The organism is Psychrobacter sp. APC 3279 (assembly GCF_030407795.1).
In the GTDB taxonomy this organism is placed as follows: domain Bacteria; phylum Pseudomonadota; class Gammaproteobacteria; order Pseudomonadales; family Moraxellaceae; genus Psychrobacter.
The window spans coordinates 1-98,166 of the sequence record NZ_JASDCR010000013.1 but is presented as its reverse complement, the minus strand read 5'-3'; the positions used below and the strand labels follow the sequence as shown (position 1 = coordinate 98,166).

At 42.6% G+C, this 98,166-nt stretch carries 84 protein-coding genes, 1 tRNA gene, 1 other RNA gene and 2 pseudogenes; 47 read left to right on the top strand and 41 right to left on the bottom strand.

Annotation, left to right across the window (positions count from 1 at the left end; translation table 11 throughout):
- Positions 1-2,732 (top strand): hypothetical protein (locus tag QL898_RS08800; RefSeq protein WP_290176508.1); only part of this gene is annotated, 2,732 nt, incomplete at its 5' end.
- Positions 2,733-3,079: 347 nt separating this feature from the next.
- A complete protein-coding gene (locus QL898_RS08795; RefSeq protein WP_290176507.1) occupies positions 3,080-3,208 on the top strand; it encodes a hypothetical protein in 129 nt (42 codons plus the stop codon).
- Between the two features lie 348 nt (positions 3,209-3,556).
- Here the strand turns inward: QL898_RS08795 and truC are convergent, their stop codons facing one another.
- Complete coding sequence (gene truC / locus QL898_RS08785; protein ID WP_290176506.1) at positions 3,557-4,315, bottom strand: tRNA pseudouridine(65) synthase TruC; 759 nt, start codon at positions 4,313-4,315, stop codon at positions 3,557-3,559.
- Between truC and QL898_RS08780 the strand changes: the two genes are divergently transcribed.
- Positions 4,220-4,729, top strand: coding sequence for a pirin-like C-terminal cupin domain-containing protein (locus QL898_RS08780; RefSeq protein ID WP_290176505.1), 510 nt, complete (start codon positions 4,220-4,222; stop codon positions 4,727-4,729). The genes truC and QL898_RS08780 overlap by 96 nt on opposite strands.
- Before the next feature lie 227 nt (positions 4,730-4,956).
- Here QL898_RS08780 and QL898_RS08775 read toward each other — a convergent pair whose 3' ends face one another.
- A complete protein-coding gene (locus QL898_RS08775) occupies positions 4,957-5,235 on the bottom strand; it encodes a peptidylprolyl isomerase (protein WP_102078430.1) in 279 nt (92 codons plus the stop codon).
- 159 nt (positions 5,236-5,394) lie between these two features.
- The gene (locus tag QL898_RS08770; protein WP_290176504.1) at positions 5,395-6,030 is read right to left on the bottom strand and encodes a TetR family transcriptional regulator C-terminal domain-containing protein; all 636 of its coding nucleotides are present in this window, start codon (positions 6,028-6,030) and stop codon (positions 5,395-5,397) included.
- 486 nt (positions 6,031-6,516) lie between these two features.
- Here QL898_RS08770 and rutA point away from each other — a divergent pair, with 486 nt between their 5' ends.
- The 9 genes and pseudogenes from rutA (at position 6,517) to QL898_RS08725 (ending at position 14,745) form a co-directional block, all read left to right on the top strand.
- Positions 6,517-7,620, top strand: coding sequence for a pyrimidine utilization protein A (gene rutA / locus QL898_RS08765; RefSeq protein ID WP_290176503.1), 1,104 nt, complete (start codon positions 6,517-6,519; stop codon positions 7,618-7,620).
- 14 nt (positions 7,621-7,634) lie between these two features.
- Entirely contained in the window at positions 7,635-8,354 is a 720-nt protein-coding gene (gene rutB, locus QL898_RS08760; protein ID WP_197129781.1) for a pyrimidine utilization protein B, read from the top strand.
- 73 nt (positions 8,355-8,427) lie between these two features.
- A complete protein-coding gene (gene rutC / locus QL898_RS08755) occupies positions 8,428-8,811 on the top strand; it encodes a pyrimidine utilization protein C (RefSeq protein ID WP_110923384.1) in 384 nt (127 codons plus the stop codon).
- A gap of 132 nt (positions 8,812-8,943) precedes the next feature.
- Positions 8,944-9,525 carry an NADH-dependent FMN reductase RutF gene (gene rutF, locus QL898_RS08750; protein ID WP_290176501.1) on the top strand — a complete coding sequence of 194 codons (582 nt, stop codon included), beginning with the start codon at positions 8,944-8,946 and terminating at the stop codon, positions 9,523-9,525.
- Between the two features lie 33 nt (positions 9,526-9,558).
- Positions 9,559-10,917, top strand: a complete 1,359-nt coding sequence (locus tag QL898_RS08745; RefSeq protein WP_290176500.1) for a solute carrier family 23 protein — start codon at positions 9,559-9,561, stop codon at positions 10,915-10,917.
- Positions 10,918-10,957: 40 nt separating this feature from the next.
- A complete protein-coding gene (locus QL898_RS08740; RefSeq protein WP_290176499.1) occupies positions 10,958-12,457 on the top strand; it encodes a CoA-acylating methylmalonate-semialdehyde dehydrogenase in 1,500 nt (499 codons plus the stop codon).
- Positions 12,458-12,554: 97 nt separating this feature from the next.
- Positions 12,555-13,172, top strand: a pseudogene (ribB, locus tag QL898_RS08735) (3,4-dihydroxy-2-butanone-4-phosphate synthase); the annotation flags it as partial.
- Positions 13,173-13,353: 181 nt separating this feature from the next.
- Entirely contained in the window at positions 13,354-14,130 is a 777-nt protein-coding gene (rutD, locus tag QL898_RS08730; RefSeq protein WP_290176498.1) for a pyrimidine utilization protein D, read from the top strand.
- A gap of 18 nt (positions 14,131-14,148) precedes the next feature.
- The gene (locus QL898_RS08725) at positions 14,149-14,745 is read left to right on the top strand and encodes a malonic semialdehyde reductase (protein WP_290176496.1); all 597 of its coding nucleotides are present in this window, start codon (positions 14,149-14,151) and stop codon (positions 14,743-14,745) included.
- A gap of 429 nt (positions 14,746-15,174) precedes the next feature.
- Here QL898_RS08725 and QL898_RS08720 read toward each other — a convergent pair whose 3' ends face one another.
- From QL898_RS08720 to QL898_RS08705, 4 genes are all read right to left on the bottom strand, one after another.
- A complete protein-coding gene (locus tag QL898_RS08720; RefSeq protein ID WP_201567283.1) occupies positions 15,175-15,594 on the bottom strand; it encodes a hypothetical protein in 420 nt (139 codons plus the stop codon).
- Positions 15,591-16,121, bottom strand: coding sequence for a hypothetical protein (locus QL898_RS08715; RefSeq protein ID WP_201567284.1), 531 nt, complete (start codon positions 16,119-16,121; stop codon positions 15,591-15,593). The genes QL898_RS08720 and QL898_RS08715 overlap by 4 nt, the downstream gene beginning before the upstream one ends.
- 10 nt (positions 16,122-16,131) lie before the next feature.
- Positions 16,132-16,527, bottom strand: a complete 396-nt coding sequence (locus tag QL898_RS08710) for an outer membrane protein assembly factor BamE (protein WP_201567285.1) — start codon at positions 16,525-16,527, stop codon at positions 16,132-16,134.
- A 301-nt stretch (positions 16,528-16,828) separates the two neighbouring features.
- Positions 16,829-17,260 carry an Lrp/AsnC family transcriptional regulator gene (locus tag QL898_RS08705; RefSeq protein ID WP_057761040.1) on the bottom strand — a complete coding sequence of 144 codons (432 nt, stop codon included), beginning with the start codon at positions 17,258-17,260 and terminating at the stop codon, positions 16,829-16,831.
- Between the two features lie 168 nt (positions 17,261-17,428).
- On the opposite strand from QL898_RS08705, the gene QL898_RS08700 reads away from it, so the two are divergent.
- From QL898_RS08700 to map, 5 genes are all read left to right on the top strand, one after another.
- Complete coding sequence (locus tag QL898_RS08700; protein ID WP_290176495.1) at positions 17,429-18,523, top strand: ornithine cyclodeaminase; 1,095 nt, start codon at positions 17,429-17,431, stop codon at positions 18,521-18,523.
- A 30-nt stretch (positions 18,524-18,553) separates the two neighbouring features.
- On the top strand, positions 18,554-19,570 hold the full coding sequence (locus tag QL898_RS08695; protein ID WP_290176494.1) for an arginase: 1,017 nt from the start codon (positions 18,554-18,556) through the stop codon (positions 19,568-19,570).
- A gap of 96 nt (positions 19,571-19,666) precedes the next feature.
- The gene (locus tag QL898_RS08690) at positions 19,667-21,070 is read left to right on the top strand and encodes a YjiH family protein (protein WP_290176493.1); all 1,404 of its coding nucleotides are present in this window, start codon (positions 19,667-19,669) and stop codon (positions 21,068-21,070) included.
- 216 nt (positions 21,071-21,286) lie between these two features.
- A complete protein-coding gene (locus QL898_RS08685; protein WP_057761037.1) occupies positions 21,287-21,493 on the top strand; it encodes a ParD-like family protein in 207 nt (68 codons plus the stop codon).
- Positions 21,486-22,259, top strand: a complete 774-nt coding sequence (gene map, locus QL898_RS08680) for a type I methionyl aminopeptidase (RefSeq protein WP_290176492.1) — start codon at positions 21,486-21,488, stop codon at positions 22,257-22,259. The genes QL898_RS08685 and map overlap by 8 nt, the downstream gene beginning before the upstream one ends.
- A gap of 184 nt (positions 22,260-22,443) precedes the next feature.
- Here map and QL898_RS08675 read toward each other — a convergent pair whose 3' ends face one another.
- Complete coding sequence (locus QL898_RS08675) at positions 22,444-24,102, bottom strand: isovaleryl-CoA dehydrogenase (RefSeq protein WP_290176491.1); 1,659 nt, start codon at positions 24,100-24,102, stop codon at positions 22,444-22,446.
- Positions 24,103-24,251: 149 nt separating this feature from the next.
- Here QL898_RS08675 and QL898_RS08670 point away from each other — a divergent pair, with 149 nt between their 5' ends.
- A complete protein-coding gene (locus tag QL898_RS08670) occupies positions 24,252-25,013 on the top strand; it encodes a PaaX family transcriptional regulator (protein ID WP_290176490.1) in 762 nt (253 codons plus the stop codon).
- 123 nt (positions 25,014-25,136) lie between these two features.
- On the opposite strand, the pseudogene cadR reads toward QL898_RS08670, so the two are convergent.
- Both cadR and QL898_RS08660 read right to left on the bottom strand, forming a co-directional pair.
- A pseudogene (gene cadR, locus QL898_RS08665) lies at positions 25,137-25,562 on the bottom strand (Cd(II)/Pb(II)-responsive transcriptional regulator).
- 249 nt (positions 25,563-25,811) lie between these two features.
- A complete protein-coding gene (locus tag QL898_RS08660) occupies positions 25,812-27,200 on the bottom strand; it encodes a GntP family permease (RefSeq protein ID WP_290176489.1) in 1,389 nt (462 codons plus the stop codon).
- An 885-nt stretch (positions 27,201-28,085) separates the two neighbouring features.
- Here QL898_RS08660 and QL898_RS08655 point away from each other — a divergent pair.
- On the top strand, positions 28,086-28,289 hold the full coding sequence (locus QL898_RS08655) for a helix-turn-helix transcriptional regulator (protein WP_290176488.1): 204 nt from the start codon (positions 28,086-28,088) through the stop codon (positions 28,287-28,289).
- A gap of 228 nt (positions 28,290-28,517) precedes the next feature.
- Here QL898_RS08655 and QL898_RS08650 read toward each other — a convergent pair.
- Positions 28,518-28,594 (bottom strand) — tRNA-Val (locus QL898_RS08650).
- Between the two features lie 311 nt (positions 28,595-28,905).
- Between QL898_RS08650 and QL898_RS08645 the strand changes: the two genes are divergently transcribed.
- Positions 28,906-29,883, top strand: coding sequence for a glutathione S-transferase family protein (locus QL898_RS08645; RefSeq protein WP_290176487.1), 978 nt, complete (start codon positions 28,906-28,908; stop codon positions 29,881-29,883).
- Between the two features lie 88 nt (positions 29,884-29,971).
- Here QL898_RS08645 and hemB read toward each other — a convergent pair whose 3' ends face one another.
- The 5 genes from hemB to QL898_RS08620 form a co-directional block, all read right to left on the bottom strand.
- Positions 29,972-30,979 carry a porphobilinogen synthase gene (gene hemB, locus QL898_RS08640; RefSeq protein WP_101206356.1) on the bottom strand — a complete coding sequence of 336 codons (1,008 nt, stop codon included), beginning with the start codon at positions 30,977-30,979 and terminating at the stop codon, positions 29,972-29,974.
- 454 nt (positions 30,980-31,433) lie between these two features.
- Positions 31,434-33,233, bottom strand: a complete 1,800-nt coding sequence (locus QL898_RS08635; RefSeq protein ID WP_290176486.1) for an efflux transporter outer membrane subunit — start codon at positions 33,231-33,233, stop codon at positions 31,434-31,436.
- Entirely contained in the window at positions 33,230-36,460 is a 3,231-nt protein-coding gene (locus tag QL898_RS08630; protein ID WP_290176485.1) for an efflux RND transporter permease subunit, read from the bottom strand. The genes QL898_RS08635 and QL898_RS08630 overlap by 4 nt, the downstream gene beginning before the upstream one ends.
- Positions 36,461-36,495: 35 nt before the next feature.
- Positions 36,496-37,893: an efflux RND transporter periplasmic adaptor subunit gene (locus QL898_RS08625; RefSeq protein ID WP_290176484.1), complete on the bottom strand. Its 1,398-nt coding sequence runs from the start codon at positions 37,891-37,893 to the stop codon at positions 36,496-36,498.
- A gap of 799 nt (positions 37,894-38,692) precedes the next feature.
- Positions 38,693-39,718, bottom strand: a complete 1,026-nt coding sequence (locus tag QL898_RS08620) for a polyprenyl synthetase family protein (protein WP_179798402.1) — start codon at positions 39,716-39,718, stop codon at positions 38,693-38,695.
- A 569-nt stretch (positions 39,719-40,287) separates the two neighbouring features.
- Here QL898_RS08620 and rplU point away from each other — a divergent pair.
- The 3 genes from rplU (at position 40,288) to lolA (ending at position 42,046) form a co-directional block, all read left to right on the top strand.
- Positions 40,288-40,599, top strand: a complete 312-nt coding sequence (gene rplU, locus QL898_RS08615; protein WP_057761012.1) for a 50S ribosomal protein L21 — start codon at positions 40,288-40,290, stop codon at positions 40,597-40,599.
- A 91-nt stretch (positions 40,600-40,690) separates the two neighbouring features.
- On the top strand, positions 40,691-40,948 hold the full coding sequence (gene rpmA, locus QL898_RS08610; RefSeq protein WP_021813611.1) for a 50S ribosomal protein L27: 258 nt from the start codon (positions 40,691-40,693) through the stop codon (positions 40,946-40,948).
- Positions 40,949-41,362: 414 nt separating this feature from the next.
- On the top strand, positions 41,363-42,046 hold the full coding sequence (gene lolA, locus QL898_RS08605) for an outer membrane lipoprotein chaperone LolA (RefSeq protein WP_191115445.1): 684 nt from the start codon (positions 41,363-41,365) through the stop codon (positions 42,044-42,046).
- 120 nt (positions 42,047-42,166) lie between these two features.
- Here lolA and scpB read toward each other — a convergent pair whose 3' ends face one another.
- From scpB to mrdA, 8 genes are all read right to left on the bottom strand, one after another.
- Entirely contained in the window at positions 42,167-42,727 is a 561-nt protein-coding gene (gene scpB, locus QL898_RS08600) for an SMC-Scp complex subunit ScpB (protein WP_290176483.1), read from the bottom strand.
- A 124-nt stretch (positions 42,728-42,851) separates the two neighbouring features.
- Positions 42,852-43,712: a segregation/condensation protein A gene (locus QL898_RS08595; RefSeq protein WP_290176510.1), complete on the bottom strand. Its 861-nt coding sequence runs from the start codon at positions 43,710-43,712 to the stop codon at positions 42,852-42,854.
- A 138-nt stretch (positions 43,713-43,850) separates the two neighbouring features.
- Positions 43,851-44,936, bottom strand: a complete 1,086-nt coding sequence (locus tag QL898_RS08590; RefSeq protein ID WP_290176482.1) for a tryptophan--tRNA ligase — start codon at positions 44,934-44,936, stop codon at positions 43,851-43,853.
- A 108-nt stretch (positions 44,937-45,044) separates the two neighbouring features.
- The gene (locus QL898_RS08585) at positions 45,045-46,133 is read right to left on the bottom strand and encodes a lipid A biosynthesis acyltransferase (protein WP_290176481.1); all 1,089 of its coding nucleotides are present in this window, start codon (positions 46,131-46,133) and stop codon (positions 45,045-45,047) included.
- Positions 46,134-46,465: 332 nt separating this feature from the next.
- A complete protein-coding gene (gene rpsI, locus QL898_RS08580) occupies positions 46,466-46,852 on the bottom strand; it encodes a 30S ribosomal protein S9 (protein WP_101206364.1) in 387 nt (128 codons plus the stop codon).
- 10 nt (positions 46,853-46,862) lie between these two features.
- Positions 46,863-47,291: a 50S ribosomal protein L13 gene (rplM, locus tag QL898_RS08575; protein ID WP_057761004.1), complete on the bottom strand. Its 429-nt coding sequence runs from the start codon at positions 47,289-47,291 to the stop codon at positions 46,863-46,865.
- Positions 47,292-47,501: 210 nt separating this feature from the next.
- Positions 47,502-48,188 carry a 16S rRNA (guanine(966)-N(2))-methyltransferase RsmD gene (rsmD, locus tag QL898_RS08570; protein ID WP_290176480.1) on the bottom strand — a complete coding sequence of 229 codons (687 nt, stop codon included), beginning with the start codon at positions 48,186-48,188 and terminating at the stop codon, positions 47,502-47,504.
- 69 nt (positions 48,189-48,257) lie between these two features.
- Positions 48,258-50,243, bottom strand: a complete 1,986-nt coding sequence (mrdA, locus tag QL898_RS08565) for a penicillin-binding protein 2 (RefSeq protein ID WP_165597007.1) — start codon at positions 50,241-50,243, stop codon at positions 48,258-48,260.
- Between the two features lie 493 nt (positions 50,244-50,736).
- Between mrdA and QL898_RS08560 the strand changes: the two genes are divergently transcribed.
- From QL898_RS08560 to adk, 6 genes are all read left to right on the top strand, one after another.
- Positions 50,737-52,071 carry a hypothetical protein gene (locus QL898_RS08560; RefSeq protein WP_102093742.1) on the top strand — a complete coding sequence of 445 codons (1,335 nt, stop codon included), beginning with the start codon at positions 50,737-50,739 and terminating at the stop codon, positions 52,069-52,071.
- Positions 52,072-52,351: 280 nt separating this feature from the next.
- Complete coding sequence (locus QL898_RS08555) at positions 52,352-54,382, top strand: heme lyase CcmF/NrfE family subunit (RefSeq protein ID WP_290176479.1); 2,031 nt, start codon at positions 52,352-52,354, stop codon at positions 54,380-54,382.
- A gap of 1 nt (position 54,383) precedes the next feature.
- Positions 54,384-55,061: a DsbE family thiol:disulfide interchange protein gene (locus tag QL898_RS08550; RefSeq protein WP_290176478.1), complete on the top strand. Its 678-nt coding sequence runs from the start codon at positions 54,384-54,386 to the stop codon at positions 55,059-55,061.
- Between the two features lie 26 nt (positions 55,062-55,087).
- Complete coding sequence (locus QL898_RS08545; protein ID WP_227679365.1) at positions 55,088-55,615, top strand: cytochrome c-type biogenesis protein; 528 nt, start codon at positions 55,088-55,090, stop codon at positions 55,613-55,615.
- Positions 55,612-56,892 carry a c-type cytochrome biogenesis protein CcmI gene (gene ccmI / locus QL898_RS08540; protein WP_290176477.1) on the top strand — a complete coding sequence of 427 codons (1,281 nt, stop codon included), beginning with the start codon at positions 55,612-55,614 and terminating at the stop codon, positions 56,890-56,892. Before QL898_RS08545 ends, ccmI begins: the two co-directional genes overlap by 4 nt.
- Positions 56,893-57,226: 334 nt before the next feature.
- On the top strand, positions 57,227-57,880 hold the full coding sequence (gene adk, locus QL898_RS08535) for an adenylate kinase (RefSeq protein WP_180952604.1): 654 nt from the start codon (positions 57,227-57,229) through the stop codon (positions 57,878-57,880).
- Between the two features lie 192 nt (positions 57,881-58,072).
- On the opposite strand, the gene secB is transcribed toward adk, so the two are convergent.
- The 4 genes from secB to rsgA form a co-directional block, all read right to left on the bottom strand.
- The gene (secB, locus tag QL898_RS08530) at positions 58,073-58,525 is read right to left on the bottom strand and encodes a protein-export chaperone SecB (RefSeq protein ID WP_057760989.1); all 453 of its coding nucleotides are present in this window, start codon (positions 58,523-58,525) and stop codon (positions 58,073-58,075) included.
- Between the two features lie 191 nt (positions 58,526-58,716).
- On the bottom strand, positions 58,717-58,980 hold the full coding sequence (gene grxC / locus QL898_RS08525; RefSeq protein WP_021813631.1) for a glutaredoxin 3: 264 nt from the start codon (positions 58,978-58,980) through the stop codon (positions 58,717-58,719).
- Between the two features lie 359 nt (positions 58,981-59,339).
- Positions 59,340-59,795, bottom strand: coding sequence for a rhodanese-like domain-containing protein (locus QL898_RS08520; protein WP_057760987.1), 456 nt, complete (start codon positions 59,793-59,795; stop codon positions 59,340-59,342).
- A gap of 221 nt (positions 59,796-60,016) precedes the next feature.
- Complete coding sequence (gene rsgA / locus QL898_RS08515; protein WP_290176476.1) at positions 60,017-61,120, bottom strand: ribosome small subunit-dependent GTPase A; 1,104 nt, start codon at positions 61,118-61,120, stop codon at positions 60,017-60,019.
- Positions 61,121-61,350: 230 nt separating this feature from the next.
- Here rsgA and orn point away from each other — a divergent pair, with 230 nt between their 5' ends.
- Positions 61,351-61,938, top strand: a complete 588-nt coding sequence (gene orn / locus QL898_RS08510; protein ID WP_057760984.1) for an oligoribonuclease — start codon at positions 61,351-61,353, stop codon at positions 61,936-61,938.
- A gap of 120 nt (positions 61,939-62,058) precedes the next feature.
- On the opposite strand, the gene QL898_RS08505 is transcribed toward orn, so the two are convergent.
- A complete protein-coding gene (locus tag QL898_RS08505) occupies positions 62,059-62,928 on the bottom strand; it encodes a UDP-2,3-diacylglucosamine diphosphatase (protein WP_290176475.1) in 870 nt (289 codons plus the stop codon).
- Between the two features lie 123 nt (positions 62,929-63,051).
- The gene (locus QL898_RS08500) at positions 63,052-63,567 is read right to left on the bottom strand and encodes a peptidylprolyl isomerase (protein ID WP_057760980.1); all 516 of its coding nucleotides are present in this window, start codon (positions 63,565-63,567) and stop codon (positions 63,052-63,054) included.
- Between the two features lie 293 nt (positions 63,568-63,860).
- Here QL898_RS08500 and QL898_RS08495 point away from each other — a divergent pair, with 293 nt between their 5' ends.
- The 5 genes from QL898_RS08495 to QL898_RS08475 all read left to right on the top strand — a co-directional run bounded on the left by QL898_RS08495 (position 63,861) and on the right by QL898_RS08475 (position 69,504).
- Positions 63,861-65,600 (top strand): glutamine--tRNA ligase/YqeY domain fusion protein, encoded by a 1,740-nt coding sequence (locus QL898_RS08495; RefSeq protein ID WP_290176474.1) that lies wholly within the window; start codon positions 63,861-63,863, stop codon positions 65,598-65,600.
- 162 nt (positions 65,601-65,762) lie between these two features.
- A complete protein-coding gene (locus QL898_RS08490) occupies positions 65,763-66,515 on the top strand; it encodes a phospholipase D family protein (protein ID WP_290176473.1) in 753 nt (250 codons plus the stop codon).
- 204 nt (positions 66,516-66,719) lie between these two features.
- Positions 66,720-67,358, top strand: coding sequence for a peroxiredoxin (locus QL898_RS08485; protein WP_057760978.1), 639 nt, complete (start codon positions 66,720-66,722; stop codon positions 67,356-67,358).
- Positions 67,359-67,577: 219 nt separating this feature from the next.
- Positions 67,578-68,240, top strand: coding sequence for a glutathione S-transferase family protein (locus QL898_RS08480; RefSeq protein WP_290176472.1), 663 nt, complete (start codon positions 67,578-67,580; stop codon positions 68,238-68,240).
- Between the two features lie 313 nt (positions 68,241-68,553).
- Positions 68,554-69,504 (top strand): META domain-containing protein, encoded by a 951-nt coding sequence (locus QL898_RS08475; RefSeq protein WP_290176471.1) that lies wholly within the window; start codon positions 68,554-68,556, stop codon positions 69,502-69,504.
- 160 nt (positions 69,505-69,664) lie between these two features.
- On the opposite strand, the gene ruvC is transcribed toward QL898_RS08475, so the two are convergent.
- Complete coding sequence (ruvC, locus tag QL898_RS08470; protein ID WP_290176470.1) at positions 69,665-70,249, bottom strand: crossover junction endodeoxyribonuclease RuvC; 585 nt, start codon at positions 70,247-70,249, stop codon at positions 69,665-69,667.
- Positions 70,250-70,508: 259 nt separating this feature from the next.
- Here ruvC and QL898_RS08465 point away from each other — a divergent pair, with 259 nt between their 5' ends.
- Complete coding sequence (locus tag QL898_RS08465; protein ID WP_057760971.1) at positions 70,509-71,141, top strand: FxsA family protein; 633 nt, start codon at positions 70,509-70,511, stop codon at positions 71,139-71,141.
- A 127-nt stretch (positions 71,142-71,268) separates the two neighbouring features.
- Here QL898_RS08465 and ssrS read toward each other — a convergent pair.
- A non-coding RNA gene (ssrS, locus tag QL898_RS08460) (6S RNA) lies at positions 71,269-71,464 on the bottom strand.
- 247 nt (positions 71,465-71,711) lie between these two features.
- Here ssrS and gpmI point away from each other — a divergent pair.
- Positions 71,712-73,370 (top strand): 2,3-bisphosphoglycerate-independent phosphoglycerate mutase, encoded by a 1,659-nt coding sequence (gpmI, locus tag QL898_RS08455; RefSeq protein ID WP_290176469.1) that lies wholly within the window; start codon positions 71,712-71,714, stop codon positions 73,368-73,370.
- Positions 73,371-73,604: 234 nt separating this feature from the next.
- On the top strand, positions 73,605-75,074 hold the full coding sequence (locus tag QL898_RS08450) for a S41 family peptidase (protein ID WP_290176468.1): 1,470 nt from the start codon (positions 73,605-73,607) through the stop codon (positions 75,072-75,074).
- 74 nt (positions 75,075-75,148) lie between these two features.
- On the opposite strand, the gene QL898_RS08445 is transcribed toward QL898_RS08450, so the two are convergent.
- From QL898_RS08445 to QL898_RS08435, 3 genes are all read right to left on the bottom strand, one after another.
- Positions 75,149-76,861, bottom strand: a complete 1,713-nt coding sequence (locus QL898_RS08445; RefSeq protein ID WP_290176467.1) for a sigma-54 dependent transcriptional regulator — start codon at positions 76,859-76,861, stop codon at positions 75,149-75,151.
- A gap of 78 nt (positions 76,862-76,939) precedes the next feature.
- Complete coding sequence (locus QL898_RS08440; RefSeq protein ID WP_290176466.1) at positions 76,940-78,697, bottom strand: ATP-binding protein; 1,758 nt, start codon at positions 78,695-78,697, stop codon at positions 76,940-76,942.
- 34 nt (positions 78,698-78,731) lie between these two features.
- Positions 78,732-79,367 (bottom strand): response regulator, encoded by a 636-nt coding sequence (locus QL898_RS08435; protein ID WP_101206382.1) that lies wholly within the window; start codon positions 79,365-79,367, stop codon positions 78,732-78,734.
- Positions 79,368-79,760: 393 nt separating this feature from the next.
- Between QL898_RS08435 and QL898_RS08430 the strand changes: the two genes are divergently transcribed.
- Both QL898_RS08430 and QL898_RS08425 read left to right on the top strand, forming a co-directional pair.
- The gene (locus QL898_RS08430; protein ID WP_057760963.1) at positions 79,761-80,843 is read left to right on the top strand and encodes a serine hydrolase; all 1,083 of its coding nucleotides are present in this window, start codon (positions 79,761-79,763) and stop codon (positions 80,841-80,843) included.
- 87 nt (positions 80,844-80,930) lie between these two features.
- A complete protein-coding gene (locus QL898_RS08425) occupies positions 80,931-81,599 on the top strand; it encodes a thiamine phosphate synthase (protein ID WP_160020821.1) in 669 nt (222 codons plus the stop codon).
- A gap of 65 nt (positions 81,600-81,664) precedes the next feature.
- Here the strand turns inward: QL898_RS08425 and QL898_RS08420 are convergent, their stop codons facing one another.
- Complete coding sequence (locus QL898_RS08420) at positions 81,665-81,994, bottom strand: TraR/DksA C4-type zinc finger protein (RefSeq protein WP_160020822.1); 330 nt, start codon at positions 81,992-81,994, stop codon at positions 81,665-81,667.
- A 505-nt stretch (positions 81,995-82,499) separates the two neighbouring features.
- On the opposite strand from QL898_RS08420, the gene QL898_RS08415 reads away from it, so the two are divergent.
- The 5 genes from QL898_RS08415 to ruvB all read left to right on the top strand — a co-directional run bounded on the left by QL898_RS08415 (position 82,500) and on the right by ruvB (position 87,667).
- On the top strand, positions 82,500-83,714 hold the full coding sequence (locus QL898_RS08415; protein ID WP_290176465.1) for a phosphoglycerate kinase: 1,215 nt from the start codon (positions 82,500-82,502) through the stop codon (positions 83,712-83,714).
- Between the two features lie 257 nt (positions 83,715-83,971).
- Positions 83,972-84,358 (top strand): hypothetical protein, encoded by a 387-nt coding sequence (locus QL898_RS08410; protein ID WP_057760955.1) that lies wholly within the window; start codon positions 83,972-83,974, stop codon positions 84,356-84,358.
- A 413-nt stretch (positions 84,359-84,771) separates the two neighbouring features.
- On the top strand, positions 84,772-85,809 hold the full coding sequence (gene fba, locus QL898_RS08405; protein WP_160020825.1) for a class II fructose-bisphosphate aldolase: 1,038 nt from the start codon (positions 84,772-84,774) through the stop codon (positions 85,807-85,809).
- Positions 85,810-85,887: 78 nt separating this feature from the next.
- Positions 85,888-86,508, top strand: coding sequence for a Holliday junction branch migration protein RuvA (ruvA, locus tag QL898_RS08400; protein ID WP_160020826.1), 621 nt, complete (start codon positions 85,888-85,890; stop codon positions 86,506-86,508).
- A gap of 175 nt (positions 86,509-86,683) precedes the next feature.
- Positions 86,684-87,667: a Holliday junction branch migration DNA helicase RuvB gene (gene ruvB / locus QL898_RS08395; RefSeq protein WP_057760949.1), complete on the top strand. Its 984-nt coding sequence runs from the start codon at positions 86,684-86,686 to the stop codon at positions 87,665-87,667.
- 106 nt (positions 87,668-87,773) lie between these two features.
- On the opposite strand, the gene QL898_RS08390 is transcribed toward ruvB, so the two are convergent.
- The 5 genes from QL898_RS08390 to QL898_RS08370 all read right to left on the bottom strand — a co-directional run bounded on the left by QL898_RS08390 (position 87,774) and on the right by QL898_RS08370 (position 93,789).
- Positions 87,774-89,201, bottom strand: coding sequence for an FAD-linked oxidase C-terminal domain-containing protein (locus QL898_RS08390; RefSeq protein ID WP_290176464.1), 1,428 nt, complete (start codon positions 89,199-89,201; stop codon positions 87,774-87,776).
- Positions 89,202-89,297: 96 nt separating this feature from the next.
- Complete coding sequence (locus tag QL898_RS08385; protein ID WP_290176463.1) at positions 89,298-90,959, bottom strand: AarF/UbiB family protein; 1,662 nt, start codon at positions 90,957-90,959, stop codon at positions 89,298-89,300.
- 102 nt (positions 90,960-91,061) lie between these two features.
- Positions 91,062-91,766 carry a hypothetical protein gene (locus QL898_RS08380; protein ID WP_290176462.1) on the bottom strand — a complete coding sequence of 235 codons (705 nt, stop codon included), beginning with the start codon at positions 91,764-91,766 and terminating at the stop codon, positions 91,062-91,064.
- A gap of 118 nt (positions 91,767-91,884) precedes the next feature.
- Positions 91,885-92,985 carry a bifunctional demethylmenaquinone methyltransferase/2-methoxy-6-polyprenyl-1,4-benzoquinol methylase UbiE gene (gene ubiE, locus QL898_RS08375; protein ID WP_240990893.1) on the bottom strand — a complete coding sequence of 367 codons (1,101 nt, stop codon included), beginning with the start codon at positions 92,983-92,985 and terminating at the stop codon, positions 91,885-91,887.
- 90 nt (positions 92,986-93,075) lie between these two features.
- On the bottom strand, positions 93,076-93,789 hold the full coding sequence (locus tag QL898_RS08370) for a hypothetical protein (RefSeq protein ID WP_160020830.1): 714 nt from the start codon (positions 93,787-93,789) through the stop codon (positions 93,076-93,078).
- Between the two features lie 320 nt (positions 93,790-94,109).
- Here QL898_RS08370 and QL898_RS08365 point away from each other — a divergent pair, with 320 nt between their 5' ends.
- Both QL898_RS08365 and QL898_RS08360 read left to right on the top strand, forming a co-directional pair.
- Positions 94,110-95,819 carry an ATPase gene (locus QL898_RS08365; RefSeq protein WP_290176461.1) on the top strand — a complete coding sequence of 570 codons (1,710 nt, stop codon included), beginning with the start codon at positions 94,110-94,112 and terminating at the stop codon, positions 95,817-95,819.
- A gap of 567 nt (positions 95,820-96,386) precedes the next feature.
- Positions 96,387-97,994: an inorganic phosphate transporter gene (locus QL898_RS08360; RefSeq protein ID WP_290176460.1), complete on the top strand. Its 1,608-nt coding sequence runs from the start codon at positions 96,387-96,389 to the stop codon at positions 97,992-97,994.
- The last annotated feature ends 172 nt before the right edge of the window (positions 97,995-98,166 follow it).

Below are 98,166 nucleotides of genomic sequence, written 5' to 3'. Positions count from 1 at the left end.
GTGACATCACCTTTACACCAGAAGCAGGCTTCACCGGTGACCCAACGCCAATCAGCTACACCGTTGATAACCGTACAGGTGAGACGTCAAATGAAGCGACTGTGACCATCGAGTATCCACAAGCGGTCAATGACACGCAAACAGGCGCCTCAGGTAGCCCAGTTGTGGTTGCTGTGGTTGGTAACGATGGCCAGGGTGGAGACGACTTAGACCCGGCGACTGTGATGATCACACAATCACCAGCGGGCGGCACCATTGCTGATGACGGCAAATCGGTTGACGTACCAGGCGAAGGTTCATGGGCTGTTGATCCTGTAACAGGTGACATCACCTTTACACCAGAAGCAGGCTTCACCGGTGACCCAACGCCAATCAGCTACACCGTTGATAACCGTACAGGTGAGACGTCAAATGAAGCGACTGTGACCATCGATTACGATCAACCAACTAACATCTCAGTAGTGTCGCCTGGCCGTGTTTCTGAAGAAGGTTTGGTTGGAGGTAATCCAGATAGCAATCCAGATTCAGATACTACTGACTCAGCAACTGATACTGATGGCAATTGGATTCGAGTAACCGATACGGATACAAGTCTGGACAGCGCAGTGGTCAAATTCGTATTGCCAACAATAGATAATGGTATTACCAGTCAAGGTAACCCAGTAGATTTCCGTATTGATTCAGTGACAGGTAATATCGTTGGTGAGTATACATATACAGACAGTACTGGTGCTTCTCAAGTTCAGAATGTTCTAACCATAAGTTTAAATGGTAATAAAGAAGCCATAGCTGATGGTTATCAGTTTGGATATGATGTAGTACTAGGCGCACCTGTAGACCACACACAAGGCGATAATATTGAAGGTATATTATCTGTTAACTTCGGTGTAGAGGTATTTGAAAATGCTGCTGCTACTGGCTCATTGGTGAAGTCTGATGCGCTGTTGGCTGTTATCGAAGATGATTCTCCTGCGCCGCAACCTGTGTTTTGGAATATTGATGTTCAGCAAGAGACAATTACGCTTAGCGGTTTACAAACAGGCTTTAACCAGACCCTATTTACAACGCCAACGCGATCAGGTTATCTAATTGCTGGTAATGACAATGTTGCTAACGGCAGTGCAGGTACGACAGTTGAATCTAGAGACTATGGCGGTGATATCGGAACATTGTCTGCTGAACAAGATGCCACATACCAAGCAGGTGATGGTAACTCTTATGTAGACGCTTTGGATGAAGGTATCTATTGGGGTAGACCAGCAGGAACGACTCCTCCTGCAGGATATACCACTTATGAAAATACCAGTTATCAAGGTGAGGGTTCAGAAATTGACTTTTCATCTGATATCGACCTAGGTGATTTCACTCACATTAACTTTGGTATCTTTGGATCTGGGGGTACGTTGATTGATACTAACCTTAATGTCGACTTTACCATTGACGTTAATGGTAACCCTCAGAGCATTTCTGTCGACTATGAGATGAAACATAATGAGACTCCTAATAGTGCAACGGCGGCGACTTATGGCCTAGACCCAGCTGATTATAGTGATACTTTTGTTCAAGGTGACTTCATTGTTATACCGAATGCATCTCAAATCATAACGATTGCTGGTCAGCAATATAAGCTTGATTTGGAGCTTGTAAATAAAGATCCAAATGCAGTTGTTGACTCTGATAAGAACAAAGCATTCCTAAAAGCCTATCAAACTACCAATGATGGCTCTTACGACCCTGCTTTAGATGATGAAAACACCTTTGTGGTTAACAGTGATGAAAATCAGGCAAATACTTATGACATTATCGGTAAGCTAACCCCGTTAAATCCATTGCCTGAATTGTCAAATAACGTTGTGGTTGAAGGCAAAGTAGCGGTCGGTGCAGATGCTGTTGATTACCTTAACTCGACTGGCACAGGTATTGTTTGGTCAGGCGTTTCAACAACAGATAATGACACCACGATTGCAGTGGTCAATACTGATGGTGATGCGACTAACTATGAGTTCCAGACTGACTATGGTGTGTTTACTGGTTATGCTGATGGTAGCTATAAATTCAAAGCAGTCTCAAACATTGCTGATATTGTCCGTGCTGACATAAATGATGTTGATGAGTTTAAGTTTGAATATACAGACTCGGATGGTGATAAAGCCAGTTCAACGGTTACTTTGAACTACAATGAGTATGCAACACCGTCAAGCCCAGACTCAATGGATAGTGTTGCCCCACGTGGTACTGATAATAATGATTATCTAGTCGGTACCAACCAAGCGGAAACGCTGAGTGGCGGTGCAGGAGATGATACTCTAGTTGGTCTGAGCGGTGCAGATACTTTACTAGGCGGTGAGGGTAGCGACATTATCGTATTTGATAAAGATGATGTTTCTATTGATGGCGGCACAAACTTAGATGGTAGTAAAGAGAATGATACCCTAGTAATTACTGACACGAGTATTACTGCTATCAGTGATATGAGCAACGTGACTAACTTTGAAACTCTTGATCTGACGAATAATACGGCTCAGACGCTTAACATAGGGTTGAATGATGTTATCAGTATGACTGATGGTAATAATCAGTTATTCATCAAAGGTGATAGCATTGATACTGTCAATGTGTTAGGTATGGCTAAGTCCAGTACTTCTGATCAAGCGGGTTATGACCTGTACCAAGACGTTGCTGGTACGGCGCAGTTATATATCCAAACTGATATAATCGATAATGTTATTTAATAGTACTCGGTAATATTTAATAGATAATAAAAAAGCGCTCCCATATGGGGGCGCTTTTTGTTATAGGAAGGATGGTAGTTAAGAATACCAAAAACTTAAAACACAGTAACAAATCTCTGTATAAATAACTTTATCTCAAATATAGCTTCAAATTAACATTCACTGTTCTAATTATATACTCTCCAAGTTGTTCCAACTGTTTGTATTTACTTTAAGTTTTCAAAATATACCAAGAAATATTTGAATTCATATTCTAATAATCAATATAGGACTATTTCCCTATTTTAACTCATTATTTCTTACAACCATACAAAAATAGATATAGATTCGTATATTAAGGTGTATCTATGTGTATTGTTAAAATTGATGACGAGCTGCATGAAAATATTCGTAAAGCAATTGCCGTCATGGTGCGCTCCATTAACGCACAAGCTGAATATTGGATGAAGATAGGCATGGACTACTACAGTGAATAAAGTGGTATGTCATAGGGTTCCTTCAGATCATCAAATACTTAAATCAGGCGATATTGTAAATGTGGATATTACCCTAGAACAAGGTGGTTTTATCGCTGATTCTAGCAATATCTCTTTGACGCCGTATGGTTGATGCGTATGCTGAGCCATATTAGGATTGTTTAAGAGTCCAACAATCTGAGAGAGTATGAGAGTTTCGAGGTACTTCATACATCTGCCAGATCGACTCCTATATAGCGTACTGATCATGAATAGAATGTGTAGAGTAGGTACACTGTAATCGTTTTAGAAATTTAAACCCGAGATACTATTAGCCTACAACCTAAGCTTCAAGTCCCCACTAGGAACTTAAACCTCAATACTATCTACCCAAGAGAATTCTTCTAAGATACGTATCCATTGATCGTCTAATCCCGCTGTTATTACTAGTGGCTCACCAGTGACGGGGTGGCTGAGTGCCAAAGTCTGTGCATGCAGCAACATACGCGTGCAATCATAGTGAGTACGAAAGAATCGTGTATGACGTATATCGCCGTGACTGGTATCACCCACGATGTGATGGAATACATGTCTCATATGCCGACGCAGCTGATGTTTGCGTCCAGTTTCAGGCGTTAAGCGCACTAGACTATAGCGGCTAGTGGCATGCTTTTTTGATACTGCAAATGGCAGCTCAATTTGTGCCAAACTTTGCCAGTGAGTCACTGCTTCTTGAGCAGGTTTATCTAAGTTCGCAAATTTATCGGCAATGGCATCAGGTTTAAAGCTAAGCGCATAATCAACAGTACCTTGCTCAGACATAAAGCCGCGTACCACTGCCAAATATTGCTTGTTCACTTTGCGTTCAGTAAACGCTTCGGTAAGGCTACGTGCCACGGCTGAACTCTTGGCAAACAACAATACACCTGATGTAGGTTTGTCTAACCTATGTACTGGAAACACATGACAGCCTACCGTATCTCGGGTGAGCTGCATGGCAAAGCGTGTCTCACCTTTGTCCAGCCAACTGCGATGCACCAACAGACCAGCTTCTTTATTAATCGCTACTATATACTCATCTTCATAGATAATCTCTATTTGATCAGCAGTATTGCCTTCGATATCCATGTTTCTAGTGCTCATATTTTAGATGCGTCAATTATATATTCTTTTTATTGTACCTGTAGTGGCATAATAAATTTAGAGCCAAACTTTGAGTACGGTATCTTGGTTTCAGAAGGGGAGGTAGAGTCCGAAGGCAAGGTTTGTCGACAAGACCATTTATTTCGCTTTCATGATAGCGATGTTGCCAACAATAAAAGTATTAAGCTGGCTGCCAAAAAAGGCACACGTATCATGTTTATCGGCGGCGAACCGCTCAATAACCAAGTGCTACTATGGTGGAACTTCGTTGCGGATAACAAAACTGAGATTGAGCAGTCTATTATTGATTGGAACAATGGTCATGAGCGTTTCGGCAATGTTGACTCTGATATGAAGCGCTTGCCTGCACCTGAATTACCTAGGGGCTTTAAAGGCTGATTACAGCTTGTCTCACCCCTCACTATTTGACCTTAACTCGTAGAAAACTGCTTAAGTAAAATACTGCTTAAATAAAATAAGGGTAGTTTGACGTAAGGATTAGAAGGGGTAGGTCGACCAAAAATCAAATCCTGATTCGCACATAATTACCACGATTTTAAAGCATACGCGAATCAGGGCAGCATTTGAGGCATACTCCAGTCGGCTTACAATCAGGGCGCCAAGGCTTAAGTTCTATAAAGGACTTTTACGACATGCCAGCCAAATTTGGTCTTTACTAAATGCGGGGTAAATAGTTCGCCGGTAAAGCAAACCTTATCGAATGGCCCTACCATATCACCTTTGCCAAACTCACCTAAGCTGCCACCTTTTTTCCCTGATGGGCAGGTTGAGTATCGCTTGGCCAGTACATCAAACTTAGCGCCTTTTTTAAGCTTGGCAATAATGTCCTCAGCTTGTTCTTTATGTTTTACTAAAATGTGCAATGCGCTAGCGGTACGAGCCATAATGTAACCCTTTTATAAAATATCAATTATCAGGACATTATATCACTACTTACTTTGGTTGATAACCTCACTTGCAGGTGCTGAATTCTCCCAAGTCACTATCTATACAGACACAACTATTTGGGTTTCGGTACATAGCTGTACTTTCATAATGTCAAATCACGGAATCAAACTATCTACCAAAAGCTGAATGCTAGTGTTTAATGCCTCATTAGCGAACTTCTTATTTCTCAAGCTATGATTACACACCGCTTCAGTTTGAATAGAAAAATCAGAATAGTGCTGAGTGACTGCCCAAATATGAAAAATCAAATGGATGGCAGACACGGACTTAATCTTGTTATCTGCAATCCAGCCATCAATCACTGCCACCTTTTCACGAACCAAAGATTTCAAAGGGCCTTTTAATACGGCCATCAAATGAGGTGCCCCTTGTATAATCTCTAACGCATACAGTCTCGATGCTGCAGGTGATTTTTTTGAGATTTTATACTTTTCTTCAATATAGGTCTTAAGGGCAACCCTTGGGTCTTGGTTGGCGTTAATTTCACTCAAAGGCGATAACCACTTACTCAGCACCTTTTCTAAAACAGCAACATACAGAACTTCTTTACTTTGGAAGTAATAAAATATATTCGATTTAGATATATCAGCTTCGTCGGCAATTTGCTCCATTCGCGCGCCATTCAATCCCTCTTGGGAAAATACGATCAATGCAGCATTGATGATATGTTCTTTCTTTTTTAATATCTTTGCACTCGTCTCTGTCTCTTCTTTTAGTGCGTATTCTTTCACTATATTTTCCCTCATCGTAAAGCCAAAAAACCTAGTTTCAAATGATAGTTGATTCAATTTAAAAAAGGGTAGAAGTAACCAAATGCAGATGCTACTGGTTGATCAAAATAGATATGCCAACTACTCCAACAGCGAGCAATACCATATCGGTTTGCAGGTTTACCGACTAAAGCAACCTGCTGTTGACCAGTATTTTCTGCTGCTTATTCCACCTTATCTTCATTCAAACCACTATCAAAACGTACTTATAAACAATTTATACATTTGTGCACTATTTTATAACACTTTGCACCAATTTATAACAGCCCGCACTATTTATCTGCATATTTTTAGACCATATGGTTTAATAATTTCTGTATTAAAAACATATAAGTAATTGATAATAAATGATTAATTAATTTGGCATAGATTATGCTACATAAAAAACATGAAATAATCTTTATTTCTTTTATCGCTCTTTTCTTCCTCAAACGTATAGGTGAAATCATGGAAATAGGTATTTTTTGTCCGATTGGCAACAATGGCTGGTTAATCTCGAAAAACGCGCCGCAGTACAAGCCAACATTTGAGCTAAATAAACAGATTGTGCAACGTGCTGAGCACTATGGGTTTGATTTTGCCCTATCGATGATCAAGCTGCGCGGTTTTGGCGGGGAAACTGAGTTTTGGGATTACAACCTCGAGAGCTTTACCTTGATGGCAGGACTCGCGGCAGTCACGTCTAAGATAAAAATCTATGCCACATCGGCGACGTTGGTCATGCCACCGGCAATCGTAGCGAGAATGGCATCAACGCTTGACAGCATCTCAAACGGGCGTTTTGGATTGAATGTCGTGACTGGCTGGCAAGAAGCAGAATATGGACAGATGGGCATGTGGCCAGGCGATGATTATTTTGGTAAGCGCTATGACTACCTATCTGAATATGTACAAATTCTAAGAGATCTTTGGGCGACAGGCCAATCTGATTTGAAGGGTGAGTTCTTTCAGATGAATGACTGTCAGGTAAAGCCTATTCCAAAAGCGGATATGAAGATTATCTGTGCGGGTCAATCAGATACAGGCTTGGCATTCTCTGCGAAATACGCTGATTACAATTTTGTCTTTGGTAAAGGTCTAAACACACCTACCGCTTATGCCGGTATCAATGATCGCTTAAAAGTACATACGGATCAGACGGGCCGTAATGTTCCGACCTATGTTCTCTTTATGGTCATTGCAGATGAGACCGATGAAAAAGCCCAAGCAAAGTGGCAATCATACAATGATGGCGCGGACTTTGAAGCCATTGATTGGCTGCAGTCACAAGGTGGTAAGGACAAAACCTCAGGCAAAGATACCAACGTTCGCCATATGGCCTCAAGCGTTTCGCCAGTCAATATCAACATGGGTACGCTGGTCGGCTCTTTTGAAAACGTCGCCAGTATGTTGGACGAAGTCGCTGAAGTACAAGGTACGGATGGCGTTCTACTGACTTTTGATGACTTCGTGCAAGGTGTTGAAGATTTTGGCAGTAAGATTCAGCCCCTGATGAAGAGCCGTATCAATGTCGATACACCAGTTGCTAGCCAAGCTGTCAGCGAAGCCTAATAAAAGGAGTGGATATGAATTCGGTTAATACAATTTGTGCAGACTTTACCAAGGAATCTTCTCCTGTTTTAGAGTCGTTGCCTGAACCTATTAAGTTAGATCCTTCGCAGACGGCATTGATCGTAGTAGATATGCAAAACGCTTATGCCAGCCAAGGCGGTTATCTAGATTTGGCTGGGTTTGATGTCACAACGACCAAACCCGTCATAGATAAAATAAAGCAAGCCGTGGATATTGCACACCAAGCTGGCATACAAGTTATCTATTTTAGAAATGGCTGGGACAACAAGTATGTCGAAGCTGGTGGTAGTGGGTCGCCTAATTATCACAAATCAAACGCCCTAAAAACCATGCGTAAAAACCCTGAAATTGAAGGAACGTTATTGGCTAAAGGTGGCTGGGATTACGAGTTGGTCGATGAGCTTAGCCCTGCGCCTCAAGACATCGTTATAGATAAACCTCGTTATAGCGGCTTTGCGAACACTAACTTTGATAGCGTATTGCGGTCACGAGGCATACGTAACTTATTACTCACTGGTATCGCGACTAACGTCTGTGTTGAATCTACGCTTCGGGATGGATTTTTTCTTGAGTATTTTGGGGTGTTATTAGATGACGCTTGTTATCAGGCAGGACCAGTAGAGGCTCATGAGGCCACACTATATAACGTAAAAACCTTTTTTGGTTGGGTCTCTGATGTTGCAAGCATGCAGCAGTGTTTTACAGACAGCTAACGTTTTGAATAGCTAGCTAAGAAACCAAAACCAAGCGCTTCATACTTAACCTAACCGCAATAGGAATGTAGATATGTCTAAACAAGTGATTATACCTGAAGGTACCAGCAAACCATTAGCCCCTTATGTACCCGCTACCAAGGCCGACAATATCGTTTATGTCTCAGGCACTTTACCCTTTGATGAAAATAACGATGTCGTACATGTGGGTGATGCAGCTGCTCAAACTCGCCATGTGTTAACGACAATCAAAAACGTGATTCAAACCGCTGGCGGCGATATGGATGACGTGACATTTAATTCAATCTTTGTAAAAGATTGGGCAGATTATGACGCGGTCAATCAAGTCTATGCAGAATTTTTCCCCAATGAAAAGCCAGCAAGATTTTGTATTCAATGCGGGTTGGTAAAACCAGACGCTTTGGTCGAAATCGCGTCCATAGCGCACATTGGATAAAGACCTGTTTAAAAATGACTGCAGTTAGTGAATTTAAAGTTACCTGACATTGAACCCCCTAGCATTGGACTGTAGTAGGGCGCTTTAGTTAACTACACATGTGGCGGAATATTGTTTAAAAGGAAATGACAGATGAATACAGTAATTAAAGAAAGCCAAGTAACGCAATCCTCATTAATGAAACATAAATCTAAAGAATCATTCACCTCTACGGCAGGAAACTTAACTGACATGCAGCAATCTTTTAGAGATGCGATGAGTAATTTGGCTGCCGCCGTCAACATTATCACCACTGAGGGTCCAGCAGGGCGGGCAGGATTTACCGCCTCTGCTGTGTGTAGTGTCACTGACTCACCACCAACCCTATTGGTGTGTTTAAACAGAAGCGCTTCTGTCTACCACTTTTTTAAAGAAAACATGGTGCTATGCGTCAACACACTTGCTCTTGAACACAAAGATCTAAGCGGTGTGTTCGGGGGTAAAAAATCTCTGGAAGAAAGGTTTGAGCAAGGCAGCTGGTCTACGCTGTCGACAGGATCGCCTGTATTAGAAGACGCCAGTATTTCTTTTGATTGCAAGATCAAACTCATTAGCTCGGTGGGAACCCACGATATTCTTATTTGTGAAGTATTGGATATCAAACACAAGCCTAATTGTGACAGTCTCATCTATTTTAATCGAGACTACCATCAATTAAGTAAGTGCACGAACTAAGTATCATCCCTCTACTTTTTAAGGATATCTAAAATGGATAAATGGTTTGTTAAATGGCGTCCCTATACTGGAAATCTAGAAACGACGCCGGTAGGTATCAATGAGTATCTACCCATGGGTAAAAGTGTGGTGTTAGGCGCACAGCACTCATTTGCAATGTTCGGTGCGACAGTCTTAGCTCCCTTACTGATGGGATTCGATCCTAGCTTAACCATGCTGATTACTGGTATAGGCACGATACTGTTCTTTCTCATTACTGGCGGTCACGTACCAAGTTATTTAGGCTCTAGTTTTGCCTTTATCGGGGCGGTAGCAGCAGTAACTGGCTATAGCGGCACTGGTATCAATCCAAATATTGGCATTGCGCTTGGGGGCACACTGGTCTGCGGGGTCTTATACGCATTGATGGGTCTGCTGGTGATGAAGACAGGTGCAGGGTGGATTGAGAATTTGATGCCACCTGTGGTCACTGGGTCCATTGTGATGATTATCGGGTTGAACTTAGCGCCTGTCACCATACAAAGCGTCATCGGCAGTAGCTTTGATTCTTGGATGGCGTTAGTCACCGTGCTGTGTATCTGTTCGGTCGCCGTATTTACCAGAGGGATGGTCAGACGCTTGTTATTATTAATAGGACTGGTCGCTGCATATTTTATTTATTTCCTATTAACGAATGTGATGGGTATGGGTAAGCCTATTGATTTTGCTCCAATTGCGAATGCTGCCTGGTTCGGTATGCCAACCCTTTATTCTCCTGTCTTTGAGACCAGTGCCATATTAGTGATTGCACCTGTCTTTATCATCTTGATCGCTGAAAACCTTGGGCATTTCAAAGCAGTAGAAGCCATGACTGGCAAAAGCATCTCACCTTATATGGGTAGAGCGTTCTTCGCTGACGGTCTTTGTACCACGCTGTCAGCCTCGATAGGCGGTACCGGTGTGACAACCTATGCAGAAAACATAGGCGTGATGGCTGCGACCAAAATCTACTCTACAGTCGTCTTTGTCATAGCAGGTGTCTTTGCAATTCTATTGGGCTTATCCCCTAAGTTTGGAACGTTAGTCAGCACCATCCCAGTGCCTATTTTGACTGGTGCCTCAATCGTTGTCTTTGGTTTAATCACGATCGCTGGTGCGCGTATCTGGATGAATGCAAAAATTGATTTCAGTAAGAATGGCAATATGTTGGTCGCCGCCGTCCCAGTAATCTTAGGTACTGGCAACTATTCACTAAACATTGCAGGCTTTGATTTAGGCGGCATCGGTACCGCTACGTTTTTAGCCATTCTTATGAACCTCGTTTTCAATTTTAAAAACAAGCAAAAAGAGGTGAGCGTGACCACTGAGAGAGAAATCGCTACATCAGAGCCGCTCTTAAAACTCAATCCATAAATTTAAATCCCTATTTGATATTACCTTAAGGAACCGTGTCATGAATACAGAACCACGCAGCGTACAACAATTGATCAATGGCGAATTTACCGAATCAACGACCACAGAATGGATTGATATCACCAATCCAGCCACGCAAGAAGTTATCGCCAAGGTACCACAATCAACACCTGCGGAAATCGAACAAGCTATTAAAACGGCATCTGAGGCTTTTCAGAGTTGGCGTGTCACACCTATCAGTAAACGAGCTCGTGTTTTCTTAAAGTATCAACAACTGATACGTGAAAATATGGATGAGCTGGCAGCGCTACTGACTGAAGAACAAGGTAAGACACTGGCAGATGCGAGAGGCGATGTGTTCAGAGGTCTTGAGGTCGTAGAGCACGCATCAGGTATCGGCAACTTGCAACAAGGTGGCTACATTGAAAACGTCGCCAGTAGTATTGATATGTATACCGTTCAGCAGCCAATAGGCGTCTGTGCAGGTATTACTCCCTTTAACTTTCCTGCCATGATACCGCTATGGATGTTTCCAATGGCCATCGCCACAGGCAATACGTTCATCTTAAAACCCTCTGAACAAAACCCAATCGTTACCATGAGATTGGTCGAGTTGGCGCTTGAGGCAGGTATACCAAAAGGGGTATTGAATGTCGTTCATGGTGGTAAAGATACGGTGGATGCGCTGTGCGATCATCCAGATATAAAAGCGATATCTTTTGTGGGTTCAACTGCGGTGGGCAAGCACGTATATGACCGTGCAGGTCAGGCTGGCAAACGTGTGCAATGTATGATGGGTGCGAAAAACCATGCCGTTATCATGCCTGATGCCAATAAAGAACAAAGTCTGAATCAATTAGCAGGGGCAGCATTTGGTGCAGCAGGTCAGCGATGCATGGCACTGTCTGTCGTCGTATTGGTTGGAGAGTCTAAACAGTGGGTTGATGAGATTGTAGAAAAATCAGCACAGCTGGTAGTGTCTGCTGGCAAGGATGATAAAGACTTAGGTCCGCTAATATCTAAGCAAGCCAAAGCCCGTGTCGAGCGCTTAATCCAAGCGGGCATAGACGAAGGGGCGCATCTAAGACTAGATGGTCGTGGTTGTCAGGTAGCAGGTTATGAGGAAGGCAACTTTGTTGGTCCGACCATCTTAGATCATGTAACCGCTGATATGAGCTGCTATACCGAAGAGATTTTTGGTCCTGTCTTATGCATTATGTATGCGGACACGCTTGAGGAAGCCATTGAGATTATCAATACCAATCCAAATGGTAATGGCACTGCAATTTTTACCCAGTCTGGCGCCCATGCACATAAGTTCCAACAAGATATCGATGTTGGACAAGTCGGTATTAATTTACCAATTCCAGTACCGCTACCGATGTTTTCGTTTACAGGGTCTAGAGCCAGCAAGCTCGGTGATTTAGGTCCTTATGGCAAGCAAGCGGTACAGTTTTATACGCAGACGAAAACCGTGATATCACGCTGGTTTGATGAGGATGCTAGTGAAGGCGTAAATACCACTATTTCTATGAAGTAGTTATACGGCCGTATCAAACGTAGGACGTTATGTAGAGCGTGTGATTAATTGAAAACACGCCATATATAACAACATACAAAAGCAAATGGTGGATTTTATGAATATCAATACAATACCAGAAATCATTGAAGATATTAAAGCAGGAAAGATGGTCATAATCATGGATGATGAGGATCGGGAAAACGAAGGTGACCTGATCATGGCAGCCACTCTAGCCAAACCTGATGATATTAACTTTATGATTACCCATGCCAGAGGTTTGGTTTGTTTGACCTTGACCTCCGAGCGTTGCAAAAAATTAAAACTACCTCTGATGTGCAAAGACAACCAAGCACCTTACAGTACAAATTTCACCGTTTCCATTGATGCAGCAGAAGGCGTAAGTACAGGTATATCAACGGCAGACAGAGCTCAGACTATCAGAACTGCCGTGTCTCAAGACGTTACCTTTGATGACGTCGTAACCCCAGGTCATATTTTTCCATTAGTGGCTAAAGAAGGCGGTGTTTTAGAGCGGGCTGGGCATACTGAGGCAGGTTGTGACCTAACGAGACTGGCTGGTTTAGAACCTGCTGCGGTTATTGTAGAGATTATCAACCAAGATGGTGAAATGGCTCGCAGAAATGATCTGGTGAAATTTGCCGATACTCATAATCTAAAGGTCGGCACCATAGACGCGTTAATTAAATATATTAAATCTCAAGAGGCTGTTGAAAGTAAGGGTGAAAGAGAAGTTGAAAATTTCGAAGAAACCGTAGCGTATGAATATGATGAAAGCGATGAACGTACCGTTGAATTGATTTAGTCAGTTTAATTTAACTTAACTTAACTTGATTTTATAAGCTATTAGATACTTTTACTGCAATTTGAAATTTACTAAAATTGGATGAAACCCTATGTTAGTTAAAAAATATCCTTGTAAGAACGACACGTCAGAAACGGTCGTATTTAGTTCAGGTTTAGGCGGGCATGCTGATTTTTGGTTACCTCAAATTGAGAGTTTTACCGAGCATTACAATGTGATTTGTTATGAACAAGAGGGCGTATCGCCTGATAGTGATCTCTTACCCGATGACTATTCTATGCAAGATTTAGCAGAACAATTAATTGAAATTTTGAAACAAGAAGGGCTCTCCAATTGTCATTTCGTCGGTCACGCACTTGGCGGATTTATCGGTATGGAAGTCGCTTATAAAGCGCCAGAGTTGTTAAATAAACTGGTCATCTTAAATGGATGGGAAAGCCTCGATCCTCATACTATTAAATGTTTTCGTATGCGAACCAGTTTGCTGCAAGATACAGGGGTAGAGGCATTCGTACGTGCGCAAGCAATATTTTTGTACCCACCGATCTGGATCTCAGACAACATAGAAGCACTCACGCGAAAAGAAGATAAAGCTATTGCTCACTTTGCGCCAGTCGAGAACGTCTCAACGAGACTAAAAGCCTTGCAGGCTTATCAGCCCCTGATAAACGCTAAACATATCAAAAACAAAACACTAGTTTTAAGCAATCTTGATGATGTGTTGGTGCCATGGCAACGTGGTCTGGCTTTAGCCGATAATATGCATAATGCTCAATTTGAGTTGATGGTGACAGGTGGCCATGCCAGTACAATCACAGAGACCTGCTCAACCAATAGCAAAATTCTCCAATTCTTATCTAAAAATTAATATCAATTAGGACGTACTATGACTGACTCCCTATCGTTATCTTCAGAAGATCTAGATCAACTGTTTGGTAAGGCCAGATCCTTTAATGCTTGGCAAAAAAAAGACGTGCCAGATGCACTACTTGAAGAAATCTATCACTTAGTTAAAATGGCGCCTACCTCGGCCAATTGTTCACCTGCGCGGTTTGTATTTCTCAGATCTGATGACGCTAAAGCGCGCTTAGAGCCAGCACTGTCAACAGGTAATATCGAAAAAACAATGACAGCACCTATCACAGTGATTGTCGCTTATGACAATGAGTTTTATGAGCAACTTCCCAAATTATTCCCACATACGGATGCCAGATCATGGTTTAACTCTAGCCCTGAGCTCATAAAAGAGACGGCGTTTAGAAACAGCTCTATGCAAGCCGCTTATCTAATCTTGGCTTGTAGAGCATTGGGTTTAGACACGGGCCCAATGTCTGGATTTAATAATGAATTGGTGGACGACACCTTTCTTAAAGATAGCAAATGGACTTCAAATCTACTCATTAATATAGGGTATGGTCAAGAAGATCAATTGTACAGCCGTCTGCCAAGATTAGATTTTGATGAGGCTTGTCAGATTTTATAAGAAACAAGTCATTCAACCATGTGGAAGGGTAGCTGCTTTCGACTGGGTTATTAAGTGAACCATAATGACGCTTAATAACCATTTTTGATTACAAGGCTCTGAAACTAAAGGTTTTCCGCTACAGCTCTGTTATTGCAGGCATAAAAACAGCCCCAACCTTGAGATTGGGGCTGTTTAAATTTGGCAAACATAATATGATTCGAACCAACGATCTCTATCATGTTTGAGTAGGTTGACCAAGCAACGTATTATTACACTCTCTTATAGATATTTCTTGTATCAGCCTATGGCTATCTGAGCTATGCTACATATATTTCTCTGTATATGACTATATAGTAGGCTAAGCTAAACTGACATGTATCCACGTTATAGAGGATTGGTTATATTAGAATATAAACAAACTTCCGAGATTCACGGTTTTTATATTTCTTACTCTACAGCGTTAGCTGATAAGAAAAGAGATTTTGATAAAGCCGAGAAAAAATCTTGATATATTTTGGGATTTTCAATTGGTTTCAAGTTATATTGCGCGTTTGCTCTAACAATTACAGATTTTCCAGAACTAGAAGGTCTTGCAGTAACAGTCATTCTAACTTTATTACCGCTGACTAGTCTGGTAGCTGAAACTGTACCAAGATCTGTATCAGCTTTATCAATGACAAAACTCAAATCTTGTAAGGTTGATATTACATTTCTAACTACTATAGTTTTATCACTGGTATCAAAAGCTCGCGTTTGCATACTGCGTAGCTCTACTTGATTGTCAGCGCCCAAAATTCTAGCATCATGTGTTGCACAACCTGTAATAGCGAGGAAGGCAGCGAAAAAAGTTATTTTTAATGATTTCATATTTCTTGAGCCTCTAAAAATACTGATTTAGATAATTTACTGAAGAATTCAACATATAGCTCTTCTGTCTTCATGGTTTCGGCTTTGGTTACTTGTCCTTGAGTATTTGTCACAATACGCTGAAAAGTAGCTCTAGCTAAATAACCTTCATTGTTGAGCTTAGAAGGTAGTGTGACGAAACTAACTTTAATTTGCTGCTCGCTATCAACTGACATATTGCCACCACCAAGGACGGCTAATAGTACCGCGCCTGCTATCTGCGCGTTATTGGTGGCACTTACAGTCTTAGACGCTGTAATAACACCTGATTTTGTTTCGGTTTCGTCTATCGAATATCCCATATCTTGTAATACAGCTACTCCAGCTGAAAGAAGTGAGATCTCATCTTTTGTCTCAAAGAATCTAGACTGCATTTGTCGTTCTTGTAGAGAGGTCTCAGAAGCTTGAAATAAGTTTTCTGGTGCAGTTGTCGCGCAACCAGTCATTGCTAAAGTACAAGCGACAAAGATATATTTCATTTTTTTCATTAGTTTGACCCTAGAACTTTGATGAATGATAGGCAAAGTCTCTTACCAAGTTTTGTTCATCAAATTTTATTATTATAGTAAGTGTTCTCTGTGAGGTAGATGACGCCCCTGAACTAGATTGACCACCAGCTAGAACAGCAAATACCCAACCTGTACTTGATGACTGAACTCTATCTGTAGCTACTTTATCGTAAACCCAGACCTCTCTTCTTTGATCATCTGTAGAGACCATATTCGGTGATCCAAGTGCTTGTAATACATCTGCACCACTCATGCCTACTTTGATTTGTTTTTGAACAACGCCCACAGATATATTTGAGTTGCTTTGAACTTGTTCAGCATGATGTGCTGCTGAAACACAGCCACCAAGTGATAAAGCGGCTATTAGAATAAATATAGCTTTCATCTTATTTCCTTTTTAATAGAGTGATATGCACAGTATAAGTTAGGCGTGGAAACATTATATTTTCACACCTAACTTAGATAGACACAATGTAACGGTTTAGTTAACAAATGTAAATAAAAAACTATAAAATACAAGGCTTTTGTTCTTTATTTACATTCATACTTTTATATGATTTAAGAAAATAAACTTAAAGAAATCTTTTATTTATTTTGATATTAACGTGAATAGTAGACTTACCTATAAGGGCAAAGGGAGTGCCAACTAAGTATTCAATATTAGTGGTGATACAAGTGTCGCTATATTACAAACTCGAAAGCAGAACACTTGTTTCGCTATTCAAAATGCCATCAATCTCTCTGACTTGACGCAGCACTTCATCAAATTCTCTCAAGCTTGTCGTGTGTATCTCTCCTACCAAGTCCCATGCCCCATTGGTCGTATGTAGCTTAATCAATTGCGGGATACCCCGCAGTTTCCTAATCACTTGTGAAGTAGATTTTCCTGTTACCTCAATCATCATCATCGCTTTAACTGTTTCTTTATCTAATGCTTCATGCACTCGAATCGTAAATCCTAAAATAGCACCGTTGTGAATCAGTCTATCCAATCTGTTTTGGACAGTGGCACGAGAGACTTTGAGTTTTTTAGCCAGGTTTGAGATGGTTGCTCGACCATCTTGTCGAAGTTCAGATATCAGTTCGCTATCTAAAGAGTCATAAGTGTAATACGCCATAAAAATGCTTCCTTCACTAGATTTTGACATTATGCTAAGTAGCACCTAACAATGTGTCAAAAAAATTTCCATATTTGGTAAGTTATTGACATTTTAACTGACAATTATAATTGGTAGCATATTAATTGTCGGTTAAATAAATAATATTCATGGAATGGAGCAAAATTAATGTCTAAATTTATCGTATCACAGAAGCAGGGTGTGCCATTTGTTAGCGTACAGGCGATGGCTGAAATCATTAGTAATTATGGTATAGAACAGACGATAAAAGAATTGGTAGATGCTTTAGAACAAGATTTTTCTCGTTGGGATAGTTTTGAAAAATCCAGTCGTTTTGCTTCACATTCCAAAGATGGTGTCATAGAGTTGATGCCTGTCAGCGATGGTGAAATGTTTGCGTGCAAATATGTCAATGGTCATCCGATCAACACCAAGCGCGATTTGCAGACGGTCGCCGCTTTTGGCTTATTGTCTGATGTAGATACAGGCTATCCCATTCTGCTGACAGAAATGTGTATTTTAACCGCCTTACGTACTGCGGCGACTTCTGCATTGGTTGCCAAACATTGTGCGCCTAAAAACGCCCAGACTTTAGCGCTTATCGGTAATGGTGCTCAGGGTGAGTTCCAAGCAATGGGTATGAAGGCAGTCGTGGGTATCTCAAAAGTGCGTTTGTATGATGTCGACCCAGCCGCATCTGAAAAAGTAGCGCATAACCTTGCCGATTCAGGTCTAGAGATTACTATTTGCAAAACGGTAGAAGAAGCAGTTGAAGGTGCAGATATCATCACTACCTGTACCGCAGATAAGAAAAACGCCACCATTCTTCGTGATGATATGGTCAAAAAAGGCGTCTATATTAACGCCATCGGTGGTGACTGTCCTGGCAAAACAGAGCTAGATGCCAATATCTTGTTAAGAGCCGATCATGTGATTGTAGAGTTTGAACCACAAACTCGTATTGAAGGCGACATTCAACAGCTCTCTCAAGATTTCCCTGTGACAGAGTTTTACCGCATCGTAAACGGTGAAAAAGAAGTACGCACCAACGAAAATAACTTGGTTGTATTTGATGGTGTTGGTTTTGCCTCAGAAGACTTTACGGCTTTGGTATTTTTGCGTGATTTGATTAAAAAGCAGGATGCATATGAGTTGCTTGACTTGATTCCTCAGCAACAAGACCCTAAAAACCTCTATTCGGTCGTAAAAGCTCATAGCAAAGAGCGTAGCCTAGAGACGGATGAAGCGATGGCCGCATCATAAGTCATTTGAATATGGAAAAATAGGAGTTCAATGCCATATTTGGACTCAAATGATGAAAAAATTGTTTTATTTAATAGAGACAAAATAATGAATGATTTAATGAAAAACGTGCGAATAGTAGAAGTTTATTCAGATGTCGCAGGGCATAAAAAAGGCGCGTCACTAGGAATCGATGCATTGCGCGCGTCATCAAAAGAGATGAACGCAGACTACTATGAAAAATTGCAACTTGATAGTATAAAAAATGAATATATACATGAAGAAGAGTCGTCATTTAAGCATGCAAAATACGCCGATGTAATTGAGCCTGTTATTTCTAAATTGGCGCATAAAATCAAAGATATAAGAAATGAGAATCAATTTCCGATTGTTATCGCAGGTGATCATTCTAGCTGTGCAGGCACGATGCATGGCCTAAAAATGGCGCACCCCGATGCTGAAATCGGCGTGGTTTATATAGACGCTCACGCTGATTTTCATTCACCATATACTAGTGGATCAGGAAATATGCATGGCATGCCTTTGGCGATGGCTTGTGCCATTGATAATTTGGAATGTCAGCGTAACGAGCTTTCTGAAAAAGAAAAAGAGTATTGGGAAAAATTGAAGTTTATGGCATCAAGCGAGCCATCAATTAAGCCAGAAAATGTGGTGTTTTGTGCGGTTAGAGATTATCAAGAAGAAGAGATGGATCTAATTAGAAGACATAAAATCCCTTTATATAGCGTGGCTGAGATAACCCAAAAAGGCATCAGTTCTACCGTAGAGGAAATCTTCAAAAAACTAGAATATTGCGACCATATTTATGTCTCGTTTGATGTTGATAGTGTCGACCCTTTATATGTGCCAGGAACCGGTACGCCTGCAATGAATGGTCTGTCATACGAACAAGCGATGCAACTTAATATAGAGTTAATTAAGAATAAGAAAGTGTGCTGCTGGGAAATGGCAGAGATAAATCCTTTGTATAACAACTCAAAAGATGACTCGACCAGAATATTTAAAATTTTAGAAAAAGTGACCCACACACTTTTGAGCAATTACTAGTACTGAATATTTAAAATGAGTAAAAGAATCTAGCCTAAAGGGGTTTGTTAAAACCTTCTTTAGGTTGGTTAAAAAGGGACTGCGAGTAAAAATAATATGGACATTATTAAAGCCAGCGCTGCAAGTCGAGATGTTAGCAGTATCAATATCAAACAGTTTTTGAAGTTCTTTATCCCATCTATCGTAGGTTTGATGCTTTTCGTATTTCCAATTCCTTATGTTGACGGTAAGTTTGTCACCTATGCAGAAGGATTTACCATTCCTATATCTGTATTGAAAGATTATATACAGGGTTATATCGGTGATCTTTTGCCGTTATTGGTTGTCACCTCAATCATGATTACCTTGTGTTGCACCTTATATACTAAAATCATGAAACCTGCATTTGTTCTGAAGAATGCGTTTCTAAATAATTTATTAAACGTTACAACGCCTTGGCTTGTTATTAGGATGCTTGGTGCGTTCTTCGTTGTCGTGACCTATTTTAAATTTGGGTTTGAGTCAATATATTCAGACAATATTGGCGGCTTAATATTATATGAGTTAATGCCCATACTTTTTATTGTATTTTTCTTGGCTGGATTGCTGCTACCGTTATTGCTTGATTTTGGCTTATTAGAATTCTTCGGGGTTCTACTAAGTAAAGTGATGAGACCTTTATTTGGCTTACCAGGCAGGTCATCTGTAGATTGTTTAACGTCATGGTTGGGTGATGGCACTATCGGTGTGTTATTAACTGATAAACAATTGGAAGGTGGGTTCTATACCAAAAAAGAAGCGGCAATTATCGCGACAAGTTTTTCAGCAGTGTCGATTACATTCTGTTTGGTTGTCATCTCTCAGGTTAAGCTCGAGAGCTACTTTATCAATATGATTGGCGTCGTTGCTCTATGCGGGATTGTTTGTGCGCTAATAGTTCCAAGGTTATTGCCTTTATCTAGAATTGAAGATACTTATACTATCGAAAACAGTGATAGAGATCATGAAACCATTCCCGAAGGAAAAACATTATTCACCCACAGTTTGCATAAAGCTGTCCAAAAAGCAGATAAGAGTCCAAGCTTTCTTACTTTCTTAAGAGATGGGCTAAAAAATATTTTGGATATGTGGATTGGGATATTGCCTGTCGTTATGGCAATCGGAACGATGGGTTTAATCGTTGCAGAAGAAACACCTGTATTTGATTATCTAGGTATGCCTTTTATTCCATTCTTAGAGTTATTGAATATACCGTTTGCCGCAGAAATGTCAAAAACGATCATGGTAGGTTTTGCCGATATGTTCTTGCCAGCTATTATCGGTTCTTCAATAGAGTCAGAGTTAACGCGATTTGTCATCGCTTGCTTGTCAGTGTCTCAATTGATCTATATGTCAGAAGTAGGCGGATTGATTTTAGGGACAAAAATCCCAGTAAGCTTTTTTCAGTTATTAGTGATTTTTCTCTTGAGAACCATTATCTCGTTACCAATCATTGCATTATGTGCTCATATGATTTTCTAAATAGAACTTTCTAAAAGTTGGCTACACTACGTCTGAACAAAGAATCAGTAGCAAAAAACCACCTTGATAGGTGGTTTTTTGCTATCAGTATCAAGCCATAGTTTAATTCAAATAATTTTGATATAAGGAAATCGAGTTTAAGCGATACATTATTTCTTGCAACTGTATAAAAATAGATATACGATTCATATACGTTTCGTATATTAAGGTGTTTTTATGGGAATTGTGAAAATTGATGATGAACTGCATGAAGATATTCGTAAAGCAAGTGCCGTCATGGTGCGCTCTATCAACGCTCAAGCTGAATATTGGATGAAGATAGGCATGCTTGCTGAAGCCAACCCAAATATGTCTTACAACCAAATTATCAATGAGCAAATGAGACAAGCTGATGTCAATGTAAGGAACCTTATAGATGGATAAGGTCATACTTAAAAGCGCAGCGGAATTGGAAATCATGCGCGAGTCTGGGCGACTTCTAGCCTCTGTCTTTGATTATCTTGATGAGAAAATTACAGTTGGTACTTCTACGATGGACATCAATAACCTTGCTGAGCACTATATTGTCAATCAGTTAGGTGCACGTCCAGCCAGTAAGGGGCAGTATGGTTACCAATATGCATTGAATACCTCAGTGAATAACGTGGTATGTCATGGCATTCCTTCAGAGCAGCAAATACTCAAATCAGGTGATATTGTGAATGTGGATATTACCCTAGAACAAGGGGGTTTTATCGCTGATTCTAGCAAAATGTATTTGATAGGTGAGGTGTTGCCCATTGCAGAACGCTTGGTTGATCAGACCTATGAAGCCATGTGGGAAGGAATACGAGTGGTGAAACCTGGAGCAACGTTAGGTGATGTTGGTCATGCCATCCAAAGTTACGCTGAGCAGCAAGGCTATTCTGTAGTGCGAGAGTATTGCGGTCACGGTATTGGACGCGAAATGCATGAGGGACCGCAAGTTTTGCATTACGGACATCAAGGAAAAGGTCTAGTCCTACAAGAAGGTATGACATTTACCATTGAACCGATGGTCAATCAAGGTAAAGCCAAAGTTAAAGTCAAAAAAGATGGCTGGACTGTAATCACCAATGATAAAAAATTATCTGCTCAGTGGGAGCATACAATTGCGGTTACTTCTGACGGCTATGAAGTCCTTACTCTGCGAAACGATGAAATACTTTAAGCGATTTAATATTCGAACGACTACTCGGTAAGGCGTTTCTATAATTCAGAAGCGCCTTTTTTAGTGTTTCGTGTGACCGTTATTTAGCCAGTTATAGCTGAGAAGAAAGTGACTGACATCAAGGGCAAAAGCCTCTGCTACGTCAGCAATCAGTAGCAAAGGACTATTTTATATATAAAGATATCTAGAGAACTGCTTTGGTCGCGCCAGCCGCCCGTTCGATTAATAAGTCTACAGGAGCATCAGGAGTTAATGTACCAAAGGCCAGCCCATGCTCATTCCCAATCCTAGAACGACAGAATGCCTGAGCGATCTCCGTATGTTCAGTCTGTAGTAGTATCGAAGCCTGTAGCATCAGTGCTAGGCGCTCAATAACATAGCGACTACGGAACTCCAAGGTTTGCGTATCCTCAAATCGCTCTATCAGCAGGTGTAATTCTGCATCATAATCAGCATTTTTCCCTGCTGCTTGCTGCATTTCCTTAAATAAAGCTCGCTGAGTTTCTGGCTCCTTTTTTAAGGCACGCAGCACATCTAGACATTGCACATTGCCACTGCCTTCCCAAATTGAGTTTAGCGGCGCTTGCCTGTACAGACGCGGCATAATAGTCTCTTCGACATAGCCATTACCGCCCAAACATTCTTGCGCCTCATTGATAAGAACGGGGGCGCGTTTGCATATCCAATACTTCCCAATTGCAGTAGCAATACGAGCGAGCGCGGATTCGTGAGGGTCTGTTTCTAACCTATCAACAGCGCGCGCAATACGCATTGTTAGGGCTAGAGCTGCTTCGGACTCTAAGGCTAAGTCTGCCAACACATTACGCATAATAGGTTGGTTGACTAATAATTTACCAAAGGCTTCGCGTTGACTGGTGTGATGAATCGCTTGAACGATCGCTTGACGCATTTGAGCTGAGGAGCCAATCATACAATCAAGTCGGGTTAGCGCGACCATCTCAATAATGGTAGGAATACCGCGACCTTCAATACCTACTAGCTCACCGAATGCACCTTGAAACTCTACCTCGGAGGAAGCGTTTGCCCAATCTCCTAATTTATCTTTTAAGCGTTGAACTTGTACGGCATTGCGTGTTCCGTCAGGCCGAAAGCGTGGTACTAAAAAGCAACTAGGTCCACTGTCAGATTGGGCCAAGACGAGATGAGCATCACACATTGGCGCTGAGAAAAACCATTTATGTCCAATGATTTCATAAGAGCCATCTTCTTGTCGTATAGCACTAGTCGTATTGCGACGTAAGTCTGATCCACCTTGTTTTTCTGTCATGCCCATACCCATCGTACAGCCTAACTTTTCTTCCATGGGCAAGCTGCGCGGATCATAGTGTTCAGATAGTAGCTTGGGCAGCCATTTTTTAGCCAAAGCTGGCGAATGACGTAGGGCAGGAATAGCGGCATAGCTCATAGACATGGGACAACCAAACCCAGCCTCAGGCTGTGAGCCGAGATACATGACTGCTGCCCGAGCCACGTGAGCACTATCACGATCCTGATTGCGCCAAGCAAAATTGCTCATGCCGTATTTCATTCCTGCATGCATCAGATCATGGTAAGCCGGATGAAACTCTACTTCATCTATACGCCGACCATAGCTGTCAAAGTTGCGTAATTTAGGCTTGTTTTCATTGGCTAAGAATCCGCTAGTGATCAGATCTCCACCAGTCAGTGCGCCAAACTCTTTCAAGTGATTTTCTGCCCAAGCAGCACCTTCTCTTGCGACAGCTTCTTTGAGCGCTGTATCTGTTTCCCATGCATTATAATTAGCTAAGGCAAAAGGTTGATTCTGTACCTCATGGGTCTTAAATTGATTTACAATTGACATGATGATTGTCTTCCCTGATTTTGAATGTCATTCCCTAAGTTACAGTAGTTCAGTAACTTACACGATCAGTATTACATATAAAAAATAATTACGTCAATAGGTGTAATATGAACAAACCAACGCCTCGTTTATTGCTTTTACGCTTACTTATGGTGGCAGAAGCAAACACACTTAGTGCCTACGAAGCGGTGCTGGCAGGCTCTATCTTTGGTATGACAGAAAATAGTATACGTGTGACGTTGGCCCGTCTGATCCAAGCGGAACTTGCTGAATTGATTGGTCCAGCCACCTACAAACTCGGACCGAAAGCTCAAAAATTGGGCGCCGATGTGGCCTTATGGCAAACAGCAGATAAAAGAACGATAAAATCCGATGGTTCATGGATAGCGGTAGCGACCGGTGGATTACCTCGCAGTGATCGTAAAGTGCTGCGTGCCCGTGCTCGTGCTTTATCATTATTGGGGTTTCGTGAACTTGATAAAGGGCTTTATTTGCGCCCCAATAATTTATTAGGCGGTATCGATGTCGTCCGTCAGCGTTTATTGGACTTAGGCTTAGAAGAGGAAGCCGCGGTTTTTAAAGCCAATGAATTTGATGAGGTTAGGCAGAAAAAAGCACGAGCACTTTGGTCAGACATGCATCTTGAAAAGCATTATAAAGAGAAGTCGCAGCAGCTCACTGACTGGTTAAGTGGTTTGGCTGACTTGCCGTCCCATGTGGCGCTGCAAGAAATATTCATGCTTGGAGATGCAGGTATCCGCAGTGTTGTTTTTGACCCTCTACTTCCTGCTCCCTTAGTAGATGAGGAAGCACGGAAAAAGTATTTTGAGACGGTGCGGCGTATTAATGAGGAGGGTAGGCGTTTATGGTTTGCCTTTTTCGAAGAGGCCAAATCGTTAGAATCTGTTTAACCAAGTCATTAGAATCAGTTTAAATAGATAAAGTGAAATGGTGGCATAGTAATTATCAGACAGCAGAGACACTATCTATAGCGATGAATAAGCATTAATTATTTGCAGCTATTCAGATAGTATTTACTGTGAGCCATATGGCGAATTTTCATGACAAGAATGATCAGCAAGCGCATTTAATATGCCACATGACTTCGCTGGTGCGCTACTAACGCATTTCTGTCGCAAAACACTTAAGTGTTTTTTTAACTGTTTTAGCTCTTCTATACGTGTTTCTACAGCGCGGATATGTTCATCCAACAAGGTATCGATATCAGCGCAGTCTCTGTTAGGTTCCTCCCAATACTGCAGTAAGGTTCGTACTTCATCCAATGTCATATCTAGTGTACGACAGTGCAGAACGAACTGTAGACGCTCGATATGACTTTCGCGATATAAGCGATAGTTCCCTTCACTACGCGCAGGCTCTGGTAATAGCTTTTCTTTTTCATAATAGCGAATGGTTTCTACTGTAGCGCCTGTGCACTTTTATATACCAAAAGTCTTAATGTTAAGAATTTAGAAGGTGTTTATGATGAGATAAGAAAGCTAGGAGACTTTACTAAACTGGCAAGAAAAGTGTGTTATATGGCTTTGAGACACCATGTGGCTTTGATTTTTGTGATGCTATTTGCCAGCTATCAAGTGATAGTGCGTGCTATTACTTATACTTATTGATAGAGCTTTATCGAAAAGAGCAGTTGTAGCTAAGACGTATGGTAAACGTCCATAGCTACATAGACAGGAAATCGCATCTTTCTAAAAAGATCCGAATACGGTACCGAGTATGATGACTAGAGTGAGAGCAATTAAAGGAATGACCACAGCAGTAGCAAATATGTCTTTATAGGACTCTCTATGAGTCAAACCACAAATAGTTAGCATTGTTATTATTGCCCCATTATGTGGTAATGAATCCAAACCGCCGGAAGCCAAAGACGCAATACGATGCATTAATTCGGGGTCAATATTATATTGTTCTGCCAATTGCATATAGCTTGCGCCCATAATTTCTAAGGCTATACCCAAACCACCTGAAGCTGATCCTGTAATACCTGCTAAAACGTTAACCATGATTGCTTCTGATATGAGAGGGTTTCCAGGCGCAATTCCCATAAGAGACTGTTTGATAATAGCGAAACCTGCCAGAGTTGCAATCACGGAGCCATAGCCTACTTCTGAAGCTGTATTAAAAATAGGTAGTAAAGATCCGGTAGCGCCTTTGTTTAAACTTTCTGCCACACTATCTATTCTTTTGAAACTCGAAGCAATCACAAATATACAAGCTAAGAACAACGATAAAATAATGGCCCATATACCAATAACTGAGCTCAAGGCTACACCACCAAACTTTTCGTCAGCTAAGTAACTGTTGTTCCATAACGGTATTATAATTTTTGAAAAAACATAGTTGCCTACTATCACAATGAGAATAGGCGATAATGCGAGCCAAAAATTGGGTATATCGATACCTGAGTGAGGCTCTTTTTCATTTAACGTATGATTTCCATAACCTTCATTATTTGCACTTGCAATACGCGTTTGGCGATTCATCCACAACATACCTCCGCCTAGCATGACTATCGAGGCAATAATGCCTAAACCAGGAGCTGCAAATGCATCGGTTTCAAAATAGGGCATCGGTATAACATTATGAATGGCAGGTGAACCTGGCAATGCCGTCATGGTCAAGGTTAGAGCGCCAATACAAATGGCTCCAGGTATCAGTCTTTTAGGTATGTTCGTCTGCTTAAATAAGGCGGCAGCAATAGGATATATTGCGAAAGTAACGACAAAGGCTGACACACCTCCATAAGTCAAGATTGAGCATGCTAAGACGACTGCTAACAAAGCATGTTTGTCACCCAGTTTATCCACGATGTTGCGTGCGATGCTATAGGCATAACCAGAATCTTCCATCAACTTGCCAAAAATCGCACCTAAGATAAATAGTGGGAAATATTTCACAGCAAACCCGCCAAGACCCTGCATAAATATTTCAGTATAAATCCCCATGGTTTGACTACTATCACCACTTAAAACAACAGCTAAAATAGCAAGTAAGGGAGCCAAAACTAATACGCTAACCCCTCTATAGGCAAAATATATTAAGAGTGACAAAGATAAAAAAATAGCAAAAATGCTCATAGTTTCAATTTCCTTCCATGGAAAAATACGCTTTAAAATTATACTTTGTGAATAAGGCAATGCTTCTGATAAACAGAATTTAGTCTGGTTGTTATTAAGTAATACTATCTAGAGTCTTCTCAGTAGTTGATATTTAGACGGTGGAGTATCGTCATGAATGTCGAATAAATAAAAGCACCTTATGTCATAGCGTAAAGGATCACTGATATCTAACCATTTCTTAGATAGAGCATTAGGGCTAATGCCTAGCATATTTATAGCGATATATATGACTCGACTTATTCTCGATATCAAGGCGTACTCATAGCATAAAACACACACCACTAGGGCTTTATAGCGCAAGTTGATACTATTTGATTGTTACCTGAAAAGGTTTGGCTTATAAGAGTGAACTGACGGAATGGTTGTTCATAATCGCTATCCTTAGCATGAATGAAATGTGACTAATACAACTGCTATAACAATGTGATATGCAAACACTGAAAGGTTAGCTACTATTTATATACAGTTATAAATAAAATGATACATTATGTATCGAGTTAAAATCTAACAGAGATATGAACAAATATCAACTACTAAACCTTAGCAGTCATTAGATGGTCTCAGTGGTTTATTCTGAAAAATAAGACGGTACTATATTGAAACGATCGTAGAGACAAGTTTGATAAATTGACAAATTAATGATGCAGTGATGAGTGTGCTATGAGTAAGAACAAGCAAAGCGATAGCTGGGTATTTCCAGTGCCGCTACTTTGATAAATTCTAATAATTAAAAACCTATCATTTTAAGATATCGACTATATACCCTGCTATCATTCCCTCACTATAGCTATTCGTAATTTTCCAGCGCGTTAACGAATCACAAATGCCCGATAGTCCTGCTATTTGTTAGCTGAAAGAAGGCTAAAAGTAGCGGATGCCGTACGAGCAACAGGGGTAAGCAAGACGACATTACATAAGATATATAACGATCAATCATCTAGAATTGATTTTGATACTATAGATAAGCTTTGTGAGTATTTAGAAGTAGAGGTAGGGGATATTTTTGAATATGTAAAAGAGGATAAAGATAAAAATACTCAGAAATAAATTTCAGCTTACAGCTTAAAGTAGAGGTCAAAAAGAGGGTTTTAATTCTAATGGTTTTCAAGGGTCGGTCACGTTTTGGTCACCATTTGGTCACCGTCAATTTTTTAGATGATTTAAATCTGATTGTATAATCATGACTATGAGTCGATGTAGACAAGTATTTTCCGCTACAGCCCATATTTCACGGACAAAAAAAGCCCCAATCTTAAGATTGGGGCTTTTCGAATCTGGTAGGCGTAATCGGATTCGAACCAACGACCTCTACCATGTCAAGGTAGCGCTCTAACCAACTGAGCTATACGCCTATTTAGGTTGAGCATTTTAGCAAGTTTCCCAGACTTTGCAAGTCTTTTTTAGCATAAACCTCTTTTATTATCATAATATCTGTTATTCAGGCTTATATTAGTTATTTGAATATATTTTTGTATATATTTACTAAACATTAAATTTAATACGTTTAGTTTTTATTGTTAATAAACAGGGTAACGCTGATGATTAAACCCTTATAACTGATATGATATCTCTCTAAACAACGCAATCGTCATGATAATAATGGCTTAAAGTCAGTCATGCTGAGTAAGCGTTAAACAAATATTAAAAACAGTTGGAGAATAACATGGGTCTCTTGGTAGATGGGCAGTGGCAAGACAAGTGGTATGAGACAAAAGAGAGTGGCGGCCGCTTTCAGCGTGAAGATGCTGGTTTTAGAAACTGGGTAACGGTAGATGGTAGTGCAGGGCCAACGGGTATTGAGGGATTTAAAGCCGAACCTGACCGCTATCATTTATACGTGTCGCTAGCTTGTCCTTGGGCACACCGTACCCTTATCTATCGCAAGCTTAAAGGCTTAGAAGACATCATTCCGCTATCTGTAGTACATCCATATATGGGTGAGTATGGTTGGACGTTTGCAGAAGGTGCAGGTGTCGTTGCTGACACAGTTATCAATGCAGACTGTGCCTATGAGCTGTATACCAAGGCCAAGCCAGACTATACAGGCCGTGTCACTGTACCTATCTTGTGGGATAGAAAAACAAATACAATCGTGAGTAATGAGTCATCTGAGATTATTCGCATGTTTAACTCTGCCTTTGATGAGGTTGGTGCGCTAGCAGGTAATTTTGTGCCAGCAGAGTTATTACAAGAAATTGATGATATCAATACCTTTGTCTATTCAACTATCAACAATGGCGTGTATAAGACAGGATTCTCTACCACACAAGAGGCTTACGAAGAGGCCGTGATTGAGCTGTTTGCGGCATTAGATACACTTGAGACGCGCTTAGCACATCAGCGTTATCTCACAGGTAGCACTATAACTGAGGCAGATTGGCGACTGTTTACGACGTTGGTTCGTTTCGATGCTGTCTATGTTGGGCACTTTAAATGCAATCTGCGTCGTATCGTTGACTATCCAAACCTTTGGGGCTATCTGCGTGACTTATATCAGGTACATGGTATCGCAGAGACAGTAAATATGGATCATATCAAGCAGCATTATTACACCAGTCATGCCAATATTAACCCCACGCGTATTGTCCCTACTGGCCCAGTGCTTGATTTTAATGAAACACATGACCGTGCACGTCTATAGTTTTATTTATCAGAAGATATTCAAAAAAAGCCCCAGCGACTAATAGGTAGCTGGGGTTTTTACAATATAAAAGGTAGTATAACTATTATTAGGCATTGTTTAGCTGGCGTGCCGCTTCTAGAGCGAAGTAGGTCAGGATACCATCAGCACCAGCACGGCGGAAGCCAATCAGCGACTCTAAAATCACTGCATCACTTAACCAACCGTTCTGAATGGCTGCCATATGCATGGCATATTCACCTGAGACTTGATACGCAAAGGTGGGTACGCCAAAGGTATCTTTGACTTCACGAATCAAATCAAGATAAGGCTGACCTGGTTTGATCATGACCATATCTGCGCCTTCGTTGATATCCATAGCCACTTCATGTAGCGCCTCAGCACGATTGCCAAAGTCCATCTGATACTGTTTCTTATGGCCACCTTTTAGGTTGCCAGCACTGCCAACGGCATCACGGAATGGACCGTAGTAAGCAGAAGCATATTTGGCTGAGTAAGCCATAATAGCCGTATTCACAAAACCTTCTGCTTCAAACGCGTCACGCATGGCCTTGATACGGCCGTCCATCATGTCACTAGGAGAGATGATATCTGCACCGGCACGCGCATGTACCAGCGCTTGCTTGACCAATACTTCTATGGTTGCATCATTGATGACATAACCGCTGTCATCGAGCAGACCATCTTGACCATGTGAGGTATAAGGGTCTAACGCTACATCAGTCATAACGACCATTTCTGGCACAGCATCTTTGACTGCTTTTATCGTACGTGCAGTCAGGGCGTTTTCGTCATAAGCGGCGCTACCGTCTGGTGTTTTCAAAGCGTTATCGATCACAGGGAAAAGGTCGATGGTTGTAACACCTTCTGCTAATAACTCTTTGGCATAGTTGATTAGTAAATCAATCGATAAGCGTTCAACACCCGGCATACTAGCGATGGTTTCGCGTTGGTTTTCGCCTTCTAAGACAAAGACAGGGGCAATAAAGTGCTTAGGATGCAGCTCTACTTCACGAATCATCGAGCGTACATTGTCATTGTAGCGCAGACGACGTAAGCGAGTAGCAGGGTATTGACGGTTAAAGGTATAGCTCATAATAATTCCTTATGATTGTTTTAGGGCGTGTCCTCATTTTAAAAATGGTGATAAAAATGAGATAAATTGCAGTCAAACAAGGAAAATAGCGCAGATAATATCGGGATATTAACCAGCTATTTAACGATGTTTGGCAAAATTTAGCCATTTTTAGCCCGTTTAGATATAATCAATTGAATTGAGGACACGCCCTAATAGTTATCATGTTACATGGTTAAAATAATATCGCTATAAGCGGTATTTTATAGAATTAGCTTATCAAAATCTTTGCTTTATAAGTGGCTATAGATAAAGAGAGCTTATATGAAGTGAGCCTACTATAACCAAAAGACGTCAATAAAAGCAAAAAGCCCCACCACGTTAAGTCGGTAGGGCTGATAGTACTTATCGACTGTTAATAGGATGATAGAGCTGCGTCATCAGATTAAGATTGGGTCACTTAAGGCTCAACAATCTAGGTCACAGGAACTTGCTCAACACTATTGTTATTGAAGCGAGTCTCTTCAGTGATCACGCCGACAGCGGCATCCTTCTGGCCATCATCATTCACATCGACGATAGCAGTAGGCTCAAAAGTAGTCGTTTCTACCGCTTGCGACTGCTTAATGGCGACCGCTTCTTGCGGCGTAGTCACACGCGCTGAACCAGCTGCTTCGATGGCATTTGTCGCTTTGGTTTTTGCACTAGTCGCAGTTCCAGTAACAATCTGCGCCAAGTTAGTATGCTGCGGTACCGGAATGACGGTCGGTACATCAAGGTTAGCACCGCCACCAAGCGCTTGGTACAACTCAATCTGGCTAACGATTTTCTGTAGCTCTAAATCTAGGATACCTTGCTGAGTAGAGAACAGTGAACGCTGCGCATCAAGTACGTCTAAGTAATTGTCCAGACCAGCTTTAAAGCGCGCATCTGCTATCTGATATGTCTGTTCAAAATTATCTTGCAGACGATACTGCGCCTCTAACTGCTCACCGAGTGTTGCACGTGTGGCAAGTACATCTGATACTTCGCGGAATGCCGTTTGAATAGAGCTCTCATAACTAGCAAGCGTTTGCTCACGTTCGATTTGAGCCACATCATAATTGGCATCTAAACGGCCTGCATCAAAGATAGGGACGCTTACGCTAGGTCCAAATGACCAACCAACGGCACCATTTTTAAACAAGTCATTTAAGCTGCCGCTACTGACGCCCACACTACTGGTCAAGCTAATAGATGGGAAGTAAGAGGCACGGGCCACTTCGATATTCGCACCAGCAGCTTTTAGGTTGTATTCTGCTTGTAGGACGTCAGGACGATAACGTAGTAATTCACTTGGTAGACCAGCATTAAATATCTGCTGGCTAGTAATATTACTAACAGCAGGTGTTGGGATAAGCTCATTTGGAATAGCGCCACCAACTAAGTACTGCAATGCATTGCGTGATTGAAGAACACTGGTCTGGGCACGTAATACGGCAAGTTTGGCACTTTCAAGAGAAGCAGCAGCCTGTAATGAAGGCAGTTTTGCGTCAATACCTGCTTCAAAACGTTTATCCGCGATAAATAGCGAACGCTCACGACTCTCAACTGTAGCTTCAGCCAGTTTTAATTGCGCCAAGCTGTAGCTTAGGTTGGCGTAGCTTTGTGCGATATTACTAATCAAGCTGATTTGGGTCGCATCTTTAGCTGCTGTGGTCGCCAAGAAATTCTGCAATGCTTGATCTTTTAAGCTTGAGATTTTACCCCAAAAATCGAGCTCATAATTGGCAAGACCCAAGTTGACACTGTAGCTACTACTAGCGTTTCGATCAGTACGATTTTGTGCTGAGCGAGTATAACCAGCACTGCCGTTGATAGCTGGCAAGTCATTAATGTCAGTAATCTGATACTGTGCACGAGCTTTTTCAATGGCTAGGCGCGCACTCTCAAAGTCTTTGTTTTTTTCAAGACCGAGAGCAATCAGACCTTTTAGGCGCTCATCGCTATAAAAATTCTGCCAGCGCTGACTGGCAATGCTTGCTTGATCAGCACTACTGACAGTCTCTTTATCAAATGCACCATAAGATTGCTGCATAGGAATATTTGGCTCTGCTAGCACAGGACGCATATCGGCTTTTGGAATGGTGTTACAAGCGGCCATGCTGATTGCCAATGCAGTCAAACCTAACAGGCGACCACTTTTTTTGCGCAAACGAGATAGCGCTGGCTGCGCATCGATAGCTGTAATAGCTACCGATGATGAGTTAGTGATAGATGTTTTTTGAGCACTCATTGTGTATTGTCTCCAAGACTTGCAGGCTGATAACTCTCAGAAGGTGTTGGGTTATGCGAGTTAGGCGTACCACTGCCACCATCTTTATCATTGGGTGTGTTGTTCTCATATTTATGCGGGAACGCACTACGCACCCAGATATAGAACATTGGGATAAAGAAGATACCTAAGAGGGTTGCTGTAATTACCCCACCAACAACGCTAGTACCAATAGCGTTTTGACTGCCTGAACCTGGCCCATTGGCCAAGAATAATGGCACAACACCCAGTCCAAAGGCAAGCGAGGTCATGATAATCGGACGCAAACGCTGGCGTGCTGCGGTCATGACGGCTTCTGTGAGACTGTAACCTTCTTCTTGGTGTTCTTTCGCAAATTCGATAATCAAAATGGCGTTTTTGGCGGATAGACCAACGACAGTCAGTAGACCAACCTGCAAGTAGATATCATTGGCAAAACCACGTAGCCAAGTAAATATCACTGCACCCAATACGCCAAGTGGAATCACTAGTAGCACAGAGAAAGGAATCGACCAGCTCTCATACAAAGCTGCCAAACATAAGAAGACAACTAGAATTGAAAGCGCATAAAGCATCGGCGCTTGGGCACCTGACTTTTGCTCTTCCAATGACATGCCTGTCCACTCGTAACTGATACCTTCAGGTAGCTTGTCTATCATCGCTTCCATCGAGCTCATTGCTTCACCAGTACTTAGTCCTGGTGCGGCGCTACCTTGGATATTCATTGACGGTAGGCTGTTGTAACGAGTAAGACGCGGTGAGCCTGACTGCCACTCACTACTAGAGAATGCATCGAACGAAATCATATCGTTCATGTCATTTCTTACATACCATTTGCCAATATCATCAGGGTTGGTACGGCTGCTGGCTTCACCTTGTACATAGACACGTTTGATACGGCCACGATCGATGAAGTCGTTAACGTAGCTTGAGCCCCACGCAGTAGAGATAACGCTATTGATATTGCTTAGTGACAGGCCATAAGCCGCCGCTTGTTCTTGATTGATATTTACTTTAAGTTGTGGCGAATCTTCTTGACCATTAGGACGTACGCCAGCCACTTGATCGTTCTGTGCGGCCATACCTAAGAGCATATTTCGGGCTTCAAGTAGCCCATCATGTCCGAGGTTACCACTGTCCTGAATCATTAAATCAAAACCACTGGCATTACCAAGCTCGGTAATCGCGGGTGGTACGATGGCAAATACTTGTGCTTCGTTTAGCTGCGTAAAGAAATACCCCATCGCCCGACCAGCGACAGCTTGAGCGGTGTTTTCATCGCCCGAGCGTTCCTCCCAGTCTGATAAGCGCACAAACGCCAGACCCATATTCTGACCTTGACCAGCAAAACTAAAGCCTGCAATGGTAAAGACCGAAGCGATATTATCGGTTTCTTGGGTATCGTAATAGTTTCTAACTTTATCCAATACGTCTTGTGTTTCATCTAATGTAGAGCCAGCCGGAAGCTGAACCAAGGTAAACATAATACCTTGATCTTCTTCTGGTAAAAACGAGCCTGGAATACGTAAGAACACGACCGCCATAATACCGATGATGGCTGCATAACCAATCATGTATAACCATTTAAAACGAATACTTTTGCCGACAAAGTTTTCGTACGAACGGCTAAGTTTGAAGAAGCCACGGTTGAACCAACCGAAGAAGCCTTTTTGCTTTTCGGTACTGCCTTTTTCATGACTTTTGCCACGTTTTAGCAAGGTCACACATAGGGCAGGGGTGAATACAAGCGCGACCATGGCAGAAAGCACCATGCTGGTAATCAGCGTAATAGAGAACTGACGATAAATCACACCTGTTGAGCCACCAAAGAAGGCCATCGGTACGAATACTGCAGACAAGATAAGCGCAATACCAATAACGATTTTACTGATTTCACCCATTGACTGGATAGTTGCATCTTTGATAGAGATGTGAGGATCTTCTTCTAGTATTCGCTCGACGTTCTCTACGACGACGATCGCATCATCGACCAGTAGACCGATGGACAATACCATGGCAAACATGGTCAACACGTTGATACTAAAGCCAGCAACGTATAGTACTGCAAAGGTACCTAATAGAACCACAGGTACGGCAAGGGTCGGGATAATGGTTGCACGCCAGTTCTGTAAGAAAATGAACATGACGATGAATACAAGCGCAATAGCTTCGAGTAGAGTCTTGACAACTTGTTCGATAGATAAGCGCACAAACGGCGTCGTATCGTAAGGAACAACAGAGCTTAGGCCTGCTGGAAAGTTGGTTTCTAGCTCGGCTATACGTGCGCCGACCGCCTCACGGGTCTCTAGCGCGTTTGCGCCTGCAGCCAATGAGATACCTAGACCTGCCGCTTCTTGACCGTTATACAAGGATCTCTCGCTATAGTTTTCACTGCCGATTTCGACATCAGCGACATCGCCGAGGCGTACTTGCGCGCCCGAGGTGTCTGTTTTTAGCAAGATATCTTTAAACTCTTCAGGCGTTTGAAGATAGCTCTGTACGGTGACGGTGGCGTTAATCACCTGTTGATCGGTGTCAGCAGGTGCTTGTCCTAGCTGACCTGCAGATACCTGAGCGTTCTGTGCTCGTACGGCATTGACAACATCAGAGGGCACCATGTTATAGCTACGTAGGCGTGCAGGATCTAGCCAGATACGCATGGCGTAAGAGGAGCCAAACACTTGCACTTCACCCACACCTTCAACACGACTGATCGAATCGAGAACATTGGAGTTGATATAATCGGCAATATCGGCCCGATCCATACTGCCATCTTCAGAAATAAATGCCTGCACCATCATAAAGCTGCTAGACGATTTATTGACGTTGACGCCTTGGCGCTGTACTGATTCAGGCAACGAGCTCATCGCTGCTTGTAGTTTGTTTTGTACTTGTACCTGAGCGGTATCAGGGTCGGTACCGTTCTCAAAGGTAAGCGTCACTGAAGCGCTACCGTTTGAGGAGCTCGACGATGACATATACATCAGCCCATCAAGGCCTTTCATGCGCTGCTCAATAATTTGCACCACAGAGTTTTCGACCGTTTGTGCATTGGCACCAGGATAGCTTGCACTGACTGAAATCGTTGGTGGTGCGATACGTGGATATTGTTCAATCGGTAGATTAATAACGGATATCACCCCGATGAGCATGACCAAAACAGCCAGCACCCATGCAAAAATAGGGCGATCAATAAAAAAACGTGACATAGTATATCCCTAGGTTTTCCTATCTTTGAATGGAATTAGTTAGCGGTAGATTCTGCTGGTTTTTTAGCAGAGGTATCTTTACTAGCTGGCTTATCCATCGCTTTTGCGGCTTGCTGCGGCGTTTGAGCAGTTGGCGCGCCCGGCTTAGCAGGGGCAGCATTTGGATTTTCTAAAGGTTTGGCGACGACTTCTTGCTCAGGCTTGACCTTAGCACCACCAATCACAACCACTTTGTCACCTGCTTTCAAGCCTTCAGTGACGACCCACTGATCTTTATAGGTGCCATTAATAGTGACAGGACGTACTTGGATTTTGTTATTTTCATCAACGATATAAACTTGCGTTTCGCTTTTCGGTGTCCGCATTACTGCGCTTTGTGGCACTAAAGCGGCGTTAGTGATGACGCTTTGAGTCAAGCGCGCACTGACATACATACCCGGCAACAAGATATTATTCTTATTAGGGAAGACTGCACGTAAGGTCACAGCACCTGTTGATTCATCCACTTTTGCTTCAGACAAGGCAAGCTTGCCACGCACGGGATAGACTGAACCATCCTCTAGCACCAACTCAACTGAGTTCATGCCTGGCTGAGCTGAGCCGTCTGCTATTTGCTGACGTAGCTTGAGCAGCTCAGATGATGACTGACTGATATCAACATAGATAGGGTCTAAGCGCGAAATGGTAACCAAAGGATCCGCCTGACCGGCGCTAACCAGCGTACCAGCAGTTACGCTTGAGCGATCCGTACGACCGGTGAGAGGCGCACGCACGATAGTACGGTTCAGATCCAATGTGCTAGCATCAAGACCAGCTTGCGCGGTTTGAATGCCTGCTTTGGCACTTTCAATACCCGCTTGTGTCTGACCGACAGCAGCTGCGGCACTTTGCACCGCGGCCTGTGCGGTACGTACGGCAGTTTGAGCTTGCTCATACTGCTGTTGTGAAATAGCATTGATACTGACCAAGCCTTGCAAACGTTGTAAGTCATTTTGCGCCTGAGCCAATGACGCTTGGCGGCTGGCAAGCTCAGCTTTTGCATTGGCATTATTTGCCAATGCTGTCTGGTAGTTCGCCTGTGATTGCTGTACGGCTGCCTGACCACTGCTTACCGAAGAGGCATAGTTATCAGTATTAATGCGATAAAGTGGCTGACCTTTTTTGACATTGCTTCCCTCACGGAATAACACTTCGTCAATGACGCCATTTACTTGTGGGCGGACGTCGGCAGTTTGATAAGCTGCAGTACGTCCAGAAAAAGTCTGTACTTGGGGGATGGTGTCGAGAGTGACAGTCTGAACGTTGACCACCGCAGGCGGCATTTGCTGCTGTGCGGCTTGCTCACCAGCGGCGTCATCGTTTTTGTCACAGCCAACCAGTACAGCTCCAGATAGTACAGATGCTATTACAAGCGCAAGAGTAGAGTGCTTCATCAATGTCCTCGGCAATAGATATAAAATAACGACAGTATAAAAAATTGAACAATAAATTTTGATGTACGAACTATCGAGGGTCTACTTATTCTGCACATTCATGCCAGTACGGCATACTCAACCTTTGAGTCAATGGATTTAATAAAAATCGCTAGTAAGGCAGCCAGTAGCGAGTTTGATTGAGACGCGATTTGGTAAATGTGATATTAGAAGTGTAGGCAGACCACAAAGTAGGTTAGTAAATTTAAAGAGTTATTATAATCTATTGGAGTAACCCCACAGTCAAGTGGTTCACGATAGGAAAGCTGACAAAAACTGACCGCACTGTGCTCGCTGAGTAAATAAAATCCCGCCATAGTAACCGCTACACCAACTAGCAGCTAATAAGAAGACATACAACCTACTATCGAAATTTATTGTAATTTTTTGTTATAAATCTAAAACCCTATAGTAACTAAGGCTTTTAAACGATAGAAAATCGACTTTGTCAACAAAATGACAATTTTAGCAACCCCTAATTACAGTCATAAAAACTAACTATCAGTATCTCTCTACCAAGCGTTGTCAAACTTTAACCGACTGCCAAAAAGCCTTATACGATTATAGTACTGCAAGGATGTATGAAACTTAAAGAAAGGTAACGATTTGGCTGACATGCTAGTTTTTAAGAGGGTAGTTTTTAATTTATGGGCTTTTATTTATCAATTGCTAAAGAAATTTGCTAAAAATCCATGCTAAAAAATTCTGTCAAAAAAAGAGTCGTCTTAATCAGTTAATAATAAAGACGACTCAGCTTTAATTATACTAGTCGGGCGCTAGCGAGTTCAGTCAATTGATATAAGCCTGTACGATAGCGGTTGTCAGGTAGCGTGCTCAGTGCGTCTTGAGCCAGTTTGGTTTCTTCCAACGCGCGCTGCTTACAATAAGCCAATGAGCCAGAACTACGTACCAACTCAATCAGCTGCTCAGCGTTTGGTGTCTTACCTGTCTGAACGGCGATACGTAACTGCTCATAGCCTTCAGTGTCGCTGTCTTTGAGTAGCTCGAGTGCTTTGATAGTCGGTAGGGTAGGTTTGCCTTCAGCAAGGTCGTCGCCTAGGTTTTTGCCCATCACTTCACTATCGCCACTATAGTCGAGCACATCATCGATAATCTGGAACGCATTACCAAAATGCTGTCCGAAATCGCCCAATGCCGTCATATATTCTGTCTTGTCTTGCAAGATAGCAGCACCTTGGGTCGCCATCATGAACAGGCGTGATGTTTTGCCATCGATAATGCGTAAGTAATCTTCCTCTGTTGCGGCAGGGTTATGCTGATGCTGTAGCTGTAACACTTCGCCTTCGGCAATATCACAAGTCCCATCAGAGAACACTTGCAACAATGGCAAGCTCTGAAAGCCAACCAAAAGATTAAAAGCGCGAGCAATCAGATAGTCACCGACCAACACAGCAGTGGCATTATCCCACGTCGCGTTTGCCGTTGGCTTTCCACGGCGTTGCCCTGACTCATCGATGACATCGTCATGGACTAGGGTAGCGGTATGTAGCATTTCCGTGATAGCAGCTAGATGCATGGCCTTTTCTGATGGATTATCATCAAACATACGTGCGCAGAGCAAGGTAATCAACGGACGCATACGTTTGCCGCCAGCATTGATCACGTGTTGCGAGACGCTCATGACGAGTTGTACTTTTGAGTTCAAACTGCCAAACACTTGCTTGTCCATTACCTCAAAGTCATTGGCTACAATACTTTGAATATCAGCATAGCTAGGCGTCGATTGAGAGGCAGGCACGGTATTATTTAAAGAGGTACTAGTCATAATAAATAGTCATATTAATAAGAGTAAAGAGAGTTGGTATAACCTTGACTTTATCTATCTATAGGTAAGGTATTATTTCGCTTATGATAGCATAGCTATCTGCTTAAATTGTTGGTTAAAGTATATAGCACAAGTAGGTAAAGCGTATGATATACAGGGCTTACTATGCCTATTGAATAGGATAAAAACGATAAGAAATGTCTTATGTTTTACAGATATATTCTCTAGCGCATTTTAAGCTTATTGGTCACATAAATGATTCATAAAAGGCTGTAAGTAACTGATTGCATAAGTTATAATGGCCGCTGTTGGGCTTAATCTATCATTTATCATTACTATTTCTCATGTTTATATTCGAATTGTCGTTTATCGACTTTCTTTGATGAGCAGCCGTTATAGCTAAATGAGAGATGGTCATTAGTGTAACCACCTTGCAAAAACAAGAGGCGCGGCTTGCTTTTATGAGCAAAAAGCCGTAAAATCTTGCCTTTAATTTTTCCCTGTCGTGTTCGTCGTAAAAGCGTTGGTATAACATCAGCCACGGCACACGGGTTAAACGGAGTCATACAATGTACGCAGTAATCAAAACTGGTGGTAAACAGCACCGTGTAGTCGTCGATGAATTGCTTAAAGTTGAACTACTAAAAGCAGAAAAAGGCGAAACAATCAAATTTGAAGACGTGTTGATGGTTGTTGACGGCGATAACGTCAAAATCGGTCAGCCTGTTGTTGACGGCGCTAGCGTAGAAGTTGAAGTTGTTGAGCATGGTCGCGGCGAAAAAATCCGTATCATCAAGCACAACCGTCGTAAGCATTATCACAAAGAACAAGGTCACCGCCAATGGTACACCTTGTTAAAAATCAAAGCGATTAATGCCTAATTATCCATTTAGCAATTATTGCTAAATAGCGCACTAAATGCTTAAGAGTTATCGCATCAGCGATAAGTCAAATTAACAAGGAGATTTTCTCATGGCACATAAAAAAGCTGCCGGTTCGAGCCGTAACGGTCGTGATTCAAACCCAAAAATGCTAGGCGTAAAAATCTTTGGTGGCCAAGCTATCACAGCTGGTAACATCATCGTTCGTCAACGTGGTACAGAATTCCACGCAGGCGAAGGCGTTGGCATGGGTCGTGACCATACTTTATTTGCACTGAATGACGGTGTTGTAAAGTTTGCGACCAAAGGTAAATTTAACCGTCGTTATGTTACGGTTGAAAACGCATAATTATCTATTTAGGTCGTTTTATTCTTTGGATAGAATGATCAGATAATTAAAAAAGCCCTTACTGCCTTATGGTAGTAAGGGTTTTTTACGTTTGTAGGGTGATATAAATCAATAATAATTCTTTTGAGCGATATTTTTAAGGCCACTATTGGCATAATTACTATGGCTAACAGTTATAAATGCAAACTTTTACCGTGTAACTGCATTGGTTACAAGCGTGTATGGCAGCCGTAGTAAAGATTGCAAATCATGACTAGGCGCGTAATAAAAAAACTGGCACACTGTTGCCATTGCTGATGGTTACCAGCTTTAGCTTGGTAAAATCAGTATTTATAGAAAACAAAAATTTCAATAGAACATTTTATTTTTAGCGACAACTTTAAAGCGATTATGCTTTTTTAGAGAGGATTTATGATGAACTTATCTACGAAAAAATCAACCAAACAAAAAATGATGAGTGGTGCTTTAGCAGGTGTGTTAATGACATCGCTAGGTATCGCAGCGCCAATGATGGCATTGACTCAAACGGCTACCGCAGCTCCTGCTGATAACCTAACAGCTGCTAAACGTTTGAATAAATTGCTGACCAACACCAAGAGTATGACAGCCAATTTTAGTCAAACGACTAAAGGCGCGAGTAGTGGTACGTTTAAAGGCTCCATGAGTGTCCAACGTCCAAATAACTTCCGCTGGGAAACCAAGTCACCATCAGAGCAGTTGATCGTGGCTAATGGTAATTCTATGTGGGTTTATGACAAGGATTTAGAGCAAGCGACTAAGCAAAACGTCGACAGCCAAGTTGGTAATACACCAGCCTTGCTACTATCGGGTGATCCGAGCAAAATTGATCAAAACTTTAAGATCACTCAGCCATATGATAACAAAAACTACTATGTGCTCTATCCTAAGTCAGACAACGCAAGTTTCAAAAGTCTTTCAATAAGCTTTAGTGGTGGCAAACCTGTCATGATGGTATTGAATGATACCTTGGGACAAACAACCTCTATCAAGTTTAGCGGTATTAAGATGAACCCAAGTATTGGTAGCAGTCAGTTTAAATTTACACCGCCAAAAGGTGTTGATGTGATTAATCAGTAATTAAATGATGTGTTGCTAGGTTTTGATATCAGTTCAAAATTAGCAACGTAATAAAAAGGACAGATCCTATGCGGTCTGTCCTTTTTTATGTGAGTAACTATATTTTGTTTAGCAGAAAATTTAAGACATGACTCGTATGGCTTCCATATCTGGCATAGGTGGCAGTTCATCCAGATGGCTTAATCCAAACGCATCTAAAAACTGCGCAGTAGTATGAAGCAATGCAGGACGGCCTAGAGTATCTTTAAAACCTTTCTCCACAATCCATCCTTTATCAAATAACTGGCGCAGTATATTGCTCGATAATGTCACTCCGCGCACATGCTCGATATCACTGCGTGTCACAGGTTGTTTATAAGCAATGACACTTAGGGTTTCAAGTAAAGCTTGGCTCAGGCGTTCCTGGCGCTGCGGAAAAGTACGCTGGATTAGACTGCTGTAGTCATCAGATATCTGTAAACGATAACCGCTGGCGGTCTCATGTAGCCTAAGCACACCTGTATCTAAGCGTTGTTGCAGCACTTCCAAGGTTTGCTTTAATTCTTTAGTAGATAATGACAAATGTTTCTTTAACGCGTGAGCTGTCAGCGGTGCTTCTGATGCATGCAACAGCACCTCGATATGTTTACTCAACTCTTCCAAAGAATCATGCTGCGCTTCAACTGGTTGAGATGTAGTCATAGTTATTGATTCTTGGGTCTCGTCATGTTGCTTTGGGTCTTCAATATCTACCATCTAAAGTATGCTCTTATTTCAATATTGTGATTTTAATAGAGAGTAGGCTAGGAGATAGTCTTAGAGCCTACTAGGCTAACCACTGTAACGTAAGTGCGGTAGGCTCACTATCTACATCAGACGGTTCGTCATTGGGAGCAGAGTTGACGATGTCGCTATCTGTCTCAATATTGACCACACCAACCAACTGCCGCTTTATAAGCTCAAGTACGGCGACAAAACTCACGACCACGCCTATTTTACCCTGTGCTTTATCCAGTAGTTCATAAAAGGAGCGCGCCCCATCCGTACTTAATTGCCTGCTAATACTGGCAATACGATCGGCAAGGGGTACTGCATCAACCTTGATCGTATGCATTTGATAGTCAGGCTGTAGTTGCATTTTAAATAAGCTATCAATCAGCAAGTTAGGTGAGTAGCTTGGCAGCTCCGCACTCATAACGTCTTGACCAGGCATACTGACCATTGCCAAAAATACATCGCGCTCCAAGCGTACTAGATTGTCTAGGCGCTGACTGACCACTTTGATTTGCGCGTACTCTTCGAGGCGCTCGATTAGCTCTGCTTTTGGGTCACGCTCGTCGGTTGGGGTATCAGGGGCAGGCAATAGCAACTCGGTTTTGATAGCGATGAGCGTTGATGCCATTAGCAGATAATCACCTGCTAACTCAAAGTGTTCGGTATCTAGTTCACTGATATAAGCTAAGTACTGCTCAGTGATGGGCAAAATGGGCATTTGGGTCAAATCGACGTTGTTCTTTTTGACCAAATACAATAGAAAATCCAATGGACCAGCAAATTGCTCTAACCAAATAGCAAAGGCTTGCGGTGGTACATACAGATCTTCTGGCAAATGCTGCACAGGCGTCTGATAGATACGTAGCGACATATCATGGTTGATTGACTCATCAAACTCGCTCTGATTGTCCATAGGCTCAGAAGTTGAATCAGCCATAGCAGATAAGGCGGCTTTAGACAAAGCCGCCTGTTTGGTGTTTGGTTCAGTTTGCACGTTTAGCACCCGCTTTGATAACAAATTGCGCCAGTGAAACGACTATTCCAGCAACGATTATTTAAGCTTAGCAAGCGGACGGATGCCGATAGCACGGCGAGCTTTGTCTAGTTGCTTACGACTATGGCGACGGGCTTTATCTGCACCCATCTGCAAGATTTCTTCTAGCTCTTTTGGATTGGCCATCAGCTCTTCGTAACGTGCACGGAATGGCGCGATTTCATCATTGATCTTATCAAATAGCGCTTGCTTAGCGTCACCCCAGCCAATACCAGCGGCATAACGCGCACGCATATCAGCAATCTCTTCAGCGGTGGCAAATGCTTTATAAATCTCAAAGATAGCTGAATCATCAGGATCTTTTGGCTCATCAGGTAGCTGTGAGTTAGTCACAATTTTCATGATGGCTTTATGCATTTGTTTTTCAGGACTGACTTGTGGATTTGGCTCACCGAATAGGGGGATAGTATTGCTATAGCTCTTACTCATCTTGCGGCCATCAAGTCCAGTAAGCAGCGGTATATCGTTATCAACGACTGCTGACGGTAGCGTGAAAAGTGACTTATAACGATGATTAAAAGTACCTGCGATATCACGCGCCATCTCGATATGCTGCACTTGGTCACGCCCAACAGGTACATGGGTCGCATTAAACATCAAGATATCAGCCGCCATTAGCACGGGATAACCAAACAGACCCATGGTGACACCTTGATCAGGATCGACATCGGCTTTTTCTGTATTGATATCAACGGCTGCTTTATAGGCATGAGCGCGGTTCATCAAACCTTTGGCACATGAGCAGTTCAAAATCCAAGCAAGTTCTGGAATTTCAGGCACGTCTGACTGACGGTAGAACGTCACACGCTCAGGGTCTAGACCACAAGCAATCCACGTGGCGGCAATGGCTCTCGTCGACTCATGAATGATAGCAGGGTCATAACAGCCGATGATGCCATGGTAGTCTGCTAAAAAGAAAAACGCTTCATGGTCACTATTTTGAATAGACTCAATCGCTGGACGAATCGCACCAACATAGTTACCTAAATGCGGAATACCAGTCGGTTTGATACCAGTCAGGATGCGCTTGGCTTCGGTTGAAGTATCAGAAGTTTGATTATCAGAAGTACTGTTATTGCTCATGGAAAATCCGTTATTTTGTTTATCAAATTATTATCAGTGCATAGCTAAAATGCAAAATATTAGCCGCAAAGTATAGCAAACTTCACCAGTATTTTTGGGAATAAAGGCTTACTTATAGATATCAGTACGACCGTTTGGCCCATGTTTGAAGCGGCGATGAAACCACATCCACTGTGTAGGATCAATACGAATGAGTCCTTCTAAAACTTCATTGACCCGAGTGGCATCAGCGACTTCATCTTTACTTGGGTAGTTGTCTAATTCTGGCGTAATTGTTAAATGATAATGGGGACGTTTACCACGCGGCAAGTTATCAGGCGTTTGCCGATAAGTATGCAGTGCCATGACAGCTGGTGGCTGTGCTTTGCTACCCAATTTCGCCATGCGACGCGATGCAGTAATGGTTGCGGCAGGCACACCGAAGAATGGCGCCATGACACCTTGCTTGAGACCATAGTCTTGGTCAGGAGAGTACCAGATGACATGTCCTGCTTTGATAGAGGTAACTAGGCTACGCATATCACGACTAGAGATTTGCTTACCAAAAATATTGGTACGACCATTATAAATAAACCAGTCTAATAGAGGGTTGTTCTGTGTACGGTACATACAATCTACAGGGAAAAACTGCGCACATAATAGGCCACCCAAATCTAGCATCGTATAATGTGCACCGAGCAGGATGACTGGCCGCTGCTCATTTTGCGCATTAACAATATGCTGTAAACCCGAAATGGATACAGTTCTAGTAAATATATTTGACCTGAACCAAGCGCATAACGTTTCAAACACACCAATGCCTTGATTGACAAATACTTGCTTGGCCATTAATTCACGTTCAGCTTCAGGCTTTTCTGGAAATGCCAACTTCAGGTTGATTAGCGTATCGCGTCTACGTGAGCCAGCAGCTTTATAAATCAATATACCGAGCTTACGACCTAGCCAAAACTGCCAGCGTAACGGCAGATATATCATCGGTAGCATTATTAAAAACAATAACCAAATGCCCCAATTCTTTGGTGATAAAAACTGCCACTGAAATGGCTTGTTATCTGCTTGCGCTGTACGCTTATGATTTTGGGTAATTGTCGGCGTGCCAGCCGGTATAGCAGGCGACTTAGCCGACTGTTTCATGCTAGGCGGCACGCTGCTATTGGCAGATGGTTTGCTAGGGTCAAATTGTTCTGGCGCTTTCATAATATCCTTCTGCAGCACGGTTTGAGGCATCATGGCAAATAATAAAAAGTTACTGATATGATGGGGTAGCGTTTAATGCTTTGCAAGTTAGAATTTCTACAGATGCTTTACTTTGCAGTGTTGAAACAAGGCACTCATATTAATTATCACCATAAAACAAAGCTGATTTGATGAAGTCAATCAGATAATCAAAACGCTATCAGTAGGCATAAAAAAACCTTATAAGCTGTGACCAGCTTATAAGGTTTTGCAAAACCAGACTCTTATTTAACTTTGCTACTGAAGCTCTGAGAAAAAGACAACAGCAGCAAAAATATAAGAGAGAGTTTTGATTAACGTTTTGAGAACTGTGGACGTTTACGTGCTTTACGTAGACCCAGTTTCTTACGTTCAACTTGACGTGAATCACGAGTAACAAAACCAGCTGCTTTTAGGGCAGGCTTCAAAGTTTCGTCAGCTTCGATTAATGCACGTGTGATGCCGTGGCGGATTGCGCCAGCTTGACCACTAATACCACCGCCTGCAACAGTTACATATAAGTCATATGCGTTAACAGAGTCTAGTAGTTCTAATGGCTGACGTACAACCATGCGTGAAGTTTCACGGCTGAAGTATTCGTCAAGTGGCTTACCGTTAACAACGATACTACCAGTACCTTTTGATAAAAATACACGAGCAGTAGACGTCTTGCGGCGACCAGTTCCGTAATTGCGTTCCATAAGTATATCCTTAGATGTCTAGTTCTTTAGGTTGCTGTGCAGTATGTGGATGATCAGTACCCGCATAAAGTTTCAGCTTCTTGATCATCGCATAGCCAAGAGGGCCCTTTGGAAGCATACCCTTAACTGCTTTGTGTAGAACATCTTCAGGCTTATGTGCAAGCAACTTATTGAAGTTGGTTTCTTTAATACCACCTGGGTAGCCACTGTGACGATAGTACTTTTTGTCTTGTGCTTTTTTACCCGTTACCGTGATTTTGTCAGCATTGATGACAACAATAAAGTCACCAGTATCAACGTGCGGAGTAAAAGAAGGCTTGTGCTTGCCACGTAAGCGAGTTGCGATTTGAGTGGCTAAGCGACCAAGGGTTTTGCCGTCAGCATCTACGACATACCAGTCATGGGTCACTTCAGCTGGTTTTGCACTAAGTGTTTTCATGATAAAACCTTAAAATTAGAATTCGTTGAGAGTTTAGCTGGGAACGGGGCTCTCAAAAAACAGACTGCACATTATAAGCAGTAGCGCCTACGCTTGCAAGCTGCATTGGGGTTTATTTTCGCCTTATATACATTAAACTGCAGCGTCGGCCAGTTTTTAGCGGTTCTAAACATTTGTAAAATACGTTAACGGCTTTCATTAACCCGACAATTATGACGATGATAGACGATAAAGTCCAGCAACAACTTGTCCAACTTTGGTTTGTTTCAAGCATTCAAAAGCGATTGGTTGCTGAGTAACGCTTAATTGAGGGTTTAAATTCTCATTTAGCGACGCTTCCAATTGCTTAAGCTGTGCTGACAAATCTTTATCAGCTTCTAAATAAATCAATGTTTCAGTATTTATTAAGGCATTGGTAATAAGTGCAGTCAAAATAGGCTGCCATAAATCCTGAGCATAAGGTGGATCGATAAATACGATATCAAAAGGACGCGCAGTCAGCTGCTCTTGACGCAATACTTGCTCAGCAGTGCCAGTGATAATTTGATAAGCAGCAGATTCAAGGCGTAATTGCTCAGCGCTCTGACGTAGCATGTTACTTTGTGCTGGATTGATTTCGATAAATGTTGTGTGGGCCGCACCGCGAGATAACGCTTCAAACCCTAGTACGCCACTGCCAGCACAGCTATCGAGCACATGGGCATCATGAATGTCAGCGAGTAGCCAGTTAAATAAAGTCTCCCGCAAGCGATCTGGGGTCGGGCGCAGGCCATCTGCATCGATGAAACTTACAATACGGCGCTTAAACTGACCGCCAATGATGCGCACATCACCCGCCGACACACTTTTCGCCTTACGGTTATTCTTTGGTGCGCGTCCATTTGAGGCTTTTTTCATTATTGTGTCTCGCTTACCAATTCTTTGCTAGGTTTTGCTTTTTATACTATTAAGTACTTAAACGTCTAGTTACTCAGATGTCGCTGCTGCCGCTTCGGCTTCCGCGGCTTCTTTCTCCTCCAATGCTTTTGCTTCTTTATCGCGAATGGCATCACGCATGGCTTTTTCAAAAGCCTTTTGGCGTTTAATGACTTTTAGCTCATCAGCAGAAGGAGGCAACACAGGATCTGTCTTGCGTTGTAATACCCAGTAATCAAATAGAGCACGGCCGATAGGCGCTGCAACAGCACTACCACCGCCACCATTTTCGACCAATACTGCGAGGGCAATCTGCGGGTCTTCTACTGGGGCAAAACCATTAAACCAAGCATGATCCCAATGGCGCTTATCAATCGCTGACTTGTCATAACGTTTGCCCTGCGCGATGGACTTCACCTGTGCAGTACCTGTTTTACCAGCGATACGATAGCGCGGGGTATAGATACCGCGTCCTGTACCGTTTTCTACCACGCTTTCCATCGCATCATGCATACGCAACCAGTCGGACGGCTTACCGTTATAGTCGATTTTGCCATCTGGCTTAGTTATGATTTTGACGTCCGCAGCGCCGTCACTGCTCTTTAATAAATGCGGAGTAATGTGCTGCCCTTTACTGGCAGTCATGGCCGTAGCATTGGCAATCTGTAATGGTGTTGCCAAGAAATACCCTTGTCCAATACTGACCGAGATCGTTTCGCCCGGTAGCCAATCTTTATCATAAGTGTCTTTTTTCCATTTTGGTGATGGCATGATGCCTGATTTTTCATTAGGCAAATCAATACCAGTATCCTCACCAAAACCAAAACGCACCATCCAGTCGTGCAGACGCTGAATGCCCATCTCGTAAGCCAACTTATAATAGTAAGTATCGACCGACATCGCGATGGATTTTTTCAGATCTACCGTGCCATGACCGCCACGTTTCCAGTCGCGGAATCGATGGCTGTCTCCAGGTAAGCTAAAATAACCAGGGTCATAGATAGTGCTGTTCCAATCGCGTAGACCATAATGAATACCGCCCAACCCTTCAAATGGCTTGATAGTAGAGCCAGGTGGGTAGGTACCTTGTAGCGCACGGTTATACAGTGGTTGATCCAAATCTTCACGCAGATCATCGTAATCTTTAAAAGAAATACCCGATATAAAAGGGTTAGGGTCGTAACTTGGATTGCTAACAAACGCCAAGACGTCACCGTTTTTTGGGTCTATCGCAACGATTGCACCGCGGCGTCCATCGAGTTGCTGCTGGGCGATGGTTTGCAGACCATAATCCAAGCTTAACGTAATATCGTTACCCGCTATCGGCGGCTTGGTATCCAGTTGACGTAAGATATTACCATGTGCGTCTGTTTCTACCGATTGATAACCCGGTTGCCCAAGCAAAATATCTTCATAGTAGTCTTCAATACCGATTTTACCAATCAAGTCAGTACCAGCGTAACGGTCTTTATCAATACGCTTTGACTCTTTGTCATTGATACGTCCGACATAGCCGATGACATGAGCAAACAGCTCATCATAAGGATAAGAGCGCGTAAGCTTGCTTTGGATAGAGACCCCGCGGAAGAATGGCTTACGCTCACTAAACTGAGCCAACTGTGCTTCTGTTAAATCAATCTTAATCGTCACAGGGTCGTTTTTATTTTTACTTAGACGCGCCAAGATATCAGTAATATCTGTATCGGTTAAATCAAAAATTGGCGCGAGTAGATGCAACGTACGCTCAGGGTTTTCGACCTCATCGGGGCTGAGCATCGCTGTAAATACAGGCTGGTTGTCTGCCAGTATTACCCCGTTACGATCATAGATATACCCACGACTAGGCGGCGCAGATATCAGTTTGATACGGTTGTTATCGGCTTGCGTTGTGTACTGATCATGAGCGTAGACTTGCAAATACCCATAACGTGTTATCAAACCGCCCAAACCAATCAATATTATAATTCCAAAGATGATAATACGATTGGTAAAGGTGCTGTTGACCTGTTCGGTATTGGGAGTTATCGGTTTATTCATAGAAGATCAGAGCCCAAACGGTCAGTGAGTCAATAAAAGAAAAATAAGAGGGCAGGTTGGTTAACCAAAGTGCGGTGAGTCTAAAAGATAATGCAAATGGTTTCAATCACATAGAAGGGTATGGGGTGAAATCGTCATGCAGTCATTTATACGCAGGTAGTCTTTGTTATTGCACTACAAATTATAACAGAACAAATGAGCAGGCGCAGTACTCAGTCATATATTTTGTCTTGATTATCTACTGACCAAGAACTGGCTTATATTCGAGTTTTCATTAGTTAACAGACGATATGAATCATGTCATCTTTAGTCACAACTTGCCGCTGGTCTATATGTGCTAATAAATGGCAAGTATGCTAAAATCAGGCGATTTATTTTATAGTAGTTATTATGGGCGGAGCGTCTTTTGAAACGTTCTCATTTTGCTAAAGTCTCGTTATCAGTAGCGACAATATTAGCAACGACAATCAACCTGTCAGGGACTAGATAAGTCATGGACGTAAATTCATTATGGCAGACGATAGCTGAACACCCAGAGTTCTTTGCCATGCTGACCATCCCACCAGTGACGGCATTCGTCACTTGGGTACATGTGTGGATGGCGCTCAAGATGCTTTTCTATCCGGTCAAGTTTTGGGGTATTCGTATTCCTAACTTCCCATTTTTTGGGTTACCAGGTATCGGTTGGCAAGGTATCGTGCCGCGCAAAGCGGGCAAGATATCAGGGGTTATCGTTGACCAAACGCTCTCAAAACTCGGTTCGCTTGATGAGTTTTTTAAGGCGATGGAACCTGAACAAATGGCGATATTTGTCACCGACACGGTGGACAAAAACCTTGAGCCATTGATTGATGAGATTATGCTAGATCACTCGCCAGCATTGTGGGGCAACCTTCCTTACGCCCTAAAGCGCCGTGTCTATGCGCAAGCCCATAAAGAGCTACCCAGTATTATGCAGTCGCTTGTGACAGATTTGACTTATCATGTCGAAGACTTGGTCGATATGCGCAAAATGATTGTCAACACCATGGAAAACGATCGTCGCCTGATGGTCAATATGTTTTTAAAGGTCGGTCAAAAAGAGATCGACTTTATCTGGCACATTAGTGCTTTGATTGGTCTGGTATTTGGTATTATCCAGATGTTTATATTTTTGGTGGTGCCGCAGCATTGGACCGTACCGTTCTTTGCCGCGATTTGGGGTTTTCTCACCAATTGGATTGCCATTTGGATGGTGTTTAATCCAGTAGAGCCGCACTTTATACCTTATTTGAAGCTGTTTTCGGTGCAAAGTCGCTTTCCATTTATCAAACCCGTTATACCGCATATCGCAAAGTATCGTTTGCAAGGCGGCTTTATGAAGCGCCAAGAAGAAGTTTCTGAGGTTTTTGCTGAGATTGTGGTAAAGGATTTGGTCACTCTAGAAAACATCATGAATGAAATGATGTATGGTGATCGCTCAGCGCAAACGCGTGACTTGATGAAATCGCATCTATATACGGTACTAGAGTCACCAGTGATTAGCACGACACTACGTGTGGGGTTGGGACGCCGCGATTATGGCCAACTCAAAAATACCATTATCGACAAATCTATTGTCGCAACGATGGTGCCACTGCGGGATCCTGAGCTAAATGAAAGCCGAGCCAGTAAGATATTTGGTCTGTTTCGCGATAGAATACGTGCGCTCACGCCAAATGAGTTTCAAAATCTGTTGCGTCCAGCTTTCCGCGAGGATGAGATGACGTTGATTGTTTTGGGCGGTTTGACTGGTTTTCTAGCAGGTTGGTTGCATTTAGTGTTAGTATTTTTCCCCTCGATGCAATAATGCATTAATAAGTATTTTTAATTAGTCATGAACGGCTGTATTGAATAAGCTTTGAATAACTAAAAAATGTAAAATTAACAACAGATAAGCATTTTGTATCAATCATTCATATTGATACGTCACAATGATAGTAGCGGGTTTTATGTGCTTCTACAGCAATTGAAACCTCAGTTTTTAACCGTAAACTATGACCGCATAAAGGACTATTAGCGTTTGCCAGTGGCTAGCAATGCCATCGGTGAACCCTTAATTGTATCCAAGGTAAACAAGGTTAGACCGTATGTTAATCACAGAATTGGGTTATTTTGCCTTGCTGGCCGCTTTTATATTGGCGATTTTGCAGGTGGTACTACCAACCATTGGCGTCATGCGTGACCACGTCGCTTGGCAGCGTTTGGCGCCAAGTCTGGCATGGGCACAATTTGCGGCAATGATTACCTCATTTGCTGCGCTGATGGCAGGCTTTTATTACAACGATTTTAGTCTCGTCTATGTCACTCAGCATTCCAATACATTGCTGCCTTGGTACTACAAGCTGTCGGCGACATGGGGCGGGCATGAAGGTTCACTGCTACTGTGGATGACCATCATGGCTACTTGGTGTGCGCTGGTCTCTTACTTCAGTCGTGGGTTGCCGTTGTCTATGCGTGCGCGAGTGCTAGTGATATTGGCAGGCGTGCAGATGATGATGCTAGCGATGCTTATCTTTACTTCATCGCCATTTGATCGTACGTTACCCAATCTACCTGTTGATGGTGCGGATCTAAACCCTGTATTGCAAGATTTTGGTTTGATTATTCACCCACCGATGCTTTATATGGGTTATGTGGGCATGGTAGTGCCATTTGCGTTTTGTATGGCAGCACTGTGGGAAGGACGTTTGGATGCGGTATGGACACGCTGGTCGCGTCCATGGGCATTGGCGGCATGGGGTTTCTTAACAGTCGGCATCGCGCTTGGCTCGTGGTGGGCTTATTATGAGCTTGGCTGGGGCGGTTGGTGGTTCTGGGATCCAGTAGAAAACGCCTCATTAATGCCATGGTTGGCAGGTACGGCGCTACTACATTCACTTGCTGTTACCGAAAAACGCGGTGTATTTAAAGCATGGACGATTATGCTCGCGATCTTTGCTTTTGCGCTTAGTCTGCTTGGTACGTTCTTAGTACGTTCAGGCGTCATCACCTCAGTGCATTCGTTTGCCGCTGATCCAACGCGTGGTCTAGTGATTCTAGTCATTCTCGGTATTATCGTCGGCGGTGGTCTGTTGATGTTTGCTATACGTGGCTGGCGTTTGACGGTCGAGAGTCAGTATCGACTCATCTCACGTGAATCATTTTTGGTGATTAACAACGTCATTATTCTCATTTCAACCTTAGTGGTACTACTTGGTACGCTATATCCTATTATTGCTGATGCCTTTAATTTAGGTCAGGTATCTGTTGGCCCTCCATACTTCAACGCCCTATTTGTGCCGTTGACATGGCTGCTACTGGTGGCGATGGGTATGGGTTCTAATATCCGTTGGAAACAAGACAGCCGCCCGTTATTGGGTGCTGGCATGGTTATCGCGGTAAGCAGTTTGGTATTGTCTGCCATTATCACCTATTTCACCAGTCCATCAGCGATGCTAAATATCGGTGTCACATTGGCCGTGAGCTTTTGGGTGTTGTTATGGATGGTTGTCGATTTCAAAGACAAGACCAAAAATGCATCAAGTCGCTTAAACGGTTTACGTCAGTTGCGTCTGAGCTACTGGGGTCAGCAAACAGCTCATATTGGCGTTATCATTGCGGTCATCGGCGTGGCATTTACCACTACGTTGAGCATTGAGCGCGATGTGGCATTAGGACCTAACGACAGTGTCAATGTGCAAGGCTATGACTTTAGGGTAAAAGGTTTTAGAGAAGTAAAAGGCAGTAACTTTGACGCTACGCAAGCAGAAGTAACAGTCAGTAAAGACGGTCAAGAAGTGACCACGTTATATCCTGAAAAGCGTAACTATATTATCAGTATGATGCCGATGACAGAGGCTGCGATTGATGCCAATTTGATGCGCGATGTGTACGTAGCACTTGGTGAGCCAATTGCTGAAGACAGTAATGAATGGGCTTTCCGTATCTATGTCAAACCGCTTATCCGCTGGATATGGTTGGGTGCGCTTATCATGGCTTTCGGTGCATTACTCAGTATGCTAGACAATCGTTACCGTATCAAAAAAACCAAAACACCTGCGCAAATCGCGGCCAAAAAATCAGGCTTTGCGACGGTTGCAGATTTGGATACGTCAGCTACAAAGATAGGGGAGCGTTAATATGACTACCTCAAACAATCAGTCTGATAAAAAAGCTCAGCAAGAATCTGTCAACGACCCTAAAGTTGCGAGCAGCAATAAAGTAAAAACTAAGAAAAAACTTAAAATTGGGTTTTTGATTCCGCTGGTTATCTTTATTGGTTTGGTCGCTATGCTCTATATGCGTCTGGGCAAGCCGACTGATATCGTGACCAATACAGCACTTGAGCGTCCAGTACCTGCCTTTGAGTTGCCATTATTATCAGATACCAGTCGTATCATGACCAATGACAACTTGCCAGATAAGCCATTCCTCATGAATATTTGGGGCTCTTGGTGTCCAACTTGTATCATTGAGCATCCTTTTTTGATGAAGCTAGAAGAGCGCGGTGTTAACTTGGTGGGCGTAAACTACAAAGATGATATTGGGGATGCGTTAGGGTATCTTAATCGCGGTGGCGACCCGTTCTCTATGTCTATTCAGGACTTGTCAGGACAGTTCGCTCTAGACTTAGGTCTGACTGGTGCGCCTGAGACTTTTATCGTCGATGGTGATGGGATTATTCGTCAGCATATCATCGGTGAGATCAATGAAAGCAATTGGCAAAGTCGTATTACGCCTTGCTTGATGGTACTCAATGACGCTAGTAATAATGGTGTCAGTCCAGATCCGGGCCAAGTTGAGGAGGCGTGCAAATGATAGCCTACCAAATAAGAAAGGCGACCATAAAGTTAGCAAGCTTGTTAATTGCTTGTCTATTCAGTATGGCAAGCTTTGCTGCCATTGATGTCTATGATTTTGATTCTGTGCAACAAGAAGCCCAGTATCGCGGTCTCATCGAAGAGCTACGCTGTCCAAAATGTCAAAACCAAAACTTGGCAGGGTCTGATGCGCCAATCGCCCAAGACTTAAAGCAAAAAACCTATGATTTGATAAAAGATGGGCGTAGTGATGGCGAGATTCGAGCCTATATGCAAGAGCGCTATGGCGACTTTATCAGTTATAAGCCACCAGTACGTCCTTCAACATGGATTTTATGGTTTTTCCCACCGTTATTATTGATCGTTTTATTGGTCGGTTGGTTTTGGCAAAGTAAACGCCGTCAGCTTGTCGCCAGTGGCGAGAGTGGTGTGGCAGTAGACAACCATGTCAAAGCGTTGTCTGCCGCTGAAAAAGCAGAACTTGATCGCTTATTGTCACAAGCTAACAGTGATGACAAAGACGACACTACAAGCCTTGGGGGCAAAAAATGACCATATTTTCTACTGTTGGCTTATTTATTGCGCTAAGTTTACTTGTCGCTTTGTTGTTGGGCATTATCACCATTAAGCCGTGGTTAAGAGCACCGCGTTCGCATAGTAAGCCTGTGGACAATCAACTGCTGGATATCAACGTTGCTGTGTTTCGTGAGCGACTAGCAGAGCTGAAAACAGATAAAGACAGTGGTATCATTGATGACCATCACTATCAAAACCAAAAGCTTGAGCTTGAACGTCAGCTTTTGGACGCTCAGCGTGAAGTGTCACCGATGATCACGCCAGGTATCAAAAGCCGATTGATTATTATGGTTTGGGTGCCTGTATTGACCGCCATGGCATATCTGATGGTCGGTGATCGCACACCTGTCTTTGAGCTGTGGGCTGCTGAAGACAAAGTCGGTCAAGTGGCAGATGACTTACTGACAGGTAGAATCGATCAGCCACCTGCTTGGGCAATTGAAGATGGCAATCAGCTGATTAGTGCCATGCAGACTAACGTCTATCGTCATGCCAGTGACTACAATCGCTGGATGCGCCTATCAGAGCTGTTCTTGTCATTAGAGGCGACTGATTCGGCATTAGAGGCTTTGTCGCGCGCTTATCGTCTATCACCTGACAACGAAGAAATTGCGACCACTTATGCGCAGATCAGTTTCTTTGCTAATAAAGGTCAGTTAGATGCCAATAGCCGCCGAGTGTTAGAAAACATACTGGTCACAAATCCAGAGCACGAGGGCGCACAGATGCTTATGGCGATGGGTGAAGCACGTGCTAGTAACTTCGATCAAGCGCAAGGCTGGATTAAACGTCTGCGTGACAGTATCGCTGCCAAACCAGGTGATCATACGCAAGCGCTATCAAGTCTAGATGAGCTTAGCGCTAATGTGGTGATGCAGCAGCAGCAAGCCTCTGAAGGCGTCGAAGTGACAGTCAAAATAAATGCTAGTCTGTTACCATTGGTAAAAGCTGACGATACGCTGTTTGTAGCGATACGTGATGTAAAAGGTGGTCCACCATTTGCTGCTAAGCGTCTACCAATTAGCAATATCAAACAAGGCGAAGCAGTTATTAGTCTAAGTGATCTTGATGCTATGATGCCAGAGCGTACCCTAGGGTCGGCTCGTTCTGATAAAGTGCAGTTAGCGGTCATCGCTCGTATCAGTCATAGTGGCAATGCTACCGCAGAGTCAGGCGACCTCTCGGGCAATCCAGTGGTAATCAGCGCAGAACAAAATCAGGTCAACGTAGAAATCAATCAGCAAGTGCCATAGTCATAGTAGTAATATAAATACTGGACGCTAATGGTATGTAGTATACAGACGCTGTTGCTCAGCATAACCTCGAGCAGCAGTGCTATGATTGACTTGATTAGAAGAGATATAAAGGTAACCCAGATATATAAATGGGCATTTCAAACGCAGTCAATACTGCCACTTTCTATCTTGAATTGACCATGTATGAACAGATAAGTCATGCCAACTTATCACATCAATAATGAAAATACTTGAGCTTTGCAGGGCCACAAGGTAAGGTAGCTTTGCAAACAACTAATCCCAGAGTTTTATTAATCCCAAAATCCTATCTATTAAGGAGAGTCGTGTAATGATGCGTATTATTTTACTAGGACCACCAGGCGCCGGTAAAGGTACCCAAGCCCAGTTTATTTCTAAAGAATATGATATTCCACAGATCTCAACTGGCGACATGCTACGTGCAGCAATTAAAGAAGGTAGCGAGCTTGGCAAAAAAGCCAAAGATATCATGAATGCTGGTGGTTTGGTTTCTGATGACCTTATTATCAACCTAGTGAAAGAGCGTATCGCTAAGCCTGATTGCGTGAATGGTTGTATCTTAGATGGTTTCCCGCGCACTATTCCTCAAGCGCAAGCACTTGCAGACGCTGATGTTGCTATCGATCATGTTATTGAAATCAGTGTACCTGATGACGAAATCGTGAGCCGTTTGTCTGGCCGTCGTCAGCATCCAGGTTCAGGTCGTGTTTATCATGTCGATCACAATCCACCAAAGGTTGAAGGTATCGATGACGTCACTGGTGAAGCGCTTATCCAGCGTGAAGATGACCAAGAAGCGACTATCCGTGACCGTCTATCTACTTATCATGAGCAAACGTCAGCATTGGTTGGCTTCTACCAAGATAAAGCTAAAGAAGGCGATGATGCGCCTAACTATGACAAGTTTGATGGTACGCAAGGTATCGATGACGTTAAGCAGCAAATTTTGTCTGCACTAAAAGGCTAATTATCGATGTTAGCTAAGTAATTTAGCCAGTCGATGTAGTCGTTGAAGACCCTGTTTAATAGCAGGGTTTTTTTATGGCTGATGATTTTATACCTCATAAGACACACCTATAAAAAAACCGCTTACTCACTATAAGTAAACGGTCTTTTACCAGATATACGACTGGTAGAGCTCATATATTTTAATTAATGCTTATGCATTACCTTGAGCATCAACTTGTGCTTGCTGCTGGCTCTGTGCATACGCTTGATCAAAGTTCACAGGTGCTAGTAGCAATTGTGGGAAGCTACCGCGCGTCACGATGTCGCTGATGACTTCACGAGCATATGGGAACAACACATTAGGGCAGTATGCACCCAAGATTTGACCGATTTGATCTTCTGGAATGTCTTTTAGTAAGAAGATACCTGCTTGATGCACTTCAGCGATAAATGCTGCTTCTTCCGCATTTTTGGCAGTAACGCTCACAGTTAGGATGATTTGATAATGATCGTCATCTAGTTTTTCAGCGTTGCTAGACAAATTGATATCAAGCTCTGGGTTCCACTCTTTGGTGAATACGCTAGCGCCTGGGACTTCAAGTGACATGTCTTTTACGTAGATGCGTTCTAGTGCCAATTGTGGTTGTGCTTGTTCTTCAGCCATGGTAAATCCTCTAAAATTAAATCAAATGATTGGGCAAATCGTCATTTTAATAAAAGTTCATTGTAATATAAATCGAGACTATTTTTTGGTATTGTCTCGATATTTTTCTTATTACTTCTTAATGCTCTATTAAAACGTGCCACTGTCTATCTTTACATAAATAAAGACAGACAGTAAAGAAAGGTAGCAGATTAACCAGCCAATAGCTCGTCAAGTTTGCCTTGTTGGTTCATTTGATTGAGTTCATCAAAACCACCAACAAAGGTTTCGCCAACGAAGATTTGCGGCACAGTGCGGTAGTTATTAGTCTTTTTCATCAACGCTTGGCGCTCTTCGCTGCTCATATCGTGCATGCCGATTTCTTCATAATCAACGCCTTTGGTTTTTAGTAGTTGTTTGGCGTTTGAGCAGTATGGGCAGATAGGGGTAGTGTAAACTTTCACAGATACAGTCATGGTAAATCCTTATTTATAAATTTATGGGATAACAAACGTATTATAGAGAGCATGATAAATTATCATAGTCTAAGCGTTGGTATAGTCTGTTATCAATGAGTAAAGCAAAAATGCATTCGGTGATGCTCATTACTAAAGTGGGGATGGGCATAGCAAATTCAAGCCGTTTTGGCTCAAAACGTATTTTAGGGCTGTAAAACATAATAAATAGAACATGAAAAATGAACCACAAAAAAAGACACCCGATAAAAAGGTGTCTTCTTGATAGCATTAGTAGCACTGATAACGTCAGTCAGGTCACACAAACATCAGCTAAGCAGAGGGTATAAACGCTTCACTTAAGCGCCTATACATGTCTCTTACTTGCTTAGACTTGGTTTTGTTTTACCTTTAGCCTTTGCTTTGGCATCTTTTACACCAACCAACGGCATGCCAGCGCCTTGCCAGCCGCCAATACCGCCCTCTAAGCGATAGACGCTATCTTTACCAATCATCTGAATCGCAGCGCCTGCTTGAACGCCCATGTCGCAGATGATAATCACTGGCTGCTCAATCGCGCGAATCTCTTCTAAGCGGTCTTTGAGGTCAGTGAATGGTATGTTACGGCTGCCTTGAATATAGCCTGATTCAAACTTCTTCTTAGCGCGAATATCGATAAGTTGCGCGTTTTGAGAATTGACCATCATGCCAAGCGTGTTAGGCGATATCTTTCTACCGCTACGTTTGTTTTCAATCGTAAAAAACAGTATAGCAAGTACGGCTAATATACCAAATAAAAACGGGTGGTTGCCCACAAATTCCAGCGCACGATCCAAACCATACCTCCAAAAAAATAAGTGTTCTATTAAGCTGAGAAGACAGCCCAATGATAGTGAACAAGGCGCTATTATACCGATAAGGTCATCTATAGTAAACGGGCGATGACATGGGCAATAATTGGGCGGTTATTGTACTTATCTATGGATCTTCTCAGCCTAATAAAAATATCTATTTACATGACCGCGTTTAATTAAGGCGGACACTAACAAGCCAAATATTAATAAGGCTTCGTATCTGCCTCTTCTCGTAGCGTGACGAGGTTTTCAACGCGGCGCTGCAATACTTCACCATCAGCTACAGCTTGCCATAATGCGCAGCCTTTGCTGTTATGGGTATGGCGACAGTCACGGAATTGGCAACCGCCGGCCAATGGTGCTAGCTCAACGAAGCCCGAAATAATATCATCAGGGGTGAGGTGCCAAATGCCATATTCACGAATCCCTGGTGTATCGACGATACCGCCTTGGGTGAGGTCTTCTGGGTTAAATGGGAGCAGTCGGCTGGTCGTCGTGGTGTGCTGCCCGAGCTTAGAGTTTTGTGAGATGATATTGACGCTCTGACCAGAATCAGGCAGTAGGGCGTTGATTAGACTGCTTTTGCCGACGCCAGATTGACCCGCGAAGATGACCAGCTTTTTATCTATATAGCGTTTTAGTTCATCAAGGCCTTCTTGCTCATCGCTATCAGCGATATTTTCAGGACAATCGACCGAAGTTAGAACACTTTCATAGCCAAGCGCGGCATATTGTGCCAATAGCTCATTGGTATCCACACCGTTTTCTTCTGCCAATAAATCGGCTTTGTTGAGTACCAATAGTGGTTTGACACCTGCATGATGGCATACCACGAGATAGCGATCGATCAACGTTGGCGCGGCGGCAGGCAGTGGCGCAAAAACAATCGCCAAAATATCGACATTGGCGGCAACAGGTTTGAGCTTATGATAGCGGTCAGGACGAGAAACCAGCGATGTACGCGGTTTGACCGCTTCGATACGACCAAAGCCAGTATTAGAGTCGGCATTCCAGCGTACTTGATCGCCAGCAGCTAGCATCGGTAGATTGGTACGCACATGACAGCGCCAAATATCATTTAACTCAAGCGTTTGCCAAAACGGCTCAGGATCATCAGGCGCAATCTCTGGCTGCTCAGGTATGACAGCTGGCAGGCTAGTGACTTGTACTTCTAGTTGCTTACCGTAATGCGCCATGACCACGCCATCCATCAAACTGTCATCAATACTATCTTGATTGGACAGTTGCTGCTTGTCGATGCGACGAATCTGTTGTTTAGTCAGTTTGCGTTGCCGGATTAATGCCATGGGTTTTTGACCTATTATAAAAATATTGCTAAGTGTAGCGTGAAAATTTGCTAACATACAGCCTAAAGCGTCTGCGGCAGACAGTGGTTTTGTAATATTTTGGCTGCTTGCTAGATTTTTTGAATCAATCAGTGCATTGCAATGCTGCTTGAATATACGTGTTCAACCGTAATACGTTTTGTAAATTATGTTTAAAACTGTCCCAAAATTTAATGACCATAGGATATTGTATGACTACCGGTGACCATCCCAACAAGATTAAAATCAAAAATCAAGGCAAAAAAGGGCTGGTATGGATTGATTTAGAAATGACCGGACTTGATACCTTAAATGATGAGATTATCGAGATTGCTACTGTCGTTACTGACGAAGATTTGAATGTGCTTGCTGAAGGGCCTGTATTTGCTATCAAGGTATCAGATCAAGTCTTAAATAAGATGGATGACTGGAATACCAAGCAGCACGGTCAATCAGGATTGGTCGATCGTGTACGTCGTAGTACGGTGACATTGGCAGAAGCCGAAGCTGAGACCATTAAGTTCCTAAACAAGTGGGTTGATAGTGGTAAGTCGCCAATGTGCGGTAACTCTATTTGCCAAGATCGTCGATTTATGGCGCGTCAAATGCCAGAGCTTGAGCGATTCTTCCATTATCGCAATCTTGATGTGTCATCAATTAAAGAGCTTTGTTTCCGCTGGCGTCCTGATATCTTAAAGAACTTCGAAAAAGGTGGCAGTCATTTAGCCTTAGACGATATTCGTGACTCTATCCGTGAGCTAAAGCATTACCGTCAGCATTTCTTTAAGCTAATACCTTAAAAAACTGGCAAGCGGTAAGCTATTCAAAAGTATAGTAAAAGAATTGTAATAAAAAACAAAAAGGGTCTGTTGATATTTCAACAGACCCTTTTTATGTTTAAGCTAGACTCAACGTTAGAATCAAACAAGCATCGTAAACTCAAACAATCCAAACTCAGCATCATTACTGCTTAAATCGTTACTATTCAAACCGTCATTTGAATGCTCGTCATCTGTCACTGCACCAATCACGGCGCTAACTTTCGGCTGGCGAGTGTCTTTATCTAATAATCGCCAGTCGCCAAGCACGTAGCGCTTTTTGTCATCAGTCGCCTGATGAATGTCTGGACGATGAGTATGTCCGTGTAATAATGCATCGCTAGTAGTGATGGCTTGACGTACGGCTTTATCATTCACATCCATAATATGCGCAGCTTTGTTTGCATTGTTCTGCTGGCTTTTTTTGCGCATATTATCTGCGATGGCTAAGCGTTTTTGCAGTGACTTATTGAGCAGATACCACTGAGTCAAACGGTTACGCATAACTCTACGAAAGAACTGATATTTTTTATCATCAGTACATAGCGCATCACCGTGTTCTAAGCGGTAATTCTGCTGACCAACAGGCAAAGTATACGGCTCGTTGATAAGCTCTCCACCGAACAGATTACAAAACGGCTGACCCAATAAAAAGTCACGGTTACCGTGCATGACCAATATCTCACAGCCATTGATACGTAGCTGCTTGAGTTTGGTGATAAGTGGAGTCAACCAGTGCGCTATCTTCTCGTCTTCTGACAACGATAAATACGTATCATCACCTAGCCATACCTCAAACCAATCACCTAATATAAAGAGGCGTTTGAGCGCAGGCAGGGCGAGACAGTCATCTAATAGCGCCAAAAAAGCCTGCACTAAGGCAGGCTCCTGAGGCGATAAATGCAAATCGCTAATCAATACTTGCCGCACTTGATGAGGGCGGGTCGTGATTAAGTGATTAAAACTTTGCATTTATCTTGGTCCTCGTGACTTGTCGTATGGCGAGCATTACTTAGTAAATTCTACTAGAAAATGCTCGCTCATTCACAGCTATCGCTAAGTAACTATTACTGACTAGCTGCTATTGAATGACTATTACTGAGTAATGATGGTTGCTGAGTTGATAACAACTGGCTCTTTTGGCACATCAGCATGCATACCGAAACGACCAGTTGGTACGCTGCGCATTTTTTCGATAACGTCCATACCGCTTGTTACTTTACCAAATACGGTGTAACCCCAACCTTGCATGTTTTTGCCAGAGTGGTTTAGGAAGTCGTTGTCTTTTACGTTGATGAAGAACTGGCTAGTCGCTGAATGCGGATCTTGGGTACGCGCCATTGCGATAGTACCTTTATCATTTTTCAGACCGTTGTCCGCTTCGTTTTCGATAGGCGCATTGGTTGGTTTTTCATTCATCTCAGCGTCCATTCCGCCGCCTTGAATCATGAAACCATCGATGATGCGATGAAAAATTGTACCGTCATACTGACCAGATTTTACGTAGTTTAAAAAGTTTTCTACGGTTTTCGGTGCTTTTTCTTCGTTGAGTTCGATAACGATCGCACCCATATTAGTTTCAAGTTCTACTACTGGTGGCATGTCTACCATGGGATATTCCTTTTTGATTGCAGCGCCTTAAATAGCACTATTGTGAGTGGTGGTTAAAAAGTTACGGGTAGTCTAACGGCTTTTTTATCCCGTGTCATGTATCAGGCTGTTAATGCGTTTGCGAAACCTGATAGAATAACGCAACTTTACCCATTTTTGACAAATTTTGATAATGCGGTCGCACTATCTAGGTTTTTATATTCTCGCTTTATTTTAACACTTTAGTTTAAACGTTTCGTGATGCGTGATGGCACGCACCATGAACTGACAATTTGCGTTAGGAGCAATGCCCGATGAGTGATCACTCAAGCAACAATGCACAAAAAGACGAAGCAAAAAACGATTTTATTCGTAATATCATTCGTGACGATGTCAATGCGCAAAAATACCAGCAAATTGTAACGCGCTTTCCGCCTGAGCCAAATGGCTACCTGCATTTAGGTCACGTAAAATCTATCTGCTTAAACTTTGGTGTGGCCAAAGAGTTCGGCGGTGTGTGCAACCTACGTTTTGATGACACCAACCCAACCGCTGAAAAGCAAGATTACATCGACAATATTAAAAACGATGTGCAGTGGTTAGGTTTTGAGTGGGCAGGCGAGGCGCATTATGCCTCAGGTTATTTTGATCAGTTGCATGCATGGGCAATTCAGTTGATTGAGCAAGGCGACGCTTATGTTGATTTGCAAACCCCTGAGCAAATCAAAGAAAACCGTGGTTCATTTAATGAAGCAGGAACGCCTTCACCATATCGTGATGCCAGCGTTGAAGAAAACCTAGCGCTGTTCAACGATATGAAAGACGGTAAATATGCTGAAGGAAAGGCTATTTTGCGCGCCAAGATTGATATGGCTAGCCCAAATATGAACCTGCGTGATCCTGTCATTTACCGCGTGATGCATCAATCTCATCATCAGACAGGTGATAAATGGTGCATCTATCCGATGTATGACTTTGCGCATCCACTCTCTGATGCGCTCGAAGGTATCACTCATTCACTATGTACGCTTGAGTTTGAAGACCATCGTCCATTCTATGATTGGGTCATCGCCAAGATCGGCTTTGACGTGCCGCCGCATCAGTACGAGTTTAGCCGCTTAAACGTGGACCATACATTGACCAGTAAGCGTAAGCTCAAGCAGCTCGTCGATGAAGGTATTGTGAGTGGTTGGGATGATCCTCGTATGCCGACCGTCGCTGGTATGCGCCGCCGTGGTTATACGCCAGAGGGCTTGCGTGATTTTTGTGAGCGTGTGGGTGTGACCAAAGCCGATAGCGTGGTTGATTTTCGCTTATTGGAATTTAGCGTCCGTCAGTCATTAGAGACGACAACTGGTCGCGGCATGGCGGTACTAAAGCCATTAAAAGTGACGATCACTAACTTTAGTGAAGCGGTCAGCAGTTGGGAGTCGCAAAAAGCCGATAGCGTGACTGCACGTTTTGATGATGCGACGCAGACGCTTTGGTTGACTCAGCCGAACCATCCTAACGTGGATATGGGTGAGCGTGAGATTCCATTTACCGAGACTTTATACATTGATCAAGGTGATTATGAAATTGAACCGCCAGCAGGCTACAAGCGCCTATCACCAGAAAAGCCAGAGATTCGTCTGCGTAACACTTACGTGCTAGCCGTCACTGAGCATATCACTGATGAAAGTGGCAATGTCGTTGAGCTAAAAGCGACGATTGATCCTGCTACTTTAGGCAATAACCCTGAAGGCCGTAAGGTCAAAGGCGTGATTCATTGGGTATCAGCCAGTCAAGGTGTACCAGCGATCGTGCGCATGTATGAGCAGCTATTCAGTGCTGAAGACCCAAGTAGCGTCGCTGATGTCCATCAAGCGCTAAACCCTGACTCGCTCACTGAGCTAAAAGCAGTGGTTGAGCCATCTTTAGCCAATGCGGATGCTGGTACGCGTTTCCAGTTTGAGCGTGAAGGGTACTTTATCACCGATAGCGAAGATCACAGCACGGATAAGCCAGTATTTAACCAAATCGTTAGCTTGCGCGATAGCTATAAGCCAGCGTAATCTATGTTGGCCCAGTCTCTAAAAATGTCATTGCTAAAATGATGTTTTGAAACAATACTGAACAATAGTAGTTTGCAAGCAAGCCCATTTCTAGTACGCTAGGGATGGGCTTTTTTGTGAATAATTATAAAGTTTTTGACAGTAATATCTAAGGAAGTGAGCATGGCAAAATTTTTGAATAGCAGTGGGACGACTTATCATTTAGAAGAGTTGATTAAAAATGCGTCTGATCGGTTGATTGTTATTAGCCCATATTTGAAGCTGAATGAACGCATTAAAGAGCTGCTAGAAGATCGCAACCGTCTAAAAATCGATATTCGCATTGTCTATGGCAAAAATGACTTACACCCAGAAGAAATAAACTGGTTAAAAAACCTAACGTTTATTCGTACCAGCTTTTGCAAAAACTTGCATGCGAAATGCTACCTGAATGAAAACGAGTGCATTATTACCAGTTTGAACCTGTACGAATTTAGCCAAGTCAATAATAATGAGATGGGCGTACTGATTTATCGTAATGATGATGCCAAACTTTATGCTGATACTTATGAAGAAGCGCAACGCATTATTCGTATCAGTGATGAAGTTAGGATGTCTCTTGAGAAAGTCACTGAAACTGAGAACCAGCCTGAATCCAATACTAAAACTGCAAGCACGGCATCTCAGCCGCCAGTGACACCGTCTGCGACTACAACAGACACCACACCTAATTATTCTAAACTGACCACCGCCAAGCTTGCCAAAGAGTTGGGGCTCAAGACCCAAGAATTAAATGATAAGTTGCTTGCAGCGGGTTACTTAGAAGCGCAAGATGGTGAATTGGTATTGACTGATGCTGGACGTGCAGCTGGTGGCGTGAGCAAAAAAGGCAAGTTTGGTGAGTTTTGCTTATGGGATGCAGGGATGGTGGTTTAATAAATAATCGATATATCTACTTAGAGTTAAATGGAATAACCGCATTACAATCCGTCACAAGACATTCATAACCAGTTTGTTACTATAAAGTCAGTTTTTACGGATGTGCTTTGCGTTTTTATGGTGAGCACGTCGATGATAATAATAGAACGCGAGGCCGACGTGTCGATATAAGCGTTCATTCACATAGCTAAGGAATCAAGCATGGCACATTTACGTTTAGGTGATACCGCACCAAATTTTGACGCTACAACCACAGAAGGTGACATCAATTTTCATGAATGGGCAGGTGATCATTGGGTCGTTTTTTTCTCGCATCCAGCAGATTTCACGCCAGTATGTACCACTGAGCTTGGTCGCGCCGCTGCACTAAATGGCGAGTTCCAAAAGCGCAATGTAAAGCCGATTTGTATTTCTGTTGATAGCCTAGAAGATCACAAAGCGTGGGCGAGCGATATCGGTGAGACTCAAGGCACAGATATGAACTTCCCAATCATCGCTGATCCTAACAAAGAGGTCGCTGAGCTATATGACATGATGCATCCTAATGCTGATAGCACTCATACAGTACGTAGCGTCTTTATCATTGATCCAAGCAAAAAAGTTCGTCTAACGCTGACATATCCTGCTAGCTGTGGCCGTAACTTTGATGAAATTATCCGCGTAATTGACGCATTACAGTTGTCGGATGAATATAACATTGCGACACCTGTAGACTGGAAAGATGGTGACGACGTAATCATTCCACCAAGTGTGAAAAACGAAGATATCGCTGCAAAATATCCAAAAGGTCACAAAGAGATTAAGCCGTATCTACGCACCACACCTGCACCAAACAAATAATTAGACTGATGTATAAATGTGATTAAATAAAGCCCCATGACTCAAGGTTATGGGGCTTTTATTATTTCTACTTTATGATTAATAACACTTTGCCATGATGGCCAGATTAGGCTATAACTGTGGTATAGCGTATTAATATTTGTGCTTATCAGTACAACAACCATAATAAAGCGTATCAGCGTCAAATCGCTGTCCAATCATTCTTACAAGGAGTTTGCTATGAAAAAACTATATATTACCCGTACAGCGCCTAATCCACGTAAAGTGCTTATCTTGTTGGCTTCAAAAGGTATCGATGTCGACGACATGGATGATGTCGATGTGATAGACATTGATTTTGCGGCAAATGAGCAAATGTCAGAAGCTTTTACACAAATGAATCCAATGCAGACCGTACCTGTTTTGACCTTAGATGATGGTACCGTATTAAATGATTCTCAGGCAGTTTGTGAGTATCTGGATCGTGTTTATGGTGAGCGTTCGGTCATGGGTAATGATGTGGTACAGCGTGCGCAAGTTTGCTCTATGCGCCGTGTTGCAGAGTTTGAAGTGATGTATAACTTGATGCTCGCGTTTCAGCACAGTCATCCATCTAAGGCACAACGTATTGAGCAAGTGCCCGAGTTCGTCGCACCATCAATTGCTCGTGCGGTTAAAGCCATGGCGTATTTTGAGACGATATTAGAAGGTCGCGAATACCTAGTAGGTGAACAATTAAGTTTTGCGGATATCGTGCTATATCTAAGTTTGGATTTTGGTAAATTATTAAAAATTAATCCTAATGAACAAGGCGAAAACCTGGCTCGTTTTTATCAAAAGATGAATGAACGCTTTAGTATTAAGAATATGGCTAAAGCCAAACCTGTAAGTGTGAATGACTAAAAGGTTCTAGAAAAATAGTTTAAATCATAAAACTTATCTATTAACCTATTTGGTAAATTGATCGCTATAAATCAAAACAGCTAACCTCAATCGTTAGCTGTTTTTTTATGAAATATAATAAATATCAACATTTCGTTACATAGGTTAATAGAGCCAAGGTTATAGTGGTTAATCTAGCTTAGTTATATCAATTATGTTTTTAAAACGTTTATTTAAGAAGAATGCTTTTAAATTATGACTTCTTTTGAATAGATTTTTGAAACATAGATGGTACGCGAGATAAGTTGTACAAGCTTACTAAGAGGTATGCAATATGGTAGGTAGCCGAAACAAGCCAACGTTAAAATTACTGCTATTACCCAGTATGATGGCAGTTAGTCTGATGCTAAGTGCGTGTCAAAAAGAAGCGGCGTCTAGCGAAAATGATACATCGCAGGGTGCTGAAGCTGGCGAGATGACAGACTTAGCCGTAAGTGAAGGTCTGGTATCTAGTATGAACCCTACATCAGACGAATCTGAACCTGTTGAATTAACCGCTCAAGATAAGCTGACGACCACCTTATCTCATCATCGTTGGACGTTAGTAAACGCAGTCGACGCCAATGAACAACCTATGGCTGAATTTGCGAATATCAACAGTCAGGTAACGCTTGCATTCAACCAATATCAAGGGCAAGACACGCTAAGCTATAGCGTAGGCTGTAATACGATTAGTGCTGGCTATCAATTAAAAGGGCATACCTTAACTACTGAAGAGGGTATGAGTACAAAGATGTCTTGTGGCGAGCTAGATGTGGCAGAAAACTCCTTGAACACTTTGATGCAGGGCAGTAGTGAGTTCAAAATTGATCAAGGCGATAACCCAGTATTGACCCAGTTTACTGACGGTGATGTGACTTTAGTATGGAATGGTAGGCTCACTGCACAAGCGAAATATAACAGTAAGGGTGAAACAGTATTTTGGGCAGTAAACTCCGAAACAGTACCTTGCGAAGCAGGTAACTCTGAGCAGTGTCTACAAGTTAAGCCTATTACTTATAATGATCAGGGCATTAAAACTCACGAAGGACAGTGGCGAGTATTCGTTGGTGAAATCGATGGCTATCAGCATGACAGCAAACACGAAGAAGTATTACGCTTACAACGCTATCCGCTAAACATCGATGAATTATCAGAGACTAATGAGCCAACTAAAGATGATACTGCCGATGAAAAGTATGCTTATATACTAGATGCTGTCATTGAAAGTGCAGTTGTAGAGTAGCTTACTGTAGTTTGAGCTTTGAAATGCTCATAGTTATAAAAAACACGCGTCTAGTAACGTGTGTTTTTTATGGGGTGTCTAATTTGCTGTTTATCTATTTTGACGCTTTTCTGCTTCAACACCTCGCTATCTTAACGCCTCGCTATTTTAACGCTGATCTTTAACGTAAGTTACCTAAATCTTCTTCGGTCAAACGCCAACGGCCTTTCTTCTTGGAGGCACCGCGACCACGCATGGCGCTATTCAATATCAGTTTGTTCATTGAATGGCTTGAGTGAGCATGACAGATGGCGCAGGCAAGTCCATCGGCAGCATCTTGTTGCGGCACGACTTCTAACGCTAATATCCGGCACACCATCTCTTGTACTTGTTCTTTGGCCGCTGCTCCATAACCACAGACGGCTTGTTTGATCTGCCGAGCCGTATATTCTGACACTTCTAAATCTAGTGCAACCATTGCTGCAATCGCTGCACCTCGTGCTTGTCCAAGCTTAAGCGCAGAATCAGGGTTTTCTGCCATAAATACTTGCTCAATTGCCGTATAGATAGGCTCGTTAGCATATTTTAAATGATGCTGTGTGATACGGGTTAGTCCATTAAAGATACGCTTGAGGCGTTCAGGCATCTCTTTGGTATCTGTGCGAATCGTCCCTGCATCGATATAGGTCAGCTTGTCACCTGTCTGCTGTACTATCCCATAACCGGTCATGCGTGACCCTGGGTCAATGCCTATAATAATTGCCATAATATTCCGTCTTGCTTACCTGTAATTTTATATTCAGTCTTATATAAATTGGATACGATATCAGACTCGCTTAGCCCACTATTCGTAGTACTATCTTCCGCCTTCCTTGTGTCCAAATTATGTTGTACCGACTATATGGCTTAAAAATTAGCCTTAAGTTTGATAGTATAGCAACCAATCCCCATATACATCATATGTTAGCCATTTTAATTTTCATGGCGCTCAATTTATTGGTTTTTATTTTATAGGACGACACTTTATGGGTCAGATAGTTGGTATAGCCATCGTTTGGTTTATTATCGAGATGCTACTGTGGTATTTGCTTGCTCAGTTTATGAGCGGTTGGTGGGTGTTTATGTGGTTTATTATCGCCGCGGTTATTGGTATCTCTTTGATGCGCAAAGGTATGGCTGCTCTTAATCCAATGGCACAGCAAATGAAAGCTGGTGGCATGATGAACCCTGCGATGCGTCCGCCAGAGACCACGATGATTAAGAGTATCGCGATGGCAGCTGCTGGTATTTTACTGCTTATTCCTGGGGTACTTAGTGATTTAATGGCGTTGTTGGTAGTATTACCACCTGTGCAGAAAAAGCTAAAAGACTTGGCCAATAATTACGTCATGAATAATCAGCAAAAAATGATGGAAATGATGGCGAAGCAGATGGGCGGTCAAATGGGCGGCGGACAAAATCCATTTGGCGGTGCTGGTGGTATGGGCGGTCAAAACCCGTTCGGTGGTGCAGGTGGCATGAATGGCCAGAATCCATTTGGTCAACAGCAGCAAAACCCATTTGGTGATGTGTTTAAACAGCATACTACGGTTGATGGTACTGCCAAAAACATTCCTAAAGATGTAAAGAAAATTACCAAGTCTGCTAATGACGAATAACTATTTAGTTAAATCGTAAGCATAAAAAAAGCCCCTCTCGTCGATGACGAAAGGGGTTTTTTAGTGGTAGTAAGCATACTATTTATAGGAAATATATTTTTATAAAGAATATACGTACAAACCGAATGAAACAACCGAAGTGCCGCTGTAAGATGGTGACCCATGAACCGTGAAGTTCAGGGCGGATGCGTCATCATCTCTGCAGGTTTCCTGATACACCGCAAGCGGTGCAGGCATACACAATGAGACAATAGGTACCACATCCTGGTAAAGCATTATCGGCTCAGGGAATAAACATCTACTAGCCAACACTTCAGAATATAATTATCTTAACCAATGAAATGAGTGATTGCAAGTATGATTTACAGATTGATACGTAGCTTGGTTAATTGGCCACATTTATATTGTCTTGTATAGAAAAGTCATCGCAAGCTAACCCTATAAAATTATTCATAAACTCACGAAAAATGCTCAGTTTTTCAGCTATTTCAAGATGTGTGTTAATATAGAGGGCTTTATATTCCCTTACACAGCATTATAGGCGTTCATTCACTCGAGGAGCGGTAATATATGACCAGTACCCAACAAGCATCAGACTCTATTGATAATAATAAAACACAGCTTAGCAATAACCAAGACGGTGCACAGAATAAAAAAATACCGCATGTCTTGATGATATTGGACGGCTTTGGTCATCGTGAAGAAGATAAAGATAACGCCATTGCTGCCGCCAATATGCCAAATTTAGACAAGATTTATCAGCAATACCCTCATGGGCTTATTTCTGCTTCAGGGGAAGATGTTGGTTTGCCAGATGGTCAGTTTGGTAATTCAGAAGTCGGTCACATGAATTTAGGGGCGGGGCGTGTTCTTTATCAGGACTCAACTCGTATCTCAAGTGAGCTTGCCAATCGTGAATTTTATAAGAACGAAGCATTGGTCAATGCGGTAAAAGCGGCTAATGAGCGTGGCGGTAACGTCCATATTATGGGCTTGCTCTCTGATGGCGGTGTCCACTCTCATCAAGACCATATCGAAGGTATGTGTCATTCAGCATTGGTGCATGGTGCCAAGAATGTCTTTATTCATTGTTTCTTAGATGGTCGTGATACCCCGCCTAAATCTGCTGATAAGTACATCAATCGTCTGCGTGACTATATTGATAAGTTGAATGCTCATTACGAAGGTGGCCGCGTACAGATTGCGAGTATCATCGGTCGCTACTATGCAATGGATCGCGACAATCGTTGGGATAGAGTGCAAAAAGCTTATGAGCTGATTACTGAAGGTAAAGCTGATCGTCTATCGACACGGGCAGATGGCGCTGTCCAAGCTGCTTATAAAGCGCGTGAGACCGATGAGTTTGTCAGTCCAACGACTGTGATTGGACGTGATGAAGTGCCATATACTGTTAATGATAACGACGCACTTATTTTTATGAATTTCCGTGCTGACCGCGCTCGTGAGCTTGCCCAAGCGTTTGTCTTGCCAGATCATGAGTTTTCTGGATTTGCACGTCAAAAACAGCCAAAACTGGCAGCGTTTGTGATGCTAACTAAGTATTCAGATGTCCTAGCTGACAATCCAAAAACCAGCATTGCTTATTACCCAACGTCTTTAGCCAACACATTGGGAGAGTACCTGCAGGATCAAGGTAAAACACAGCTACGTATCGCGGAAACTGAAAAATATGCGCATGTGACGTTTTTCTTTAGCGGTGGCCGTGAAGAAGAGTATGAAGGCGAGACGCGTATCTTGGTACCATCTCCAGATGTGGCAACTTATGATTTGAAGCCTGAAATGAGCGCACCCGAAGTCACTGATAAGTTAGTAGAAGCGATTGAATCTGGCAAATATGATGTGCTAGTAGTCAATTATGCCAACGGTGACATGGTAGGGCATACAGGTATCTTTGATGCGGCGGTACAAGCCGTAGAAGCCTTGGATGTCTGTGTGGGCCGTATCGAGTCAGCAGTGCGTGCTGCTGGTGGTGACATGCTTATTACAGCCGATCATGGTAACTGTGAGCAAATGCAAGACTACGAAAGTGGTCAAGTACATACACAGCATACGACAGAGCATGTGCCATTGATTTATGTGGGCGAGCAAAAGCTACAAGTACGCCGTGGCGGCAAACTTAGTGATGTGGCACCGACTATTTTATCATTGATGAATGTTGATGCCCCTACCGAAATGACAGGTGAAAGCTTATTGGTTCCAGCAGTCTAGGCCAGTCGAATTAAAACACAGTACTTAAATGACTGTGGTTTATACTGACTTGACAGCTGTACCAGAAGATATCAAAAAGGAAAGGATAACCTATTATCCTTTCCTTTTTTTGTGATACATTTTACTTAATTTACTTGCAATACTATGCTAGTTCGAAATATGCGTTTGGTGCTATCTTGTAAGTCGCTATATAACGATAAATTCGTATTCTCTATTATTCAAATGAGTTCTTTTATGCAGCCTATTTCTTTTGCACGTTCTTTTTTATCCAAAGGGTTAAGTAAATCAGTAGGGAAGGCATCAGTCGCGTCCAAGGTTTTGCAGCCTGCAATTTTAATAGGTGTGCTTGGTTGTGCGATTAGCGTAAATGCACAAGCAGCAGTGGGAGCTTCTACAAATAATGATAATCCTACAAATGGTCTACAGCTCATCAGTTTGAATGCAGATGAGATAGCGGATGAAAACGACGCTGATAATTTATCGAATATTGCTGATATGTTAGATGTCGCCGATGAGCCAGATGACTCGATAGATAGTGTGCCAGATGAAAGCGCGCTGACGGATGATGCTGATGATATTGATATGGAGATTCCAGCAGAAGTTGCACAAGTATCGCTAAATGCTATCTCTCCTGAGACGCTAAAGACATTTGTGGCTGTGGTGGATTTAGTACGTCGTCAATACGTTGATGCGGTCAATGATGAAGAGTTATTTAGCAATGCAATGAGCGGTATGCTAACCAAACTTGATAGCCATGCTGAGTTTTTGGACGCAGAAGCCTATGAGAACCTGCGTGCTTTTACTGAGGGCGACGTTGGTGATATTGGTATTAAGGTTAATTACCGACCAGAGGCAGGTTATTGGGTCGTGACAGAGGTTATCGATGATTCACCTGCAGACAAAAAAGGCATCGCAGTTGGTGATTATTTGCATCAAGTTGATGAGTTTAAGCTAGACGACGGGCGACAGGTTAATGACGTTGAGCAGCTTTTGACGGGTATTGCTGGTACGCAGGTAGATATTATTACTTCCAAAGCTGGTCGCCGTAAGCACACGACGACGTTGCAGCGTAATAACAGTCATCCACAGATTATCGAGACCAAACTGGTCGATGGTATTGCCATTGTCAAATTACCGGCGTTTCAAAACAACAGCCGTGAGAAGTTACTAGAAGGTTTAATTAACTTAAACGCTCCGATATCAGGAATTTTACTAGATATGCGTGATAATCCAGGTGGCGTACTGACATCAGCAGTGAGCGTGGCCAGTTTATTTATGGATGATACCGATGTGGTGCAGGTGCAAGCACGTCAAAATAAATCACGCGTACTATCGACCCAAGGTGATGCGATACTTAAACCTTTGCCTTTAGTGGTATTACAAAACCGCTATTCAGCATCAGCGGCAGAGGTGCTTGCCAGTAGTTTACAAGCACAAAAACGCGCTACTATTATCGGTGAGGTCAGCTATGGTAAGGGTTCAGTACAATCGGTCATACCGTTAAACGATGAGCAAGCCGTCAAATTAACGGTGGCCAACTATATGACAGCAGCAGGCAAACAAATAGATGAGATCGGTGTAGAGCCTGATGTGACCTTATCTGGCAGCGAGAACACGTGGGAGCAGCAAGCTTTAGAATTAGTAAAGGCGCGAGCACTTGATTCGGGTATTCGCTTTGTTAGAAAAAATGCTACGAAAGAATAGAATTTCGTAGCATTCAATTAACAGTACATACCATTCAACGCTTAAAAATATTTGATGATGACGTTCAAAAGAAACTAGTCGAACGCATCTTCAGAAATTTCGAGCTTTTTCATACGGTAGCGTAAAGAACGAAAGGTGGTTCCTAATAATTCAGCTGCTTGGGTTTTGTTCCAGCCAGTTTGTTTGAGTGCCGTGATAATCAGCTGCTTTTCTTGTTCCTGTAAATAATGCTCTAACCCTTGAGGCGGTAATTGACCGTCAAACAATTCTTGTAAACCTGATATGTCTTTAGAAGTTTCTTGTTGGGCGGTGGAAGCAAGGAGCGACTCTTTGTCATAAGTATTTGCTACGTTGGTTGACGAACTGTTATTACTAGCTGACGAATGCTGCACCATTGAAGGGTAGTGGTTGGTGCTAGTACGATAGGGATGTAAATTGGTCACTCTTTGCTCAACCTGCGTCGCCATATTGCTAGATTGAATGACTTGCTCACCGTCCTTTGTTGATTGGACTGTAGATTGAACGTCTATTTGATTTTCTACGTTGCGAGCAGGTGGCTCAGAGCTATCGATAGCTGAGCTATGATTTTGCTCTTGTGTATTTACAAGCTCAGGTTCAATGTCAGGAAGACCTAAATGACTAACGTCTATATATGAGGTATCAGCTAACGTAACTGCACGCTCCAATAAGTTGCGTAGTTCACGGACATTACCCGCAAAATCGTGGCGTTGTAAGCGTTCGCAGGCTTCCATCGTCAATGACGGCGGTGACTCTAATTGCCAGTCATCAGCAATCATCGCTAAAAAGTGGTCTGCTAACACAGGGATATCATCACGGCGTGTGTTAAGCGTTGGAAGCTTTAGCTCAATGACATTGATGCGATAATACAAATCTTGTCGAAATGCACCATCTTGTACCAATTGGCTCAGGTCTTTGTGAGTAGCAGACAAAATGCGGATGTCTACTGGAACTTCTTTTGTATCACCGATTGCCCTTACTGTTTTTTCTTGAATAGCACGTAACAACTTAACTTGCATGGCTAACGGTAAGTCCGCCACTTCATCTAAAAATAACGTGCCGCCATTGGCTTGCTGGAATAATCCCTGTTTATCAGCGACAGCCCCTGTAAAGCTACCTTTTTTATGACCAAAAAACTCCGACTCCATTAACTCCGATGGTATCGCACCGCAGTTCACTGGTACAAAGCTGCCATCACGCCGTGGACTTAAATCATGGATCAATCTGGCGACCACTTCTTTACCTGTGCCAGAAGCGCCCGATAAAAACACAGGTGCCTGTGAGCGTGCTAGCTTTAAAATAGTATTTTTGAGGGGATGCATGACAGCAGAATTACCAATCAATCTACTATCTAGCATTTTTTGTTCAGGAGAGCATTCCGGTGCGGCCTGTACTTCGTTATCTTGATGAATAACTTTTAGGGCATTCTCTACCAGTTGGCGCAAACGTGGTAGTTCTAGCGGTTTATTGACAAAATCGAAGGCACCAAGCTTTAATGCCTCAATAGCTAAATCCATGCTGCCATGAGCCGTAATCACTGCTATTGGAATATTAGAGCTATTGCTAATTTCTTTTACCAGTTCAAGTCCCGAGCCATCTGGCAGTTTTAAGTCCGTCAGACAAAAATCGTAGTCGTTGTCTTGCCAAAACGTTCTTGCTTGCGACAATGTATAAGCCACATCACTTTTGATACCCATTTTAGTCAAGGTAATTTGCATCAATCGACATAAATCTACTTCATCATCGACGACTAGCGCGGTTGTTGTCATACATCATCTCATCGTATTTTATGGCTATAAAGTCAATAGCTGGGTCTAAATGGGCGTAATAGCTTTCAAAAGATAAATTTAGGTAAGATTTTCTTCGATAGTTTGAAATTTATTATCAGATTTAATAGAAGGTACAATTAATCGAAAACATGTTTTCTCATGTTCAGGAATGTAGAGTAAACGCGCTTGATTGGCTTCACAAAATGCTTGTGATAAATAGAGCCCCAGTCCTGTACCAGCTTTATCTGTTGTAAAAAATGGATCGAACAAAAGTTCTAAATTTCCAGCACTAACACCATCACCATTATCTAATATATCGATTATAACATCGTTGTCTGCGCAGTAAATGTCGATTTCTACATAAGCGTGGGGATGAGCATAGCTGCTATAACGCAGGCCATTGTTGATTAGGTTGATTAATATCTGCTCTAACTGATGAGTATCAAATGATATGATGGGTTTGGTTTTTATTCGTAGAAAAATGTCGTGTCCTTGGAAATAATTCTCCAAAAATGATGGCATCCATTCAGCCAATTCGAGCACCTGCTGGGTAGCCGTCTGCTGACGAGACAGCTTTAAAATATCTTCGATGATACGGTTTACACGCTTTGTCTGTGAAAATATCATTTCATAAAGCTCATGGTTGCCGGTCATGGCAGCATTCGATTCACTTGTTAATGCACTGTCATCTTCCATTTGTTCTGCAACATCTTCCATTAATAGCTGGCTGGCTTGCGATATCGCTGCTAATGGGTTTCTGATTTCATGGGCAATACTGGCAGTTAATTGCCCTAGAGAAGCCAGTTTTAGTTGTTGAGCATTAGCTTGCTCACGGCGTAAGTCTTCTAATATGACAAGTTTGCTATCGTCTTTTAGTGGAATAATCTGTACACGTAATTTGCCAAATATTGAGGCATTTGCCACAGCTGGCACATCGTAGGTAAAAGCGCGTGACTGCCCAGATGCTACTGACAAGCAGGCATGAAACAACTGGGAATGCTGTTCATTGAGTTGCTGCTCAAAATTAGAGAGAAGTGCTTTGTTATGAGTCTCTTTTGTATCGTCAAGGGTATTCTGTGCTGTAGTAGGCGTGACAAGCGAAAGGCTCAGCAATTGATGTGCTGCAAGATTTGCTAAGACAATATGTTGCTTATCGATAACGATAACACCATTCACCATCTGCGTGATAACTTCTTGATTAATCACGTTAAGTCGCTCGACTTCCTTAGCATGGTTTGCCGCGACTTTCTCAAGCTGTACTAATCGCTGAGAGATAGACCAGCTCAAACCGCCCACTGCTAAAAAACTCGCTGACATCAGTAGCGCATCACCTAGATTGGCTAGACTCATGCTATTAGCAATAGCGTAGAAAAATTGCTGATAAATAACGAGAATGATGGCAAGTAACGTAATAACCAGCGCTTGTGAACCATGTAGTAGCATAAAGCTAGCCGCGACGACTACCATGTATAACATGGTTAGCTGCAAATCAGGGTTGCCTGTCGTGTAGAGCAGTAGACTTAATATAATAACGTCTAAGGCCAGTCCGAATGCCAATTGGCGGCGCATATGTTTTCTAACGACATAAAATAATCCAAGCAGTATCAAGCTTAGAAGTACATAGAAGCTTAGAGTCGTTTGTTGTAAAAAACTCGGTAAAGACGCGCTATCACCGGTACGAGCAGAGATGTATAGCATGAGCATAGAGAACAGGCTAACGACGAAACGATAGCTGCTATAGATCAACCCCAACTTACGCAACTGCGGCAGAGGAAGCGTATCGTCGTGATGTACATAACGAGTAATGGCAGAGCTAAGGTTGGTAGCAGGGTTCATAAACTGGCCGTAATAAAATAAACGCTAAAATGGTTTATGGTTGAATCAGACCATGACGAATGGCCAAATGAGTCAGTTTAACATCACTATCAACCCCAACTTTTTCATAAATACGGTAGCGATACGTATTAATAGTCTTGACGCTAACAAATAATTGATCAGCTATTTGCTGAGGGCTCTGACAATTAACAACCATCATCGCCACTTGTTTTTCTCTGTCACTTAATAAGTCAAAAGGGGAGTTTGCGTTATCAGATAATAAAACGTCTGCTAACTGTTCAGCAACATCTTGACTGAAGTAACGACCTCCTTGATAAATCTTTTTGACCGCACGTATCATTTCATCAAGCGGCGTGCCTTTGGTAATGTAACCATTCACACCTGCTTTGATCAGCATTGAGGGATAGGGCTGTGCAGACATACTACTGACCGCCAAAATCTTGATACCCATGTCGAGTTGTATCAGGCGTTTGGTTGCTTCGAGCCCGCCAATATTCGGCATATTGACGTCTAGCAAAATCACGTCAGGATGTAATTGTTTGGCCTGTTTGATAGCCATGTCACCGCTGTCTGCTTCACCTACTACTTCAATATCGGGGCTGTCTGACAACATACGGCTAATACCCATCCGTACCAAATCATGATCATCTACCACTAATACTTTAATCATAACCATACTCTTTATTGATTGTCAGAATGAACGCTTTATTAGGTCCAAATAGTATAAAAAACGAATATATTTCAACCATTATTGTCATCTTCGTATATTCAAAATACCGCTGATTAATATAACAAAATACGAGTAATCATAACATTCGAAGTTAAATTATATTGCTGCAGTGTGAATTGATGTTTCTGTAATATAAATTGGTTGTAGTAAAGTTTGAACGAAACCAAAAAAAACTACTAAATCAGTTTGATAGATTAAACTTAAATGTAAACCATGATACACTAAAAATACAAAAGCTCTATGTGAGTACTTACAAACACATCTATAAACGCTACGTACGTTTTTGGCGTCAGACAATATGTAACTGGCGTAATAGCGACAGCAGGAGGCATAATGAAGCAACTACCATTAACCAAACAGCAATTGATCGCTGCTATGATTTCATTGAGTTTGGGCAGTGTTGCACAAGCCGCACTTACAATTAATGGTAGCACTGACACTGCTTCTAGTGCACGCCTGAGTTGGGGCGGCGCTGATAGTTTGTCTGAAGCTCGTAACATAATGTACAAGTCCAATGGCTCTGCTATTAAGAAAGTTGATAATGGCTACGGCACTACCAATATTACGAATACTAATAGTTTTGCTAGTAGTAATAACACCAATAGTGCTCGCTATAACACAACTTATCGTGGGGCATTCGGTAGCAGCGATATGATTCCGATTAGTACGGATTCACGTAGTGTTGCGGTGATCGATGCTGAAACAGGCGAATCTATCTACGAAAAAGATGCTGATATCGCGCGTCCTATGGCTAGTATCACCAAGGTTATGACGGCTATGGTCGTATTGGATGCAGGCCTTGATATGCGTGAAGAAATCACGCTTGATCCAGAAGATTTCGTTGGTCCAAAGCGTGCAAGCTCGCGTTTGAAATCAGGTGATCGTTTAAACCGTGCTGAGATGCTATTGATGGCATTGATGAAGTCTGAAAATCCAGCGGCGAAGAGTCTGGCACGTAACTACCCAGGTGGATATGATGCCTTTATGCGTGCGATGAATCGTAAAGCGCAAGATTTGGGCATGAATACGGCATTTTTTGGCGATCCAACTGGACTTGATAAGCGTAATGTAGCTTCGTCAAAAGATTTGGTCAAGATGGTACGTGCTGCTGGCAACTATGATGTGATTCGTCGTTTTTCTACCACTAAGAGCTATGACTTTTTTGTCTCAAATTACTCAAGTGGTAACCGTACCTACAAAGCCAGTAATACCAGTACGCTGGTTCGTGATGGTAGCTATCCAATCGGAATCTCTAAGACAGGCTTTATTAATGAAGCTGGACGTTGTGTTGTGATGGAAACTCGTGTCAACAATCGTCCTGCGATTATCGTTATCTTAGGGGCAAACAGCTCAGCAACACGTTGGGGCGATGCTAAAAATATCTTAAATAGTTTGGCTACACGCCGTACAGTATAAGTTTGCTGTTCTAAATGTATAAAAAAGCTGTTATATCATATAACGGCTTTTTTATTGTGTTGAATTTAAGCATTAAGGATACATGCTATGAGTTATTCACCATTCTCTTCAGTTATACCTAAGCTATATTTATTGACCAACGATGATGAGTTTGAGCTGTTATATCAAAAGCTAGAGGCAGCCTTGTCGACAGGGTTAATTGCGCTATTACAAATTCGTCGTAAACAAGTTCTTAGTCTGCCTGATGGAGCTACAAAGCTTTTTGATGAGGCACAAAAAATTGTTGAGTTAGCTAAAAAGTACAACGTGACAGTTGTTATTAATGATGACGTGAAGTTTGCCGAAAGGCTTGGCGTTGGGGTACATCTTGGTCAAACAGACGGCAGTATCGGTGATGCTCTACAGTCTTTATCGCCGCATCAAATAATCGGTCGTACCTGCCATGGTGATGTAGCGCTGATTAAAGAAGCAAAAAATGACGGCGCAAGTTATGCTGCGATGGGTGCTGTATTTACTTCTACAACTAAGCCAAATGCTAACATCGTTTCGCGTCAGCAGCTTTTTGAAGGATGTCAGCAAGGCATACCAATCTGTGTAATAGGTGGGTTAACCGCAGAAAACATCTCAGAGCTAGTAGATTTGCCCATTGCGCTTGTAGCAGTAGTTGGGGATATTATGGACTTGCCAGTAGCAGACATAGCGCAGCGTTGTCATGAATGGCAGCAGGCATTTTCTAAATGGAAAATACCTACTTGAAGTACGCTTCTTAGATAGGTTTTGGAGTAGCAATAGTCTTATAATATAATATTAATATGATAGCGCTACTCAGCGTGCTCCATACATAAGGTAGCATAGGGTAGCGCTTCTAAGCGTTGCTCTTCGATTGGCTCGCCGCAGACTTCACACTCGCCATAAGTACCGTTTTCAATCCGACTCAATGCATTTTCGACATAGATTAAGCTTTGACGTGCCTCGCTCATCAAATTTTTGCGCATGTCGTTTTGACGATAGGATATGGCCTGATCTTCCCAATGTTCATTGAGATCATCTTGCGGATTTTGGATGTGATCTTCTATTTTATCAATTCGAGATTCGTACTCATCTTTTAATTTTAATAAGTTTTGTTTAGCAGTGTCTAGATTGATGCTCATTATTTTCTCCTAATGGGTTATTTTTATTGTCAATGTTTCTATCATAAAGAGCTTGACTGCTGAGTACCACCACGAAATGTTACGGTTTATTGACTATGCTTAAAGCTAGCAACTGCAATTGTTGTCATCGAATAATGGTCTGAGAATATAGACTAAATATTTTAAACATGCTGAAATTTGTGACAGGTTGCTTGTGAGACTGCGCTAGAAAACTGGTAGAATACACCGCCGCTGAATTCTGCTTACTTGATCGAATCATCAGAGTGGTTTGATAAGTGTCAGAGCTAAGCGTTAAAAAACATTAAAAAGTAATAAAGCTGATAGTGACTCTATAGCTTAGATATAAGATAGCGTAGTTATAAGCTAGGCGAGCGAGAATGCTACGAAATAGTAGATCGATCGAGCTTAGCATCGAATCTGATTTATATAGAGCGGACTATAATAGTCATATTAGTAACGACAGTAATCGCAAATTAACAGATAGATTGATGCATAGGAGCAGGTAATGAATTTTTTGCGTATGAGTGAATTGAACTTAACGGATAAAGTAGTTTTGATTCGAGAAGATTTAAATGTACCTATTAAAGACGGTAAGGTCACGAGCGATGCGCGCTTGCAAGCCAGTCTTCCTACCATCAAAATGGCGCTCGAAAAAGGTGCTGCGGTAATTGTTTGCTCACATTTAGGCCGCCCAACAGAAGGCAATCCTGAAACTGTATACTCATTGGCACCAGTTGCTGACTACTTGACGGAAAAATTAAGCTCGCAACTATCGACACCTGTACGTCTTAATACTGATTATCTTACCCAAGGTGCCAATGTAAAATCTGGCGAAGTGGTTCTATTAGAAAACGTACGCTTCAATGACGGTGAAAAGAAAAACGATGCCACGCTAGCGAAAAAGTACGCTGATTTGTGCGATGTGTTTGTGATGGATGCTTTTGGTACAGCGCACCGTGCACAGGCATCAACAGAAGGCGTTACGCAAGCGATGCGTCAAGCAGACAAAACTGTGTGTGCAGGGCCGTTGTTAGCTGCTGAACTTGATGCTTTAAGCCTAGCGCTTGAAACACCAGCACAGCCAATGCTTGCTATCGTTGGTGGATCAAAAGTATCTACGAAATTAGAAGTACTACACAGCTTGGCTGAAGTTTGCACACAGATTATCGTTGGTGGCGGTATTGCTAATACTTTCTTAGCAGCACAAGGCCATAGTGTGGGTGCCTCATTGTACGAAGCAGACTTGCTCGATACTGCGCGTGACATTATGACCAAGACTGAAATTCTACTGCCTGAATACGTCGTAGTCGCTGATAAAAACGACATCGATTTTGCTGACTTTACTGGCTCATTGCAAAAAGCCACCGCAACGATCAAATCAGTTGATGCGATCGGTGACAATGACATGATATTGGATATCGCACCAGAAAGCGCAAAACAGCTTGCTGATGCCATTATTAATGCAAAAACTATCTTGTGGAATGGTCCAGTGGGTGTCTTTGAAGTTGACGCTTTCGGGCAAGGTACACAGATATTGGCTACTGCTGTAAGAGACGGCGATGGTTTCTCTATCGCGGGCGGCGGTGATACGTTAGCGGCTATCGATAAATATCAGGTTGCTGATGGTGTGAGCTATATGTCAACAGGTGGCGGTGCGTTTTTAGAGTTTGTTGAAGGTAAAGTACTTCCGGCAGTCGCTGCGCTGCAAATAGATGCCTAACTAATTAACGATACTCTGTAGCTTAGTAACATTAGACGTACAACTAACTTTAAATAACTAAGGTAGTCTGTAAAAATAATATTTTGGCTGTTGATTTACTTGTTTTTATTAGCATAAGTAGGTGCAATAGCCATCGATTATTATTAAGCAGTCATTATTTATTTATATACTGAAAATTATTATTGCATGTCTGATTCGCACTCTATAAAATAGCGCGACCATGTATTTTGACATGCATTATTTACGAGAGGTTTATTATGTTAAAACGTCATTTATTACTTGCTAGCGTACTTGCTGGTACCTTTGCAATCACTGCATGTAGCCAACAAACAGAAGAAAACACTGAAGCTGCTGTTGAATCTGCTGGCGATGATGCTGCTGCAAACGCTGATGCTGCTGCCGCTGAAACAGATGCTGCTGCTGCTGAAGCTGAAGCTGCTGCTCAAGACGCTGGTACTGAAATTGCCGAAGGCGCTGACACTGCTGGTGCAGCTGCGACAGACGCTCTAGAAAACACTGGCGATGCTATTGCTGAAAGCACTAACACAGCGGTTGAAAATACTGCTGAAGCTGTTGCTGATGGCGCTAACGCTGTTGCTGATGGCGCAAATGATGTTGCAGTTGATGCAGAGCAACAGTACTAAGCTACGCGATAACTAAGCACTATAATGACTGATTTAAAGGGACGCTATCGGTTGATAGATAATCAGCGGTAAATAATCTCTAAAAATTGTCATTGCTTTATAAGCCTCAAAATACTAGAAAAGCCTTGGTGATTGCCAAGGCTTTTTGCGTTGTACGTCATTGTGATAGTTTATAAACTGTCACTTTATGAAAGTTAAACTGAGATCAAAAGACGGTATAGACTGACAAATAGTCGGTCAACCGCTACGAAGACAGAACAATTTTTGCTATAATCACCGCGTGGTAATCATATCCAATATCATTCAGAATTTTACTAGCCTATATACGGTTAGTATGGTCGAATATACAGTGAAATGATTGCTATCAAGCTGTTTTTTAAAATACTATTCAAAATCTAATCAGAGAGCGTCTTATGGCCCTAATATCCTTACGTCAACTTCTAGATCATGCCGCTGAACACAGCTATGGTGTTCCTGCCTTTAACGTCAATAACTTAGAGCAAATGCGTGCAATCATGATGGCTGCGGATGCTTGTGATTCACCTGTCATTGTCCAAGCCAGTGCAGGCGCACGTAACTATGCAGGGTCAGCATTTTTGCGTCATTTGATTATCGCTGCGATCGAAGAATGGCCACATATTCCAGTAGTAATGCATCAAGATCATGGTATGTCGCCAGCTATCTGCCAACGCTCAATCCAGTTAGGTTTTTCATCAGTGATGATGGACGGCTCACTTGGTGAAGATGGCAAAACGCCAATGGATTATGACTACAATGCTAGCGTCACGCGCGAAGTCGTCAAAATGGCACACGCTTGCGGTGTTTCTGTAGAGGGCGAAATCGGTTGCCTAGGTAGTCTTGAAACTGGTATGGCTGGTGAAGAAGACGGTTCTGGTGCTGAAGGCATATTGGATCATGAGCAGCTTTTGACCAGTGCTGATGAAGCTGAGCAGTTTGTAAAAGATACCAATGTCGATGCATTGGCGATTGCTATCGGTACTAGTCATGGTGCCTATAAGTTCACACGTCCACCGACAGGCGATATCTTGTCTATTGAGCGCGTAAAAGAGATTCATGCCCGTATTCCTAATACTCATCTTGTCATGCATGGTTCTTCATCAGTGCCACAAGAATGGCTAAAAGTTATTAATGAAAATGGCGGTGATATTGGCGAAACTTATGGTGTGCCAGTTGAGCAAATCGTTGAAGCGATTAAACATGGTGTGCGCAAAGTAAACATCGATACGGATTTGCGTCTGGCTTCAACTGGTGCTATCCGTGAATTCCTTGCAAAAAATCCAAGTGAATTTGATCCACGCAAATACTTTAAAGCATCTATGGTAGCGATGTCAGATATCTGTACCAATCGTTTTGAAGCGTTTGGCTCTGCAGGTCAAGCACACAAAATTCGCCCAACCAGTCTTGAAGGTATGGTGAATTTTTACCAATAAGACTTTGTTGTAGAACGTAGTTGTTAATCATGAAGTAGCAGCTGATTTTATAATATTTTACATAAGAGGTCGTAAATAATGATTGGATTGATTTCCGGACAGGTGCAGTACTTGATGGCACCGACGGCTTGTATCATGACGACTTCTGGTGTGGGTTATGATATCGAACTGCCATTGCCTTCATTTTGTCAGTTACAGCTTAATGAACAAGCCAGCATTTGGACACATTTCCATGTTCGCGAAGATGCCCAGTTGCTCTACGGTTTTATCGATCGAAAAGAGCGTGATGTCTTTCGCCAGTTAATTAAAATTAACGGGGTTGGGGCAAAAATGGCCTTGGCTATGCTGTCTGCAATGTCAGCAGCTGAGCTAAAGATGCACGTCGAACAAGAGTCGGAGACGGCATTAACTCGTATCCCAGGCATCGGTAAAAAGACGGCGCAACGCTTATTAATTGAGCTAAAGGATAAGTTAAAGAATATCGACGTTGATAGTGGTGCGTTTGAATTAACGCCTCAGGAAACTACGATTTCTCATGAAGGTAGTATTATTGCTGAAGTGGAAGGCGCGTTGATTAGCTTGGGTTATAAAGAAAAAGAAGCTCAGCTAGCGATTAAAGCTGCTAAGAGTAAAGGAGATACTTTTGCTGATACTCAAGGCTTGTTAAAAGCTACTTTGCAGCAGCTATCTGGCTTTTAATTTATATTAATTAGTCGTCTATCGATGACAACCACATAATGTATTAAATTAATAAGCGACATTAAATGTCGCTTATTTTCGTTTTAGTGCTCGCTTAATAAGGTTTTGGATGACTTATGCGCAGCGTTTGTTTATGCTATTTGTTAACTAATTTTTTAATATAATGATAAATTCTATGACGCAAGATCGTTTAATTAATCCGCTAGAAGGTGCAAGTGACGCTCCTGATGCCAATATCCGACCAGCATTATTGGCTGAGTATATTGGTCAGCCGGTGGTACGTGAGCAGATGGAAGTGTTCATCGGTGCTGCACGTGGCCGTGACGAAGCGCTAGATCACACACTTATATTTGGTCCACCGGGTCTGGGTAAGACGACCCTCGCTAATATTATCGCTCGTGAAATGGGTGGTAATCTGCGTTCTACTTCAGGGCCTGTGCTTGAGCGCCCAGGAGATTTGGCAGCCATGCTGACCAATCTAGAAGCGGGTGACGTACTGTTTATTGATGAAATTCACCGTCTAAGCTCGGTTATTGAAGAAATCCTTTATCCAGCAATGGAAGATTTCCAATTAGACATTATGATTGGTGAAGGGCCTGCTGCACGTTCTATCAAGCTTGATTTGCCGCCGTTTACCTTGGTAGCAGCAACAACTAGAGCAGGGCTGCTAACCTCACCACTACGTGACCGTTTTGGTATTGTACAGCGCCTTGAGTTTTACAACATCGCTGATCTAACGACGATTGTCAGCCGAGCAGCACGTCTAATGCGCGTACCAATGAGTGAAGATGGCGCTGTAGAGATTGCCCGCCGCGCACGTGGTACACCAAGGATTGCTAACCGCCTATTACGCCGTGTGCGTGACTATGCCGAGGTAAGAGGCGACGGTAGTATTAATGGCGCGATTGCTGGTAGCGCGTTAGATATGTTGGCAGTGGATAGACGTGGTCTTGATCATCTAGATAGACGTTATATCGAAATATTGCACGAGCGCTTCGATGGTGGTCCTGCTGGTGTTGAAGCAGTAGCAGCTGCGATGGCTGAAGACCGGGGTACACTTGAGGACGTAATTGAGCCATATCTGATTCAACAAGGTTATGTGCTGCGTACGGCTCGTGGCCGCGTACTGACACAGATGGCAATCGACCAGATGTTATAGCAATCAGTTTTTAGCCAAAAAAATGCGCCTGCTTTTGATGAGAAGTAGGCGTATTTTTTTTGGCTATTGCTTTGGTTTTAGTATGGTCTTAGTTTTTCTAATAGTATTAGGAAATAGATAAAGCCTCAGGCCATATTTTCCCTGGGTTAAGGATGTTTTTAGGGTCGAGGGCTGCCTTAATAGCTTTCATAAGTATCAGCGCATTACCATGTTCTTGCTGCATGTATTTTTGTTTGCCTTGTCCGATCCCGTGTTCGCCCGTACAAGTACCATCCATCTCGATAGCCCGTGTGGCGAGACGACCGATAATACCCTCAGCGGTAGCTACCTCTTCAGGATTATTGGTATCGACCAATAATAAAACATGAAAGTTACCGTCGCCTACATGACCTACAATTGGTCCAATCATCCCTGATGCTTCAATATCTTTTGCAGTGGCGTTGACACATTCTGCCAAGCGCGAAATAGGTACGCAAGTGTCAGTCGATAGGGCGCTTGTCTCAGGACGTAACGCACAGCTAGCATGATAAGCATTGTGTCTTGCCTGCCAGAGACGTTTACGCTCAGCTTCATTGGTATCCCAAGCAAAATCACGACCATCAAACTCTTCGATGATATCAGCAAATATTTGCGCCTGTTCAGCAACACTTGCCTCTGTACCGTGAAATTCGACGAATAGCGTAGGCGTTTCGGTTAGATCGAGATTGGCATATTGATTACATGCTTTGATTTGCATTGCATCAAGCAGCTCGATACGAGCAATAGGTAAGCACATTTGAATCGTTAGCATTACTGCCTGGCAAGCATCTTCAATGGTTGAAAAATGACAAATGCCGCTGCCTATACACTCGCTAATACCAAATAGTTTCAGCGTGACCTCAGTGACAATACCAAGCGTGCCTTCTGAGCCTATCATCAAGCGCGTCAAATCATAACCGGCTGCAGACTTCTTAGCGCGTGTGCCTGTTCGTACGATATCGCCACTTGCGGTCACTACTTCTAGTGCGAGTACCACATCTTTCATAGTGCCATAACGCACCGCATTAGTACCTGAGGCACGAGTGGCGACCATGCCGCCAATACTGGCATTAGCACCGGGGTCTATCGGAAAAAACAGCCCTGTATCGCGCAGATAATGGTTTAGCTGCTCACGCGTCACGCCGGGCTGAACGGTAACAGTCAGATCTTCATTATTGACCTGTAAAATAGCATCCATCGCATGCATATCGATGCACAGTCCACCATAGGGAGCATTTAATTGTCCTTCCAAAGAAGAGCCGATACCAAAAGCAATCACTGGCATCTGATGCTGATGACAAATCTCAACGGCCGCAGCTACTTCCTGTTTGTCCTGTACTGTTAATACTGCATCTGGCGGCTGATTGGCTAACCACGTCATGGTATGGCCATGCTGCTCACGCACTGTAGTGTTCAAACTCAGTTGCTTGCCAAAGCGTTCTTGCAAAGCTGTGATAGCCTCACTATAGTCTGGTTTACTAGTGTTATGGGTCTGTGACAGTGGTAGCGCTGACATGAGGGTTCCTATAGATCACGAGAATATTTAGCATTAACTTAGCATATTCAATATCCATTTGATATGCTTTGTTGACAGACATTTGTTCTATCATAACTAAGTTAGGATGCGCCAAACAACTACCAAAATAGCCAGTATATAAAATATAGGTGATAGCCAGCCGATAACTTGCGTAGCGATAGCAATAAAAATAGCAAACCCTGCAAGTGCCAACCAATCACGACGACGGTCGTTTAGCATGTCAGCGCGAATCTGTTGTATCTCGCGTAGTTGACTGTCCTGACGAGAGCTCTGTGAGGCAAGGCTTTGTAGCCCTTGATCTAATAGTTTAGGAATATCGGTAGTAGACAGAAGCATTTCAGGCAGTTGTTGACGCAGTTGCTGTAGATTACGCATAGGATCTAACTGCTCTTTAATCCAACTGCTTAGAATTGGCTTGGCAAGTGACCAAATGTCCAGGTCAGGATACAAATCACGACCAAGTCCTTCCACATGGACCAAGGTTTTTAGCAGAAGCATCAGCTGCGGTGGGATACTCATATGGTGTCTACGCGCAATGTCTAAAATCTGCATCAGTACGCCAGCAAAGTCGATATCATCGATCGACTTCTGTAGCATAGGACCAACGGTACGTTTCATATCACGCATTAGGGCATGCTTATCAGCATTTGGTGGTATCCAACCTGCACGGCTCACAATATCGACTACAGCGGTAAAGTTATTATTCATTACGGCAAGTAACATCCGCGCTACGATGAGCTGATCGTCTTTTGATAAAGTGCCCATGATGGCGCAATCAAGCCCGATATAACGTGGTTCATGACCTAAATCAACTGCGGCCATACCTGCATGTAGAGTTTGCACAGGTGGCGTCTCCACGAACACATTGCCTGGATGCATATCAGCGTGAAAGAAATTATCACGGAAGACTTGGGTGAAAAATATCGTTAGGCCTTTTTCTGCAAGCGCTGCACGATCATAACCTAACTGATCAAACATCTCAACTTGTGAGATAGGAACGCCTTGGATACGCTCCATGACCATCACGTTTTTGGCAGCCTCATAAACTTCAGGCACATACATCAATGCTGAACCCAAAAAGTTATTACGCATCTGAGTAGTATTATCAGCCTCAAGCGTCAAATCAAGCTCATTGAGCATGACTTGCCGATAGTCTTCAACAATATCGATGATATGAATAGCACGTGCTGCTTCAATTCGTGCAGATGCCCAACTTGCCAATTCCCGCAACAGTTCAAAGTCAGAAACAATCACAGTGCGAATATCAGGGCGCACTACTTTTACCACGACTTCACGCCCATCATGTAAGGCAGCAGTATGAACTTGGGCAATAGAAGCAGCTGCTAACGGTTTGATATCGAATCGGGCAAACAGCTTTTCAATCGGTTGGCCAAGACCATGTTTAGGGTGTTGAATTTGAGCGACAGCAATATCAGCGTTAAAAGGCTTAACTTTGTCCTGCAACTGAATCAACTGAGCGATAATCTCAGGCGGCACCAAGTCGCGACGCGTTGAGAGTAACTGGCCTAATTTTAGGAACAGCGTACCCATGTCCTCAAGCGCATACTTAATCGCATTTGGTTGGTGCTTCTTGCCCCATGCTGCTGGATGCATGCGAATCAATCGCGCTAAAGGTTGTAGCTGCGGTGCTTCTTCGATAGAAAAATGGGTATCAAGGCGATACATTGCGGCGATACGCCAAAGCTCAAGTAGACGAGCGCGGTGCGATAATAGCATGAGGTTAGGTACTCTAAACAAAGACGAAAAAGGGGTAGGCGCTGTGCTTAATCATAAATAGTACTATCGGTAATAGCGTTCATTTATGATTGATGCAATCGGCTATTGATGAAACGAGTTGTTAAGAAACTGTGCTTGCTCTTCTTTAATAGCAGCAAGTTTGGCTTCTTCTCGTTCGACGTCAGCACGTAATTTTAACAATAGCTGCTTAAGATCATTTACTTCAGTCATCTCGATAGGGTCAGGTGTGCTATTGCCAGCCACTTCATTGGCCCAATCACTAACGTCATCAAAAGCACGTTTGGCACTATGACGCCAGCTACCTTTAAGCTGAGAGATAAGAAGGTGTAACTGGCTAGCCATTGGTTTACCAATAAACGGCTCAAGCTGTCCAGCCACGTCAGGATCAAATCCTGCAACCAGTTGTTTGAGCTGCATTAGCACCTTGTAATCACCAGCAATTGGCAGGTTACCTTCTGCGCCACGCATTAGATTGAGCAGTTGAGCGGCATTGTCTACGGTGATGGTGCAGTCTGGACGACTGTGACCAAAACGTGCGCGTTCCATGCTGGCTTTTTGGCGCTCACTCATCTGGCCACTTGGCTCAAATACGCTCTCCGTCGTGACCGGCTCAAAGCGCAAACGTTCATGAGTGAACAGGATGTCTAAATGAATCTCAGGCAGTCCCATATTAAGACGTAACACCTTACCTGCAAGCGGCGCTAAACCTGCTTTGGTAATCTCATCACTAGCAATGGCAATGTTAATTAGCTTTTCGGCTCCAGCTAATAGAAGGACAGTCAGCATAAGGCTCTCGCATCGGTAAGTGAGCGCCTTTGCATTAGCTGCATCAGCGCATGGTATGTTCGTGTTAGGTTCAATATGGTCTGTTAAACGTAATAGTCTTGCTAATCGTACTCTATCGTTACGCTTTAAAGCCGCGATGGACAGCCACGATACCAGCAGTCAGGTTATGATAATCACAGTTCTCAAAACCAGCCTGTTGCATCATCTGCTTAAGTGTCTGCTGATCAGGATGCATACGAATTGACTCAGCCAAGTACTGATAACTTTCAGCGTCATTAGCAATCAGTTTACCCATCACTGGCAATGCAGTAAATGAATACAAATCATAGGCTTTAGATAGTGGCTCAAATACTGGCTTTGAGAATTCCAAAATCAATAGACGACCGCCTGGCTTTAGGACGCGATACATAGACTTTAGCGCGGCATCTTTGTCTGTGACGTTACGCAAACCAAAGCTAATAGTGACCAAATCAAAGCTTTCGTCATCAAATGGTGCTAACGTCTCAGCGTTTGCTAATACAAAGTCAACGTTATTACAACCAGCATTGATCAGGCGCTCACGGCCCACTTCTAGCATCGCAGCATTGATATCAGATAGTACGACATGGCCATTTCTACCGACTTCACGGCTAAATACTTTAGCCAAATCGCCCGTACCACCAGCGATATCAAGGACATGCTGACCAGCACGCACGCCCGATAGACTAATCGCATAACGCTTCCACAGACGATGAATACCAAATGACATCAAGTCATTCATGATGTCGTATTTTTTGGCAACAGAAGTGAATACGTCAGCCACACGTGCTTGTTTTTCTGCTTTATTGACTGTCTTATAGCCGAAATGCGTCTGCTCGTTGCCGTCTGTTTCAGGCGTGTGCGGATTATTGATGTCATCACGCTGATTGAACAGGGTTTGTTTTATGGTTTGCTCTGAAGTGTTTGTGCGAGTCGTTTTGTCGTTGTTTGGCATAGTAGTTTGTTGGCCTTGCGGCGTCCCAGTTGGTAGGTCTTGAACTTTAGTAAAGTCGCTATTGTCATCACTAGCAACGCTATTATTTTTGCTCGGCACGACATTGGTTGTTTGATTGCGTAATATCTGCGCACTAATCTGCTGATTATGAGCAATACTGTCTTTTACCAGCTTGTCTTGCAAATGACCATTGGTCGTTGTGGCTTGATTAAAAGGAGCACTGCTATTTTTTGAATTATCAGTCATTATGTTGTCCTAGAATTTATTTTTATGATTGTCTTTATCGGAGGAAGTCGTTAAATAGTAAGCGTCAATTGGCTATTTAACATATTGACCTTATGATACACCAAACGCTATCGGCTTACTGCCATTATCCGTATCATGAACCTGATCAATAATGGACAGTTCACGCTTGCAGAACGGCTCAATAAAATCGCTGACGCTGCTCAAAGGTTTCATGGCCTTAAAGCCTGTATCAATAAAATCATAAAGCGGCTGGTAGCCATGACGATAGGCTGTACTTTTTGCTAGTGCAAAGGCTTTTTTGAGCATAAACGAATTTAGGTGTTTGTCCGTGCGATAACAGACGTCTTTTAAATTGGCAATCTGAACTCGTCGCTCGTCTTCTTCATCGACAGTACGGTAGGCGGCTAGCATATTCTCTTCGTTTACTGGCAAATCTTGAGCGAGTAACCACTGGGCTAAATGCAGATCTAGCTCAATAGCAAAAATCGCTGCTTGGATACCCATGCTACCAGCCTCTAGGGCTGACTCTTTAGCAAGACGTTCTAGCTTTTTCGCTTTTGGCAAGATACGTGCTAACTGCTCTGCCAATAACTTGAATTCTTCGCCGCCATATAGTTGGGTGAGGAAGTAATCTGCCATTAGTTGGTTTTTAGGTTGTTCAAATAGCTCGCGATGCGTTTTCTGGAGACGTGCTTGTTGCCATGATTGTACTTCTTTGAGCTTAGCGTTTAATGCATCATCTTGGTGATGAGGCATCGCCCAAAAACGTGTTAAATGCTGTTGTAAATCAGCTAAAGCGGTCATGGCAGTGAATCCTGTAGAAGTAAATAGGGTGATCAAATTTAAGTATGGTTGTTTTAAGTATCGTGATTCAGGGTTATGAGCTTTTGAACAACTGTTCTATACTATACTCAAAATTGCGTTCACCTTAAAAGAAAATAATTAAGAATACAAATACCAATCTGTTACACAGTAATATTATTTACCCGATTGGCGTAGTGCTATGATTAAATGAAATAAAAATGAACAATAAGATCGAAATATTGAGAGTTATCTTATCGAGAGCTATCCCATAAGTCATTCATTAGTAAAGCAGCCCAATAAGAATAATAGCGAGTGTAGACATGTCTAAAAAAAATGATACTACTGAACCAAAAGCACCACAAGCGGTAAGTACACAATTTAGTGAGCAAGTTGTAGAGCAGCGTCTAAAGCCTAATCCTTTAAGTCAGTTTTCACTGGATGAGGATTCGCTTAGATTGGCATTGGTGACAGCTCAGTATGCTTTAAAAGCCACTCGCCAGCAAACGCCGCCGACCCTCAATAAACCAACAGGTCTGTTAGTACTAGTTAATGGAATGGAGCAGGCGGGTAAAGGTACCGCCGTTAAACAGTTACGGCAATGGGTAGATCCAAGGCTGCTTAAAGTTGAGGCTACCATTGGTCATTCGCCATTGAACTATCAACCCATTTGGCAAGCGCATACTAGCGCCATGCCGCGCCATGGTGATGTCATGGTGTATTTCGGCAACTGGTATGCTGATTTATTATACAACGTCATGCGACTAGCGACATCAGATAGTGAGAACCTTGAAGCATTATCAAATAATAAAGGGCAAAAAGATAAAAATCTGCTTCCTATCGCTCAGTGGCAAGACTATCTACAGCAGCAGTTGGACACGCTAAAAGCATTTGAAAACGATCTCATTGCCAATCAAACCAAGTTATTAAAATGCTGGTTTCATGTTGATATCGAAACGTTGCACAGTCGCTTAAAGGATGACGAAGCAGATCCGCAGTTTTTGTATCAAATTGACTGGAACAATAAGCAAGTCATTGAGAAGTTTAATGAGGTAGCTGCGACCTTGCTGCGTCAACAGGATGACTGGGTCATCATTGATGGTGATGATAAGTCAGAGGCCGCTGATAATTTTTGTCACTTGGTGCTACATGCTATGCAAACCGCGCTGGCGAGTAGTCAGGCAGATAGCAATGACAACGACAACGACAACGACAATAACAAGGAAACGTCAGAAAACCGTTCCCAGTCCGAAAAACTGAAACTTAACTCAGATACTAAGCAAAAACAGTTTGAGCCTGTACTGATACCTAAGCAACTGACATCTATTAAAGATAAAAAAATCAGTAAGTCCGACTATCGTGAAACATTGACGGAGAAGCAAGCAAAACTAGCTGAGTTGCTACGTGCACGCCAAGGTCGGCATGTTGTGTTTGCCTTTGAAGGAATGGACGCTGCTGGCAAGGGCGGTGCAATCAAAAGGTTGGTCGCACCGTTAGATCCTCGCGAGTATCAAATCTATAATATTGGCGCGCCGATGTTATATGAGACCCAGCATCCTTACTTGTGGCGATTCTGGACGAGATTGCCTGACGAGCAAACCAATCGTATTAGCCGTATCGCTATTTTCGATCGTACTTGGTATGGGCGCGTGTTGGTTGAGCGCATCGAAGGATTTGCGTCTACTGATGAATGGCAACGAGCATATGATGAAATTAATCGTTTTGAGGCGGACTTGGCAGCAGCAGGAACGTTGGTTATCAAGTATTGGTTAGCGATTGATAAAAAAGAGCAGCTTAAACGGTTTGAAGATCGTCAAGAAACACCGCATAAGCAATTTAAACTAACGGATGATGACTGGCGTAACCGTGATAAATGGTCAGACTATGTGCAGTCTGCAGCAGATATGCTGGCACGCACGGATACAACGACAGCGCCATGGTGTGTCATTGCGACCAACGAAAAGCGTCAGGCGCGTTTAGACGTGTTAGATCATGCTATTGAGCAGTTGTCTGCATTTACTGAAAGTAAGTAGTTGTTAGAAATGCCTGAAGCTTAAGGATTCTTATAGGCTCATATAATTGTATTTCCTAAGTATTTCCTAAGTAGGATGGCTCGAAACATATTTGAGCTATCCTGTCTTTTATAGAGTGTGGTATTGTCCGTATACACTCGCAGTTACAAATCTCGCAATATCATCATGCATTATGTGCTCATATTTAATATAATAAAGCGCAAAACAGCTTCTGCTAAATAATAATTTTAATTTAGCAAACAACGTGTTTTAGTTATTTAGTATAGATAACTTAATAATTACGACAAAAATTGTTACAATAGCTGTTAGTAATACCACAAATATCGCTAAGAAATATATAAGCCGCAAGATGCTGTAATCAGACGATTTGGCAATATCACTTGCGGCTTTGTGACATGTTGAAGGATGTACTTCTCCTTTCGTTATAGTCGGTTTAAGACCTTCTAACCGCATGTTATATATTTTCTATTGCTACTTCATTAGATGCCGTAACAAGCACTGTGAGTAGCAGCGCAATATTATCAACCTCATATAATTTTAATCAGCTTACGCAGGACGTACTAACGTATGGGTATTAGCAGCAGTTCTACAGAGTCAGTCAAGCCAGTTGGCTCTATGAGAATCAATCTATTTTTTGCCATTTTACTGATTGCGATGACTTCCTACTTCTTGTGGTGGGGTTTAGATTACACCATGCGTCAGCAAACGACGCTATTCATTGTGGCGACCGCTTTTGGTGTCTTTATGGCATTCAATATCGGTGGTAACGATGTCGCCAACTCCTTTGGTACTTCGGTGGGTGCAGGGACGTTGACTATCCCGCAAGCATTGGGTATTGCCGCGATATTTGAAGTATCGGGGGCAGTCCTTGCAGGCGGGGAGGTGACTGATACGATTCGAAGCGGCATCGTCGATCTAGATGGTCTATCAGTGACGCCCAATCAGTTCATTTATGTCATGCTCTCCGCATTGGTTGCAGCAGCATTTTGGCTGTTATTTGCGACCAAAAAAGGTCTGCCTGTTTCGACCACTCACTCCATTATCGGCGGTGTGATTGGTAGCTCCATTGTTTTAGGTATCACGTTAGGTGGTACGGACATGGCGCTATCAACGGTAGACTGGGGAACGGTTGGAACTATCGCTATTTCTTGGGTGCTGTCACCGCTACTAGGTGGCGTGTTGTCTTATCTTTTATATGGACAAATCAAGAAAAATATCATTGAATATAATGATAAAACTGAAGCTTATATTGCTACGCTAAAAGGCAATAAAAAAGTCTTAAAGCAAAACCACAAAGAGTTTTTGGATGGTTTGACAGAGTCTGAGCAATTGGCCTATACGTCAGCGATGCTACGTGATCAGGAAATCTATAAAGATGATGATTGTAACGTTGAAGATCTAGAAACTGATTACTACAAAAAGCTTTATGATATTGAGAATGAGCGCAGTAGCCTTGATACTCTAAAAGCACTTAAGCAATGGGTACCTATCATTGCTGCCGCAGGTGGTGCGGTAATGACTTCTCTAGTCGTCTTTAAAGGTCTTAAAAATGTTAATAGCGGCCTGACCACACTGCAGGGCTTCTTGATTATGGGTATGATAGCGGCGCTAGTATGGTTAGCGACCTATATCTATACCAAGAGTATTCGCGGTAAACACAAAGAAGATTTGACCAAAGCGACGTTCATTATGTTTAGCTGGATGCAGGTCTTTACCGCGTCAGCTTTTGCCTTCAGTCATGGTTCAAACGATATCGCCAATGCGGTTGGTCCTTTTGCCGCTATCATGGATGTGATTCGTACCAATAGTATCGCTACTGAAGCTGCTGTGCCACCTGCTGTTATGTTGACCTTCGGTGTGGCACTAATCGTTGGTCTTTGGTTCATTGGTAAAGAAGTAATTCAAACCGTTGGTACCAATCTAGCGAAAATGCATCCAGCTTCAGGCTTCTCAGCTGAATTGGCTGCTGCTGCTGTTGTAATGGGCGCATCGACAATGGGTCTGCCTGTATCAAGTACTCATACGCTAGTAGGTGCGGTATTGGGTATCGGTATCGTCAACAGAGATACTAACTGGAAGCTTATGAAACCGATTGGCTTGGCTTGGATTGTGACGCTGCCTGCAGCGGCTACTATGTCTGCCATCAGCTATCTGGTATTGAGCAACATTTTTTAATGCGCTGTTTTTATCAATGAATCGTCGTAATTGAGTTTGAATAACTAGGGCGTGTCATCAATTAGCACAGTTATTTTAGAATAAGCTATAGTAACTCTATATTTAGCAATCTGAGTAAAACCCTCATGACAAGACGCCATGCCCTACGAGATGACCAATGGGCGAGAATTAA

Bases quoted from the DNA above. Each gene is read 5' to 3' on its own strand.
- QL898_RS08795 (WP_290176507.1), top strand. From the start codon at position 3,080: ATGTGTATTGTTAAAATTGATGACGAGCTGCATGAAAATATTCGTAAA.
- QL898_RS08780 (WP_290176505.1), top strand. From the start codon at position 4,220: ATGCACCAACAGACCAGCTTCTTTATTAATCGCTACTATATACTCATC.
- truC (WP_290176506.1), bottom strand. From the start codon at position 4,315: ATGGATATCGAAGGCAATACTGCTGATCAAATAGAGATTATCTATGAA.
- QL898_RS08775 (WP_102078430.1), bottom strand. From the start codon at position 5,235: ATGGCTCGTACCGCTAGCGCATTGCACATTTTAGTAAAACATAAAGAA.
- rutA (WP_290176503.1), top strand. From the start codon at position 6,517: ATGGAAATAGGTATTTTTTGTCCGATTGGCAACAATGGCTGGTTAATC.
- rutB (WP_197129781.1), top strand. From the start codon at position 7,635: ATGAATTCGGTTAATACAATTTGTGCAGACTTTACCAAGGAATCTTCT.
- rutC (WP_110923384.1), top strand. From the start codon at position 8,428: ATGTCTAAACAAGTGATTATACCTGAAGGTACCAGCAAACCATTAGCC.
- rutF (WP_290176501.1), top strand. From the start codon at position 8,944: ATGAATACAGTAATTAAAGAAAGCCAAGTAACGCAATCCTCATTAATG.
- QL898_RS08745 (WP_290176500.1), top strand. From the start codon at position 9,559: ATGGATAAATGGTTTGTTAAATGGCGTCCCTATACTGGAAATCTAGAA.
- QL898_RS08740 (WP_290176499.1), top strand. From the start codon at position 10,958: ATGAATACAGAACCACGCAGCGTACAACAATTGATCAATGGCGAATTT.
- rutD (WP_290176498.1), top strand. From the start codon at position 13,354: ATGTTAGTTAAAAAATATCCTTGTAAGAACGACACGTCAGAAACGGTC.
- QL898_RS08725 (WP_290176496.1), top strand. From the start codon at position 14,149: ATGACTGACTCCCTATCGTTATCTTCAGAAGATCTAGATCAACTGTTT.
- QL898_RS08720 (WP_201567283.1), bottom strand. From the start codon at position 15,594: ATGAAATCATTAAAAATAACTTTTTTCGCTGCCTTCCTCGCTATTACA.
- QL898_RS08715 (WP_201567284.1), bottom strand. From the start codon at position 16,121: ATGAAAAAAATGAAATATATCTTTGTCGCTTGTACTTTAGCAATGACT.
- QL898_RS08710 (WP_201567285.1), bottom strand. From the start codon at position 16,527: ATGAAAGCTATATTTATTCTAATAGCCGCTTTATCACTTGGTGGCTGT.
- QL898_RS08705 (WP_057761040.1), bottom strand. From the start codon at position 17,260: ATGGCGTATTACACTTATGACTCTTTAGATAGCGAACTGATATCTGAA.
- QL898_RS08700 (WP_290176495.1), top strand. From the start codon at position 17,429: ATGTCTAAATTTATCGTATCACAGAAGCAGGGTGTGCCATTTGTTAGC.
- QL898_RS08695 (WP_290176494.1), top strand. From the start codon at position 18,554: ATGCCATATTTGGACTCAAATGATGAAAAAATTGTTTTATTTAATAGA.
- QL898_RS08690 (WP_290176493.1), top strand. From the start codon at position 19,667: ATGGACATTATTAAAGCCAGCGCTGCAAGTCGAGATGTTAGCAGTATC.
- QL898_RS08685 (WP_057761037.1), top strand. From the start codon at position 21,287: ATGGGAATTGTGAAAATTGATGATGAACTGCATGAAGATATTCGTAAA.
- map (WP_290176492.1), top strand. From the start codon at position 21,486: ATGGATAAGGTCATACTTAAAAGCGCAGCGGAATTGGAAATCATGCGC.
- QL898_RS08675 (WP_290176491.1), bottom strand. From the start codon at position 24,102: ATGTCAATTGTAAATCAATTTAAGACCCATGAGGTACAGAATCAACCT.
- QL898_RS08670 (WP_290176490.1), top strand. From the start codon at position 24,252: ATGGTGGCAGAAGCAAACACACTTAGTGCCTACGAAGCGGTGCTGGCA.
- QL898_RS08660 (WP_290176489.1), bottom strand. From the start codon at position 27,200: ATGAGCATTTTTGCTATTTTTTTATCTTTGTCACTCTTAATATATTTT.
- QL898_RS08645 (WP_290176487.1), top strand. From the start codon at position 28,906: ATGGGTCTCTTGGTAGATGGGCAGTGGCAAGACAAGTGGTATGAGACA.
- hemB (WP_101206356.1), bottom strand. From the start codon at position 30,979: ATGAGCTATACCTTTAACCGTCAATACCCTGCTACTCGCTTACGTCGT.
- QL898_RS08635 (WP_290176486.1), bottom strand. From the start codon at position 33,233: ATGAGTGCTCAAAAAACATCTATCACTAACTCATCATCGGTAGCTATT.
- QL898_RS08630 (WP_290176485.1), bottom strand. From the start codon at position 36,460: ATGTCACGTTTTTTTATTGATCGCCCTATTTTTGCATGGGTGCTGGCT.
- QL898_RS08625 (WP_290176484.1), bottom strand. From the start codon at position 37,893: ATGAAGCACTCTACTCTTGCGCTTGTAATAGCATCTGTACTATCTGGA.
- QL898_RS08620 (WP_179798402.1), bottom strand. From the start codon at position 39,718: ATGACTAGTACCTCTTTAAATAATACCGTGCCTGCCTCTCAATCGACG.
- rplU (WP_057761012.1), top strand. From the start codon at position 40,288: ATGTACGCAGTAATCAAAACTGGTGGTAAACAGCACCGTGTAGTCGTC.
- rpmA (WP_021813611.1), top strand. From the start codon at position 40,691: ATGGCACATAAAAAAGCTGCCGGTTCGAGCCGTAACGGTCGTGATTCA.
- lolA (WP_191115445.1), top strand. From the start codon at position 41,363: ATGAACTTATCTACGAAAAAATCAACCAAACAAAAAATGATGAGTGGT.
- scpB (WP_290176483.1), bottom strand. From the start codon at position 42,727: ATGACTACATCTCAACCAGTTGAAGCGCAGCATGATTCTTTGGAAGAG.
- QL898_RS08595 (WP_290176510.1), bottom strand. From the start codon at position 43,712: ATGGACAATCAGAGCGAGTTTGATGAGTCAATCAACCATGATATGTCG.
- QL898_RS08590 (WP_290176482.1), bottom strand. From the start codon at position 44,936: ATGAGCAATAACAGTACTTCTGATAATCAAACTTCTGATACTTCAACC.
- QL898_RS08585 (WP_290176481.1), bottom strand. From the start codon at position 46,133: ATGAAAGCGCCAGAACAATTTGACCCTAGCAAACCATCTGCCAATAGC.
- rpsI (WP_101206364.1), bottom strand. From the start codon at position 46,852: ATGGAACGCAATTACGGAACTGGTCGCCGCAAGACGTCTACTGCTCGT.
- rplM (WP_057761004.1), bottom strand. From the start codon at position 47,291: ATGAAAACACTTAGTGCAAAACCAGCTGAAGTGACCCATGACTGGTAT.
- rsmD (WP_290176480.1), bottom strand. From the start codon at position 48,188: ATGAAAAAAGCCTCAAATGGACGCGCACCAAAGAATAACCGTAAGGCG.
- mrdA (WP_165597007.1), bottom strand. From the start codon at position 50,243: ATGAATAAACCGATAACTCCCAATACCGAACAGGTCAACAGCACCTTT.
- QL898_RS08560 (WP_102093742.1), top strand. From the start codon at position 50,737: ATGGACGTAAATTCATTATGGCAGACGATAGCTGAACACCCAGAGTTC.
- QL898_RS08555 (WP_290176479.1), top strand. From the start codon at position 52,352: ATGTTAATCACAGAATTGGGTTATTTTGCCTTGCTGGCCGCTTTTATA.
- QL898_RS08550 (WP_290176478.1), top strand. From the start codon at position 54,384: ATGACTACCTCAAACAATCAGTCTGATAAAAAAGCTCAGCAAGAATCT.
- ccmI (WP_290176477.1), top strand. From the start codon at position 55,612: ATGACCATATTTTCTACTGTTGGCTTATTTATTGCGCTAAGTTTACTT.
- adk (WP_180952604.1), top strand. From the start codon at position 57,227: ATGCGTATTATTTTACTAGGACCACCAGGCGCCGGTAAAGGTACCCAA.
- secB (WP_057760989.1), bottom strand. From the start codon at position 58,525: ATGGCTGAAGAACAAGCACAACCACAATTGGCACTAGAACGCATCTAC.
- grxC (WP_021813631.1), bottom strand. From the start codon at position 58,980: ATGACTGTATCTGTGAAAGTTTACACTACCCCTATCTGCCCATACTGC.
- rsgA (WP_290176476.1), bottom strand. From the start codon at position 61,120: ATGGCATTAATCCGGCAACGCAAACTGACTAAACAACAGATTCGTCGC.
- orn (WP_057760984.1), top strand. From the start codon at position 61,351: ATGACTACCGGTGACCATCCCAACAAGATTAAAATCAAAAATCAAGGC.
- QL898_RS08505 (WP_290176475.1), bottom strand. From the start codon at position 62,928: ATGCAAAGTTTTAATCACTTAATCACGACCCGCCCTCATCAAGTGCGG.
- QL898_RS08500 (WP_057760980.1), bottom strand. From the start codon at position 63,567: ATGGTAGACATGCCACCAGTAGTAGAACTTGAAACTAATATGGGTGCG.
- QL898_RS08495 (WP_290176474.1), top strand. From the start codon at position 63,861: ATGAGTGATCACTCAAGCAACAATGCACAAAAAGACGAAGCAAAAAAC.
- QL898_RS08490 (WP_290176473.1), top strand. From the start codon at position 65,763: ATGGCAAAATTTTTGAATAGCAGTGGGACGACTTATCATTTAGAAGAG.
- QL898_RS08485 (WP_057760978.1), top strand. From the start codon at position 66,720: ATGGCACATTTACGTTTAGGTGATACCGCACCAAATTTTGACGCTACA.
- QL898_RS08480 (WP_290176472.1), top strand. From the start codon at position 67,578: ATGAAAAAACTATATATTACCCGTACAGCGCCTAATCCACGTAAAGTG.
- QL898_RS08475 (WP_290176471.1), top strand. From the start codon at position 68,554: ATGGTAGGTAGCCGAAACAAGCCAACGTTAAAATTACTGCTATTACCC.
- ruvC (WP_290176470.1), bottom strand. From the start codon at position 70,249: ATGGCAATTATTATAGGCATTGACCCAGGGTCACGCATGACCGGTTAT.
- QL898_RS08465 (WP_057760971.1), top strand. From the start codon at position 70,509: ATGGGTCAGATAGTTGGTATAGCCATCGTTTGGTTTATTATCGAGATG.
- gpmI (WP_290176469.1), top strand. From the start codon at position 71,712: ATGACCAGTACCCAACAAGCATCAGACTCTATTGATAATAATAAAACA.
- QL898_RS08450 (WP_290176468.1), top strand. From the start codon at position 73,605: ATGCAGCCTATTTCTTTTGCACGTTCTTTTTTATCCAAAGGGTTAAGT.
- QL898_RS08445 (WP_290176467.1), bottom strand. From the start codon at position 76,861: ATGACAACAACCGCGCTAGTCGTCGATGATGAAGTAGATTTATGTCGA.
- QL898_RS08440 (WP_290176466.1), bottom strand. From the start codon at position 78,697: ATGAACCCTGCTACCAACCTTAGCTCTGCCATTACTCGTTATGTACAT.
- QL898_RS08435 (WP_101206382.1), bottom strand. From the start codon at position 79,367: ATGATTAAAGTATTAGTGGTAGATGATCATGATTTGGTACGGATGGGT.
- QL898_RS08430 (WP_057760963.1), top strand. From the start codon at position 79,761: ATGAAGCAACTACCATTAACCAAACAGCAATTGATCGCTGCTATGATT.
- QL898_RS08425 (WP_160020821.1), top strand. From the start codon at position 80,931: ATGAGTTATTCACCATTCTCTTCAGTTATACCTAAGCTATATTTATTG.
- QL898_RS08420 (WP_160020822.1), bottom strand. From the start codon at position 81,994: ATGAGCATCAATCTAGACACTGCTAAACAAAACTTATTAAAATTAAAA.
- QL898_RS08415 (WP_290176465.1), top strand. From the start codon at position 82,500: ATGAATTTTTTGCGTATGAGTGAATTGAACTTAACGGATAAAGTAGTT.
- QL898_RS08410 (WP_057760955.1), top strand. From the start codon at position 83,972: ATGTTAAAACGTCATTTATTACTTGCTAGCGTACTTGCTGGTACCTTT.
- fba (WP_160020825.1), top strand. From the start codon at position 84,772: ATGGCCCTAATATCCTTACGTCAACTTCTAGATCATGCCGCTGAACAC.
- ruvA (WP_160020826.1), top strand. From the start codon at position 85,888: ATGATTGGATTGATTTCCGGACAGGTGCAGTACTTGATGGCACCGACG.
- ruvB (WP_057760949.1), top strand. From the start codon at position 86,684: ATGACGCAAGATCGTTTAATTAATCCGCTAGAAGGTGCAAGTGACGCT.
- QL898_RS08390 (WP_290176464.1), bottom strand. From the start codon at position 89,201: ATGTCAGCGCTACCACTGTCACAGACCCATAACACTAGTAAACCAGAC.
- QL898_RS08385 (WP_290176463.1), bottom strand. From the start codon at position 90,959: ATGCTATTATCGCACCGCGCTCGTCTACTTGAGCTTTGGCGTATCGCC.
- QL898_RS08380 (WP_290176462.1), bottom strand. From the start codon at position 91,766: ATGCTGACTGTCCTTCTATTAGCTGGAGCCGAAAAGCTAATTAACATT.
- ubiE (WP_240990893.1), bottom strand. From the start codon at position 92,985: ATGACTGATAATTCAAAAAATAGCAGTGCTCCTTTTAATCAAGCCACA.
- QL898_RS08370 (WP_160020830.1), bottom strand. From the start codon at position 93,789: ATGACCGCTTTAGCTGATTTACAACAGCATTTAACACGTTTTTGGGCG.
- QL898_RS08365 (WP_290176461.1), top strand. From the start codon at position 94,110: ATGTCTAAAAAAAATGATACTACTGAACCAAAAGCACCACAAGCGGTA.
- QL898_RS08360 (WP_290176460.1), top strand. From the start codon at position 96,387: ATGGGTATTAGCAGCAGTTCTACAGAGTCAGTCAAGCCAGTTGGCTCT.